General features: G+C 67.6%; 102 protein-coding genes, 2 tRNA genes and 1 pseudogene (2 of these 105 cut by a window edge). 56 read left to right on the top strand and 49 right to left on the bottom strand.

The window, feature by feature from the left end; genetic code table 11:
- On the bottom strand, window positions 1-139 hold the 5' portion of the coding sequence (locus tag ACT535_RS17625) for an NAD(P)/FAD-dependent oxidoreductase (RefSeq protein WP_476365413.1). 965 nt of this gene lie to the left of the window's left edge; the window shows 139 of its 1104 coding nt (coding positions 1-139); its start codon is at window positions 137-139; the stop codon falls past the left edge of the window.
- 130 nt (window positions 140-269) lie between these two features.
- Between ACT535_RS17625 and ACT535_RS17620 the strand changes: the two genes are divergently transcribed.
- The 5 genes from ACT535_RS17620 to ACT535_RS17600 all read left to right on the top strand — a co-directional run bounded on the left by ACT535_RS17620 (window position 270) and on the right by ACT535_RS17600 (window position 5327).
- Window positions 270-611, top strand: a complete 342-nt coding sequence (locus tag ACT535_RS17620) for a DUF971 domain-containing protein (protein ID WP_051679039.1) — start codon at window positions 270-272, stop codon at window positions 609-611.
- Window positions 608-2356, top strand: a complete 1749-nt coding sequence (locus ACT535_RS17615; protein WP_476365412.1) for a fumarate reductase/succinate dehydrogenase flavoprotein subunit — start codon at window positions 608-610, stop codon at window positions 2354-2356. Before ACT535_RS17620 ends, ACT535_RS17615 begins: the two co-directional genes overlap by 4 nt.
- 28 nt (window positions 2357-2384) lie before the next feature.
- On the top strand, window positions 2385-2618 hold the full coding sequence (locus ACT535_RS17610) for a 4Fe-4S dicluster domain-containing protein (RefSeq protein ID WP_024277657.1): 234 nt from the start codon (window positions 2385-2387) through the stop codon (window positions 2616-2618).
- Window positions 2619-2623: 5 nt separating this feature from the next.
- Complete coding sequence (locus ACT535_RS17605; RefSeq protein ID WP_476365411.1) at window positions 2624-3595, top strand: HEAT repeat domain-containing protein; 972 nt, start codon at window positions 2624-2626, stop codon at window positions 3593-3595.
- 106 nt (window positions 3596-3701) lie between these two features.
- Window positions 3702-5327, top strand: a complete 1626-nt coding sequence (locus ACT535_RS17600) for an alpha-amylase family glycosyl hydrolase (protein ID WP_476365410.1) — start codon at window positions 3702-3704, stop codon at window positions 5325-5327.
- Between the two features lie 51 nt (window positions 5328-5378).
- On the opposite strand, the gene ACT535_RS17595 is transcribed toward ACT535_RS17600, so the two are convergent.
- A complete protein-coding gene (locus ACT535_RS17595; protein WP_476365409.1) occupies window positions 5379-6410 on the bottom strand; it encodes a TRAP transporter substrate-binding protein in 1032 nt (343 codons plus the stop codon).
- Between the two features lie 257 nt (window positions 6411-6667).
- Between ACT535_RS17595 and ACT535_RS17590 the strand changes: the two genes are divergently transcribed.
- The 7 genes from ACT535_RS17590 to bluB all read left to right on the top strand — a co-directional run bounded on the left by ACT535_RS17590 (window position 6668) and on the right by bluB (window position 14627).
- Window positions 6668-7528 (top strand): IclR family transcriptional regulator, encoded by an 861-nt coding sequence (locus tag ACT535_RS17590; protein WP_476365458.1) that lies wholly within the window; start codon window positions 6668-6670, stop codon window positions 7526-7528.
- A 26-nt stretch (window positions 7529-7554) separates the two neighbouring features.
- Window positions 7555-9174, top strand: a complete 1620-nt coding sequence (locus tag ACT535_RS17585; RefSeq protein WP_476365408.1) for an acyl-CoA synthetase — start codon at window positions 7555-7557, stop codon at window positions 9172-9174.
- A 39-nt stretch (window positions 9175-9213) separates the two neighbouring features.
- Window positions 9214-9975 (top strand): SDR family NAD(P)-dependent oxidoreductase, encoded by a 762-nt coding sequence (locus ACT535_RS17580; RefSeq protein WP_476365407.1) that lies wholly within the window; start codon window positions 9214-9216, stop codon window positions 9973-9975.
- 11 nt (window positions 9976-9986) lie between these two features.
- Window positions 9987-10742 (top strand): SDR family NAD(P)-dependent oxidoreductase, encoded by a 756-nt coding sequence (locus ACT535_RS17575; RefSeq protein WP_476365406.1) that lies wholly within the window; start codon window positions 9987-9989, stop codon window positions 10740-10742.
- A gap of 109 nt (window positions 10743-10851) precedes the next feature.
- Entirely contained in the window at window positions 10852-12372 is a 1521-nt protein-coding gene (gene glpD, locus ACT535_RS17570) for a glycerol-3-phosphate dehydrogenase (RefSeq protein WP_476365405.1), read from the top strand.
- Between the two features lie 23 nt (window positions 12373-12395).
- Window positions 12396-13883, top strand: coding sequence for a glycerol kinase GlpK (gene glpK, locus ACT535_RS17565; RefSeq protein WP_476365404.1), 1488 nt, complete (start codon window positions 12396-12398; stop codon window positions 13881-13883).
- Between the two features lie 69 nt (window positions 13884-13952).
- Entirely contained in the window at window positions 13953-14627 is a 675-nt protein-coding gene (gene bluB, locus ACT535_RS17560; RefSeq protein WP_476365403.1) for a 5,6-dimethylbenzimidazole synthase, read from the top strand.
- A 39-nt stretch (window positions 14628-14666) separates the two neighbouring features.
- Here bluB and ACT535_RS17555 read toward each other — a convergent pair whose 3' ends face one another.
- Window positions 14667-15227, bottom strand: a complete 561-nt coding sequence (locus ACT535_RS17555; RefSeq protein WP_168459324.1) for an AprI/Inh family metalloprotease inhibitor — start codon at window positions 15225-15227, stop codon at window positions 14667-14669.
- Between the two features lie 303 nt (window positions 15228-15530).
- On the opposite strand from ACT535_RS17555, the gene ACT535_RS17550 reads away from it, so the two are divergent.
- Both ACT535_RS17550 and ACT535_RS17545 read left to right on the top strand, forming a co-directional pair.
- Window positions 15531-16304 (top strand): SDR family NAD(P)-dependent oxidoreductase, encoded by a 774-nt coding sequence (locus tag ACT535_RS17550; RefSeq protein ID WP_476365402.1) that lies wholly within the window; start codon window positions 15531-15533, stop codon window positions 16302-16304.
- Between the two features lie 88 nt (window positions 16305-16392).
- Complete coding sequence (locus ACT535_RS17545) at window positions 16393-17322, top strand: methylated-DNA--[protein]-cysteine S-methyltransferase (protein ID WP_476365401.1); 930 nt, start codon at window positions 16393-16395, stop codon at window positions 17320-17322.
- A gap of 11 nt (window positions 17323-17333) precedes the next feature.
- Here ACT535_RS17545 and hemH read toward each other — a convergent pair whose 3' ends face one another.
- The 3 genes from hemH to cpdR all read right to left on the bottom strand — a co-directional run bounded on the left by hemH (window position 17334) and on the right by cpdR (window position 19094).
- A complete protein-coding gene (hemH, locus tag ACT535_RS17540; RefSeq protein ID WP_476365400.1) occupies window positions 17334-18392 on the bottom strand; it encodes a ferrochelatase in 1059 nt (352 codons plus the stop codon).
- Between the two features lie 178 nt (window positions 18393-18570).
- A tRNA-Val gene (locus ACT535_RS17535) sits at window positions 18571-18645 on the bottom strand.
- An 86-nt stretch (window positions 18646-18731) separates the two neighbouring features.
- A complete protein-coding gene (gene cpdR, locus ACT535_RS17530; protein WP_168459327.1) occupies window positions 18732-19094 on the bottom strand; it encodes a cell cycle two-component system response regulator CpdR in 363 nt (120 codons plus the stop codon).
- 191 nt (window positions 19095-19285) lie between these two features.
- Here cpdR and ACT535_RS17525 point away from each other — a divergent pair, with 191 nt between their 5' ends.
- Entirely contained in the window at window positions 19286-20173 is an 888-nt protein-coding gene (locus ACT535_RS17525) for an N-formylglutamate amidohydrolase (RefSeq protein WP_476324709.1), read from the top strand.
- Window positions 20174-21374: 1201 nt separating this feature from the next.
- Entirely contained in the window at window positions 21375-22160 is a 786-nt protein-coding gene (hisN, locus tag ACT535_RS17520) for a histidinol-phosphatase (protein WP_476365399.1), read from the top strand.
- Between the two features lie 73 nt (window positions 22161-22233).
- On the opposite strand, the gene ACT535_RS17515 is transcribed toward hisN, so the two are convergent.
- Together ACT535_RS17515 and ACT535_RS17510 are read right to left on the bottom strand one after the other, a co-directional pair.
- Window positions 22234-23175, bottom strand: a complete 942-nt coding sequence (locus ACT535_RS17515) for an alpha/beta fold hydrolase (RefSeq protein ID WP_476365398.1) — start codon at window positions 23173-23175, stop codon at window positions 22234-22236.
- Between the two features lie 86 nt (window positions 23176-23261).
- Entirely contained in the window at window positions 23262-23786 is a 525-nt protein-coding gene (locus ACT535_RS17510) for a hypothetical protein (protein WP_476365397.1), read from the bottom strand.
- Window positions 23787-24051: 265 nt separating this feature from the next.
- On the opposite strand from ACT535_RS17510, the gene ACT535_RS17505 reads away from it, so the two are divergent.
- Together ACT535_RS17505 and ACT535_RS17500 are read left to right on the top strand one after the other, a co-directional pair.
- Window positions 24052-24537, top strand: a complete 486-nt coding sequence (locus ACT535_RS17505; protein WP_476365396.1) for an Hsp20 family protein — start codon at window positions 24052-24054, stop codon at window positions 24535-24537.
- A 208-nt stretch (window positions 24538-24745) separates the two neighbouring features.
- A complete protein-coding gene (locus ACT535_RS17500) occupies window positions 24746-25732 on the top strand; it encodes a phosphoglycerate dehydrogenase (RefSeq protein ID WP_476365395.1) in 987 nt (328 codons plus the stop codon).
- 12 nt (window positions 25733-25744) lie between these two features.
- Here the strand turns inward: ACT535_RS17500 and ACT535_RS17495 are convergent, their stop codons facing one another.
- Window positions 25745-26029: a MoaD/ThiS family protein gene (locus ACT535_RS17495; RefSeq protein ID WP_168459333.1), complete on the bottom strand. Its 285-nt coding sequence runs from the start codon at window positions 26027-26029 to the stop codon at window positions 25745-25747.
- Window positions 26029-27114: a WD40/YVTN/BNR-like repeat-containing protein gene (locus ACT535_RS17490; RefSeq protein WP_476365394.1), complete on the bottom strand. Its 1086-nt coding sequence runs from the start codon at window positions 27112-27114 to the stop codon at window positions 26029-26031. Before ACT535_RS17490 ends, ACT535_RS17495 begins: the two co-directional genes overlap by 1 nt.
- A 162-nt stretch (window positions 27115-27276) precedes the next feature.
- Here ACT535_RS17490 and ACT535_RS17485 point away from each other — a divergent pair, with 162 nt between their 5' ends.
- The 3 genes from ACT535_RS17485 (at window position 27277) to ACT535_RS17475 (ending at window position 32351) form a co-directional block, all read left to right on the top strand.
- Complete coding sequence (locus tag ACT535_RS17485) at window positions 27277-27894, top strand: TetR/AcrR family transcriptional regulator (RefSeq protein WP_476324698.1); 618 nt, start codon at window positions 27277-27279, stop codon at window positions 27892-27894.
- A 150-nt stretch (window positions 27895-28044) separates the two neighbouring features.
- Entirely contained in the window at window positions 28045-29235 is a 1191-nt protein-coding gene (locus ACT535_RS17480; RefSeq protein WP_476365393.1) for an efflux RND transporter periplasmic adaptor subunit, read from the top strand.
- Entirely contained in the window at window positions 29232-32351 is a 3120-nt protein-coding gene (locus ACT535_RS17475) for an efflux RND transporter permease subunit (RefSeq protein ID WP_476365392.1), read from the top strand. The genes ACT535_RS17480 and ACT535_RS17475 overlap by 4 nt, the downstream gene beginning before the upstream one ends.
- 123 nt (window positions 32352-32474) lie before the next feature.
- Here ACT535_RS17475 and ACT535_RS17470 read toward each other — a convergent pair whose 3' ends face one another.
- The gene (locus ACT535_RS17470; protein ID WP_168459338.1) at window positions 32475-33056 is read right to left on the bottom strand and encodes an HdeD family acid-resistance protein; all 582 of its coding nucleotides are present in this window, start codon (window positions 33054-33056) and stop codon (window positions 32475-32477) included.
- Between the two features lie 184 nt (window positions 33057-33240).
- Window positions 33241-34449 carry a L,D-transpeptidase gene (locus ACT535_RS17465; protein WP_476365391.1) on the bottom strand — a complete coding sequence of 403 codons (1209 nt, stop codon included), beginning with the start codon at window positions 34447-34449 and terminating at the stop codon, window positions 33241-33243.
- Window positions 34450-34686: 237 nt separating this feature from the next.
- On the opposite strand from ACT535_RS17465, the gene ACT535_RS17460 reads away from it, so the two are divergent.
- The 3 genes from ACT535_RS17460 (at window position 34687) to metH (ending at window position 40476) form a co-directional block, all read left to right on the top strand.
- Window positions 34687-35706 carry an ArsR/SmtB family transcription factor gene (locus tag ACT535_RS17460; protein ID WP_476365390.1) on the top strand — a complete coding sequence of 340 codons (1020 nt, stop codon included), beginning with the start codon at window positions 34687-34689 and terminating at the stop codon, window positions 35704-35706.
- Entirely contained in the window at window positions 35706-36647 is a 942-nt protein-coding gene (gene metF, locus ACT535_RS17455) for a methylenetetrahydrofolate reductase [NAD(P)H] (RefSeq protein ID WP_476365389.1), read from the top strand. The genes ACT535_RS17460 and metF overlap by 1 nt, the downstream gene beginning before the upstream one ends.
- A gap of 88 nt (window positions 36648-36735) precedes the next feature.
- Window positions 36736-40476: a methionine synthase gene (metH, locus tag ACT535_RS17450; protein WP_476365388.1), complete on the top strand. Its 3741-nt coding sequence runs from the start codon at window positions 36736-36738 to the stop codon at window positions 40474-40476.
- 6 nt (window positions 40477-40482) lie between these two features.
- On the opposite strand, the gene rsmA is transcribed toward metH, so the two are convergent.
- The 8 genes from rsmA to msrB all read right to left on the bottom strand — a co-directional run bounded on the left by rsmA (window position 40483) and on the right by msrB (window position 51177).
- Complete coding sequence (gene rsmA, locus ACT535_RS17445) at window positions 40483-41361, bottom strand: 16S rRNA (adenine(1518)-N(6)/adenine(1519)-N(6))-dimethyltransferase RsmA (protein ID WP_476324682.1); 879 nt, start codon at window positions 41359-41361, stop codon at window positions 40483-40485.
- Window positions 41358-42422 carry a 4-hydroxythreonine-4-phosphate dehydrogenase PdxA gene (pdxA, locus tag ACT535_RS17440; RefSeq protein WP_476365387.1) on the bottom strand — a complete coding sequence of 355 codons (1065 nt, stop codon included), beginning with the start codon at window positions 42420-42422 and terminating at the stop codon, window positions 41358-41360. Before pdxA ends, rsmA begins: the two co-directional genes overlap by 4 nt.
- 92 nt (window positions 42423-42514) lie before the next feature.
- A complete protein-coding gene (locus ACT535_RS17435; RefSeq protein WP_168459343.1) occupies window positions 42515-43423 on the bottom strand; it encodes a SurA N-terminal domain-containing protein in 909 nt (302 codons plus the stop codon).
- Window positions 43424-43520: 97 nt separating this feature from the next.
- Window positions 43521-45959 carry an LPS-assembly protein LptD gene (locus ACT535_RS17430; RefSeq protein ID WP_476365386.1) on the bottom strand — a complete coding sequence of 813 codons (2439 nt, stop codon included), beginning with the start codon at window positions 45957-45959 and terminating at the stop codon, window positions 43521-43523.
- Window positions 45960-46069: 110 nt separating this feature from the next.
- Window positions 46070-47167, bottom strand: coding sequence for an LPS export ABC transporter permease LptG (gene lptG, locus ACT535_RS17425; protein WP_168459344.1), 1098 nt, complete (start codon window positions 47165-47167; stop codon window positions 46070-46072).
- Window positions 47168-47169: 2 nt separating this feature from the next.
- Window positions 47170-48510 carry an LptF/LptG family permease gene (locus ACT535_RS17420; RefSeq protein ID WP_476365385.1) on the bottom strand — a complete coding sequence of 447 codons (1341 nt, stop codon included), beginning with the start codon at window positions 48508-48510 and terminating at the stop codon, window positions 47170-47172.
- A 137-nt stretch (window positions 48511-48647) separates the two neighbouring features.
- Window positions 48648-50756 carry a S9 family peptidase gene (locus tag ACT535_RS17415; RefSeq protein WP_476365384.1) on the bottom strand — a complete coding sequence of 703 codons (2109 nt, stop codon included), beginning with the start codon at window positions 50754-50756 and terminating at the stop codon, window positions 48648-48650.
- Entirely contained in the window at window positions 50734-51177 is a 444-nt protein-coding gene (gene msrB, locus ACT535_RS17410; RefSeq protein WP_168459347.1) for a peptide-methionine (R)-S-oxide reductase MsrB, read from the bottom strand. Before msrB ends, ACT535_RS17415 begins: the two co-directional genes overlap by 23 nt.
- Window positions 51178-51672: 495 nt before the next feature.
- Between msrB and ACT535_RS17405 the strand changes: the two genes are divergently transcribed.
- Window positions 51673-52089 carry a Ros/MucR family transcriptional regulator gene (locus tag ACT535_RS17405; RefSeq protein WP_168459348.1) on the top strand — a complete coding sequence of 139 codons (417 nt, stop codon included), beginning with the start codon at window positions 51673-51675 and terminating at the stop codon, window positions 52087-52089.
- 88 nt (window positions 52090-52177) lie between these two features.
- Here ACT535_RS17405 and ACT535_RS17400 read toward each other — a convergent pair whose 3' ends face one another.
- Entirely contained in the window at window positions 52178-53791 is a 1614-nt protein-coding gene (locus ACT535_RS17400) for a phosphoenolpyruvate carboxykinase (RefSeq protein ID WP_476365383.1), read from the bottom strand.
- A gap of 183 nt (window positions 53792-53974) precedes the next feature.
- On the bottom strand, window positions 53975-54691 hold the full coding sequence (locus ACT535_RS17395; protein WP_476365382.1) for a HugZ family pyridoxamine 5'-phosphate oxidase: 717 nt from the start codon (window positions 54689-54691) through the stop codon (window positions 53975-53977).
- Between the two features lie 297 nt (window positions 54692-54988).
- On the opposite strand from ACT535_RS17395, the gene ACT535_RS17390 reads away from it, so the two are divergent.
- The 7 genes from ACT535_RS17390 to ACT535_RS17360 all read left to right on the top strand — a co-directional run bounded on the left by ACT535_RS17390 (window position 54989) and on the right by ACT535_RS17360 (window position 60726).
- Window positions 54989-55687 carry a response regulator transcription factor gene (locus tag ACT535_RS17390; RefSeq protein WP_029557293.1) on the top strand — a complete coding sequence of 233 codons (699 nt, stop codon included), beginning with the start codon at window positions 54989-54991 and terminating at the stop codon, window positions 55685-55687.
- A gap of 31 nt (window positions 55688-55718) precedes the next feature.
- Entirely contained in the window at window positions 55719-57482 is a 1764-nt protein-coding gene (locus tag ACT535_RS17385; RefSeq protein ID WP_476324663.1) for a stimulus-sensing domain-containing protein, read from the top strand.
- 2 nt (window positions 57483-57484) lie between these two features.
- Window positions 57485-57940, top strand: coding sequence for an HPr kinase/phosphorylase (locus ACT535_RS17380; protein ID WP_476365381.1), 456 nt, complete (start codon window positions 57485-57487; stop codon window positions 57938-57940).
- A 109-nt stretch (window positions 57941-58049) separates the two neighbouring features.
- Window positions 58050-58451, top strand: a complete 402-nt coding sequence (locus tag ACT535_RS17375) for a PTS sugar transporter subunit IIA (RefSeq protein WP_024277703.1) — start codon at window positions 58050-58052, stop codon at window positions 58449-58451.
- Window positions 58420-58803, top strand: a complete 384-nt coding sequence (locus tag ACT535_RS17370) for an HPr family phosphocarrier protein (RefSeq protein WP_296583967.1) — start codon at window positions 58420-58422, stop codon at window positions 58801-58803. Before ACT535_RS17375 ends, ACT535_RS17370 begins: the two co-directional genes overlap by 32 nt.
- A 182-nt stretch (window positions 58804-58985) precedes the next feature.
- Entirely contained in the window at window positions 58986-60470 is a 1485-nt protein-coding gene (locus ACT535_RS17365) for an ATP-binding protein (protein ID WP_476365380.1), read from the top strand.
- A gap of 179 nt (window positions 60471-60649) precedes the next feature.
- Window positions 60650-60726 (top strand) — tRNA-Arg (locus tag ACT535_RS17360).
- A 177-nt stretch (window positions 60727-60903) separates the two neighbouring features.
- On the opposite strand, the pseudogene ACT535_RS17355 reads toward ACT535_RS17360, so the two are convergent.
- From ACT535_RS17355 to ACT535_RS17270, 18 genes and pseudogenes are all read right to left on the bottom strand, one after another.
- Window positions 60904-61199 (bottom strand): annotated as a pseudogene (locus ACT535_RS17355) (helix-turn-helix domain-containing protein); the annotation flags it as partial.
- A gap of 145 nt (window positions 61200-61344) precedes the next feature.
- Entirely contained in the window at window positions 61345-62286 is a 942-nt protein-coding gene (locus ACT535_RS17350) for an oxidoreductase (protein ID WP_476365379.1), read from the bottom strand.
- Window positions 62287-62566: 280 nt separating this feature from the next.
- Window positions 62567-62965, bottom strand: a complete 399-nt coding sequence (locus tag ACT535_RS17345) for a VOC family protein (protein ID WP_476365378.1) — start codon at window positions 62963-62965, stop codon at window positions 62567-62569.
- Between the two features lie 303 nt (window positions 62966-63268).
- Window positions 63269-64843: a FadD3 family acyl-CoA ligase gene (locus ACT535_RS17340; protein WP_476365377.1), complete on the bottom strand. Its 1575-nt coding sequence runs from the start codon at window positions 64841-64843 to the stop codon at window positions 63269-63271.
- Entirely contained in the window at window positions 64840-66012 is a 1173-nt protein-coding gene (locus ACT535_RS17335) for an acyl-CoA dehydrogenase family protein (protein ID WP_476365376.1), read from the bottom strand. The genes ACT535_RS17340 and ACT535_RS17335 overlap by 4 nt, the downstream gene beginning before the upstream one ends.
- Before the next feature lie 9 nt (window positions 66013-66021).
- Window positions 66022-67224, bottom strand: coding sequence for a thiolase family protein (locus ACT535_RS17330; protein ID WP_476365375.1), 1203 nt, complete (start codon window positions 67222-67224; stop codon window positions 66022-66024).
- 8 nt (window positions 67225-67232) lie between these two features.
- Window positions 67233-67691, bottom strand: a complete 459-nt coding sequence (locus ACT535_RS17325; protein ID WP_168459360.1) for a MaoC family dehydratase — start codon at window positions 67689-67691, stop codon at window positions 67233-67235.
- Between the two features lie 2 nt (window positions 67692-67693).
- Window positions 67694-68485, bottom strand: a complete 792-nt coding sequence (locus ACT535_RS17320; RefSeq protein ID WP_476365374.1) for an SDR family oxidoreductase — start codon at window positions 68483-68485, stop codon at window positions 67694-67696.
- Window positions 68486-68507: 22 nt separating this feature from the next.
- The gene (locus ACT535_RS17315) at window positions 68508-69641 is read right to left on the bottom strand and encodes an acyl-CoA dehydrogenase family protein (protein ID WP_476365373.1); all 1134 of its coding nucleotides are present in this window, start codon (window positions 69639-69641) and stop codon (window positions 68508-68510) included.
- 8 nt (window positions 69642-69649) lie between these two features.
- Window positions 69650-70561 (bottom strand): SDR family oxidoreductase, encoded by a 912-nt coding sequence (locus tag ACT535_RS17310; protein ID WP_476365372.1) that lies wholly within the window; start codon window positions 70559-70561, stop codon window positions 69650-69652.
- Window positions 70561-71217: a gamma carbonic anhydrase family protein gene (locus tag ACT535_RS17305; protein WP_476365371.1), complete on the bottom strand. Its 657-nt coding sequence runs from the start codon at window positions 71215-71217 to the stop codon at window positions 70561-70563. The genes ACT535_RS17310 and ACT535_RS17305 overlap by 1 nt, the downstream gene beginning before the upstream one ends.
- Before the next feature lie 4 nt (window positions 71218-71221).
- Window positions 71222-72373: an acetyl-CoA C-acetyltransferase gene (locus ACT535_RS17300; protein WP_476365370.1), complete on the bottom strand. Its 1152-nt coding sequence runs from the start codon at window positions 72371-72373 to the stop codon at window positions 71222-71224.
- Between the two features lie 24 nt (window positions 72374-72397).
- Complete coding sequence (locus ACT535_RS17295; protein WP_476365369.1) at window positions 72398-73150, bottom strand: enoyl-CoA hydratase family protein; 753 nt, start codon at window positions 73148-73150, stop codon at window positions 72398-72400.
- Complete coding sequence (locus ACT535_RS17290; RefSeq protein WP_476365368.1) at window positions 73125-74279, bottom strand: NAD(P)H-dependent flavin oxidoreductase; 1155 nt, start codon at window positions 74277-74279, stop codon at window positions 73125-73127. Before ACT535_RS17290 ends, ACT535_RS17295 begins: the two co-directional genes overlap by 26 nt.
- Window positions 74280-74286: 7 nt before the next feature.
- Complete coding sequence (locus ACT535_RS17285) at window positions 74287-75084, bottom strand: CoA-transferase subunit beta (RefSeq protein ID WP_476365367.1); 798 nt, start codon at window positions 75082-75084, stop codon at window positions 74287-74289.
- Window positions 75085-75096: 12 nt separating this feature from the next.
- Complete coding sequence (locus ACT535_RS17280; protein ID WP_476365366.1) at window positions 75097-75972, bottom strand: CoA transferase subunit A; 876 nt, start codon at window positions 75970-75972, stop codon at window positions 75097-75099.
- A 3-nt stretch (window positions 75973-75975) separates the two neighbouring features.
- Window positions 75976-76884, bottom strand: coding sequence for a VOC family protein (locus tag ACT535_RS17275; protein ID WP_476365365.1), 909 nt, complete (start codon window positions 76882-76884; stop codon window positions 75976-75978).
- Between the two features lie 154 nt (window positions 76885-77038).
- Window positions 77039-77833 carry an SDR family oxidoreductase gene (locus ACT535_RS17270; protein WP_476365364.1) on the bottom strand — a complete coding sequence of 265 codons (795 nt, stop codon included), beginning with the start codon at window positions 77831-77833 and terminating at the stop codon, window positions 77039-77041.
- 179 nt (window positions 77834-78012) lie between these two features.
- On the opposite strand from ACT535_RS17270, the gene ACT535_RS17265 reads away from it, so the two are divergent.
- From ACT535_RS17265 to ACT535_RS17185, 17 genes are all read left to right on the top strand, one after another.
- Complete coding sequence (locus ACT535_RS17265; protein WP_476365363.1) at window positions 78013-79248, top strand: acyl-CoA dehydrogenase family protein; 1236 nt, start codon at window positions 78013-78015, stop codon at window positions 79246-79248.
- A 16-nt stretch (window positions 79249-79264) separates the two neighbouring features.
- Window positions 79265-80089: an alpha/beta fold hydrolase gene (locus ACT535_RS17260; RefSeq protein ID WP_476365362.1), complete on the top strand. Its 825-nt coding sequence runs from the start codon at window positions 79265-79267 to the stop codon at window positions 80087-80089.
- Window positions 80086-80856: a fumarylacetoacetate hydrolase family protein gene (locus ACT535_RS17255; protein WP_476365361.1), complete on the top strand. Its 771-nt coding sequence runs from the start codon at window positions 80086-80088 to the stop codon at window positions 80854-80856. Before ACT535_RS17260 ends, ACT535_RS17255 begins: the two co-directional genes overlap by 4 nt.
- On the top strand, window positions 80849-81688 hold the full coding sequence (locus ACT535_RS17250) for a sugar phosphate isomerase/epimerase family protein (protein WP_476365360.1): 840 nt from the start codon (window positions 80849-80851) through the stop codon (window positions 81686-81688). Before ACT535_RS17255 ends, ACT535_RS17250 begins: the two co-directional genes overlap by 8 nt.
- Window positions 81689-81810: 122 nt before the next feature.
- Window positions 81811-82293, top strand: coding sequence for an Lrp/AsnC family transcriptional regulator (locus ACT535_RS17245; RefSeq protein ID WP_168459374.1), 483 nt, complete (start codon window positions 81811-81813; stop codon window positions 82291-82293).
- The gene (locus ACT535_RS17240; protein ID WP_476365359.1) at window positions 82290-82781 is read left to right on the top strand and encodes an Lrp/AsnC family transcriptional regulator; all 492 of its coding nucleotides are present in this window, start codon (window positions 82290-82292) and stop codon (window positions 82779-82781) included. Before ACT535_RS17245 ends, ACT535_RS17240 begins: the two co-directional genes overlap by 4 nt.
- Window positions 82782-83152: 371 nt before the next feature.
- On the top strand, window positions 83153-84238 hold the full coding sequence (locus ACT535_RS17235; RefSeq protein WP_476365358.1) for an alkene reductase: 1086 nt from the start codon (window positions 83153-83155) through the stop codon (window positions 84236-84238).
- Window positions 84239-84270: 32 nt separating this feature from the next.
- Window positions 84271-84711 carry a nuclear transport factor 2 family protein gene (locus tag ACT535_RS17230; RefSeq protein ID WP_476365357.1) on the top strand — a complete coding sequence of 147 codons (441 nt, stop codon included), beginning with the start codon at window positions 84271-84273 and terminating at the stop codon, window positions 84709-84711.
- Between the two features lie 318 nt (window positions 84712-85029).
- Window positions 85030-86121, top strand: coding sequence for a hypothetical protein (locus ACT535_RS17225; RefSeq protein WP_476365356.1), 1092 nt, complete (start codon window positions 85030-85032; stop codon window positions 86119-86121).
- A gap of 479 nt (window positions 86122-86600) precedes the next feature.
- Window positions 86601-86846 (top strand): hypothetical protein, encoded by a 246-nt coding sequence (locus tag ACT535_RS17220; RefSeq protein ID WP_476365355.1) that lies wholly within the window; start codon window positions 86601-86603, stop codon window positions 86844-86846.
- Window positions 86847-87105: 259 nt separating this feature from the next.
- On the top strand, window positions 87106-88785 hold the full coding sequence (locus ACT535_RS17215) for a carbohydrate porin (RefSeq protein ID WP_476365354.1): 1680 nt from the start codon (window positions 87106-87108) through the stop codon (window positions 88783-88785).
- 162 nt (window positions 88786-88947) lie between these two features.
- On the top strand, window positions 88948-90147 hold the full coding sequence (locus tag ACT535_RS17210) for an NAD(P)/FAD-dependent oxidoreductase (RefSeq protein WP_476365353.1): 1200 nt from the start codon (window positions 88948-88950) through the stop codon (window positions 90145-90147).
- A 32-nt stretch (window positions 90148-90179) separates the two neighbouring features.
- Complete coding sequence (locus tag ACT535_RS17205) at window positions 90180-90992, top strand: SDR family NAD(P)-dependent oxidoreductase (protein WP_476365352.1); 813 nt, start codon at window positions 90180-90182, stop codon at window positions 90990-90992.
- A gap of 166 nt (window positions 90993-91158) precedes the next feature.
- Window positions 91159-91842 (top strand): hypothetical protein, encoded by a 684-nt coding sequence (locus tag ACT535_RS17200; protein ID WP_210254558.1) that lies wholly within the window; start codon window positions 91159-91161, stop codon window positions 91840-91842.
- Window positions 91843-91852: 10 nt separating this feature from the next.
- Window positions 91853-92809, top strand: coding sequence for an alpha/beta hydrolase (locus ACT535_RS17195; RefSeq protein ID WP_476365351.1), 957 nt, complete (start codon window positions 91853-91855; stop codon window positions 92807-92809).
- Window positions 92810-92854: 45 nt separating this feature from the next.
- Window positions 92855-93715 carry an SDR family NAD(P)-dependent oxidoreductase gene (locus ACT535_RS17190; RefSeq protein ID WP_476365350.1) on the top strand — a complete coding sequence of 287 codons (861 nt, stop codon included), beginning with the start codon at window positions 92855-92857 and terminating at the stop codon, window positions 93713-93715.
- Between the two features lie 278 nt (window positions 93716-93993).
- Window positions 93994-94713, top strand: coding sequence for a TetR/AcrR family transcriptional regulator (locus ACT535_RS17185; RefSeq protein WP_476365349.1), 720 nt, complete (start codon window positions 93994-93996; stop codon window positions 94711-94713).
- A gap of 120 nt (window positions 94714-94833) precedes the next feature.
- Here the strand turns inward: ACT535_RS17185 and ACT535_RS17180 are convergent, their stop codons facing one another.
- The 7 genes from ACT535_RS17180 to ACT535_RS17150 form a co-directional block, all read right to left on the bottom strand.
- On the bottom strand, window positions 94834-96411 hold the full coding sequence (locus ACT535_RS17180) for an FAD-dependent oxidoreductase (RefSeq protein ID WP_476365457.1): 1578 nt from the start codon (window positions 96409-96411) through the stop codon (window positions 94834-94836).
- Window positions 96412-96678: 267 nt separating this feature from the next.
- A complete protein-coding gene (dmpG, locus tag ACT535_RS17175; RefSeq protein ID WP_476365348.1) occupies window positions 96679-97713 on the bottom strand; it encodes a 4-hydroxy-2-oxovalerate aldolase in 1035 nt (344 codons plus the stop codon).
- 12 nt (window positions 97714-97725) lie between these two features.
- Window positions 97726-98658: an acetaldehyde dehydrogenase (acetylating) gene (locus ACT535_RS17170; RefSeq protein ID WP_476365347.1), complete on the bottom strand. Its 933-nt coding sequence runs from the start codon at window positions 98656-98658 to the stop codon at window positions 97726-97728.
- 292 nt (window positions 98659-98950) lie between these two features.
- Complete coding sequence (locus tag ACT535_RS17165) at window positions 98951-100852, bottom strand: flavin-containing monooxygenase (RefSeq protein ID WP_476365456.1); 1902 nt, start codon at window positions 100850-100852, stop codon at window positions 98951-98953.
- A 153-nt stretch (window positions 100853-101005) separates the two neighbouring features.
- Complete coding sequence (locus ACT535_RS17160; protein WP_476365346.1) at window positions 101006-102229, bottom strand: NADH:flavin oxidoreductase; 1224 nt, start codon at window positions 102227-102229, stop codon at window positions 101006-101008.
- A gap of 162 nt (window positions 102230-102391) precedes the next feature.
- Window positions 102392-103381 (bottom strand): aldo/keto reductase, encoded by a 990-nt coding sequence (locus ACT535_RS17155; RefSeq protein ID WP_476365345.1) that lies wholly within the window; start codon window positions 103379-103381, stop codon window positions 102392-102394.
- Between the two features lie 106 nt (window positions 103382-103487).
- Window positions 103488-104552: a 3-ketosteroid-9-alpha-monooxygenase, oxygenase component gene (locus ACT535_RS17150; RefSeq protein ID WP_476365344.1), complete on the bottom strand. Its 1065-nt coding sequence runs from the start codon at window positions 104550-104552 to the stop codon at window positions 103488-103490.
- A gap of 346 nt (window positions 104553-104898) precedes the next feature.
- On the opposite strand from ACT535_RS17150, the gene ACT535_RS17145 reads away from it, so the two are divergent.
- A complete protein-coding gene (locus ACT535_RS17145) occupies window positions 104899-106641 on the top strand; it encodes an FAD-binding protein (RefSeq protein ID WP_476365343.1) in 1743 nt (580 codons plus the stop codon).
- Window positions 106642-106788: 147 nt separating this feature from the next.
- Here the strand turns inward: ACT535_RS17145 and ACT535_RS17140 are convergent, their stop codons facing one another.
- The gene (locus tag ACT535_RS17140; RefSeq protein WP_476365342.1) at window positions 106789-107586 is read right to left on the bottom strand and encodes an IclR family transcriptional regulator; all 798 of its coding nucleotides are present in this window, start codon (window positions 107584-107586) and stop codon (window positions 106789-106791) included.
- A gap of 111 nt (window positions 107587-107697) precedes the next feature.
- Between ACT535_RS17140 and ACT535_RS17135 the strand changes: the two genes are divergently transcribed.
- The 6 genes from ACT535_RS17135 to ACT535_RS17110 all read left to right on the top strand — a co-directional run bounded on the left by ACT535_RS17135 (window position 107698) and on the right by ACT535_RS17110 (window position 115117).
- On the top strand, window positions 107698-108507 hold the full coding sequence (locus ACT535_RS17135; RefSeq protein ID WP_210254556.1) for an enoyl-CoA hydratase: 810 nt from the start codon (window positions 107698-107700) through the stop codon (window positions 108505-108507).
- Window positions 108504-110684, top strand: coding sequence for an acetate--CoA ligase family protein (locus ACT535_RS17130; RefSeq protein WP_476365341.1), 2181 nt, complete (start codon window positions 108504-108506; stop codon window positions 110682-110684). Before ACT535_RS17135 ends, ACT535_RS17130 begins: the two co-directional genes overlap by 4 nt.
- Complete coding sequence (locus ACT535_RS17125) at window positions 110681-111655, top strand: Bug family tripartite tricarboxylate transporter substrate binding protein (RefSeq protein WP_476365340.1); 975 nt, start codon at window positions 110681-110683, stop codon at window positions 111653-111655. Before ACT535_RS17130 ends, ACT535_RS17125 begins: the two co-directional genes overlap by 4 nt.
- A 3-nt stretch (window positions 111656-111658) precedes the next feature.
- Window positions 111659-112834 (top strand): acyl-CoA dehydrogenase family protein, encoded by a 1176-nt coding sequence (locus tag ACT535_RS17120; RefSeq protein ID WP_476365339.1) that lies wholly within the window; start codon window positions 111659-111661, stop codon window positions 112832-112834.
- 63 nt (window positions 112835-112897) lie between these two features.
- Window positions 112898-113908: an acyl-CoA dehydrogenase family protein gene (locus ACT535_RS17115; protein WP_476365338.1), complete on the top strand. Its 1011-nt coding sequence runs from the start codon at window positions 112898-112900 to the stop codon at window positions 113906-113908.
- Between the two features lie 225 nt (window positions 113909-114133).
- Window positions 114134-115117 (top strand): ABC transporter substrate-binding protein, encoded by a 984-nt coding sequence (locus tag ACT535_RS17110; protein WP_476365337.1) that lies wholly within the window; start codon window positions 114134-114136, stop codon window positions 115115-115117.
- Window positions 115118-115175: 58 nt separating this feature from the next.
- On the opposite strand, the gene ACT535_RS17105 is transcribed toward ACT535_RS17110, so the two are convergent.
- Window positions 115176-115343, bottom strand: the 3' portion of a protein-coding gene (locus ACT535_RS17105; protein ID WP_476365455.1) for an IclR family transcriptional regulator. It continues 810 nt past the right edge of the window; the window shows 168 of its 978 coding nt (coding positions 811-978); the start codon falls outside the window, past its right edge — the gene reads right to left on this strand; it ends in the stop codon at window positions 115176-115178.

The raw sequence follows: 115343 nt of genomic DNA, 5'->3' as shown, positions 1-115343 counted from the left end.
AATTGCGCGAGGAGGTGCCGGTGCCGATGGCATCCGCCGCCTCCACCAGCACCACCTCCCGGCCCGCCAGCGCGAGCGCGCGGGCGATGGCGAGGCCGACCACACCGGCTCCGGCGACAATGCACTCCACCTGATCCATTCGGCTCTTCCTGTGATCCTCGGCTGGTACCATAGCGCGGGCGCGGGCCGCGGAAAGCGTCTCCCTGGAAGTGCTCCAGCCAGCAACTAGTTGCTATCGGCAGGAGGGGCCGCGATGTCCAATCGGGGTCATGATGACGTCTGCCCCCGCACCCCTTCCCCTTGAAGTCGAGGAAATCCGCCTCGACCGGGACCGGCGCCGCCTGACCCTTGCCTATGGCGGGACGCGGGCGGAGTTCTCGGCCGAGCGCCTGCGCTCCGCCTGCCGCTGCGCCGCCTGCACGGCGGACCGCGCCCGCGACCGCTTTCCCTCAGCCTTCCCCGGCGTGGCCCTCACCGGCGTGGAGCCGTTCGGCGCGCACGGCCTGAACCTCACCTTTTCCGACGGCCACAAGCGCGGGGTCTACCCCTTCGCCTATCTCGCGGCGCTGGCCGCCGAGGCCGCCAACGACCTTCCGGAGATGAACCCATGAGCGCGTTCGACAACGAGATGAAGACCGAGATCGTCGAGACCGACATCCTCGTCATCGGCGGCGGCACCGGCGGCCCGATGGCGGCCATCAAGGCCAAGGAGAAGAATCCCGGCCTCAAGGTGGTCCTCATGGAGAAGGCCAATGTGAAGCGCTCCGGCGCGGTCTCCATGGGCATGGACGGGCTGAACAACGCCGTCATCCCCGGCTACGCCACCCCCGAGCAGTATGTGAAGGAGATCACCGTCGCCAATGACGGCATCGTCCACCAGAAGGCGGTGATGGCCTATGCGACGGGCTCCTACCCGATGATCCAGTATCTGGACTCCATCGGCGTGAAGTTCGAGAAGGACGGCTCCGGCGAATATAACGTGCGCAAGGTGCACCACATGGGCACCTATGTGCTGCCCATGCCGGAAGGCCATCACGTCAAGAAGGCGCTCTACCGCCAGCTGCGCAAGCATCAGGTGCTGGTGACCAACCGCTACATGGCCACCCGCCTCCTCACCGGCACGGACGGCCGTATCGCCGGCGCCATCGGCGTCAACACCCGCACCGGCGAGTTCCTGGTGATCCGCGCCAAGGCGGTGGTGCTCGCCTGCGGCGCCGCCGGCCGCATCGGTCTGCCGGCCTCCGGCTATCTCTTCGGCACTTACGAGAACCCTGCGAACTGCGGCGACGGCTATGCCATGGCCTATCACGCCGGTGCGGGCCTCGCGAACCTCGAATGCTACCAGATCAATCCGCTCATCAAGGACTATAACGGCCCGGCCTGCGCCTATGTCACCGGCCCGTTCGGCGGCTACACCGCCAACAACAAGGGCGAGCGCTTCATCGAGTGCGATTACTGGTCGGGCCAGATGATGAAGGAATTCTACGGCGAGCTGCTGAGCGGCAACGGCCCGGTCTTCCTCAACATGACCCACCTCGCCGAGGAGACCATCTCCGAGATCGAGACCATCCTGCACTCCAACGAGCGGCCCTCGCGCGGGCGGTTCCACGAGAACCGGGGCACCAACTATCGCCAGAACATGGTGGAGATGCACATCTCCGAGATCGGCTTCTGCTCCGGCCACTCCGCCTCGGGCGTGTGGGTGGACGAGAACGCCCGCACCACCGTGCCCGGCCTCTATGCCGCCGGCGACATGGCGAGCGTGCCGCACAATTACATGCTCGGCGCCTTCGTGAACGGCGGCATCGCGGGCGAGGACGCGGCGGATTACTGCGCCTCCACCGACCTGCCGGCCTATGACGCCGCCGACATCGCCCGCGAGCAGGCCCGCGTGATGGCGCCCACCCGCCGCGACGACGGCCTCACCCCATTCGAGATGGAGTACAAGGCCCGCCGCCTCGTGAACGACTATCTCCAGCCGCCGAAGGTGACCGCCAAGTACAAGATCGGCCAGGCCCGCCTCGCCGAGGTCCGCGACGATCTTTCGGCCCTGTGCGTTAAGGATCCGCATGAATTGATGCGGGCGCTGGAGCTGCAATCCATCCTCGATTGCGCCGACATGGCCGCCGCCGCCTCGCTCTATCGCACCGAGAGCCGCTGGGGTCTCTATCACTGGCGCGTCGACCACCCCGCCACAGACAACGAGAACTGGTTCTGCCACACGCTCCTCTACAAGGACGAGATGGGCCGCATGGCGCACAAGAAGCGCGCGGTGGACCCCTATGTCGTCGAGATCGATGAGGACGAGATGGGCGCCTACCACCAGCTGCGCACGCCGGCCATCGCCGCCGAGTGAGCCTCACCCCGAATTCCGGAGCTGCCCCATGCCTTTCGCCAATCACACCACCTCCGTGCCCGTGACCGTCGATGACGACAAGTGCATCGCCGAGAAGGGCTGCCGCGTCTGCATCGACGTGTGCCCACTCGACGTGCTCGCCATCAACCCGGCCTCGGGCAAGGCGCACATGAAGTATGACGAGTGCTGGTATTGCATGCCGTGCGAGGTGGATTGCCCCACCGGCGCGGTGAAGGTCGAAATCCCCTATCTGCTGCGGTGAGCGCCATGGCCATCTTCGACGATTTCGACGACGATCTCGACGCCGTGGCGGATCGCGCCCGCGATCCCGACGCCGGCATCCGCCGCGTGGCCATGCTCGGCCTTGCCGAGAGCGTGGACCCGGGTGCGGTGGACCTGCTGCTCGCCGGCCTGAAGGACTCAGATGCCGGCGTGCGGGAAGCCGCCGCCAAGTCGCTAGACGAGCATTCCGGTCTGTCCGCTGCCCTCGGCCTGATCGATGCGCTGGACGACGCGGAGGAGGCGGTGCGCCTCGCCGCCGCCGAGAGCCTCGCCGACAAGAAGGAGCCGGCCTCCGCGTCCCGCCTCATCGAGCGGGCGCAGGAGACGGGTGGGCCCCTGAGCGCGTTCGTCCGCGCTTCGGCGCTGCGGGCGCTGCGCGATATGCAGGATCCCTCCGCCATGCCGGTGGCCCTCGGTGCGCTGAGCGATCCCGACATCGCCGTGCGGCGCGAGGCGCTGGGCGTTCTGGGATACCTGAAGGCGGATGCGGCGCTGCCCGCGCTGCTGCTCGCCGCCACCGATCCGGAAGCGGCGGTGCGTCGTGCGGTGATGGCGGCCCTCGTGTTTGTGCGCAGCGGCACGGCGGGCGTTCCCGCCCTGATCGCCGGGCTCAAGGACGGCCACTGGCAGGTGCGCGAGGAAGCCGCCTATTCCATCGGCAAGGCCAAGATCCAGGAGGCGGTGGACCCGCTGATCGTCGCCGCCAACGACGATGCCTGGCAGGTGAAGGCCAAGGCGGTGAACGCGCTCGGCAAGCTCAAGGCCCGCGCCGCAGTTCCCGTGGTGGCGGAAGCGCTGGGCGACCAGCTCTCCAACGTCCGCAAGGAGGCCGCCGCCGCGCTGGGGGAGATCGCCGATCCCGCCGCCGTGTCCGCGCTGGAAGCCGCCTATGACGATCCCGATCCGGACGTGCGCAAGCTGGTGCGCTGGGCCATCGACCGCTGCCGCGCGGCCTGAAGCGACCCCGGCCTGCGTCCGGTCATGAAACCGAACCGGGCCGGCCGTACTTCTCCAATCTGAGCCGGAGCGCAAGAGTGCTCCGGCAGAGCGGGAGAAGGCGCCGATGGCGGAGCAGGAACGCGAGTGGCTGAAGACCGGGCCATTGTGGTGGCAGTCCGGCGTCGTCTACCAGATCTATCCGCGCTCCTTCCAGGACAGTGACGGCGACGGGGTGGGCGACCTTCCGGGCATCATCTCCCGGCTTCCCTATCTCGCCGACCTCGGCATCGACGCCATCTGGATCTCCCCCATCTATCCCTCGCCCATGGCCGACTTCGGCTATGACGTGGCCGACTACACCGCCATCCATCCCCTGTTCGGCACTCTCGAAGATTTCGACCGGCTGGTGGCGGAGGCTCACAGCCTGGGGCTCCGGATCATCCTCGATTTCGTGCCCAACCACTCCTCGCAGGAGCATCCGTGGTTCAAGGCGTCGCGCTCGTCCAAGGACGATCCCAAGCGTGACTGGTACATCTGGCGGGATCCCGGCCCGGATGGCGGGCCGCCCAACAACTGGCTCTCGGAATTCGGCGGCAGCGGCTGGGAATATGACGAGGCGAGCGGCCAGTATTACTACCACGCCTTCCTGAAGGAGCAGCCGGACCTCAACTGGCGCAATCCGGAGGTGGTGAAGGCCATGCACGATGCCCTGCGCTTCTGGTTCGACCGGGGCGTGGACGGTTTCCGCATCGATGCGCTCTGGCATGTCATCAAGGATGCGGAGTTCCGGGACAACCCGCCGAATCCCGACTTCAGCGAGGGCATGAACCCCCATTCCGCCCTGACGCACCTCTATACCGGCGACCGGCCGGAAGTGATGGACGTGATCGCCGGCTTCCGTGACCTGGCCGATTCCTACGATGGCGACCGGGTGCTGATCGGCGAAGCCTATCTGCCGCTTCACCGAATCGCCGCCTATTACGGCGAGGACGGGCGGGGCGTGCACCTGCCGTTCAATTTCACGCTGCTGGCGGCGCCCTGGAACGCGGCGGAGCTGGCGCCGCTGATCGCCGCCTATGAAGCCGCCATCCCCGAAGGGGGCTGGCCCAACTGGGTGCTCTCCAACCACGATCGGCCGCGTGTCGTTGGCCGGCTCGGTCCCGATCAGGCGCGGGTGGCGGCCATGCTGCTGCTGACGCTGCGGGGCACGCCGACGCTGTATTACGGCGACGAGATCGGCATGTCGCAGGTGTCCATCCCGCCCGAGCGGGTGCAGGACCCGTTCGAGAAGAACGTCCCCGGCCTCGGCCTTGGCCGCGACGGCGCGCGCACGCCCATGCAGTGGGACGATGGCCCGTTCGCCGGCTTTTCCACGGTGGAGCCGTGGCTGCCGCTGGCGGACGATTTCACCGAGGTGAACGTGAAGCGCGAGCAGGGGGAGGGGGCCTCCATGCTCACCCTCACCCGCGCACTGCTCGCCCTGCGGCGGGCGCATCCGGCCTTGTCTGTGGGCCTGTGGTCCCCGGTCGCGGCGGTCGGCGATCTCGTCGCCTATCTGCGGCAGGGGGAGGGGGAGACGCTGCTGGTTGCGCTGAATCTCGGCGGCGATCCGCTGTCGGCGATGCTGCCGGAAGCGGCCGGCGGCGGCCGCCTCCTGCTCTCCACCTTCTGCGATCGGGCGGGGGAACGCGTGGGCGACACCGTCGACCTTCGGCCCAATGAGGGCATCGTGGTGCAACTGGCGCCCTGAACGAAAAGGGGCGGCCGAGGCCGCCCCTTGAACGCGAGGAAGAGCGGCGGCTCAGGAGAGCTGGCCGGTATACTTCTCCAGCGTGGCCCAGGCCTCGTCGCCGTACTTGCCCTTCCACTCGGCGTAGAAGCCGGCCTTGCGCAGCTGGTCGCGGAAGCTGTCCACCTTCGGCTCGTTGAAGGCGAGGCCCTTTTCCGCCAGCTCCTTGCGCAGGGTGTTGTTGAGGGCGAACACGTCGTCGCGCTGCTTGAGGCCCGCCTCGTTGATGTTCTCCGCCACGATGGCGCGCAGATCGTCGGGCAGCTTCTCGAAGGCGCGGCGGTTGGCGAGGAACCAGAAGCCGTCCCACATGTGGTTGGTGAGGGAGCAGTATTTCTGCACCTCGTAGAGCTTCGCCGTGGAGATGATGGCGAGCGGGTTCTCCTGCGCGTCCACGGCGCGGGTCTGCAGCGCGGTGTAGACCTCGGCGAAGTTGAGCGAGGCCGGGGCGCTGTCGAATGCCTTGAACATGGAGGTCCACAGCGGCGACACCGGCACGCGGATCTTCAGGCCCTTGAGGTCGGCCGCGGTCTCGATGGGCTTGGTGGAGGTGGTGATCTGGCGGAAGCCGTTGTCCCAGATCTTGTCCATAGCGATGATGCCGGCCTTGGATATCTGGCCCCGCACATAGGTGCCGAGGTCGCCGTCCATGGCCTTCCACACGCTGGCATAATCCGGGAAGGCGAAGCCGATGCCGCTGATGGAGGCGTTGGGCACCAGCGTGGAGAGGATCAGCGGCGACAGGGTGAAGAACTCGATGGCGCCCGAGCGCAGCTGGCTCAGCATGTCGGTGTCGCCGCCGAGCTGGCTGGAGGGGAAGATGCTGATCTCGACCCTGCCCTTGGTCTCGGCCTTGATCTTCGCCGCCATCTCCTGCGCGCGCACGTTCATGGGGTGCGTGACCGGCAGGTTGTTGGCGTATTTGTAGGCGAATTCGGCGCTCTGGGCCCGCGCGACGGTGGGGGCGAACAGAGCCGGGGCGATGGCCCCGGTCAGCGCGGTGGCGGCGCTCGCCTTGATGAGGGTGCGACGGGTCAGGGTCATCGGTGCTCCTCCTTGCGGCCGTTTCGCGCGGCGCCCCGACTGGCTCCGGCCCGGCCCGACTGGTTTCCTTGGGTCCAATATATGGACCTCTTTTCCCGCCGCCCATGCTGGCCCGCTTGTGGGGATTTCGCAAGCAGATTATGGTCCCAGCGGACGCCGCGCGGCGGTCGTCCCAAGTAGCCAGATAATTCAGGTCCATATTCTGGATCGAGGGAGCGCGCGTGGCAGGGGGACTTAAGGCGCCCGCCGCCGGAGCAATCGGGCCGGAGCATCCGTCGGGCGCGACCCCGGATAGCCTCCCCGAGGTAACCGGCGGCACCCAGAGCATCGAGCGCGCGGTCGCGCTGCTGATGCTGGTGGGCCGCGCGGGGGCGGAGGGCGCCCGCCTTGCCGATCTCGTCGCGCGTTCCGGCCTGTCCAAGCCCACCGTTCGGCGCGTGCTGCTCGCACTGGTGCGCGCCGGGCTGGTGGACCAGGACGAGGCGAGCCGCCGCTATCATGTGGGGCCGGAAGCCTATGTGCTCGGCACGCTCGCCGCGCCGCGCTTCGGCATCCATGCCCTCGCCCTCGACGGCCTCACCCGCATCGCCCGCCAGAGCGGCGACTGCGCCTTCCTCTCGGTGCCGCGCGGTGCCTTCTCCGTATGTCTGCATCGCGAGGAGGGGACCTGGCCCATCCGCACCCATGTGCTGCAGGCCGGCGACCGGCATCCTCTCGGCATCGGCGCGGGCGGCCTCGCCATCCTTGCCGCTCTCCCGGAAGCCGAGGCAGCGCGAATCATCGAAGCCAATGCGGCGGCGCTCGCGGCCTATCCCGGCTATTCGGCCGACCTGCTGCGCCGCGCCATGGGCGAGACCCGCGCGCGCGGCTATGCGCTCAATCCGGGCCTTTACGTCGCCGGCTCGTGGGGGATCGGCGTGGTGGTGCGCGGGGCGGACGGGCGCCCGCTCGGCGCCCTCTCGCTCGCCGCCATCGAGAGCCGGCTCGGTGCGGAGCGGCAAAAGGATCTGGTGCCGCTGCTCCAGCGCGAAGCCGCTGCGCTGGAGGCGAAGCTGGGGGGCAGCGAGCGCAGCCCCGCGCAGCGCCCGGCCCGTTCCGTCGCCCGCCCGGCGCCCTGACCGTTTCCGATCCCGGAGTGAAGTGAATGTCCGCACCTGCCCAGACCGTCGCCGAGGCCCCGCGTGGCGGCGTGGCCCGCACCAGCCGCCGGGTGATGAACCTCTCGCATTTCCTGCGCCAGGCGGCGCGGCGGCTGCCCCAGCATATCGCCTTCGTCGAGGGCGACCGCACCGTGACGTGGGCTCAGATGGACGCGCGCGTGGATGCCATGGCGGCGGAACTGGCCGCCCGCGGCGTCGTCAAGGGCGACCGCATCCTCGTACAGTCGAAGAACTGCCTCGAAATGTTCGAGAGCATGTTCGCCGCCTTCCGGCTGGGCGCGGTGTGGGTGCCCACCAATTTCCGCCAGACGCCGGGGGAGGTCGCCTATCTCGCCTCCGCCTCGGGCGCGAGCGTGATGATCTGCCACCGCGATTTTCCTGAGCATGTGGAGGCCGTGCGCGCCGAGGCCCCGGCGATCCGCGAGATCATCGCCATCGGCACCGCGGATTTCGGCGCGGACTATGGCGCCCTCGTCGCCGCCCGGCTCGGCGAACAGGTGCCGGTGGCGGACGTGGAGCATGACGACCCCTGCTGGTTCTTCTTCACCTCCGGCACCACCGGGCGGCCCAAGGCGGCGGTGCTGACCCACGGCCAGATGGCCTTCGTCATCACCAATCATCTGTGCGACCTGATGCCCGGCACCACGGAGCAGGACGCCTCTCTCGTGGTGGCGCCGCTCTCCCACGGCGCTGGCGTGCACCAGCTGGTGCAGGTGGCGCGGGGGGTGAAGACCATCCTCATGCCCTCCGAGCGGTTTGATGCGGCGGAGGCGTGGCGGCTGGTGCAGGACTGGCGGGTGACCAACATGTTCACCGTGCCGACCATCACCAAGCTGCTCACCGAGCACCCCTCGGTGGACCAGTTCGACCATTCCTCCCTGCGCTATGTGATCTATGCCGGCGCGCCCATGTACCGGGAGGACCAGAAGTTCGCGCTGAGGAAGCTCGGCAAGGTGCTGGTGCAGTATTTCGGCCTCGGGGAGGTGACCGGCAACATCACCGTCCTGCCGCCCTATCTGCACGATCCCGAGGACGGCCCGCACGTGAAGGTCGGCACCTGCGGCTTCGAGCGCACCGGCATGCAGGTCCAGATTCAGGACGATGCCGGCGGCGAGGTCGCACCTTTCGAGACCGGCGAGATCTGTGTCTGCGGCCCGGCGGTGCTGGCGGGCTATTACGACAATCCCGAGGCCAATGCGAAGGCGTTCCGCAACGGCTGGTTCCGCACCGGCGACCTCGGCCACATGGACAACGAGGGCTTCGTCTACATCACGGGGCGCGCCTCCGACATGTACATATCGGGCGGCTCCAACGTCTATCCGCGCGAGGTGGAGGAGAAGGTGCTCACCCATCCCGCCATCGCCGAGGTCGCCATCCTCGGCGTGCCGGACCCCATGTGGGGCGAGGTGGGCGTCGCCGTCTGCGTGCTGCGCGACGGGCAGAGCGTGAGCGAGGAGGACTTGGTCGCGTTCCTCGATGGCAAGGTTGCCCGCTACAAGCTGCCCCGGCGCGTGCATTTCTGGGACGCGCTGCCGAAATCCGCCTACGGCAAGATCACCAAGAAGATGGTGCGCGAGGCCCTGGCCGAGCGCGGGCTCATCTGAGCCGCCGTCCTGCCTAAAACACCCTCAGGGAGAAACGCCGTGTCGAGACCGGGAAGCGTGATCGTGACGGGTGGTGCCTCGGGCATCGGCCTCGCCGTGGTGGAGGAGCTTCTGGCCGAGGGCTGGCGGGTGGTCGCCGCCGACCTCGTGCCGGAAAGCATCGAGAAGGCGCGGGCGGCGCTCGCCGCCCATGGCGACAAGGTGCGGGTCGTCCAGGCCGACATTTCCGACGAGGCGCAGGTGGTGAAGCTCGTCGCCGAGACGGAGAGCGGGTTCGGGCTGCTGTGGGGGGTGGTGAACTCCGCCGGCATCGCCCGCGACATCCCGGCGCTGGAGACCTCCGCCGACATCTTCCGCAAGATCCTCGACGTGAACGTCATCGGCACCTTCCTGGTGGCGCGGGAGGCGGCGAAGGTGATGCAGGCGCGCAGCGCCGGCTCCATCGTCAACATCGCGTCCGTTTCGGGCATCCAGGGCAATCTCGGCCGCGCCGCCTACGGCTCGTCCAAGGGCGCGGTGGTGGTGCTCACCAAGATCCTCGCGGTGGAGTTCGCGGCCCTCGGCATCCGCGTCAACGCCATCGCGCCGGGGCCGGTGGATACCCCGCTGGTTCAGGCGGTCCACACAGACCAGGCCCGCGCCGCATGGCTCGCCCGCGTGCCGCTCAATCGCTATGCGCAGCCGAAGGAGATGGCGGGCACCATCGCCTTTCTGCTGGATCCCGAAAAATCGTCCTACGTCACCGGCCAGACCATCAGCGTGGATGGCGGCTTCACCGCCGGCGGGTTGATCGGGCTGTGACGGGGGAGGGCATGAAGGGCAGCGTCATCGTCACCGGCGGTGCCTCCGGCATCGGTCTTGCCGTGGTGGAAACCCTGCTTGGCGAGGGCTGGCGCGTCGTCGCGCTGGACCTTGCCGCCGACAGCATCGCCAAGGCGCGGGAGCACCTCGCCCCCCACGGGGAGCGGGTGCGGTTCGAGACGGTGGACATCACCGACGAAAGCGCGGTGGCGGCGGCCGTGGCGCGCACGGCGGAGGACTTCGGGCCGCTCAGAGGCGTGGTGAACTCGGCCGGTATCGCGCGTGACATTCCCGCCTTCGACACGACGGTGGAACTGTTCCGCAAGGTGCTCGACATCAACCTCGTCGGCAGCTTCGTCGTCGCGCGGGAGGCCGCGAAGGCCATGCGGGAGACGGGCGGCGGCTCCATCGTCAACATCGCCTCCGTTTCCGGCCTGCGCGGCAATCTCGGCCGTTCCGCCTATGGCGCCTCCAAGGGCGGCGTGGTGACGCTGACGAAAGTCCTCGCGGTGGAGTTTGCGCCGTTGGGCATCCGCGTGAATGCGGTGGCGCCCGGCCCCATCGAGACGCCGCTGGTGCGCGAACTGCTCACCGCCGAAACCCGCGCGGCGTGGCTGAAGACCCTGCCGCTCCGCCGCACCGGCACGCCGCAGGAGGTGTGCGGCGCCGTCTCATTCCTGCTGGATGAACGGGCGTCCTCCTTTGTCACCGGCGAGACCATCGCCGTGGACGGCGGGTTCTCGGCGGGCGGCCTCATCAACGTCTGAGGCGGCGGGGCGCCCGCTCGTCCACACGGAACCGCGACGTAGCCGTTGACCTGCGACGCGGCTCGGGCATCGTCTGGAGGGCGCACCGATTCCGCACCGGGAGGCCGAGATGGAGGAGAGCGGTCAGGTCTTCGACCTCGCCATCGTCGGCGGCGGCATCAATGGCTGCGGCATCGCCCGGGACGCCGTGGGGCGTGGCCTCAGCGTGGTGCTGTTCGAGAAGGGGGATCTTGCCTCCGGCACCTCTTCCGCCTCCACCAAGCTCATCCATGGCGGCCTGCGCTATCTCGAATATTACGAGTTCCGGCTGGTGCGCGAGGCGCTGGCCGAGCGGGAGGTTCTGTGGGGCATCGCGCCTCACATCGTCTGGCCGCTGCGCTTTGTGCTGCCGCACCATCCCGGCCTGCGCCCGGCCTGGATGCTGCGGCTCGGCCTGTGGCTCTACGACCATATCGGCGGCCGCCGTCTGCTCCCGCCCACCCGCACGCTGGACCTGCAGCACGATCCCGCCGGCCAGCCCCTGCGGCCGGGCTATGGCCGGGCCTTCGAATATTCCGACTGCTGGGTGGAGGATGCGCGCCTGGTCGTGCTCAACGCCCGCGACGCCGCCGACCGGGGCGCCTCCATCCGCCCGCGCACCCGCGTGACCGGCGCCCGGCGGGACGGCGCGCTCTGGGTGATCGATAGCGAGCACGAGGGTCGGTCCGAAACGGTGAAGGCGCGGGCGCTGGTGGATGCCGCCGGCCCCTGGGCGGGCGAGGTGCTCGACGTGCTGAAGACCGGCCGGGGCGAACAGCACGCGCCGCTGCGGCTCGTGCAGGGCAGCCACATCGTGGTGCCGCGGCTCTATGCGCACGAGCGCTGCTACATCTTCCAGAATGCGGACGGGCGCATCATCTTCGCCATCCCCTACGAGGGCGACTTCACCCTCATCGGCACCACCGACCGCGACTTCTCCGGCCATCCGGAGGATGTCCACGCAACGCCGGAGGAGGTCGCCTATCTGTGTGCGGCGGCCAGCGAATATTTCGCCGCCACCATCGCCCCCGAGCAGGTGGTGTGGACCTATTCCGGTGTGCGCGCCCTCTATGATGACGGCGCCGGAGCGGCCCAATCGGCGACGCGGGACTATGTGCTCGCCCTCGATGCGCCCGACGAGGGCGCGCCGCTCCTCACCGTGTTCGGCGGCAAGATCACCACCTATCGCCGGCTGGCCGAGGCGGCGCTGACGCGGCTTGCGCCGCATTTTCCCCATCTCGGCGCGCCCTTCACCGCCAAGGCGCGCCTGCCGGGGGGTGATTTCCCGCGGGAGGGCTACGAGACGCTGGTGCGCGCCCTGCGCGGCGCGTTCCCGGCGCTCGATCCCGCTTTGCTCGCCCGGCTCGCGCGGGCCTATGGCACGTCGGCTTTCCAATTGCTGGAGGGCGTCACCGACGAGGACGACCTCGGCGATTGGTTCGGCGCGCATCTGTGCGTCCGCGAGGTGGATTATCTGATGGACCGGGAATGGGCCGAGACCGCGGCCGACGTGCTGTGGCGGCGGTCCAAGCTCGGCCTGCGCACCGCGCCGCACGCGGTGGCGGCGCTCGACGCCTACGTGGCGGCTAGAATGGCGGCGCGCCGCGTCTGAAAACAGAACAAGGGGAGGACGCCGTGGCCGCCTACATTCTCGCCATCGATCAGGGCACCACCTCCTCGCGCGCGCTTCTGGTGCGGCAGGACGGCTCCGTCGCGGCGCTGGCGCAGGAGGAACTGCCGCAGCACTTTCCGGCCTCCGGCCATGTGGAGCAGGAGGCGGAGGACATCTTCGGCACCGTGCTCCGCTGCTGCCGCGCGGTGCTGGCGAAGGCCGGCGCTGCGGCGTCCGATATCGCTGCCATCGGCATCACCAACCAGCGCGAGACGACCCTCGTGTGGGAGCGGGCGAGCGGCCGTGCGATCCACCGCGCCATCGTCTGGCAGGATCGCCGCACGGCCGAGGCCTGCGCGCAGCTGGAGGCGGAAGGCCATGGGGCGCTGGTGAGCGCGCGCACGGGCCTTCTGCTCGATCCCTATTTCTCCGCCACCAAGATCGCCCACATCCTCGATGCCGTGCCCGGCGCGCGGGAGCGGGCGGAGACAGGGGAGCTGGCTTTCGGCACGGTGGACAGCTTCCTGCTCCACCGCCTCACAGGAGGTCGCGTCCATGCCACGGACGCCACCAATGCCGCGCGCACCCTGCTCTTCGACATCCATCGCGGCGCGTGGGACGACGACCTCCTCGCGGTGTTCGGCGTGCCGCGCGCGCTCCTGCCGGAGGTGAAGGACTGCGCCGCGGACTTCGGCACCACCGACCCCGCGCTGTTCGGTGGTCCCATCCCCATCCGCGGCGTGGCGGGAGACCAGCAGGCGGCCATGGTGGGGCAGGCGTGCTTCGCGCCGGGCATGGTGAAATCCACCTACGGCACCGGCTGCTTCGCTTTGCTGAACACGGGGACGACGCCCGTCGCCTCCTCCAGCCGGCTGCTGACCACCATCGCCTACCAGATCGGCGGACGGCGGACCTATGCGCTGGAAGGCTCCATCTTCGTCGCCGGCGCGGCGGTGCAATGGCTGCGCGATGGGCTGAAGATCATCTCCGCCGCCAGCGAGAGCGACCGCCTCGCGGTGCAGGCCGACGCGGAACAGGACGTGATCCTCGTCCCCGCCTTCGTCGGCCTCGGCGCGCCCTATTGGCGGCCGGAGGTGCGCGGCGCCCTGTTCGGCCTTACCCGCGCCACCGGACCGGCGGAGCTGGCGCGGGCGGCGCTGGAAAGCGTCTGCTTCCAGACCGTGGACTTGATCGACGCCATGCGCGCCGACTGGCCGGACGGCGACACCGTGCTGCGCGTGGATGGCGGGATGACCGCCTCGGACTTCACCATGCAGCGCCTCGCCGACCTCCTCGGCGCGCCGGTGGACCGGCCGGTGGAGAAGGAGACGACCGTGCTCGGCGCCGCCTATCTGGCTGGTCTGGAATGCGGCTTCTTCCCGCCGCCGGATGTGTTCGCCGGCCAGTGGCGGCTGGAGCGGCGGTTCACGCCGCAGATGCTGCCCGAGGTGCGCGCTGGCCGCATCGCCCAGTGGCGGGATGCGGTGGGGCGGCTGATCGGTGGTGTGTGAGCGCGGGCGGGTTGACCTCTCCGCCGCGCTGCCGCCGAATGGCACCAACACACAAAGGGGGGCGCGGCCATGGTCCGGGACGACAGTTTCTCGGCGGACGAGCGCGCCGCCATCTACCGCTGCATTGCCGCGCGGCGGGACGTGCGCCGGAACTTCCTGCCCGATCCAGTGCCCGACGCGGTGCTCGCCCGCGTGCTGGCCGCCGGCCATGCGGCGCCGTCCGTCGGCTTCCTCCAGCCGTGGAACTTCATCGTGGTGCGCTCGGCCGAGACGAAGGCAGCGCTGCACGACGCCTTTTCCCGTGCCAATGCCGAAGCCGCCGCGATGTTCGAGAGCGAGCGGGCGCAGCTCTATCGCACGCTGAAGCTGGAGGGCCTGCGCGAGGCGCCGCTCCTCCTGTGCATCACCTGCGAACGGGACCGGGCGGGGCCGGTGGTGCTGGGGCGCACGCACCAGAGCGAAATGGACATCTACTCCACGGTCTGCGCGGTGCAGAACATCTGGCTGGCGGCACGGGCGGAAAATCTGGGTGTCGGCTGGGTGTCCATCCTGGACCTCGCTGACCTGCACCGCATACTCGCCATTCCGGACCACATCGTACCCGTGGCGCTGCTGTGCGTGGGCTATGTGGATGGGTTCGCGGCGACGCCCGACCTCGAGCGCGCCGGCTGGCGCCAGCGCCTGCCGCTGGAGGAGCTGGTGTTCGCGGAGCGATTCGGCGCGCGGGAGAAGGCGGGGACTTAAGTTTCGCGCGCCTCAGCGGGGGACCTGACGTTGCCCGCCTCAGCGGGCGAGGGCGACCTGCTGGCCGGTCTCGGCGATGGTGCCGACATAATGGTTGGGTCCATCCGGCTGGAGCCGGGCGGTGACCTTGCCCTGATGGTTCTGCAGCACGATGTCCGAGCCCATCATGTCCCAGCCCTTGGTCATGAAGATCTCGCTGGGGCAGGAGACATCGGCCTGGGCGGAAAGGCCGCTGAGGCCGCGGTCGGTGCCGAGGCGGACTGGGCACGACGCCTTGCCGCCATCCCAGGAGAAGCTCCAGGCGCCGGAAACCTGTTCCTTGGCCGCGCTCGGGGCGAAGGCGGTGGCGCCGGGGTTGGCCGGAGGCGGGGTGAGCGGCACGTTGGAGGCGGTGGTGCGCGGCGTGATGGCGCCGGTGGCGGTGTCGGCCGCGGCGGTGGACACATTGCCGGGCACGGGTGAGGATTCGACCGCACCCGTCGGCGCCGTGAGCACGCGATTGGCCGCCGTGGCGGACGGCTTCGCCCCGAAGCCGTCAAGCTCCGTGCTGCACCCGCCAAGGGTCAGCGCCAGCGCCGCCGTAACCAGAACCACCTTCATCCATTGTTCTCCGGACGTGTCCGCAACCTAGCGCCTCCGCACCAAAACTGCCACCCGCCCCAGAGTGGCTCGCACGGGACGCCATCGACGTTCGGACCGCAACTGACGGGCGCAAACCCTAGCCGGCTGCGGGTAAACGCACCCTTTCGGGAGATCATGGCAGTAGCAAGGCTGATGATGTATCCTAATACCGATCCAGGGCGACGGATGGACGCGATGGTTAAGGCGGTTTAATCACGTGCTCACCTTGGCGGCACGATATTCCGCATCTTTCTGCTGTCCTTTCCTTGCTCGGAGCTTTCCATGGCCATGCTCGATCCCCGCACGCTGACCCTCATCGTGACCGGCGCCACCTCGGGCATCGGCGCCGCCACCGTCCGCCGCTTCGCGAGCGCCGGATCGAAGGTGGTGGCGGTGGGCCGCCGGGCCGACCGCCTGGAAGGCCTCAAGGCCGAATTCGGCGACCTGATCCTCCCGCTGGAACTCGATGTGCGGGACGAGAAGGCGACCTTCGAGGCCTTCGCCAGCCTGCCGGCGCCGTTCGCCGACTACAACATCGTCTTCGCCAATGCCGGCCTCGCGCTCGGGCTCGAGCCCGCGCAGAATGCGGACCTGGACGAGTGGAAGACCATGGTGGAGACCAACATCACAGGCATGCTCACCACCGTGCGCGCGAGCCTGCCGGCCATGGTGGCGCGCAAGGAGGGTCATGTGGTGTTCACCGGCTCGGTCGCCGGCGACTACCCCTATTTCGGCGGCAACGTCTACGGCGCCACCAAGGCCTTCGTGAAGCAGTTCTCCCTGAACCTGTGGGCGGATGTGGCCGGAACCGGCGTGCGCGTCACCAACATCGAGCCGGGCCTGGTCGAGACCGAATTCTCCGTGGTTCGCTTCTCCGGCGACAAGGGCAAGGCGGATCAGGTCTATGCCGGCTACACACCCATGACCGGCGAGGACATCGCCGAGCAGGTGTATTTCGCCTGCACCGTGCCCCGCCACGTCAACATCAACCGCATCCAGTGCATGGCCGGCCAGCAGACCTTCAACGGCCTGACCGTGCGGCGCGATCCTGCCTGAAGGACGTGACCGGGGCGGGGGAAATCGGGTGGCCGGGCCTTGCGGCGCCTGCTGAGATGGGCAACGCTCGATCAGAAGGAGACGTGCCGTGCTGGCGCTCGATGCCCCCGATCTCATCCTGCCCGCGGCGGCGCCGGCGCTGACGGCGACGCCTGCCGCCCCGCTCGACATCGCCGCCCGCGACTACGACGTGGTGCGGCGTGCAGTGGAATACATCTCCTGCAACGTGCGCCGGCAGCCGGAGGTGGAGGAGATTGCCGCCGCCACCGGCGTCTCCGCCCGTGCGCTCACCGACCTGTTCCGCCGCTGGTGCGGCCTTACGCCAAAGGCGTTCCTCCAGGCGGTGACGCTGGACCGCGCCCGGCGCATCGTCGCCGAATGCCCCAACGTGCTCGATGCCGCGCTGGAGCTGGGCCTGTCCGGTCCCGGGCGGCTGCATGACCTCTTCGTGGTGCATGAGGCCATGTCGCCGGGGGAGTGGAAGACCGGCGGCGCCGGCCTCGTCATCCGCTTCGGCTTCCACCCGTCCCCCTTCGGGCAGGCGCTCGCCATGTCCACGCCGCGCGGCCTGTGCGGCCTCGCGTTTGCCGATCTCGGGGAGGAGGCGGCCGCGCTCGCCGACATGCGCTCGCGCTGGCCCAACGCAACCTATGTGGAAGACCCGACAGCGACCGCCCCGCTGGTGGCGCAGATCTTCGATCCCGCATCCTGCCGGGGCGACCAGCCGCTGCGCATCGTCTTCATCGGCACGGATTTCGAGATAAGGGTGTGGGAGACGCTGCTGCGCATCCCCATGGGCCGGGCCACCACCTATTCCACCATCGCCGAGCATGTGGGACGGCCCAAGGCTGCCCGGGCGGTGGGCGCGGCCATCGGCAAGAACCCCATCTCCTTCGTGGTGCCGTGCCACCGTGTCATCGGCAAGAGCGGCGACCTCACCGGCTATCACTGGGGCCTGACGCGCAAGCGCGCCATACTCGGCTGGGAAGCCGCGAAGGTGGAGCCCAAGGGGGAGTGAGGGGCGGGGCGTTAGCCCACCCAGCCCCGCAATTCCCGCTCCACCACGGTCTTCAGCACCCGCATGCCCTCGTCGCCCGCATTGAGGCAGGGGATGGCGGCGAACTTCTCGCCGCCCGCATGCTCGAAGATCTCGCGGTTCTCGACGCCGATCTCCTCCAGCGTCTCCAGACAGTCGGCGACGAAGCCGGGGTTGAATACGGCGAGCCGCTTCACGCCGCTCTCGGCGAGGGCCTTCACCGTCTCATCCGTATAGGGCTTCAGCCATTCCTCACGGCCGAAGCGGGACTGGAAGGTGAGGCGGAAGCGCTTTTCGTCCATGCCGAGGCGCGCGCGCAGCAGGCGGGCGGTCTTGGCGCACTGGCAGTGATAGGGGTCGCCCTTCATGAGGTAGGACTTCGGCACGCCGTGGAAGGAGGCGAGGATCACCTCCGGCTCGAAGTCCAGCGCCGCGAGATGCCGCTCAAGGTCGCGGGCCACCGCATCGATATAGACCGGATCGTCGTGCCAGGGCGGGGCGACGCGTAGCGTCGGCTGCCAGCGCATCTCTTTCAGCGCGTCGAAGGCCTTGTCGCAGACCGTGGCCGAGGTGGCGGCGGCATATTGCGGATAGAGCGGCACGAGCAGGATGCGCTCGCAGCCCTGCGCCTGCAGCGCGGCGAGGCGCTCGGCGATGGGTGGCTTGCCGTAGCGCATGGCGAAATCCACCACGATGCGGTCATCGATGCTGGCGAAATGGGCGGCAAGCTTTTCGGCCTGGTCGCGGGTGATGGTCTTCAGCGGGCCTTCGTTGCGCGCGTTGTTCCAGATGCTCGCATAGTCGCGGCCCTTGGGGCCGGGGCGCTTGGTGAGGATGATGGCGTTGAGCACGAACCACCACAGCGCCCGGTTCACCTCGATCACCCGGCGGTCCCAGAGGAATTCCTTCAAATAGGCGCGCATGGACCAGTAGTCCGTCGCCTCCGGCGTGCCGAGATTGACGATAAGCACGCCGATGCGCCCGAACGCCACCTTCGGGTGGTCCTTGGGAAGATGGGTGGCATCGGGAGAAAAGGCGGGAGCGTCGATCATCGGGTCCTCGGCTGCTGCCGGTGAGATGGCGCCTCGGCCGGGGCGCGTCAATGCGCCCGCAGGCGCCCCCATCATACGCAGCGGGTGCCACGCTGGATGGCCGCCGCGGCGGAATCGATGATGGCCCGGACGGCAGGTGCCGCCGGACGGATCAATCGCCGGATGATGAGGTGAGGGATGGTGGGCGCGACAGGGATCGAACCTGTGACCCCTACGATGTCAACGTAGTGCTCTCCCGCTGAGCTACGCGCCCCCTCGCAGGAGCCGCCTCTATATCGGCTCGGATCGCCGGAGGCAAGGCGGGTGTATGTGAGAGTGTTCCGGCCTGTGGATGACGGGTCAGGCCGCCGCCAGCATCTTGCCCACCTCGCTCACGAGGTCGCGCAGATGGAAGGGCTTGGAGAGCACCTTGGCCTCGCTCGGCGCCTCGCCGTCGGCATTGAGGGCGACCGCGGCGAATCCGGTGATGAACATGACCTTGAGGTCCGGGTCGAGTTCGGTCGCCCGGCGCGCCAGCTCGATGCCGTCCATCTCGGGCATCACGATGTCGGTGAGCAGCAGCTCGAACGGCTCCTCCCGCATGCGCTCGTAGGCGGAGCGGCCGTTGTCGCAGGACGCGACGGCGTAGCCCGCATTCTGCAGCGCCTTCACGAGGAAGCGGCGCATGTCGTTGTCGTCTTCAGCGAGCAGGATCTTGGCCACGCCGCTTCCCCTGATGTCGTGTTCTGTCCACCCCCCGGCCGAAGCTGGGGGTTCATATGACTTGTCTGCCGCATTCGGGTAAATTCGAAGTGAAAGCCGCGCCACCCCTTCCCAAAAGGTGCTCAGCCGGGCCATCATTCCGCCGCTCTCCGGTGTGAATTCCGGAACTATTCCAAGGTGCTGGGTTCTTGATGACTGCCTGCCTCGCCGACACCATTGAACCCGCTTTCGAGGTGCTCGCTCCGGACGAGGCGCACGCGCCCTTCCTCTTCAACTCCCCGCATTCCGGCCGCATCTATCCGCGCAGCTTCGTCGAGCAGACCCGTCTCGATTTTGCAACCCTGCGCCGCTCGGAAGATACGTTCGTCGACGAATTGTTCAGCGATTGCATCGCGCTCGGCGCGCCGATGATGCGGGCGCTGTTTCCCCGGTCCTTCCTCGATCTCAATCGCGAGCCCTACGAACTCGACCCGCGCATGTTCGATGGCCGCCTGCCGCCCTTCGCCAACACGCGGTCGATTCGCGTCTCGGGCGGGCTTGGCACCATCGCCCGGGTGGTGGGTGACGCGCAGGAGATCTACCCGCGCCGGCTCGCCGTGAACGAAGCGCTGGAGCGTATCGAAACCTACTACAAGCCCTACCACCAGACCTTGCGCCGCCTCGTGGGGCGCATCCAGCGGGAATGGGGGCTGGCGGTGCTGGTGGATTGCCATTCCATGCCCTCCACCTCCGCGCGCGACGAGGTGGCGCGGGCGGATTTCGTGATTGGCGACCGCTACGGCACGAGTTGCAGCGAGGTGGTCACCGACGCCATCGAGCGCTCCCTCATCGCCCGCGGCTACCGGGTGGTGCGCAACAAGCCCTATGCAGGCGGCTACATCACCGAGCATTACGGAAATCCCTCAGCCGGGCTGCATGCGGTGCAGATCGAGCTGAACCGCAGCCTCTACATGGATGAGGCCGTCTATGAGCGGAATAGCGGGTTTGCGAGCGCTCAGGCTGATATCCGCGCGTTGATGGGGGATCTGTTCACGGCCGTTGCCGAGGGCCTTGCTTCGCCCCGTGCGGCAGCTGAATGACAAAGCCCTGCATTTTTGCATAAGGTGCCTTGCGTTTTTCGTATGGCAAGGCTACCTATTGCGCACGGTTTGCGGGGGATTACCCCGCCACCATCGAATTCCGGCCCGGACACGCTTCGCCATGCGAAGAGGCCCGCTGAGACACGGGATCGAACATCGCGGCGCAAGACCGCATCCAGGGATGGAACGAGAGGGGCCTAGACAGGGCGGCGGGTGACGGCGAATGCCGGATCGGCCAGCCCAAAAAGAAAGGGGCCGTCCGCGTGAGCAGACGGCCCAAGTCTAGGGAGGAAACGCCCAAGGAGGGCAGCGACACAGCGACGCCAATCGCCGTGTCGCAATGCACAAATAGCCGAGTGCAGTGCCATAAATCAAGTGCGTGTTTGTCGCAGTCTGGTATACCACGGCAAGTAATTGATTTTTATACGGATTTATTTTCTCCGGCCAAGCCCGGGCTGGGTCCTGCGCGATGGGGCCGCTCAAAAAATCGATAGACGAAATACGCTTGGTCCGACTCGGCCGTGCCGGGATGGCCGGCCTTTCCATGTGCGGATGTTGCGCGATACCGAAGCTCACAGAGGCTGCCGGTCGATCGGGCCCAGGCGCAGGTAGACGCGGCGGGCTGGCACTCGCGCGCGAGCAGATGCGCGGGATCGGGCTCAGCCGCAGCTTCTCGTCACGCGGGCGTGCGGAGGATGGCTCGGGCGGGGCTGGGGAGAAGGAGGCGGGCGCGGGCTTAGGCTTAGCCGCATTTCCTGCCTCGGCGTGAGGGGCCGAAAAAGAAAGGGGCCGCTGACGAACAGCGGCCCAAGTCTAGGGAGGAAACGCCCAAGGAGGGCAGCGGCACCGCAACAAGCAATGCCGCGCTGCATCAATATGACGAACGGACCCCTCTGCATCAAGTCCGTGACAGGCAGATAGTTTGTGCATCTGTCCAACATTTAAAACCATTTATTTTCATCTTGTTGGGGCTGGCCTGCCCAATCTTTGCGCGCCCTGCCCGCCGGATCTGCCGCCGGCGCGATCATCCCGCACCGCCGTCATGGCGCGGGATCACCACCACCCGGATTCGGCCGCTGCCGTACGGGGCCTCCGCGGAGGGAGCGGCCTTTCCCCGTAGATTTCCCTTGGCAGCCGCCACCGCCCGCGCTTTCTTGCCGGCGCGGGCGCCCTCGGCCCGCCCGACTGTTCCGGAGCGCCCATGACCGCGGTCGATTTCGACGCCTTCGTCCATCAGCTTGCGACCGTCTCGGGCGAGGCCATCCTTCCGTTTTTCCGCACGGCGCTGGGCATCGAGGACAAGAGCGCCGGCCGCGCCTTCGATCCGGTCACCGAGGCGGACCGGGCGGCCGAGCAGGCCATGCGCGCGCTCATCCGCTCCACCTTTCCGGCCCACGGCATCATCGGCGAGGAATTCGAGAATGTGACGGCGAGCGCGCCCTATACCTGGGCGCTCGACCCCATCGACGGCACCAAGTCCTTCATCGCCGGCCTGCCGGCCTGGGGCACGCTGATTGGCCTCCTGAAGGAGGGCGATCCGGTCTATGGCATGATGCACCAGCCGTTCATCGGCGAACGCTTCTTCGGCGACGGCGGCGCGGCGCGCTATCGGGGACCGGCCGGCGAGCGCCTGCTCGCCACCCGCGACTGCGCCCGGCTGGAGGATGCGGTGCTCTACACCACCAGCCCCCGCCTGATGAACGACGAGGACCGCGCCGCCTTCGGTACGGTGGAGGAGCGGGTGCGCATGTCGCGCTACGGCGGCGATTGCTACGCCTACTGCATGGTCGCGGCGGGGCTCATCGATCTCGTCATCGAGACCGGCCTGCAGGATCACGACGTGATCGCCCTCGTGCCGATCATCGAAGGGGCGGGCGGCGTTGTGACCAGCTGGGAAGGCGATTCGCCGGTTGCGGGCGGCCGCGTTGTCGCCGCCGGCAGCCGCAAGGTCCATGAGGCGGCGCTGCGCCAGCTCACCGGTTGCTAAGCCCGCGCGGCGCCCGAGCGTGGCAAGGCAACACCAGCCCGCGCGGCGCCTGAGCGTGGCAACGTAAAACTTCTCAGATCGGCGTGCCCGGAATGAAGGCGTCGAACGCGGCCCAGAACTGGGCGCGGAAGATGTCGCGTTCCATGAGCAGTTCGTGCCGGCTGGCCGGCACCACCACATGGGCGCCGGCGATGAGCCGGGCCGAGAAGTGCTCGATGGCCTTGTTTGAGACCAACCTCTCGCCGCCCGCCGCAATGATGAGCAGCGGCTGGCGGATGCGCGGAATCACGTCGGGATGGGTCAGCTCCGCCATGGTGGCATAGGCACCGGCCAGCCAGCCGATGGTGGGCGCCCCGAGATCGAGCTGCGGATAGGCCGTCACCAGGGCCTGGGTGCGATCGAACCGGCTCCGGTCCGAGGTCAGCGGATTGCCCTCGAACTTCAGCCGGGCGAGCGTGCGCCCGCGTCCGCCCGGCACGAAGGCGCGGGCGAAGCCGATGTGGGAGAGCACGGTGGCGGTTGGCCGCATGATGCCCTCGAACGGCACCGAATCAAGCCCCAGCATGGGGGCGCTCAGCACCATGCGGTCGAACCAGCGCTGCCCCTCCAGCACGGAGGACAGGAGGATGGAGCCGCCCATTGAGTGGGCGAGCGCGAAGTGGGGCGGCGGACAATCCGGCAGCAGCACCTCGCGGGCGAAGGCCTCCAGGTCGAGCAGGTAATCGGAAAAGCGGGTGACGTGCCCCTTCAGGCGGTTGCGCAGGAGGCGCTGGGAGCCGCCCTGGCCCCGCCAGTCGAGCAGCGCCACGGCGAAGCCGCGCGACCTCAGCTCGCGCACCACCTCGAAATATTTCTCGATGAACTCGCAGCGGCCGCTGAACAGGGCGACGGTGCCCTTCGCCTTGCCCTCGGGCAGGAAGCGGGCGAAGCGCAGGCGCACGCCGTCGCGGGCGGTGATCTCGCCTTCGATCGCGCCTTCGGGCACCGGATTGTTCGGCAGGGAATAGAGCGTCATGAGGCTCGCAGCGATGGAAGGCGGGCGGTCTGAGGGTTACACGCCGGGCGCCCGCTTCACAATCGCCCTCTCGCCTGGAGCCGCGCTCAGCGCGGCCCTCCGGAACCGATGACCTGCATGCCGCTGATGTCGCCGCTGGCGGCATCCAGCACCAGGCGCACCCGCTCGCCACGCGGGCCGGTGGCTTCGGCAAGAAAGCTCTGGCCGCGCTGGCGCACGGCGCTGATCTGGCGGAAGCCGCGGGCTTCCAGGCTCGGCGCGACGGTCTCGGTGGTGAGCGGAAGGGGGCCGGCGGGGGCGGTCTGGTAGGGCCGGTAGGCGCGCGGCGCGATGGCGCCGGGCAGCAGCGTGGCCTCGTCCGGCATCTGGGTCGCGGTGACGGAGGCGGCGCGTGCGATCGGTGCTGCGGGAAGGCCGATGGCCCCGGCCGCACTCGGCGGATGATGCATGTGCATGGGCGGGGGCTGCAGGGGTGGAGACTTGGCCGGCACGGCCGTCTGAGCGCCGGCCGAAACCGCGGGCTCGGCGCCGCACTGGGCGAGGGCCCGCGACGTTGGCGGCGCGAGCGCCATCAGGAAGAAGGCCGCACAGGCGGCCGCACAGGCCCGCATCGCCCGACCTCCCCTTGCTCCCCGCCTCCTCACGGGATGACGCCGCGGACGGAGCAGATGTCGTTGGGGAAAAGTCTATTCGCGGTGGGTGAACGCGGGCCGGCAGGGGCGTTCATCGCATGTTCAGATTGCAGCCGGGGCACCCCCTTGACGCCCGAAACGGGCCTACCCACATCCGAAAAGGCGCCGGGCAGAGACCTGACGGCGCCCTGACCGGACCCGGCTTTATGCGGGTCCCGCATGTCGCTTCAAAGGAGGATATGCCATGCGTACGTTTGATCTTGCTCCGCTGTACCGCAACACCGTCGGCTTCGACCGGCTGTTCTCGCTACTCGATTCCGTGGGCGGCGTGGATGCGGCGCCCACCTACCCGCCCTACAACATCGAGCGCACGGGCGAGAACGCCTATCGCATCACGGTGGCCGTGGCGGGCTTCACCGAGGCCGAACTCGGCATCGAGGTGAAGGAGAACACCCTCACCCTCAAGGGCGAGAAGGCAGCGTCCGAGGCGTCCGAGGGCGCCCAGGTGCTCTACCGCGGCATCGCCGCGCGCGCCTTCGAGCGTCGCTTCCAGCTCGCCGACCATGTGGAGGTGAAGGGCGCGGTGCTTGAGAATGGCCTGCTGCACGTGGACCTCGTGCGCAACATTCCCGAGGCCAAGAAGCCCCGCATCATCCCCATCGCGGGTGGGGCGTCCGCTCCCAAGACGATCGAGGGATCGCCGGTAGACAGCGCCGCACAGGCGGCCTGACCGGCGGCACTGAAAGGCGGGCAGCGGCCCGCCGAAGCAGACTGGAGGGCGGTGCGCATGCGCCGCCCTTTTTCGCGTGGAGCGTTCGTCTGGAGCGTTCGCGAGGCGCGGCTGCATGGCGCGGTTGCGGCGGGCAGGGCTTGATCTTGCCGCGCCGCCGGGAGAGGAGGGGGCACCGTTCTGCTTCTCTCCTGCAAAGGTCGATGCCGTGTCCGCCCCCCGCAAGGTTCTCATCACCACCCGCCTGTTCGATGCCGCCGCCGCCGAATATCTGGCGGAGCACGGCTGCGTCGCGGTGCCCTCCGGCCTGCCGGGCGATGCGCTCGATGCCGACATTCCCGATGCCGAGCTGAGCGCGCTGCTGGAAGGCGTCGAGGGCTGGATCGTCGGCATGCGCGCGGTGACTCGGGAGATCCTTGCCGCCCATCCCGATCTCAAGGTCATCGCCCGCCGGGGCGTCGGCTATGACCGGGTGGATGTGCCCTCAGCCAAGGCGCTGGGCCGCGTTGTGACCATCGCCGCGGGCGCCAATGACGATGCGGTGGCCGACCACACCCTGGCGATGATCCTTGCCCTGCTGCGCCGACTGAAGGAGAGCGACCGCGCCATCGCCGCCGGCAATTGGCGGGTGCTGAGCGGCTTCGACCTCACCGGCAAGACGGTGGGCCTCGTCGGCCTCGGCCGCATCGGCAAGGCCGTGGCGCGGCGCCTGCACGGCTTCGGCACCATGGTTCTGGTGGCGACCCGCACCCCCGATCCGGACTTCCCTTTCGTGGACTATGTGCCGCTCGACGATCTGATCGCGCAGAGCGACATCATCAGCGTCCATGCGCCGCTCACCCCCGAGACCCGCCACCTGATCGGCGCCGACGCGCTGGCCGCCATGAAGTCCCATGCGCTGGTCATCAACACCTCGCGCGGCGGCCTTGTGGACGACCGCGCGCTGCTGGCGGCGCTGGAGGCGGGGCGCATCGGCGGCGCTGGGCTCGACGTGTTCGAGGCCGAGGCGGACCCCGCAATGCTGCCGGTCGCTGCCGCGCTGGCGGCGCGGGGCGACGTGGTGGCCACCGCCCACGCCTCCGGCTCCAGCGCCGAGGCGCTGGCCCGGGGCAACCTCATCTCGGCGCAATGCGTGGTGGCAGCGTTGGATGGAACGGATTTCCCGCCCGGCTGCCTGATCGCCGACGGGCGCTGATATCCCGCCCCTCTAGCCGCCGCTGATGGCGGTGAGCACGAACACGTCCGCGCCGGGCCGCAACGGCGTATCCAGCCGCGCCCGGCGGCCGTCGACGAACACGTTGATGTGCCGGCGGATGGCGGGGCGTTCGTCGCACAGCCGGTCGCGCATGCCGGGCCACAGCGCCTCCAACTGGCCCATCAGTTCCTCGACGGTCCGCGCGTCCAGCTCCACATAGGTTTCCCCGTCCGGGAACAGCCGGACGAGATGCGCCGGCAGGCGCACCTTCACCGGCGCGGGGGCCTCCGCCACCATCAGGCCTCCACCACCAGCGTCTCCACGGAGGAGATGGTGGGCAGGTGCTCCGCAAGCCGCGTCCAGCTCTCCCCCTCGTCGGCGCTGGCGTAGATCTCGCCCGAGCCGGTCCCGAAATAGACACCAGCGGGCTCCAGCGTGTCGGTGGCCATGGCCTGACGTAGCACGTTGAAATAGGCATCCTGCTGCGGGAGGCCCGTTCTCAGCGCCTGCCATGAGGTACCGCCGTCGCGGGTGCGCCACACGGCGGCCTTCGCCTCCGGCATGAAGCGGCCGGCGGTGTCGCCGTTGAGCGGCACGAGGAACAGCGTCTCGGCGTCACGCGGATGGGCGGCGGCGGGAAAGCCGAAGCTGGAGGGCAGTCCCTTTTCGATGCTCTGCCACGAGACGCCGCCGTCGTCGGACCGGTACATGCCGCAATGGTTCTGCTGGTAGAGGCGGTGGCGCAGGCCGGGCGCCTTGACCACGCAATGCACGCACTGGCCGTGTTCGGGATAGCGCTGGCCCTCGGGCATGTAGTCGGCGCGGGTGCCGCGGTTGCGCGCGCTCCAGGTGCGCCCGCCGTCGGCGCTGTGGAATACGCCGGCGGCGGAGATGCCGACCCACAGCGCCTCCGGATCGTCCGGATCGAGCACCAGGGAATGCAGGATCAGTCCCGCCCCGCCGGGGTTCCACTCGGCGCGGGAGGGATGCTTCTGCAATCCGTCGAGCGCCGTGAAGGTTTCGCCGCCATCGTCGGAGCGGAACAGCCCGGCCGGCTCGACCCCGGCATAGAGCACGCCATCCGCGCCGGGCGCGAGGCTCCATACGGATTTCACCGGCGCCTCGCCCTCGGCCGCAGCCAGGCCGCGGGAGGAATGCGTCCAGCTGGCGCCGAGATCGTCCGACTGCCACACCGCCGGCCCGAACCACTCATTGCCGCCGCCCGCATAGATGCGGCCGGAGGCGCGATCGCCCACCACGTGGTTGGTCGGCCAGGTGTCGCAGAAGGGACCGCGCAGCGCCCAGCTTTTCCGCGTGGGGTCGCTCTCCAGGATGAACGCGCCTTTTTTCGTTCCGATCAGGATGAGCACCTTCTGCGTCATCTCTTGTTCCTCCCTCGGCCCGGGCTGGGGGCCGCTCCGAGGACGGGGGCGCAGGCGACGCGCCGACACGGCGGGGATAAGATTTTACGAGACGCCCGAGTCGCGGGCTTGGAAATTCAGAACTGACGATTTATGATAATCGTCAGTTCGTAGGAGTATGGCGTGAACATCAGGGTGAAGGAGACGGCAGACGAGACCCGCGAGCGCATCGCGCGCACGGCGGAGGAATTGTTCCGCCGCATGGGTTTCGCCAAGACGGCGGTGGCCGACATCGCCGCCGAACTGGGCATGTCCCCGGCCAACGTCTACCGTTTCTTCCCGTCCAAGACCGCCATCGTCGCCACCATCTGCTCGCGCTGCCTCAACGAGAGTGAGGCCGAGGTGGCCGCGGCCGTTGCCGACGGGGGCTCCCCGCAGGAGCGCATCCTCGCCGCCTATCTCGCCATCATGCGCTACCATAAGGAGAATTTCCTTGAGGAGCGGCGCGTTCATGACATGGTCCTGGTGGCCATCGAGAACAATTGGGACGCCATCGAGGCGCACAAGGCGCGCCTGTGCGACCTCACCGCCCGCGTTCTCGCCGAGGGCATCGCCCAAGGCGTGTTCGTGGCCCATGACCCGGGCAAGATCAGCCGGCACATTCAGAGCGCGCTGCTCCGCTTCTGCCATCCGGTGCTGGTCGCCCAGCATATTGGCGACGAGGATCAAGAGGGTGCGCTGCGCGAGAGCCTCCGGTTCATCCTGAGAAGTATCGAGGTCGAGCGTTCGCCGCTCCCGTGACGGGAGTGAGCGAAACGCCGTTCTGCGTCGTAAAAGTGATGATCGACGAAAATCGTCAGTGTTGAATTCATATTCGATAGGCCCTAGCCACAGGATCGCCTTATGCCCCGCCTCGCTGTTCCGATCCGATCCGACCGCCACCGGAGGGGCGTGGCCGCGCTGATTCTCGCCGGGTCCGCCCTTTTGCTCGCCGGCTGCGGCCAGGAAAGCCCCGCCAATGCAGGGGAGGCGCCGCCGGCCGGAGGGGCGCCGGCCACGCTCGCCCGCCCGGTGCAGGTGATGACGGTCAGCTTCCGCCCGCGCGAGACGCAGAAGAGCTTCGTCGGCGTGGTCCGCGCCCGGCGCGAGATCGATCTTGCCTTCCGGGTCGGCGGCAAGGTGGTGCAGCGGCTGGTGGAGGTGGGGGACCGCATCGAGCCCGGTACCGTGGTGGCGCGCCTCGACCGGGAAGATCTGAAGCTGGAGCTGGAGAGCGCCAAGGCAGAGATGCAGGCCGCCACCGCCAACCTCGCCCAGACCACCACCGAGGACACCCGCTATCGCGCCCTCACCGCCAAGGGCGCAGCCTCCAACGCCGATCTCGACCGCAAGTCGCTCGCCAAGGATGAAGCGATCGGCCGCCTCGAACGGGCGAAACGCTCGCTGGAACTGGCGGAGAATCGCCTCTCCTATGCCGATCTCGTGGCCGATGCCGCCGGCGTCGTGGTCGCGACCTCGGCCGAGCCGGGGCAGGTGGTCGCCTCCGGCCAGACCATCGTGCGCGTCGCCCGGCTCGACGAGAAGGAGGCGCTGGTCTCGCTGCCCGAAACCGCGCTGGCCGACGCCCGCGCCGCCGACGCCATCGTCACCCTCTGGGCCGATCCCGGCCGGCGCATCCCCGCCCGCCTGCGGGAGCTGTCGCCGCAGGCCGACGCGACATCCCGCACCTATCCCGCCCGCTTCACGCTGGAAGGGGCGGACGAGACCGTGGCGCTGGGCATGACCGCCACCGTGACGCTCCGCCCGAAGGACCAGCAGCAGGTGGCGCGCCTGCCGCTGTCCGCGCTGATCGATCGGGGCCATGGCCCGCAAGTGTTCGTGGTGGATGGCGCGAGCCATGCCATCGTCGCCCGCCCGGTGGAGATCGCCGCCTATACGGGTGACGAGGTGCTGCTCTCCGGCGGTGTCGCACCGGGGGATGCGGTGGTGATCCTCGGCGTCCAGACGCTGCTGCCCGGCCAGAAGGTACGCACGGTGCAGGCCCCATCCGTGACCGAGGTGGCCGAGCGCCTGCCGTCGGTCGAAACCCGCCGGGCTCAGACGCCGGCCTCCGGTGCCAGCGTCGCGGAGCAGCGGCCGTGAGCGCCGCCGGTCCTTCCCCGGACGGCGCCTCGCGCTTCAATCTTTCGCGCTGGGCCATCACCCACCGCGCGCTGACCCTGTTCGCCATCATCCTCCTGGGCGCAGCGGGGGCCTATTCCTATTTCAACCTCGGCCGCGCCGAGGATCCCTCCTTCACCATCAAGGTCATGGTGGTGCAGGCGGCGTGGCCCGGCGCCACCGCCTCCGAGATGCAGGCGCAGGTGGCCGATCCCATCGAGAAGAAGCTGCAATCCCTGCCGCACCTCGACCGTGTGGAGAGCTATTCGCGCCCCGGCGTGTCCTTCGTGCAGGTCTTCCTGCGCGACAACACGCCGGCGAAGGAGGTGAAGGACCTCTGGTACCAGGTGCGCAAGAAGGTTTCCGACGTGCGCGGCGACCTTCCCGCCGGCGTTATCGGGCCGGGCTTCGATGACGAATATGGCGACGTCTATTCAGCCCTCTACATCCTGAGCGGGCAGGGGGCGGCGCCGGCCGAGCTGAAGCGGCAGGCGGAGGTCATCCGCCAGCGTCTGCTGCGCGTGCCGGACGTGGAGAAGGTCGACCTCATCGGCGAGCGGCCGGAGAAGATCTACATCGAGTTCTCCCACGCCCGCCTCGCCAATCTCGGCATCACGCCGCAGCAGGTGTTCGACAGCGTGGCCCGGCAGAACGCCGTGGTGGCGGGAGGGGCGGTGGATACCCGCTCCGACCGCATCAATCTGCGCGTCACCGGGGCCTTCACCGGCGTCGAGGCCATTGCCGAGGTGCCGGTGGCGGTGAACGGCGCGCTGCTGCGCCTCGGCGACATCGCCACTGTCCGGCGTGGCTACGAGGACCCGCCCTCCTTCCTCATGCGCCAGCACGGGCTGCCCGCCATCGGCATCGGCGTGTCCATGGCGCAGGGCGCCAACATCCTCACCCTGGGCGAAAACCTGAAGATCGCCATGGCCGAGGCCACCGCCGAGCTGCCGCACGGTATCGACGTGACGCAGGTGGCCGATCAGCCGCACATCGTCAGCGAATCGGTGGGCGAGTTCCTGAAAACCTTCCTCGAAGCCCTCGTCATCGTGCTGGTGGTGAGCTTCCTCTCGCTCGGGTTCCGGACCGGCATCGTGGTGGCGCTGTCGGTGCCCCTCGTGCTCGCCATTGTCTTCCTCATCATGTTCTCGGCGGGCATGGATCTCCACCGCATCACCCTGGGCGCACTCATCATCGCCCTCGGCCTCTTGGTGGACGACGCCATCATCGCCATCGAGATGATGGTGGTGAAGATGGAGGAGGGCTGGGACCGCATGTCCGCCGCCACCTTCGCCTGGACCTCCACCGCCTTTCCCATGCTCACCGGCACGCTGGTGACGGCGGCCGGCTTCCTGCCGGTGGGCTTTGCCAAGTCGTCGTCGGGCGAATATGCCGGCGGCATCTTCTGGGTGGTGGGCATCGCGCTCATCGCATCGTGGTTCGTGGCGGTGATCTTCACGCCCTATCTCGGCACGGTGCTGCTGCCGGACATGAAGAAGGCGGGCGGGCATCACGAGATGCACGACGGCCGCCTCTACCGGATGCTGCACGGGACGCTGGAATTCTGCCTGCGCCACCGCTTCATGGTCATCGGCACCACGGTTCTGATGTTCGCGGGCTCGGTGGTGGCGTTCGGCTTCGTGCAGCAGCAGTTCTTCCCCACCTCCACCCGACCCGAGCTGTTCCTCGAAATCCGCCTGCCGGAAGGCACCTCCATCACCGTCACCGAAGCGACGGCGAAGAAGGCGGAGGCTCTCGTCGGTGACGATCCGGATGTCGCCACCCGCACCACTTATGTGGGCCGCGGCGCGCCGCGCTTCTGGCTCGGCCTCAATCCGGTGCTGCCCAATCCAAACTTCGCGCAGATCGTGATCGTGGCGAAGGATGTGGCCGCCCGCGAGCGGCTGAAGGCCCGGCTCGACGCGGAGCTGGCCGAAGGCGCCCTGTCCGAGGCGCGCGTGCGTGTGGACCGCTTCGTGTTTGGCCCGCCGGTGGGCTTCCCGGTGCAGTTCCGCGTGGTGGGGCCGGACCCCATCGCGGTGCGCGACATTGCCGAGAAGGTGCGGCTGGTGATGGCGTCCGACACCGACGTGATCGACCCCCATCTCAATTGGGGCGAGCAGGTCAAGTCCATCACCCTGACCGTCGATCAGGACCGCGCCCGCGCGCTCGGCACCTCGCCGCGCGACATCGCCGAGACGCTGCAGACCCTGCTTCAGGGCTATGCCATCACCCAGCTGCGTGAGGGCAATTTGCTCATCGACGTGATGGCGCGGGCCGTGCCGGAAGAGCGGGTGGACCTCGAACACCTCGCCGCCCTCACCGTCACCACCCGCAACGGTCTCGCCGTCCCGCTCGGACAGGTGGCGCGCATCGGCTACGCCCATGAGGAGCCCATCCTGTGGCGGCGCGACCGCGACCTCGTGCTCACCGTGCGCGGCGATGTGCGGGACGGCGTGCAGCCGCCTGATGTGACCACTCGCCTCCTGCCGAAGCTGGCGCAGCTCAAGGCCGAGCTGCCGCCCGCCTATCGCATCGAGACCGGCGGCTCCATCGAGGAAAGCGCCAAGGCCAATGCCTCGCTGGCGGCGGTGTTCCCGGTGATGATCCTGGTGATGCTGACGCTGCTGATGATCCAGCTGCAGAGCTTCTCGCGCCTTGCCCTGGTGCTGGCGACCGCCCCCCTCGGCCTCATCGGCGCGGCGGCGGCTCTGCTCATCGCGCACCGGCCGTTCGGCTTCGTGGCTCTGCTGGGCCTTATCGCGCTCGCCGGCATGATCATGCGCAATACCGTGATCCTGGTGGACCAGATCGACCACGACATTCGCGAGGGGGCGACGCCCCACCGCGCCATCGTGGAGGCGACGCTGCGCCGGGCTCGGCCCGTGGTGCTCACCGCGCTTGCCGCCGTGCTCGGCATGATCCCGCTGGCGGAAAGCGTGTTCTGGGGTCCGATGGCGGTGACCATCATGGGCGGCCTTCTGGTCGCGACCGTGCTGACCCTTCTGGTGGTGCCGGCGCTCTATGCCACCTGGTTCCGCGTGAAGGTCACCGAGGGGGAGACCGCGCCGGCCGCGCTGCCGCAGCCGGCGGAATGATCTTCACCATCTGAACAGGACGCGCCCCGACGCCCCCCGGGGCCGTCCGCTCCGCCCGTTCCCGGCAACGCCCCCGCCGCGGACGGGCGGGGCGGTTTTTCCAACGTCGAGGGAGGGTGCGACTCAGTCCTTCTTCTCGCGCAGGGCGAGGCCGAACATCAGCGTGCCCACGCCGTTGACGATGAGGTCCACGCCGAGGAAGAGGCCGAGGATGTAGACGGAGTTCACCGGCCAGCGGGCGATGATGATGAGGCCGAGCAGCAGGGTGACGATGCCGGACACCACGATCCAGCCCCAGCCCTTGCCGTGCTGGGAGCCGAAGCCGGCGAAGATGCGGAAGATGCCCTCGACCGCGAGCGCCACGCCGATCATCAGCGTGAGGACACCGGCGCCGAGCAGCGGATTGTACATGATGAGGGCGCCGGCCACGACGTAGAGCACGCCCGCCAGCAGCCAGTAGAAGAACCGGCCCCAGCCCTGCACGCGGAAGGCATGGATGACCTGCACCACCCCGCCCACGAGAATCAGCGCGCCCACATAGAGGGCGGTGACGACCGTGGAGGCCAGCACGTGCGCGAGGGCGACGAAGCCGAGCACGATGAAGGCGATGCCGAGCACAGCGAACCAGCCCCAGCTGGCGCGTACCGCGTGCAGCTGGTCGGCGATGGTGGAAGCGGGGGTGGGCGCAGATGCAGGCGTGGACATGGGCCTCTCCTGTCAGCTTGATCGCTGCTGGGGCCATCATATCGAACAGGAACGCCGCGCACAGTGGTCTTCCGCTCCGGCAGATTGCGGAGCCTGAGACCGGCCAAGGGCGCCTTAAACAGCAAACGGCCCGGCGTGGGCCGGGCCGTTTTGGTCCTGTTTTTCCCGGCGGACCGGGATGCGTTCAGCGCTGCGCGGCGGGCTTGCCGGCCGAAGCGGTCGAGACGGGCGCCGGAGCGGCATTGGCCTGGGGGGCGGAGCTGCCCTTGGGCAGAATCACCACCTTGGTGCCGACCTTGGCGCGGTCATAGAGATCTTCCACATCGGCGTTCAGCATGCGGAAGCAGCCGGAGGACACGAACTTGCCGATGGTCTGCGGCTCGTTGGTGCCGTGGATGCGATAGACCGTGCCGCCGAGATACATGGTGCGTGCGCCCAGCGGATTGCCGGGGCCGCCGGCCATGAAGCGCGGCAGGTAAGGCTGGCGCTCGATCATCTCGGACGGCGGGCGCCAGTCGGCCCATTCCTTCTTCGCGGTGATCTTCTCGGTGCCGGCCCAGGTGAAGCCTTCGCGGCCGACGCCGATGCCGTAACGCACGGCCTTGCCGCCCCCGAGGACGAAATAGAGGTAGGTGTTCGGCGTATCGATGACGATGGTGCCGGCCGGCTGGGTGGTCACGTAATCCACCGTCTGGCGGCGGAAGCGTTCCGGCACCGGCTCGGTGGGATCGATGTTCTCGATGCGCGGACCGGACGGCGCCTCGGTGGTGCCGGGCACCACGGCGGAGTTGGGACCATAGGAGCCGGCGGGCGCCGGGGCGTTGTTCAGGCTGGCGTAAAGCGCATCCTGATCCACCGCGCCGCGGCCGGAGCCGCCATAGCCGGGCTGCTGCTGGCCATAGGCCTGCTGCTGGGGCTCATAGGCGGTCGGGGTCGCCTGGCGTCCGTAGAGGTCGGGCGCCGCATTGTAGACCGGCTGGCCGCCATAGGCCTGCTGACCCTGCGCCGGCACCGCGGCGGGGTAGGGACCGGAATCGGGCGCCACGGGCATCGGACGGCTGGCGTAGCCACCGGGCGCGGGCTGCGGATAGCCCTGCTGCGCCGGCTGGGGATACGCCTGCTGAGGATAGGCCTGACCCGGCGCCGGGAGATCCGTCCGCTCCACCTGGTCGCGGCGCACCGGCGCCTGCTGACGCGCATACGGGTCCGAATAGCCGGGAGGCGCCTCGCCATAGCCGCCGACAGGTGCGGGCGGGAGCGTGCCGGTGGCATCGTCCTGCTGGCCGCCGGGCAGGCTGTAGTTCGGTCCGCCGTAAGGCCCCTGTGCAGAGGCCGGAGCGGCAAGAACGGACGCCCCGAAGGCGGCGAGGAGAAGGGTATTGCGAAGGGTCATGCTTGAGGTGTTAACCGTGAAACGTGACGAAATTGGAAACGGGTCGCGGAAAAATTTGGCCCGTCTGGCGGTAGCTTCTTCCGGCTCTGCAGCTGGTGTCTTGCAACGGCTTTAGGCGCGCTCCTGTTCCCCGGCAATGCGAGATTGCGACAGGCGCGCGATCGTGATCGGCCTGTGGCGCGCGTGCATCGCAGCCCGCACTTGAATGCGGCTCGGTAAGGATATAAAGATATCTTTATGTCAGATCGGCCCGTGCCCGCAGTTTCCTCTTTCGCCGCCGTCCTCGAAGGCCTCAAGGCTGCAGGGGAGGATACGCGCCTGCGTCTCGTCGCCGTGCTGGGCGAGGCGGAACTGACCGTCTCCGATCTCACCGAAATCCTCGGCCAATCGCAGCCGCGCATCTCGCGGCATCTCAAGCTCCTCGCCGATGCCGGGCTGGTGGATCGCCACCGCGAGGCGAGCTGGGTCTTCTATCGCCGTGCCGCCGAAGGCGCGGGCGGGCGAATCGCCAAAAGCCTCCTCGACCTGCTCGACCGCGACGATCCGGTGCTGGCCGGCGACCGCGCGCGGCTGGAGGCCGTGCGAGCCTCGCGCGCTGCGGCGGCACAGGGCTATTTTGCCGCCCATGCCCGCCAGTGGGACGAGATTCGCCGGCTCCATGTGCCTGAGGCGGCGGTGGAGGCGGCGGTGCGCCGTGCGTTCGCCGGCAAGCCCATTCGCGCGCTGCTGGACCTGGGCACCGGCACGGGGCGGATGCTGGAACTGTTCGCGCCGGACATCGAGCGCGGGATGGGCGTCGATCTCTCCCCCGACATGCTGGGCGTCGCTCGTGCCAATCTGGAGCGCGCGGGCGTGCGCAACTGCCTGCTGCGGCAGAGCGACATCTATGCCGTCCCGGTACCGCGCGACGCGTTCGACGCGGTGATCGTCCATCAGGTGCTGCACTACCTCGACGACGGCAGCCGCGCGCTGAAGGAAGCGGCACGGGTGCTGGCGCCCGGCGGACGGCTGCTGGTGGTGGACTTCGCCCCCCACGGCCTCGAATTCCTGCGCGAGGCCCACGCCCACCGTCACCTCGGTTTCGACCGCGCGACGGTGGAGGGCTGGCTCGCCGCCGCGGGCCTCGATCTCGTCTCCTTCGACACCCTCACCCCCGATGGCGGCGCCGGCGACGGCCTGACCGTCTCGCTCTGGCTCGCCCGCGATCCGCGTTCCGTGGTGGCCGCCGCCGACCTCGTCCACAGGGAGATTGCCTGATGACCACCCCCGCTTCCATTCCCGCCGCCGCGCCCGTGCGGGCCAGCCGGGAGATGGACCGGCCGCCGGTCAACGTCTCCTTCGAGTTCTTCCCGCCCAAGACCGAGGAGATGGAGAAGACCCTGTGGTCCTCCATCCACCGGCTGGCGCCGCTCTCCCCGAGCTTTGTCTCCGTGACCTACGGCGCGGGCGGCTCCACCCGCGAGCGGACCCATGCGACGGTGGCGCGCATCGTGAAGGAGACGGCGCTCCATCCCGCCGCGCATCTCACCTGCGTGGGCGCCAGCCGCGCCGAGATCGATGATGTGGTGCGCGCCTACAAGGACGCTGGCGTGAAGCACATCGTTGCCTTGCGCGGGGATCCGGCGACCGGCGTCGGCACGACGTACGAGCCGCATCCGGACGGCTATCCTTATGCCTGCGACCTCGTGGAGGGCATCCGCCGCATCGGCGATTTCGAGGTGTCGGTCTCGGCCTATCCCGAGAAGCACCCGGAGAGCGCCAGCCTTGATGCGGACATCGACTATCTGAAGGCCAAGGTGGATGCCGGCGCCACCCGCGCCATCACCCAGTTCTTCTTCGAGAACGACGTCTATTTCCGCTACCTCGACAAGGTCCGCGCCCGGGGCATCGACATTCCCATCCTGCCCGGCCTGCTGCCGGTGACGAACTTCAAGCAGGCGTCCAACTTCGCCACCCGTACCGGAGCGTCGGTTCCCGCGTGGCTGCTGAAGCGGTTCGAGGGGCTGGACGACGATGCGGAGACCCGCAAGCTCATCGCCGCGGCCGTGGCGGCCGAGCAGGTGACGGACCTCGTTGATCGTGGCGTCACCGATATCCATTTCTATACGCTGAACCGCGCCGACCTCGTCTACGCCATCTGCCACCTGCTCGGGCTGCGCCCGGATGCGGCGCCGGTGGTGCAGGCGATGGCGGTCTGAGCGCGACTCCATTCCCGCCGGCGCGGTGCGTCGGCTTGTCCTTCACGGAGGCGCGCTCCCGCGTCGCCCCGAGCCCGAGACCGCCCCGATGACCGCCTCTTCAACCCACGCCGACACCATCTTCGCCGATCTCGCCAAGGCCGCCTCCGAGCGCATCCTGGTGTTGGACGGCGCCATGGGCACCATGATCCAGCAGTTGAAGCTGGACGAGGCGGGCTATCGCGGCGAACGGTTCAAGGACTGGCCGCGGGACGTGAAGGGCAACAACGACCTTCTCAGCCTCACCCAGCCCGATGCGGTGCGGGCCATCCACCTCGAATATTTCCGCGCCGGCGCGGACATGGTGGAAACCAACACCTTCTCCGGCACCTCCATCGCCCAGGCCGACTACGGCATGGAGGAGATCGTCTACGAGCTGAATTTCGAGAGCGCGAAGCTCGCCCGCGAGGCGGCCGACATTGCGCAGAAGGAGGACGGCCGCCGCCGCTTCGTGGCCGGCGCCTTCGGCCCCACGAACCGCACCGCCTCCATCTCGCCGGACGTGAATGATCCCGGCTTCCGCGCCGTGACCTTCGACGAGCTGGCCGACGCCTATTACGAGCAGGCGCGCGGCCTCGTGGACGGCGGCGCGGACATCCTCCTCGTCGAGACCATCTTCGACACGCTGAACGCCAAGGCGGCCATCTTCGCCATCGAAAAGCTCTATGCGGAGCGGGGCTTCCGCCTGCCGGTGATGATCTCCGGCACGATCACCGACCTTTCCGGCCGCACCCTCTCTGGCCAGACGCCGAGCGCCTTCTGGTATTCCCTGCGCCACGCCAAGCCCTTCTCCATTGGCCTCAACTGCGCCCTCGGTGCCCGCGAGATGCGCGCCCACATCGCCGAGATCGGCCGGGTGGCCGACACCCTCGTCTGCGCCTATCCCAATGCGGGCCTGCCCAACGAGTTCGGCATGTATGACGAGAGCCCTGAGGCCATGGCAGCCCTGGTGGGCGAGTTCGCCGCCTCGGGCCTCGTGAACGTGGTGGGCGGCTGCTGCGGCACGACCCCGGCGCACATCCGCGCCATCGCCGAGGTGGTGAAGGGCAAGGCGCCGCGCGAAGTGCCGGAGCTGGAGCCGCGCCTGCGCCTCTCCGGCCTCGAGCCGTTCGAGCTGACGCCGCAGATCCCCTTCGTGAATGTGGGCGAGCGCACCAACGTCACCGGCTCCGCCCGCTTCCGCAAGCTCATCACCACCGGCGACTTCCCCGCCGCCCTCGCGGTGGCGCGCGACCAGGTGGAGAGCGGCGCGCAGGTGATCGACATCAACATGGACGAAGGCCTCCTCGACAGCGAGGCCGCCATGATCACCTTCCTGAACCTCGTCGCCGCCGAGCCGGACATCGCCAAGGTGCCGGTGATGGTAGATTCGTCCAAGTGGGAGATCATCGAGCAGGGCCTCAAGCGCCTGCAGGGCAAGGGCATCGTCAATTCCATCTCCCTCAAGGAGGGCGAGGAGGCCTTCATCGAGAAGGCCCGGCTGGTGCGCGCCTATGGCGCCGCCGTGGTGGTGATGGCCTTCGACGAGGAGGGGCAGGCCGACAGCTACGCCCGCAAGACCTCCATCTGCGAGCGCGCCTACCGCATCCTGACCGAACAGGTGGGCTTCCCGCCGGAAGACATCATCTTCGATCCCAATATCTTCGCGGTGGCCACCGGCATCGAGGAGCATTCGGGCTACGGCGTCGCCTTTATCGACGCCACCCGCTTCATCCGCCAGAGCCTGCCTTACGCCCATGTGTCGGGCGGCGTCTCGAACCTCTCCTTCTCGTTCCGCGGCAACGAGCCGGTGCGCGAGGCGATGCACGCCGTGTTCCTCTATCACGCCATCAAGGCGGGCATGGACATGGGCATCGTCAACGCCGGCCAGCTCGCCGTTTATGACGAGATCGAGCCCAAGCTGCGCGAGGCTTGCGAGGACGTGGTGCTGAACCGCCGTCCCGACGCCACCGAGCGCCTTCTGGAGATCGCCGAGGGCTTCAAGGGCGCGGCCGGCAAGGAGAAGAAGGAGGCCGATCTCGCCTGGCGCACCTGGCCGGTGGAGAAGCGGCTGGAGCACGCCCTCGTCAACGGCATCACCGACTTCGTCGAGGCCGACACCGAGGAGGCCCGCCAGAACGTGGCGCGCCCGCTCCACGTCATCGAGGGCCCGCTGATGGCCGGCATGAACGTGGTGGGCGACTTGTTCGGCGCCGGCAAGATGTTCCTGCCCCAGGTGGTGAAGTCCGCCCGCGTGATGAAGCAGGCGGTGGCCTACCTCATGCCCTTCATGGAGAAGGAAAAGCAGGAGCAGGGCATCACCTCGGCCTCGGCCGCGGGCAAGGTGCTGATGGCCACCGTGAAGGGCGATGTCCATGACATCGGCAAGAACATCGTGGGCGTGGTGCTTCAGTGCAACAATTACGAGGTCATCGACCTCGGCGTCATGGTGCCCACGCAGAAGATCCTGCAGGTGGCCAAGGACGAAAAGGTGGACGTGATCGGCCTCTCCGGCCTCATCACCCCGTCCCTGGACGAGATGGTGAACGTCGCCGCCGAGATGGAGCGCGAGGGCTTCTCGGTGCCTCTCCTCATCGGCGGCGCCACCACCTCGCGCGTCCACACGGCGGTGAAGATCGCGCCCCGCTATGACCGCGGGCAGGCGGTCTATGTCACCGACGCGAGCCGGGCGGTGGGCGTGGTCTCCAACCTCCTCAATGCCGAGACGCGGGGCACCTATGTAGCCGACGTCCGCGCGGAGTATGCCAAGCTCGCCGAGGCCCACGCCCGTGCGGACGCCAACAAGCAGCGGCTCACGCTCGCCAAGGCGCGCGAGAACGCCCTGAAGCTGGATTTCTCGGCCCACACGCCGGAAAAGCCCTCCTTCCTCGGCACTCACGTGTTCGAGGACCACGACCTCGCCGACCTCGTGCCCTTCATCGACTGGACGCCCTTCTTCCAGTCCTGGGAACTGACCGGGCGCTATCCGGCGATCCTGGAGGACGCGGTGGTGGGCGAGCCGGCGCGCGCCCTGTTCGCGGATGCGCAGGAGATGCTCGCGAAGATCGTCGCCGAGAAGTGGGTGACGGCCCGTGCCGTGGTGGGCTTTTGGCCCGCAAATGCGGTGGGCGACGACATCCTCTTGTTCCGTGACGACACGCGGAAGACCCCGCTAGCCACGCTCCACACCCTGCGCCAGCAGCTTTCACGGCGGGAAGGGCGGCATAATCTGGCGCTGGCGGATTTCATCGCCCCGCTGGAGAGCGGCGTCGCCGACTATGTGGGCGGCTTCGCGGTCACGGCGGGCATCGGCGAGGAGGACCGGGTGGCCGCCTTCAAGGCGGCCAATGACGATTATTCCGCCATCCTGCTGAAGGCCCTGTGCGATCGCCTCGCGGAGGCCTTCGCGGAGCGCATGCACCATCTGGTGCGCACGAAGCTCTGGGGCTATGCGGCCGACGAGGCCCTCCCCAACGACGACCTCATCGCCGAGCGCTATCGCGGCATCCGTCCGGCGCCGGGCTATCCGGCCCAGCCCGACCATACGGAGAAGGCGACGCTCTTCGAGCTGTTGGACGCCACCCACAAGGCCGGCATCCACCTCACCGAGAGCTTCGCCATGTGGCCCGGTGCGGCGGTGTCGGGCCTCTATTTCGCCCACCCGGAGAGCGCCTATTTCGGCGTCGGCCGCATCGAGCGCGATCAGGTGGAGGATTACGCCCGCCGCAAGGGCTGGACCCTGGCAGAGGCCGAGCGCTGGCTCGCCCCCATCCTCAACTACGATCCGGCGCGGGTGGAGGCGGCGGAGTAGCGCCGTCTATTTGAGCGCGGACAGCGCGCCGAACTGGCGGCCGACACCTTCGGAGAAGGCGTTGGCCAGCCGGACGAAGCCGGCCACGTCGATCTCCTCGGCGCGGGCGGTCTCCTCCACGCCGGCGGCGGCGAGCAGGGCCATGGCATCGACGCCGAGGGTCTTCAGGCTCTGCCGCAGCATCTTGCGGCGCTGGCCGAAGGCGGCTTCCGTCACCTTCTCAAGGGCGGACAGTGCGCAGGGCAGGGGCTCCGGCCGCGGCACCAGGTGGATCACCGAGGAGGTGACCTTGGGCGGCGGCACGAAGGCAGAGGGGGCGACATCGAAGGCGATCTTCCCCTTCGTCCGCCAGCCCGCGAGCACCGCGAGACGCCCATAGGCCTTCGAGCCCGGCTCGGCGACGATGCGCTCCGCCACTTCCTTCTGGAACATGAGGGTGAGGGAGGAGAACCACGGCGGCCACGGGTCCGTGGAGAGCCAGCCCACCAGCAGCACGGTGGCGATGTTGTAGGGCAGGTTCGCCACCACCCGCGCCTCGCCATCGCCGATGAGGGGGCGCACGTCCACCTTCAGCGCGTCGCCCTCGATCACCTCCAGGCGGCCCGGATAGTGCGCCGCCACCTCGGCAAGCGCATCCATGCAGCGCCGGTCGCGCTCGATGGCGATGACGCGCTTCGCCCCAAGCGCCAGCAGCGCACGGGTGAGCCCACCGGGGCCCGGGCCCACCTCCACGATCGTCACATCTTCCAGCGGCCCGGAGGCGCGGGCGATGCGGCCGGTGAGGTTCAGGTCCAGAAGGAAGTTCTGCCCCAGCGACTTCTGCGCCGAGAGGCCATGCTTGCGGATCACGTCGCGCAGCGGCGGCAGGTCGTCGAGCGCGCTCATGCGCGGGCCAGCGCGGGTGCGGGGGCCAGGGATGCCGCCACCTCGGCGTCGGCGAGGCAGCGGGCGAGCCTCAAGGCGGCGATCAGGCTGGAGGGATCGGCGCGGCCCGTGCCGGCGATGTCGAAGGCCGTGCCATGGTCCGGCGAGGTGCGGATGAAGGGCAGGCCGAGGGTCACGTTCACCCCATCGTGGAAGGCGAGGGTCTTGGCCGGGATCAGCACCTGATCGTGATACATGCCCACTGCCACGTCGTAGCGCGCCCGCGCCTCGGGGTGGAACATCGTGTCGGCGGGGAGGGGGCCGGTGGCGAGGATGCCCTCGCGCTTCAGCGCCTCGACAGCCGGCCGCACGATGGCCTCGTCTTCGGTGCCAAGGGTGCCGTCCTCGCCCGCGTGGGGATTGAGGCCGCAGAAGGCGAGGCGGGGGCGAGCGATGCCGAAGCGCCGCGCCATGTCGCGGGCGACGATGCGGCCGGTCTCCACCAGCAGGTCAATGGAGAGCAGGGCCGGCACATCCGCATAGGGCACGTGGATGGTGGCCGGCACCACGGCCAGTTGCTCCGACCAGATCATCATCACCGGATGGGGGGCTGGACGACCCGGCGCGGCGGCGCGGGCGGCGAGCCATTCGGTATGGCCGGGGAAGGGAAAACCGGCCTCGTACATGACCGACTTCGCCAGCGGATTGGTGACGAGGGCCGATGCGCGCCCATCCTTCACCAGACCAAGGGCGGCCTCAAGGCTCGCTTCCACGCAGGCGGCCGACGAGGCGTCCGGCCGGCCGGCGCGGCCGGTGAAGGCCGGGCCGGCCGGCAGTACCGGCAGGGCATTGGCAAAGTGCGCCGCCACACCTTCGGGGGACGTCTCCACGAGCGGGACGTCCAGGCCGAGCAGGCGGGCGCGGGCGGCGAGCGCGGCGGGATCGCCCGCGACGATGAAGGGCGGGACAGCCGCAGCGCCACCCGAAGCGCGGCGGCGCAGAAAGGCGGCGAGCGCGATATCGGGGCCGATGCCGGCGGGATCGCCAAGCGCGAGAACGAGGGGAGACAGGGCGGCCATCAAATGTTCGTCAACAGCTCAGGGAGCAGCGCCCGGTGCGGGCGCGGGCCGACCATAGCACGTCGCCGGCGGACGGCACGTCCCGCCGGTGCGGGTCAGCGTCGGTATTCGATCAAGGCCTGCTTGCGCAGCTCGGCGAGGAACTTCTTGGATTCCGCCGTGAACTGGCTGCTGGTCAGCTCATCCTTGATCTCGCGCTTCTGCGAACTCTCGCCGCGCACCTCGCGCTTGCCGCACATGGCGAAGGTCTCGACCCCGGCCTGCGCAACCTCGGGCGGGGTGAGCCGGCCCACCTCGGTCTTGTCGAGAATCTGCTTGAGCTGTGCGGGCACTTCGGAGGACAGGCGCGTCACCTTGGGGCGGACCACGACCTCCTTCATGGACTTCACCATCTGGGCGCCGCTGTCGCAATCGGTGAAGCGGGCGCGCAGGGCGTTGGCTTCGGCGAGGCGGGCGCTATGGGTGCTGGCATTACGCGGCACCACGAAGACGATGGGCATCAGGGTGTATTCGGTGGCGACCAACTGTGTTTCGCCACGCTTCTGCAAGGCGGCGATCACGTCGGCGTCGCGGATGTTCACGGTGCCGGAGCGGGCGCGCACATATTGGCCCCAGACATAATCGGCGAGCAGCTTCTGCTTGAACGTGCGGTCGTCCATGCCCTGCTGCTTGAAACCGGACGACAGCTGCTCGGGTGTGCGGCCGGACCGCTCGGCCACCGACGCGAACAGGCGGTCGACATCCTTCTGGTCCACGTCGAGCTTCAGGCGGAAGGCCTGCTGGATCTTGAGGCGCTCGTCGATCAGCTCCTCCAGCGCCTCCTTGGCGCCGATGGGCTTGCGCTCGATGAGGCTGTGCAGGAGCTGGCGCTGGGAGACGTCGTAGCTGGTGATCGGATCGCCGTTGACGACGACCACGACCTGCTGCGCACGAGCCGGCGTGCCCGCGGCGAGCACGGGAAGGAGGAGGGCGACGGCGAGGAGAAGAAGGCGTACGAGCGGCATGGTCCTGTCCGGGGGCTGCCTGCGACTTGTGTCTTCATCCTGTGGCGGCAATGCGGCTTCGCGAGCATGGCCATGACGCCCGCCGCCGCAGCCGGCATCAATTCGAGGATTCGGAGCCGAAGCTGGTGGAGAAGCCGCCTTCGCCGAGGGTCCGCAGGCCGATGCGGAACATCACCTTGGTCACCGGCGGCGCGTTGGGGCCGTTGAGGGTGTAGTCGGAGATGTAGTTCAGGGCGAGGGTGAAGCAGTCGTCGATATAGCTGAGGCCGAGCAGGGTGTAGTCCACCTCGCCGGCGGCGAAGTCGTAGCGGATGGCGCCACGGATGGCCCAGTTGTCGGTCAGCTTGTAGGAGGCGTTGGTGTAGATGCCCTCGCGGGGATCGTAATAGCCGAGCAGCGGCTGGGCCTCGTAGCGGCCGTAGGTGACGGCGATGTTGAACCTGTCGATTTCGGCCCGCGCCTGCAGCTCGAACCGCTGCATGGAGAAATTCTGCTCGTCGAAGCGGAAGCGGGTCACGAACTCGAGATATTTGGTGGGCGAGTACCCGAACTTGGCGATGTAGTCCGACGCCGCGGTCTCCAGGCCCGATTCGAGGCCGGTATTGGCCATGTCGCCGTAGGCGTAGGAATTCTTGCCGAACAGGTTGTAGGACTGACCGACCACGGCGGTGAACAGGCCGGCGCCGTTGATGGCGGCCGTATAGGTCACGCCGAGGTTCAGGCGGCTGCCGCCCTCGACCCGGTCGTAGCCGGAATACTTGTTCACCTCGAACAGGTTGGTGTCGTCGAACACCAGGCTCTGGGCGTCCTCGTTCGGGAACTTGCCGATGTTGCTCTCGTTCGGGCGGATGATGACCTGCGCCCGGGGTTCGATGGTCTGGGTGCCCCAGCTCTCCGCCGAGATGAAGGGATATTTGTAGTCGACGCCGACCGCCGGCATGGCGCGGATGAGGTCGTCGCTGCCGGACTGGAGCGGGTTCTGGCCGGGGAAGGTGGGGCCGAACTGATAGCTCGCGGGCAGGTAGGAGGTGTTGACCGAGGCCACGTCCACGCGCGCCGTGACGAACGGCGTCCACTGCTGGCCGAGGGGATCGGTGATGGTCTTCTTCCAGTAGACGTCGCCGGACAGGCGCGTGTAGTCGCCCGGCGCGCCGCGCAGCAGGCATTCCTTGGCGTTCGGCGACCACAGGGTGCAGGCGCCGGTCGGCACGCCGACGCTGCCGACGGCGGACGTCAGCTCGGAGGTGCCGATGAAGTCGGCCTGGTCGCGGGTCAGGCTGGTGAGGTTCACCTTGAACCCGGCCTCGCCGCCCCACAGGGCCTTGTCCAGCACCTTGCTGTAGTTGAGCGTGCCGACGATGGGCTGGCGCTGCTGGTCGTCGGTCACGGCGAGGCCGAGGAAGTACAGGCCGCGCAGGTCGAAATAGGAGCGGTCGCCCTGGCCGGTCAGGTAGACGGTGGAGGTCTTGGTGGTGGTCGTGTCCGGGATCAGGTTGTAGTCGCGCAGGAACGTGCGGTCCGACGCCACGGTGGCATCCCAGCCGAAGGTCCAGAACTTGTTCAGGGCGAAGGCGCCGGAGCTTTCGACCGCGCCGCGATCCTCACGGTATCCGGGAAGGATCTCCGTGATGCCATTGGAGGTGGTGATGAAGTCCTGCGGGTTCTGCTGCACGATGCCGGCGGCGCGGATGGTGTAGCTGCCGTTGATGAGGCGCTGGCGCCACTCGCCCTGCATCAGCACGCCCTGCTGGGTCAGGAGGGCGGGCGTGAGGGTCAGGTCGCGATCAGGCGCGATGTTCCAGAAGAACGGAACCGCGACGCCGTAGCCGATCTGGCTCGAGGAGAAGAACTCCGGCATCAGAAAGCCGGTCTTGCGCTTCACCGTCGGGTCCGGCGACGACATGTACGGGAAATAGGCCACCGGCAGGCCGAAAAACTCGACCCAGGCGTCCTCGTAATAGACCATCTTCTCGTCGTCGTTGTGGATGATCTTCTTGGCTTTGATCTGCCACAGCGGCGGCTTGGAGGGGTCGTCCTTGCACGGCTCGCAGGCCGTGTAGATGCCGTTCTGGAACACGGTGATGTTGCCGTCGGTCCGGTCGGCCCGGATGGCGGCGAAGTGGGTGTTGTCCGGCGTGTCGAGGCGCAGGGAATCGATGAAGCCCTGCTTGAAGTCCTGCGTCAGCTGCAGGGTGTCGGCGGTGACGATCTTGCCGTCCTTGTCCTTGAGGCGGGCGTTGCCTTCCGCGCGCAGGGTGTTGGCCTTGCGGTCCAGAACCACGCGGTGCGCCTCGAGGGTGGAGCCGTCGTAATAGATCTGGACGTTGCCGACCGCCGCGACCGTGTCCTTCTGGTAGTCGTATTCGAGCTGGTCGGCCGTCACCAGCATCTTCTGGTTCGGGTCGAGCTGGCGCGCGCTGAGGAGATTGCTGCCTGGCGACTGGTTCTGCCCCGCCTGCGCCGCGACCGGCTGGGCGGTCTGCGCACGGGCGCTGCCCATCGGCGCGAGGAGGGCGACGAGGCCGGCAAAGATCAAGCTGAAGGCGGCAGCCGAAGGGGCGCGTCGAGACGCGCGACCGCCCATTCCCCGCGCAGCTGCGCGAAGGCCCTTGGCAGTCATCCCTACGGCGGGGGGATGCCCGACCGTCATCCGTCCTCCCGGTGCAACAGAATGAGCGCCCCCAGCAAAATCCCGGTCACCGCAGGAAACCACGCAGCAGCAACGGGATGAACGATTCCAGCCTCACCAAGATCCTCGGCGAGCTTGGTCCCAACATAAAGCAGAAAGCCCGCAAGCACGCCACCGAGAATCGTCTGCCCCACCCCGCCGAAGCGGAACACACGCAGGCCCACGACCGCGGCAATGAGGACCATTGCCACCAGCAGAAACGGCTTCGCCAGAAGGCTCTGGAGCTGCAGGCGGTATTTTTCCGCGCCGAAGCCGGATTGTTCTGCACTGCGAATAGCCGACGGGAGTTGCCAGAACGACACGGTTTCCGGGGCGATCAGCGAATCCTGGATCTGCCTCGGGTCCAGCTTGGTGGCGATCAGGTAGGTATCATAGGAAGCGAGGTCGAGGCCCGGAACGAGCACCTTGGCGCCGGTAAGAATCCATGCACCATCTCCCAAAGTTGCAGATTTGGCCTCCACACGCTCCATGAAGTTCCCGGCCGGATCGAACTCGAAGATCACCACCCCGGACAGTACCCGGCCACCTTGTCGGGAGGACTGCGCCTGGATGATCGACTGGCCGTCCACGCTCTGCTGGCGAATCCAGAAATCCTTCTTCCCCTGCGTGAGGCCAGGGGTGCCGCCGCCGCTGGCGAAGATGTCGCCCTCGATCTGGTTCGCCCGCTCCTTGAAGTCGGCGGAGATCGGGTTGAACACGCAGGTGGCGAAGACGCCCACCAGGAAGGCCACCAGCACCGGCGGGGTGATGAACTGCCAGACCGAGAGCCCCACCGCCCGCGCCACCACCAGTTCCAGCCGGCGGGACAGGATGACGAAGGTCACCATGCCGCCGAACAGGACCGCAAACGGCAGCAGTTGCTCCGTGAAGGCGGGGGCGCGGTAGAGGGTGAGCAGGGCCAGGAGGCTCACTGTCACCTGGTCGCGGTCGGCGGTGCGCCGCGCCATCTCCAAGAAGTCCACGAGCACGATCAGCGTGACGCAGGACAGGAAGATGACCGCCACGGCATGGCCGAAACGGCGCGCGAAATAGAAGCCGAGGATGCGTCCGATCATCGTCAGGCGGCCGCCCGCCGCGAGAATCGGGCCCGGATCGCCTCGCCGAGCGCGGTCAGCGCTGCCGGCGGGGAGAGGCGGATCCAGCCTTGCAGCACCATGGCGCAGATGATGACGGTAACGATGGGCAGCGCATAGATCAGCGGCACCGCAGCCGCATTGGCCTTCAGCTGGCCGGCGATGGCGAAATTGCCAATCTGCACCAGCCCCATGGCCGGGATGATGGCCGTGAGCGCCGCGCCCCGGCTCTGGCGGGTGGTGCGTGGCTGGGCGAGCGCGGCGGCGGCGATGGCGAAGAAGGCCATGGGATAAAGCCCGGCCGACAGGCGCTTGTGCAGTTCCTCCCGGTAGCGCCCGGGGAAGAACCGCACGTACATGTCCTCGGCCGGCGGGTTCATCACATAGAGCAACGGGCGCTCCATGGGCTTGATGTCCACGCCCTTGGTGTCGGGCGCCAGCGAGGACAGGTCGAAGGCGTAGCGCTGGAATTCCACGACGGAGGAATTGGCCGCCTGGCTGTCGGAGCGTCCCTGCTTCTGGTCCCCGGCGGCGGCCGGAGCGACCGCTGCTGCGGCGGGCGTGGTCGAATCGGCACCCTTGGCGGCCGGCTTGCCGCCATTCTGCGCCGCGAGCTTGGCGCGGGCGGCGGCGCGGGCCTCTTCGGGGGGCGGCTGGGGCGTCGCCTCGGTCTTCCAGAGGTCGCCGCCGCGCCGGTGGATGGAGCCATTCTCCAGCACCAGGAAGATGCCGGCCTTGCTCTCGACGATCTGGCCGCGATCCGCGAGGTAGGTGGAAACCTCCTTCTCGCGGGCGTCATTGATGAAGATGCCGCGCATCACCCCATTGGCGGAGCGTTCGCGCACATGGAAGACCAGGCCCTGCGTCAGGTTCACGAAGCGACCGGGCTGGGCGACGAACGACACCACGTCCGCGCGCACCTTCGTCACCTGCTCGCGGAAGCTGGTGAGGCTGGCCGGCACCACATGGACCGCGAGCGAGGAGCAAAACAGGGAAACCAGAATCGCCAGCAGGATAAGCGGGCGCAACAGACGCCACGGCCCCATGCCGGCGGCCGCCATCACCACGATCTCGCTGTCGCCGTTGAGCTTCAGCAGCGTGTAGGCGGTGGCGATGAACAGCGCTGCTGGCGCAATCACCAGCACCAGCGTCGGCATGGTGAGACTGGTGATGGCGATGAAGGCCAGTATGGTCTGGCCCTGGCTTGTCACCAGGTCGAGCTGGCGCAGGGCCTGCGTCGCCCAGATCATCCCGGCGAGCACGACCACGACCCCCAGGAAGGCGACAGCCGCCGTGGAGAAAATGTAGCGATCCAGACGGCCCATCACAGCATGCCTTTAAATGCGCGGAGCCGCCCCCTCACTCGCATGTCGATCGACAGCGCGCTCTGGATAGCCGGAAGCCGTCCGCCGCGCAAATGTCCATGGGGAAAGGCCGGCTTCCCCCTGTGAATGGCCACGCCTCAGCCGGCGCGACCGACCGTTCTCAAGGCGAAGAGATAAACGAGGGCAACCTCGTCCAGCCGGTCGAACCGGCCGGCAGCCCCGCCATGGCCCGCATCCATGTTGGTGCGCAGCAGCAGGGGCCGGTCCCCGGTGTCCGCCGCACGCAGCCGCGCCATCCATTTCGCCGGCTCCCAATAGGTCACGCGCGGGTCGGTGAGCCCGGCCAGGGCGAAGATGGAAGGGTAGGGCTGCGCCTTCACATTATCTACCGGCGAGTAGCCCCGAATTCGGTGGAAGGCGGCTTCGTCGGCGATGGGGTTGCCCCACTCCGGCCATTCGGGAGGGGTGAGGGGGAGGGTGTCGTCCAGCATGGTCGTGAGCACGTCCACGAACGGCACTTCGGCGACGATGCCGGCGAACAGGTCTGGCCGAAGGTTCGCGACCGCGCCCATCAGCATCCCGCCCGCCGAGCCGCCCTGGGCGACGATGCGTTCCGGCCGGGTGAAGCCTTCCGCCACCAGATGCTCGGCTGCGGCGATGAAATCCGTGAAGGTGTTCGTCTTCTTCGCCAGCTTGCCGTCGGCATACCAGCGCCAGCCCTTGTCCGTGCCGCCGCGGATATGGGCGATGGCATAGACGAAGCCGCGATCCACCAGCGACAGCCGGTTGGTGGCGAAGCCGGCCGGAATGGTGATTCCGTAGGCGCCATAGCCATAGAGCAGCAGCGGGGAGGAGCCGTCGAGCGGCGTGTCCTTGTGATAGAGCAGGGAGACCGGAACGGTCTCCCCGTCGGGCGCCGGAGCCATCAGGCGGCGCGTCACATAATGCGCCGGGTCATGGCCGGAGGGGACCTCCTGCCGCTTCAGCATCTCGCGCCGGCGGCTCGCCATGTCGTAGTCCCACACCTCGGACGGGGTGGTCATGGACGCATAGGTGAAGCGCAACTGGGTGGTGTCGAAGGCATATCCCGCCGACATACCCAGCGCATACGCCTCCTCGTCGAAGGCGATGGCATGTTCCGCGCCGTCGGTGAGCGCCCGGATGACGATGCGCGGCAGGCCGCCCTCGCGTTCCAGGCGCGCCATGTGGCCGCTGAACACCGTATGGCTCAGGATCATGCAGCCGGGGCGATGGGGAACGAGATCGCGCCAGTGCTCCCGCCCCGGCGTGGCGACGGGGGCCACGGTGATCTTGAAATCCTCGGCATGGTCCGCGTTGGTCAGGAAGATCAGGCTGTCGACGCCGTCGAGGTCGGGATGGTGCTCCACCTCGTAGCGCACGCCCTCGGTGCGCGGCGCGATGCAGCGCGGGGCGGCGGCCGGGTCTTGAAGGTCCAGAAGGTGGACCTCGGAGGTCTCGTGGTCGCCGCAGGCGATCAGGCCGTAGCGGCGGGACTGCGTTTCTCCCAACGAGACGAAGAAGCCCTTGTCCGGCTCCTCATAGATCAGCGTGTCGGTCTCCGGCGCGGTGCCGAGGACATGGCGGAAAACGAGGGAAGGGCGGTGCTCGGCATCCCGGCGGATGTAATAGAGCACGCTGCCGTCGGCGCTCCACAGGAGATCGCCGGTGGTTTCCTCGATGGCGTCGGGAAGGTCCGTGCCGGTCGCAAGGTCGCGGATACGGATGGAATAAAGCTCGGCGCCGGATGTGTCGGCGGAGAAGGCGAGGCGGCGGTGGTCGGAGCTGTGCCGCCAGTGGCCGAAGTGAAAGTAGGCCTTGCCTTCGGCTTCCCTGTCGCCGTCGAGCAGGATGACCTCCTCCCCGTCCGGCACCGCCTTGCGGCAGGCGAGGGGATGCTGTCCCCCTTCCCGGTGGCGCGAATAATAGGCGAAGGGGCCGTCCGGCGCGGGCACGGAGGAATCATCCTCCTTGATCCGCCCGCGCATCTCGGCGACCAGCCCCGCCTTCAGGTCGCCGAGCGGCGCGAACCAGGCGTCCGCATAGGCGTTCTCCGCCTCCAGATAGGCCCGGATATCGCCGTCGAGCACGGAGGGGTCGCGCATGACGGCGCGCCAGTTGTCGGCGCGCAGCCACGCGTAGTCGTCGGTGAGGGAAAGTCCGTGGACGGTGCGGGTCGACGGGCGGCGAGGGGCGCGCGGCGGCTCAGGCGCCACGGTCTGCCTCACCGTCCGGCTTCAGGGAGAGGGCGGTACCGTTCATGCAGAAGCGCAGGCCGGTGGGTGCTGGGCCATCCGGAAAGACGTGGCCGAGATGGCTGTCGCAAGATGCGCAGCGCACCTCGATGCGGCGCATGCCGTGGGAGACGTCTTCATGGGTCACCACCGCGTCGGGCGAGACCGGCTGGAAGAAGCTCGGCCAGCCCGTTCCGGAATTGTACTTGGTCTCGGAGCGGAACAGCGGCGTGCCGCAGGCGACGCAGGAATACAGGCCGGCGCGCTTCTCATCCCAGTAGGGGCCGGTGAAGGCGCGCTCGGTGCCGGCCTGACGGGTGATTCGGAACTGCTCGGGCGTGAGGCAGGAGCGCCATTCGCTTTCGCTCTTCACGATCTTGGTGTGGTCCGCGTCGGAAGGGGCAGAGGTGGACATGGAAGAACCCCGGTCTGATTTGTCGCAGAGGTAGGCATTCCATATGGCGACGGCAAGGCTCTCCCGATCACATGCCCGCGGGCTGCTCGGGGGCGCCGCGGCGGCTCGCACCCAGTGCAGATTTGCGATTTTGCGACAACTGAAGAAGATGAGCCGTATTGCCGAAATATCGGTTGCAAAGTCGAAAGTGCGAAACTAACACGGACACATAGCCGTCTTCGCAGCATCCGTGCGCGGGCGACTGTTCAGGGTACGTACACTGTCCGAGGTTCGTACACTGTGTGTCTGCGGACGAGTGCCGCGGGGTGCGACGAAAGCGTCCCGGCGATGTCTTGCGTCTTGGTGGCGCCTTTGCAGCACTGGGCTCCACCTTAGTCGCATGCGCCGAGTTCTCCCGCTCCGCCCGCCGATTGCATGTCCTGATTGTTCGGAAGCGCGAAACCTGACCGGCCGCGCATTCGTCATCACAAGCCATCTCAACGCGAAGCAGGTCCCATGAGCGACACCACCGAACAGACGGCATACATCGAGCTCGCGACGGACATCATCTCCGCCTATGTCGGCAACAACACGGTTGCCGCGACCGAGCTGCCGGCCCTCATCAACGATGTCTTCCTCGCCCTCACGCGCCTCGGCACCGGCGAGGCCCCTGCTGGGGCGGAGCCGTTGAAGCCGGCGGTGGCGGTCAAGCGTTCCGTGCATCCGGACTTCATCATCTGCCTGGAGGACGGGCTGAAGTTCAAATCCCTGAAGCGCCACCTGCGCACGCGCTACGACATGACGCCCGAGCAGTATCGCGAGAAGTGGAGCCTGCCCGCCGACTATCCCATGGTGGCGCCCAACTATGCCGCCGCCCGCTCCGAGCTGGCCAAGCAGATGGGCCTCGGCCAGCAGCGGCGCCGCGGCCGCTGAAATCCGCGATCCCCATTTTCGCGAATCCTATGCAGAAAGGCCCGGCGCGGTGCGCCGGGCCTTTCTCGTTTCAAGCCTCTGGGGTCGATCACTCGGCGGCGAGGCGCACCTGCGGCTGGGCATCGCGCACGGCGGCGTCGACGTGCGTCTCGAAGCGGGCGAAGTTCTCGCGGAACATGTTCACCAGCCGGCGGGCGGTGGCGTCGAAGTCCGCCTTGTCCGCCCAGGTCTTGGACGGATAGAGGATGTGCGGCTCGATGCCCGGCACGGAGGTGGGCACCTCGAAGCCGAAATAGGGATCGGTGCGGAACGAGGCGTCCTTGAGCGACCCGTCCAGCACCGCCGTGAGCAGCGTGCGGGTGACCTTGATGGGCATGCGCCGGCCGGTGCCGAACTTGCCGCCGGTCCAGCCGGTGTTCACCAGCCAGCAGTCGACGCCATGCTCAGCGATGAGGTCGCGCAGCAAGTTTCCGTAGACCGAGGGGTGGCGCGGCATGAAGGGCGCGCCGAAGCAGGTGGAGAAGGTGGCCTCCGGGTCCTTCACGCCCTTCTCGGTGCCCGCGACCTTCGCGGTGTAGCCGGAGAGGAAGTGATACATGGCCTGCGCCGGGCTGAGCCGCGCGATGGGCGGCAGCACGCCGAAGGCGTCGCAGGTTAGCATCACCACATTCTTCGGCTGGCCCGCGCGGCCGGTGGGGCTGGCATTGGGGATGAAGGCGAGGGGATAGCAGGAGCGGGTGTTCTCGGTGAGGCTGCCGTCGTCGAAGTCCGGCACCCCCGTTACCTTGTCGAGCACCACATTCTCCAGCACCGTGCCGAAGCGGTTGGAGGCGGCGAAGATCTCGGGCTCGGCCTCGGCCGAGAGGCGGATGGTCTTGGCGTAGCAGCCGCCCTCGAAGTTGAACACGCCGTCCTTGCTCCAGCCGTGCTCGTCATCGCCGATGAGGGTGCGGTTGGGATCGGCCGACAGCGTGGTCTTGCCGGTGCCCGACAGGCCGAAGAACAGGCAGACGTCGCCCGCCTCGCCTACGTTCGCCGAGCAGTGCATCGGCATGATGCCCTTCTTCGGCAGGATGTAGTTGAGGGCGGTGAACACCGACTTCTTCATCTCGCCCGCATAGGACGAATTGCCGATCAGCACGATGCCGCGGGTGAAGTCCACCGCGATCACCGTCTCCGAGCGCACCCCGTGGCGTGCCGGGTCGGCCTTGAACGACGGCAGGTCGATGATGGTCATCTCCGGCACGAAGCCGTCGAGCTCGGCCCGCTCGGGGCGGCGCAGCATGGTGCGGATGAACAGGGAGTGCCAGGCGAACTCGGTGTAAACGCGCACCTTGATGCGCGAGGCCGGATCGGCGCCGCCATAAAGGTCCTGCGCGAACAGGGTCTTGTCCTCGGCCTCCTTCAGGAAGTCCTTATAGAGGGTCTCGAACTGCTCCGGCGTGATGGCGCCGTTATTGTCCCACCAGACCTCGCCCTCGGTGGCGGCATCGCGCACCACGAACTTGTCCTTGGGGCTGCGGCCGGTGTGGGCGCCGGTGACGGCCATCAGCGCGCCGCCGGAGGACAGGTGCCCCTCCTTGTGCGCCAGCGCGTGCTCGTAGAGCGCGGGCTCCAGAAGATTCCAATGGACCGCCGTCAGATTCTTGAGGCCGAAAGTGTCCGCGCCGCAGGCGCTGTTCCGGTGACCGGTTTCGAGCACGGATAATCCTCCACAGTTCCCGCCGGCGTGACGCCGGCATTCCATCCGCCGCCGCTCTCGTAGAGTTATGCGGAAGGCGTCGGCCTGGGGGCATCTTTGCGCGCCCCTTCAAACCGCGTCGCGCACGCTAGAGGGAGTTGGCTGACAAGGAAACTCCGACAAACGGACGCTAAACGTTTAAATTCAGGCGGCAGTTCCACGCCGCGCATCGGCGACGAGCTTCACCAGTTCTTGCCGCACTGCAGCAAGGTCTTCGACCCGTCTTGTAAAGTCGAGGCGGCGGACGAGATCGCCGCAGATCAACTCGCACCCCTCTGGATCGAGCGAAAGCATCCGCCAGTCACCCTCCGGCGCGCCGAGGAGCACGGTGGCGTATAGCTTCACCGCGTCGGCATGGTCCGCATTCATGTGCTCTATGACGCCCGCGGTCCCCTCGGAGAGCGCGTCCGCCCCCTGCCAGGAGGTCAGCAGCTTCTCTCCCGGCACGTCCACGATGCGGCCGAAGCCCTCGACCAGGTGCGCCTCGGTGATGTCGATGGCGTAAAAGGCAAAATCGGTGAAATCCGCGTATCCCGCCGCGGCCGCATGCCGGGCGAGGTAGCGCGCGCGGACCTCCGGGGCAGGGGCGGGGATGATGCGGCCGATGAGGCTGGCGCGGGGCGCATTCAACGGGTCCTCGGCGCCAGCGGCGGAGACGAGGAGGGAGACGCGGGCATCACCGGCAATATTGCGGGTATGGCGGGCGAGGCGGGAGATGAGCAGCGTCGGGCGGCCCTCGGGATCGGTGGCGATCGCCACCAGCGAGGCGTAGGGCGCGCCGTCACCCTCCAGCGTTGCAAGAGCGCCGAAACGGGCCTCGCGCACGAGGTGGCGGACGGCGGTCGCGGACGGCTTGGTCATGGTGCTCCTCCCACGGGGCGGTGCCACGATGCTCCGGCGCGGCGGGACGGCGCAAGGGGCCCGGCGCAAGGGGGCGCCGCACGGGAAGCCGCCGGGTCCGGCAGAACTTGATTAAGGGTATTCGGCACCCGTCATTTGGTGTCGGTGGAGAATCCCGCTATTTTGCATCGATCGAGTCTTGTGTGTCACATTTCGGCCACGCGAACGCGGTTCACCGCAAGGCGCGGCCGCAACAGATGGCCGGCTTGAAGGCCCGCGTTCGGCGGACCGCTTTCCGGACGGCTCAAAAGAGGTGTCATGCCCACGATCGCCCTCGTCGACGACGACCGCAACATCCTGACCTCGGTCTCCATCGCTCTGGAGGCGGAGGGCTACCGCATCGACACCTATACGGACGGCGCATCGGCCCTCGACGGGTTCAAGACCAACCCGCCGGACCTCGCCATCCTCGACATCAAGATGCCCCGCATGGACGGCATGGAGCTGCTCCGCCGCCTGCGCCAGAAGACCGACATGCCGGTGATCTTCCTCACCTCCAAGGACGAGGAGATCGACGAACTGTTCGGCCTCAAGATGGGCGCCGACGACTTCATCAAGAAGCCGTTCTCCCAGCGCCTGCTGGTGGAGCGGGTGAAGGCGGTGCTGCGCCGCGCCGGCGCCAAGGACGGTGCCGCCCCGCGCGAGGTGGACAGCGCCAAGGTTCTCGAGCGCGGCAACCTGCGCATGGACCCCGAGCGCCACACCTGCACCTGGAAGGCCGAGCCGGTGACGCTCACCGTCACCGAATTCCTGATCCTCCAGGCGCTCGCCCAGCGTCCGGGCGTGGTCAAGAGCCGCAACGCGCTGATGGACGCGGCTTATGACGATCAGGTCTATGTGGACGACCGCACCATCGACAGTCACATCAAGCGGCTGCGCAAGAAGTTCAAGTCGGTGGACGATTCGTTCGAGATGATCGAGACCCTGTACGGCGTCGGCTACCGGTTCAAGGAGTGATCCGGGCCGCGCGCGGCAGGTTCGGCACCAGATGACGGTCGAAACCAACGAAGCGCCGCTGGAGCGCCCGAGCGAACCGGCGGGCGGCATTCTCGCCACCGTTCGGCGCGTGCGCCGCTTCGTGGCGTTCAAGGGCTTCTCGTCGCTCACGCGGCGCATCGTGCTCCTGAACCTCGCCGGCCTGTGCGCGCTGGTCTCCGGCATCCTCTATCTCTCGGAATTCCGCTCCGGCCTCATCGACGCGCGCATCCAGAGCCTTCTGGTTCAGGGCGAGATCATCGCCGCCGCGATCGCCTCTTCCGCGCAGGTGGAGACCAATGCCATCACGCTTGACCCCGATCGCCTGCTGGAATTGCAGGCGGGCGAGAGCTATGGCCCCGAGGACGGCTTCGCCCCGCTGGAATTCCCCATCAATCCGGAGCGGGTCGCCCCCGTGCTGCGCCGCCTCGTCGGCCCGACCCGGACCCGCGCCCGCATCTATGACCGGGAAGGCCAGCTGCTGCTGGATTCCCGCTCGCTGTATTCGCGCGGCGAGATCCTGCGCTTCGACCTGCCCTCGCCCAACGAGCCCAAGCCCGGCTTCTTCGAGCGTGCCTGGCTCGGCATCCAGCTCTGGCTCGGCCGGGGCGACCTGCCGCTCTACCGCGAGATGGGTCCGCAGGCGGGCAAGAATTATCCGGAAGTTGCCTCCGCCGCGCTCGGCACCAAGGCCAGCGAAGTGCGGGTGGATGAGCGCGGGCAGGTGGTGGTCTCGGTCGCCGTGCCCATCCAGCGCTTCCGCGCCATTCTCGGCGTGCTGCTGCTCTCCACCCAGAGCGGCGAGATCGATGCGGCGGTGAAGGCCGAACGCTTCGTCATCGTCCGCGTGTTCCTGGTGGCGGCGGCGGTGATGGTGCTGCTTTCCGTGCTGCTCGCCGGCACCATTGCCGATCCGGTGCGCAAGCTCGCCGCGGCGGCCGAGCGGGTGCGCCGGCGCATCAAGACCCGCGTGGAGATCCCCGATTTCACCGCCCGCGCCGACGAGATCGGCCATCTCTCCGGCGCCCTGCGCGACATGACGAGCGCGCTCTACAATCGCATCGAGGCCATCGAGAGCTTTGCGGCGGACGTGGCGCACGAGTTGAAGAACCCGCTCACCTCCCTGCGCAGCGCGGTGGAAACGCTGCCGCTGGCCAAGACCGATTCCTCCCGCTCGCGGCTGCTGGAGGTGATCCAGCATGACGTGAAGCGGCTCGACCGCCTGATCTCCGACATCTCCGACGCCAGCCGCCTCGACGCCGAGCTGCAGCGGCAGGAAGCCGTGACGGTGGACCTGAAGCAGCTGCTGGAGATGGTGGTGGGCCTTGCCCAGGACGTGCGCAAGGACGATGGCGTCAGCGTCTCCCTCGCCTTCGAGCGCGCGGCCGGGGCGCCGCAGGACTTCAACATCGCCGGCCACGCCTCCCGCCTCGGCCAGGTGGTGGACAATCTCGTCTCCAACGCCCGCTCCTTCTCGCCGCAGGGCGGGTCGGTGCGCGTCACCTGCCGCCGCCTCAAGGACGGGGCCGAGATCGTGGTGGACGACGACGGGCCGGGCATCCGCCCCGACGCCCTTTCGCGCATCTTCGAGCGCTTCTACACGGATCGCCCGCACCAGGGCTTCGGCCAGAATTCCGGCCTCGGACTCTCCATCTCGCGGCAGATCGTGGAAGCCCACGGCGGGCGCATCTGGGCCGAGAACCGCACCGCCACCGACCCGGACGGCACCCCCCACGTGACCGGCGCCCGCTTCCTCGTGCGCCTGCCGGCCGGCTGACCGTGACCGGGGCTGCCCCGCCCACCGTTCACGCAAGCTGCGTCGCCGTGGGGGACGTGGGGCTCCTCATTCGCGGCCCGTCGGGCGCCGGCAAGTCCATGCTGGCCCTGAGTCTCATCCTCGACGGCCCGCGTGCCCTGCCGCCGGCGGAGCTGGTTGCGGACGACCGGGTGGTCCTCACCGCCGAGAATGGTATCTTGATCGCACGCCCGCCTCCGCTGCTTGCAGGGTTGATCGAGTTGCGCGGTATTGGTGTGCGGAAAATGGCCCATCGCGCTCACGTCGCAGTGCGGCATGTGGTCGATCTCTCGGCAGCGGAAACGGCGCGCATGCCAGATGCGGCCGAGCTTCGGGAGCAAATTCAAGGCATTGAAATCTTGAGAACTCCAATCTCTGCCTTAGCCTTGGCTCCTGTCATAATCGCTTGCATTCTCAAAACGCGGGCTTACGAAAACTAAATGTGCTTTTGTGCGTTGCACCCCTTGCGTAATTTTTAAGCCCCTCTGAATATGGCCATCCCGCAGCGCGGGAGGCCTTCATCCTGGGGAAGATGAGGGCGGAGGAAGCATGATCGGTCTCGTCCTCGTCACACATGGTCGTCTGGCAGACGAATTCTGCTCCGCTCTGGAGCACGTCATGGGCCCGCAGGCCCAGATCGCCGCTGTCACCATCGGTCCCGAAGACGACATGGAGCGGCGGCGCCAGGACATCATCGAGGCGGTGGATCGGGTGCGCACCGGCGATGGGGTGGTGATCCTCACCGACATGTTCGGCGGAACCCCTTCGAACCTCGCGATTTCGGTGATGAACACGCCGGACGTCGAGGTGGTCGCGGGCATCAACCTGCCCATGCTGGTCAAGCTCGCCAAGGTGCGTGGGGAGATGCCGCTGGCCCAGGCCGTGGACGTCGCCCAGGAAGCCGGTAGGAAATACATCAATGTCGCAAGCCGCGTCCTCTCCGGTAACTGAGCTTTTCGCCGACGCCGGGTGCGAGGCGGGCGGCTGTTCCGACGATCCGGCCATCGCCTGCGGCCGGCCAATCGCGCCCGAGGCGCTGGTGCGCGTCCTTCCCATCATCAACAAGCGCGGCCTCCACGCCCGTGCGTCCGCAAAGTTCGTACAGACCGTGGAGCGCTTCGATGCCATGGTCACCGTTTGCCGCAGCGGCGAGGCGGTGGGCGGCAATTCCATCATGGGCCTGATGATGCTCGCCGCCGGGCCCGGCACCTGCGTCACCGTCACCGCCACCGGACGGGAGGCGTCAGATGTGCTCGACGCCCTCGGCACCCTCGTGGGCGATCGTTTCGGCGAGGAAGAATAGGGCCCACGCCGCACGCCCGTGCGCTGACGGGCAGGCAAGCGAAAGCGCTGCCGTTTCGGCCGTTTACCTCAAATTGAGGTTGCTCTGGCCCGTTCCCCGATGGTTGCCTATGTCTTAACGCTGATCCCTTCGTGCAATGGGCCCGAGGGATCCGGGACGGGCCTTCCCCCCGTATCAGATGCATGTTCGAGCCGAGGAGCCATAAGCCCGAGGAGGCACCGGCGCCCAAGCGCCGCCGGTGGAGCCTTGGCTTGTCGGCAAAGCTGCTCGCTTTGACGGTGGCGGTGGTGGCCACGGCGGAGATCGCCGTGCTGGTGCCGACCATCGCCAACTACCGCATCGCCTGGCTCTCCGATCGCCTCGCCGCCGCCCGTACAGCCGCCCTCGTGCTCGACGCCGCGCCGCAGGACGGCGTGACGGTGGACATGACCCGCGAGCTTCTGGACAGCGTGGGCGCCAAGGTGATCGTGGTGAAGCGGGAAGGCACCCGGCGCCTGCTCGCCGCCTCAGACATGCCGCCCGAGGCCAACGTGCATATCGACATGCGCGAGACCACCCTGTGGGGCGCGGTGCACGACGCCTTCGACACGCTCATCGCCGACAACGGGCGCATCCTCCGCATCGTCGGCGAACCGCCGCGGGGGGCGGACTTCATCGAGATCGTGCTCAGCGAGACCCCGCTGCGGGTCGCGCTGCTGCGTTTTGCGGCCACTGTGCTGCTGATCTCGCTGGCGGTGGCGGTGGTGGCGGGTGTGCTGGTCTACGTCAGCCTCAACTGGCTGTTCGTGCGCCCCATGCGCCGTCTCACCGAGCGCATCTCCGCATTCCGGGAGGATCCGGAGGATGCCTCCCGCATCATCGTGCCCTCCGGCCGCTCCGACGAGATCGGCACCGCCGAGGAGGCGCTCGAGGAGATGCAGCGCGAGCTGTCCCACACCCTGCACCAGAAGAGCCACCTCGCGGCGCTGGGCCTCGCCGTGTCCAAGATCAACCACGATCTGCGCAATCTTCTGTCGTCGGCCCAGTTGCTGTCGGATCGCCTCGCCTCGGTGCCGGACCCGACCGTGCAGCGCTTCGCGCCGAAGCTGCTCGCGGCGCTCGACCGCGCCATCCATTATTGCGAGCAGACCCTGTCCTACGGCCGCGCCAAGGAGCCGCTGCCGGAGCGCCGCGACGTGGAACTCGCCCACCTGTTCGAGGAAGTGCGCGAGACCCTCGGCCTCTCGGCGGGCGGCAGCGCGGGGGTGGGCTGGGTGGTGGACGTGGAGCGGGGCCTCACCGCCGATGCCGATCCCGACCAGTTGTTCCGGGTCATCCTCAACATCACCCGCAATGCCCTCCAGGCGCTGGAGGCGCGCGCGCCGCTCGATCCCGAGCGCGACCAGATCCGCGTGCGCGCCCGCCGCAAGGGGCCGGTGGTGGAGATCGAGCTCAGCGACACCGGGCCGGGCATTCCGCCAGCGCGGCGGGAGCATCTGTTCGAGGCCTTCGTCTCCTCAGCCCGCCGCGGCGGCACAGGGCTCGGCCTGCCAATCGCCGACGAACTGGTGCGGGCCCACGGCGGGCATATCCGCCTGCTCGATACCAAGATCGGCACCGCCTTCCGCATCACCATTCCCGACCAGCCGGAAAGCCGGCATCACCGGCGCGAACGCATCCGGGCATGATCGAGCCCAAGTTTTCCACAAGGCGCGCAGTTTCCGGCCCTCCTCGCGCATGATGCCGGACAGGGGCCTTGCACCCTCCGATAAAAAGGGGTAGCAGACGGGCCTCGCGGATTTCCAAGCCGCGAACGTCCCGGAAAGCTCCCTGCTTTCTCGACCGGCCCAGCCGGTCCCGGGCATAGGCGCCGGTAGCTCAGCTGGATAGAGCACCAGACTACGAATCTGGGGGTCGGGAGTTCGAATCTTCCCCGGCGCGCCATTAAATCAACGATTTGGCCTACGTTCACCGTTTCAGTTTCCGGATCTGAAACGGTTTTTGAAACGGTTTTGGCTGAAGTTCGCGATTGGGCCGCAAGCGCCGTGAACCGCCCCGAGCTTTCTAGACGCCTCCGGGGTCGCTTTGTGCTGCCGTTCGAACTCGATGGGCGACAGCATCGCCGGGGCGGCGTCTGTAGCCGATCTGCGCCCGGATGCCGGCAAGCCGCTTCAGCCGCGCAACCCGGTTGGGGCAGCAGCTCTCTCCCATGTCCGCTAACTAGCTCCGCCAGATCGTCGTGGAGCTTGCGATGCCATAGACCTTGCTGCTCTCGCGCCATGCGGCGCGGATCACAGCTCGGTCTGTCGTTGGTCTTCCTGCGCGCGCTTGCTCAGCGGGTCCTTCAGCCAGCCCCGTTCGGTGATCTGAACAACCGCGTCGCGCTTGAAGTCCTCGGTGAAGTTCGCTTTGCCCATCGGGGCCTCCCCTCAAAATTAGGGAGGAAGGCGTCCAGGAATCTAGGCGCGGTTCAGATCTTACGCTGGCTCATAGCGTCCGGAAGACGTCGGGCCGTGCACGTCGAAGTCAGGTCGCTGACGGCCACGGTCCTTGTCCGCCCGATCAGTCAAAAAAACGCGTGCTCGTAAGCTGCTCCGTCGCCGCCCATAGCCTGCTGGCGACCTGCGGGTCTCGGGCGGCGGGCTTGACCTTGGCCGGTGCCGGAGACCCTTTCATTTCCCCCGGTCCGTCAGGGCCGTAGAAGCCACCGCCGGTGACGGCCTCGGATGTAGCAGCATAAAGCGTCGGTAACGCGCCCTGTGGCGCGGGTTGTCCGAGAAAGGGCATGACCAGCGATAGGGCGAGACTCACAAGGTGATCGCCCAGCTGGAAAGCGCCGAGCGATTTGCGGTTTGCGCCGATGCTGGTCTGCGCCACGCCGGGGTGGGCGGCGACGCTCTTCACCTTGTCGCCACGCTGGTCGATGCGCGCCTGCAGCTCACGCGCGAACAGAAGATTGGCCAGCTTGGTCTGATTATAGGCCCGTTGGGAATTGTAGTTTTTCTCCATCTGCAAGTCGTTCCAGTCGAACTTGCCGCTGCCGTGAACGAGGCTGGAGACGGTGACGATCCGGCCTGCCGGCGCGGCCGCGACCAAGGGATAGAGCTGGGCGGTGAGCGCGAAATGGCCGAGGTGGCCGATGGCGAAGGTGAGCTCGAAGCCATCAACGCTGGTGAGGCGGGAGCTGATCGGCTGGATGCCGGCATTGTTGATCTGAAGGTCGAGCGGCGCGCCCTCGGCGACCATTTTTGAGCCAAAGGCCTTCACCTGGGCCAGATCGGCGAGGTCGAGGGCGCGGAACTCCACCTGAGCGTCGGGGCGCAGCGCCTTGATGCGCTCGACGGCGGCGCAGCCCGCCTGCGCATTGCGATCGACCACAATGACGTGGGCGCCGTGCAGCGCGAGGGCGCGTGCGGTTTCGAAGCCGATGCCGCTGGCCGCCCCGGTAACCAGGGCCCGCCGGCCCGAGAGGTTGGGAATGTCACTCTCGTCCCACTTGCCCATCGTGCCTCTCCCTTCCGGCGCAAACGCGTATATGCGGTGCCGGCCGCCCAACCTGGACGGGTCGTGCGGGTTTAATTGCAGGCCCCCGCAACACGCCAAACCCGGCAGCAGCCAGGCTGCCGCCGGAAGGCACGCGCCGCGGGGCGCGGCGAGGGGCAGCTCTGCCCTGAAGATGGGAATCGGTGATCCGACCTGTGGGCGATGGTGGATTGGACCGCCCTCAAAGCTCAGAAAGACCGCGGTATCCGATCAGCTGACAATGCAGGCTGACCGAAACGCGCTAGCCGAGCATTTGCACCACTTCGAGGAGATGGCCTTCGTGGTCCTTCACGAAGCCGACGCGCACGCCGTGGTGCGGCATGTCGCGGGCCGGGTCCACCAGGGCTCCGCCGGCGGCCACGGCACGCTCAAGGAATGCGTCCACATTGTCGGTGACGAAGCCAAGAACCACCTCGCTCGCGCCGGGCTGGGCCTGGCCGTGGAACTTGAACAGGGCGAAAGTGGCCGCGCCCTCGTAATTGGGCTTGAACAGGATCTCGGAGATCTTCTGCCCGGCGACTTCTTCATCGATGCGGGCGAGCTCGGTGAGGCCGGCGACCGATTTGTAAAAGGTGGCGGCCGCCTCGAGGTCGGTGACGACCAGCTTGGTGAAGCCGAAATGAGCGGGGGCGTTGGACAAGTCTTCCTCCTTGGGTCCCGTCGCCGCGCCGCAGGATGCGGAGCGCGACATTCTTGAGCGGGGCATCTGGCGGCGGGGCTGTCGTCGCCTTGGGAACACCGGGCGCATCCATGGAATGCGGGGGCGCCGGGTTCTTCTCTTGGTCCGCCGGAACAGGTTTCCTCCGGGATATTTCATAAGTAAGAACTTACTTGATGACAAGAGAGCGCGTCCCGCAGTGGCGGAATTGCTGCGTGGATTATTGCGCGAAAGTCCGGCTCGGAAGTCCGGCTCGAAAGAGCTGCGCGAAAGTCCTGCTGCGCCTCAGACGGAAGGGGCCGTGCCCGGGCTTCTGAGGGCGTGGCGCACCACCTTGCCCGCCGCGTTCCTGGGGAGGGCCTCGCGGAATTCCACCGACCGTGGAACCTTGTAATTGGCCATGTTCTGGCGCGACCAGGCGATGATCTCCTCGGCGCTCACCGCCTGGCCGGGGCGGGGCACGATGAACGCCTTGCCCACCTCGCCCAGCCGGTCGTCGGGCACTCCCACCACCGCCGCCATCGCCACCTTGGGATGGTCGCTGAGCAGCTTCTCGATCTCCGCCGGATAGCAGTTGAATCCGCCGGTGATGTACATGTCCTTCTTGCGGTCGGTGATGCGGATGTATCCGTCCGCATCCATGGAGCCCACGTCTCCAGTATGCAGCCAGCCGCGCGCATCGATGGCTTCGGCGGTCGCCTGAGGGTCGTCCAGATAGCCGTGCATGACGCCGAAGCCTCGCACCAGCAGTTCGCCGGTCTCGCCGGGCGCGAGCCGTTTGCCCTGTTCGTCCACGCAACAGATCTCGAGGCCCGGGACCGCGACGCCGCAGGTGGTGGCGATCTGCTCAATGCTATCGCCGGCGCGGCACATGGAGATGACGCCGCATTCGGTCATGCCGTAGCCGGTGATCACGGTGCTGAACCCGAGTTCCTGCTGCATCCTCTGCACCAGAATGGGTGGAACCGTGGCTGCGCCCGTCACCGCCACCCGCAGCGTTCCGGCGGCGGCGCAGGCCTCCTGCTGCTCCGCCAGCAGCATTTGGAAGATGGTGGGCGGCCCCGGCAGAATGCTGACGCCCTGCATGCGGATGACGTGCGCCACCTCGGCCGTATCGAAGGTGCGCAGGGGGAGCGCCGTGGCGCCCCGGATCAGGCAGGCCAGCCAGCCGGCCTTGTAGCCGAAGGTGTGAAAGAAGGGATTGATGATGAGCAGGCGGTCGCCCGGCTGCACCCCCACGCGGTCGCCCCACACGTCGAAGAGGCGCACCGTCTGGCCGTGGGTGCTCACCACCCCCTTGGGGGATCCTGTGGTGCCGGAGGTGAAGAGGATGTCGCTGGGATCATCGGGGCGCAGCTGCGCCAGTGCCTCATCCACGCGGGGATCGGCGGCGCCGGCCCCTGCGGCGAGGAAGGCAGCGAAGCCGTCGGGGCCGTCATCGTCGAAAGCGATGATGCGGGCGAGCTCCGGCAGGTCTTCATCTGCGATCAGGGCCGGATAATCGGTGCCGAGGAAATCCCGCACCGTGAACAGCAGCAGCGCCCGCGACCTGCGCAGGATGTCGCCCGCCTCGCGGCCCTTCAGGCGAGTGTTGAGGGGAGTCAGCACCGCCCCGGCGGCCTGCGCCCCCAGCGCGGCGATGATCCATTCCACCTGGTTCGGCGCCCAGATCGCGATCACGTCGCCCTTGCGTACCCCGGCGGCGATGAAGGCCGAGGCGGCGGCGCGCATGCGCGCATGGATCTCTGCGAAGGACGCGGTGCGCCCCTCGGCGATGACGGCCGCCTGCTCGGGCCAGCGCCGGGCCGCGGCGGCGGCCACCGCCGGCAGGTGGGGCGGAAGGGGCTCGGCGTCGTTCATCGCCCGCGCGCCTCCCGCGGCAGGCCGAGGCCGCGCTCGGAGATGATGTTGCGCTGGATCTGGTTGGTGCCGGCATAGATGGTGTCGGCGCGGGACATGAGGAACATGTTGGTGAGCGGTGCGAAGCGCCCGGCGTCTTCGCCGATTTCGCCCGCCGCGCCCTGCAGCTCCATGGCCAACTCGCCCAGGTCGCGGTGCCAGCTCGACCAATAGAGCTTGTAGGTGTAGGCCTCCGGGCTGAGCTGGCCGGTCTCGGCATTGGCCAGCATGCGCAAGGCGTTGGCGCGCATGATCTTGAGGCCGATATGGGCCTGCGCCAGGCGCTGGCGGACCAGCGGGTCGCCGGCCTGCCCGGTGTCGCGGGCGATGGCCACCAGCGCGTCGAGCTCGTTGCGGAAGTGCATCTGCTGGGCGAGGGTGGAAACCCCGCGCTCGAAGCCCAGCAGGCCCATGGCCACCTTCCAGCCCTCGCCCTCCGCCCCCACAAGGTCATCGACTGCGGCGCGGGCGCCGTCGAAAAACACTTCGCTGAATTCGGCGTCGCCGGTCATCTGCCGGATCGGGCGCACGGTCACGCCCGGCTGGTCCATGGGCACCAGCAGGAAGGACAGGCCCTTCGAGCCGGTCGAGCCGGGATCGGTGCGGCATAGCACGAAGCACCAGTCGGCGATGCTGCCCATGGATGTCCAGATCTTCTGGCCGTCGATGATGTAATGCTCACCGTCCCGGCGTGCGCTGGTGCGTACATTGGCGAGGTCGGAGCCGGCATTGGGCTCCGAATAGCCCTGGCACCAGATCGCCCGGCCGGCGGCAATATCCGGCAAAAAGCGGTGCTTCTGATCGTCGGTGCCGAAGGCGAGCAGGGTAGGGCCGGCCAGCTCCACACCGATATGGCCGATGCGGGCGGGCGCGCGGGCGCGGGCATATTCCTCGGCGAACACCACCTGCTCGGCGATGGAGGCATCGCGTCCGCCGAAGGCCGTTGGCCAGCCGATGGCGCTCCAGCCGGCGGCACCGAGGGCCTGTTCCCACGCCCGGCGGCGCGCGATCAGGTCCACATGGTTGTTGAGGCCGCGCAGGTCGGCGAACGGGCCGGAAAGCTGGGCGTCCAGCCATGCCGCCGCATCGACGCGGAAGCTCTTCAGCTCGGGGGCGAAGGCGAGGTCCATGGCGCGCCGTCAGAAGATTTCGATGAGGCCGGCGGCGCCCATGCCGCCACCGATGCACATGGTGACGACGCCGTACTTCACGCCCTGCCGCTTGCCCTCGAACAGGAGGTGCCCGGCCATGCGCGCCCCGCTCATGCCGAAGGGATGGCCCACCGCGATGGCGCCGCCGTCTACATTGAGCTTTTCCGGATCGATGCCGAGCTTTTCGGCGCAATACAGTGCCTGGGAGGCGAAGGCCTCGTTCAGTTCCCAAAGGCCGATGTCGTCCACCGTCAGCCCGTGGCGCTGGAGCAGCTTCGGCACGGCGAACACGGGGCCGATGCCCATCTCCTCCGGCGCGCACCCGGCCACGGCGATGCCGCGGCAGGCGCCGAGCGGCGCGCGTCCGAGCCGCTCGGCCTCGCGCGCCTCCATCAGCACCAGAGCTGCGGCGCCGTCGGAAAGCTGGGAGGCGTTGCCGGCGGTCACGAACCGGCCCTGCTTCACCAGGGCGCCATCCTTGTAGACGGGCTCAAGCTTGGCGAGCCCCTCCGCCGTGGTGTCGCCGCGCGCTCCCTCGTCCTTGGTGAGGGTCACCTCCTCGAAGGTGGTTTCCTGGGTTTCCTTGTTCACCAGCGCCTTGCGGGTGGGGAGCGGCGCCAGCTCCTGGGTGAACCGGCCGGCCGCCTGCGCGGCGGCGGTGAGCTGGTGGCTGCGGGCGGAGAAGGCGTCCTGCGCCTCGCGGGAGATGCCATAGCGCTCGGCCACGATCTCGGCGGTCTCGATCATGGGGATCCACATGTGCGGCATATGATCGAGCACGCACTGCGAGCGGGCGCGATAGGTGCTCTTGTGCTTGGTCTGGGTGAGGGAGATGCTCTCCACGCCCCCCGCCACCACCGCTTCCATGCCGTCGAGCACGATCTGCTTGGCCGCCGTGGCGATGGCCATGAGGCCCGAACCGCACTGCCGGTCCAGGCTCATGCCAGCCACGGACTGGGGCAGGCCGGAAGAGGCGACCGTCAGGCGGGCGATATTGTAGCTCTGGTTGCCCTGCTGGGAGGCGCAGCCGAGGATGAGGTCTTCCACCCGGTCGGGCTCGATGCCGGCGCGGCGCACCGCCTCGGCCACCACATGGCCGGAGAGGGCAGCGGCATCGGTGTCGTTGTAGGCGCCGCGATAGGCCTTGCCGATGGGCGTGCGGGCGACGGAGACGATGACGGCTTCACGCATGAAGGGCCTCACGGGAAATAGCGGGAAATGGTGTCGGCGACGCAGGCGGGCTTGTCCGACCCCTCGATCTCGACGGTGACGCGCACCACCGACTGGATGGCGCCGCCCTTCACCTCCTCCACGGAAAAGATCTCGCCCCGCCCGCGCAAACGGGCGCCCACCGGCACCGGGCTGACGAACCGCACCCGGTCGAGCCCCACGTTGACGCCGGCGGAAAAGGTCCGCACCTCCAGCATCTGCGGCAGGAACAGGTTGACGAGGGACAGCGTGAGATAGCCATGGGCGATGGTGGTGCCGAACGGGCCGTCCTTGGCCCGCACCGGGTCCACATGGATCCATTGATGGTCGCCGGTCACCTCGGCGAATCCGTCGATGCGGCCCTGGTCAATGGCGAGCCACTCGCTGACTCCGAGGTCGGTGCCCTCGCGGCCGAGGAGATCACGCGGGGTTTCGAACACCACCGTCATGGTCAGGCCCTCTGGCTCGACACGGAGAGGGTCTCGCCAGTCATGTAGGAGGAAAGGTCGGAGGCGAGGAACAGCATCACATTGGCCACCTCCCACACTTCCGCCGGGCGGCCGAACGCCTCCTGGGCGGCGAGCTTCTCCAGCGCTTCCGGCGTGGTCACCTTGGCGAGGAAGGGATGCATGGCGATGGAGGGGGCCACCGCATTGATGCGCACATTGTGCCGGGCGGCCTCAATGGCGGCGCAGCGGGTGAAGGCCATCACGCCGGCCTTGGCGGCGGCGTAGTGAGCCTGGCCCGCCTGGGCGCGCCAGCCCAGCACCGAGGCGTTGTTGACCATGATGCCGGCGTTGCGGGCATACATGTCCGGCAGGAAGGCGCGGGTCATGCGGAACACCGAAGTCAGCGTCACGTCCAGCACCCGCGACCACTGCTCGTCGGTCATGTCCACGACCGCGGCCTCGCCGCCGAGGCCGGCGTTGTTGATGAGCACATCGACGGCGCCGAATGTGGCGTGCGCCGCATCGCGCAGCCCCTGCACGTCGGCTTCCCGCGTCACGTCGCACACGAAGGTCGCGGGGCGATGGCCGGTTTCGGCCTCGAGCCGCGCGGCGGCTTCGCCGAGGCGGCGCTCGTGGAAGTCGCTGATGAGCAGGCGCGCGCCCTCCTCCGCCGCGCGCTTCGCCACGGCAAAGCCGATGCCGGTTCCCGCGGCGGCGGTGATCACCACCGATTTGTCACGCAGCAGGCCGCACGCGGTTGGGTAGGGGGGAAGGGGCGGGGCAATGGCGGTCACGGGATGGTCCTTCCGGTCTGGTTCACAGCGGGCCGAGGCCCATGCGGCGGGCGATGTGTTCGCGGTGCTCGGCGGCCGTGCCAAGCCAGCGGGCGCTCGACCAGGCGCGCTTGAAATAGAGATGGGCGTGATGTTCCCAGGTGAAGCCGATGCCGCCGTGAAGCTGGATGGCTTCCCCCGCGCAGCGGCGGTAGGCGTCCGAGCACCAGCTTTTGGCGACGCTGGCCGCCTCGAACAATTCGTCCGTGCCGGCGTCGATGGCGGCGGCGGCATAGAGCGCGGCGGAGCGGGCCGCCTCCACCTCCACCATCATGTCGGCGAGGCTGTGCTTCACCGCCTGGAACGAGCCGATGGCCCGGCCGAACTGCACCCGCTGCTGGGCATAGTCCACGGTGCTCGACAGGCAAAAGGCGGCGCCCCCGGTTTGTTCGGCGGCGATCAATCCGGCGCCGATGGCAAGGGTGCGGTCCAGGGCTGGACCGGCGCTGCCCGGCGTGCCGAGAATGTCCGCCTCATCCACAGCCACCTGCTCGAACCTGAGGTGGGAGAAGGGGCGCGTCAGGTCCAGCGGCGGCTGCCGCGTGACGGTGAGGCCCGGCGCCGCGGCGGGCAATGCGATCAGGCTGACGCCGCCGGCATCATCCGCGGCGGCGACGATCAGGAGGTTCGCCACATGGGCGAAGGGCACGAAGCCGGCCTTCCCGTCCAGCCGCCAGCGGTCGCCGTCGCGGGTGAGCCGTGCGCCGAAGCCGGCGGGCGGCGTTTGCCCGCTTCCATTCAGCGCGAGTGTGGCTCGGGTGCTGCCATCAGCGAGCACCGGCAGCAGCCGCGCCTGCTGCGCGTTCGTGCCGGCATTGAGGATGGCCTGCACCGCCAGCACCGCGGTTTCAAAGAAGGGGATGGCGGCGAGGCGGGCTCCGGTCTCTTCCAGCACGAGGGCCATGTCCACCCCGCCGGCACCGATGCCGCCATAGGCTTCCGGCACCATGAGGCCGCAATAGCCCATCTCGCCCGCCATGGCGGCCCACAGGGGGGCATCCCAGCCAGCCGGATCGGCGATGACGGCGCGCAGGCGCTCCAGCCCGGCCTGTTCCGCCAGGAAGGTGGCGACGGCATCCCGTATGGCGCGCTGGTCGTCGGTGAGGGCAAACTGCATGGCGCGCCTCAGGCCGCGCCGTAGACGGGCTTGGCAGGCTCGCGCTCACCGAGGAGGCGGCGGACCACCGGGCCCAGCTCGTCGGCGGTCCAGCGGGCCTTCTTGTCCACCTTCGGGCTGTCGGTCCAGCCCTGGGAGAGCGTGAGCGTGCCGCCCTTCAGCTCGAACACCTGGCCGCTGACACCGGCGGACTGTGCGCTCACCAGCCACGCCACCAGCGGGGCTGTGTTCTCCGGGGCGTAAATGTCGAAGCCGTCCTCGTGCCGGTTCATCTCCTCGGCGAAGGCGGTCTGCGTCATGCGGGTGCGGGCGTTGGGGGCGAGCGCATTGGCGGTGATGCCGTAGCGGGCAAGCTCGGCCGCCTGCACCAGGGTCAAGGTGGCGATGCCCCCCTTTGCCGTCGAATAGGCGCTCTGGCCGACGCTGCCCTGCAGGCCGGCGCCCGACGTGGTGTTGATGATGCGCGCGTCCACCGGCCGGCCGGCCTTCTGCTGGCCGCGCCAATAGTCCACCGCATGGCGGGACGTGCAGAAATGCCCGCGCAGGTGGACCCGCAGCACCGCATCCCACTCCTCGGCGGTGCAGGACACGAACATGCGGTCGCGCACGAAGCCGGCGTTGTTCACCACAGCATGGAGCGCGCCGAAGCTGTCGATGGCGCAGTCCACCATGCGCTTGCCGGCGTCCCAGTCGGTCACGTCGTCGGTATTGGCCACCGCCTCGCCACCGGCTGCGCGGATCTCGTCCACCACCTGCTGAGCCGCGCCCTTGGTGGCGCCGCTCTCGCCATGGGTGCCCACGCCGAGGTCGTTCACCACCACTTTCGCACCCTCGGCGGCAAGGCCCAGGGCATAGGCCCGGCCCAGACCGTTGCCGGCGCCGGTGACGATCGCCACCCGTCCTTCGCAGATCCGCGGCATCAATGGTCCCTTTCAGTTGGTTGCGGCGCGAACGCCGATCGGCGCTCGCGCTCGCGGGCGGTGGCCCCGGATAGCCGCACGGCGATGGCGTTGGCGCGGATGCGCGGGCGTTCGGGCTCCACGGCGTCCTGTGGCGCGCAGGTCTTGAGGTCGGTGACGCATTCGCGGGCGAGGCGCTGGTATTCGCCGGACCCGGTGTTGCGCCAGGTCACCTGTTCCGGAGTGAAGGCGCGCACCACCCGCGCCGGATTGCCCGCCACAAGGCTCAGGTCAGGAATGCGCGCGTCCGGCCGCACCAGGGACAAGGCGGCGATCAGGCAGTCGGCGCCGATCTCCGCATTGTCCAGCACCACCGCATTGATGCCAACGAGAGTATTCTCGCCGATGCGGCAGCCGTGCAGCACCGCCCCGTGGCCGATGGTGGCACCCCGCGCCAATACGCAGTCGTTGCCTGAGGAGGTGTGGAGCGTGCAATTGTCCTGCACGCTGGTGTCGCCGGTGAGGGTGATGCGCCCGAAGTCCCCCCGGAGCGAGGCGCCGGGGCCGATGTAGCAGCCCGGCCCCACGATCACGTCGCCGATGAGCGAGGCGGTGGGGTGCAGGAAGCTGGTCGGGTCGAGCACCGGCACGATGCCCTGGAAGCTGAAGACGGGCATGACCTCACAGGCGCTCGATGATGGTGACGTTGGCCTGCCCGCCGCCCTCGCACATGGTCTGCAGGCCGTAGCGGCCGCCACGCTTTTCCAGCTCGTGGAGCATGGTGGTCATGAGCCGGGCGCCGGTGGCCCCCAGCGGATGGCCGAGCGCGATGGCGCCGCCGTTCACGTTCACCTTTGCCGGGGGGACCCCGAGGTCCTTGATCCAGGCCAGCACCACGCTGGCGAAGGCCTCGTTGCATTCGAACAGGTCGATGTCGTCGAGGGTGAGGCCGGTTTTCTCGAGCGCATGGCGGGTAGCCGGGATCGGGGCGGTGAGCATCCACACCGGGTCGGCACCGCGCACGCTCATGTGGTGGATGCGGGCGCGGGGCTTCAGGCCGTGGATCTTCACCGCCCGCTCCGAGGCGATGAGCAATGCGGCGGACGCGTCGGCATTCTGGCTGGAGACGCCGGCGGTGATGGTGCCGCCCTCTAGCAGCGGCTTCAGCGTCGCCATTTTCTCGATGGAGGTGTCGCGGCGCGGCGTCTCGTCCACGGCGAAGTCGCCGATGGGGGCGATCTCCGCGGCAAAGCGGCCGCCGTCGATGGCGACCGTCGCGCGCCGGTGGCTTTCAAGCGCGAAGGCCTCCATGTCGTCGCGGGTGACCTGCCACTTGTCGGCGATCATCTGGGCCGAGCGGAACTGCCCCACGTCCTGGTCGCCATAGCGCGCCCGCCAGCCGGGGGAGGTGGAGAAGGGATCGGGGATGCCATACTGCTGGCCTACCAGCATGGCGGCGGAAATCGGGATCATGTTGAGGTTCTGCACCCCGCCGGCGACCACTAGGTCCTGGGTGCCGCTCATCACTCCCTGGGCAGCGAAATGCACCGCCTGCTGGGACGAGCCGCACTGCCGGTCGATGGTGACGCCGGGCACGTGCTCCGGAAGGCCGGCCACCAGCCAGCAGGTGCGGGCGATGTCGCCGGCCTGGCTGCCGATGGTCTCGGTGCAGCCGAAAACCACGTCTTCCACCGCCGCAGGATCGACGCCGGTTCGGTCCATCAGGGCCTTGATGGCATGGGCACCGAGGTCGGCCGAGTGCAGGCCGGCCAGCGCCCCCTTCTTGCGGCCGATGGGGCTGCGCACCGCGTCGATGATATAGGCTTCGGGCATGGTCGCTTCCGTTATGGGGACGGCTTAGAAGGTGGCCGCCTGCCCCTTGTTGTGGACGAAGGCATCGCGCGCTTTCTGGCTGTCTTCGTGCATGTACATTTCCAGGGTGAAGCCCTGCTCGAAGCGGTAGCCCAGCGTCGGATCGGTGGCCTCCAGCCCGTTCAGCGCCTGCTTGGCGAGGGTGAGGGCGGTGCGGCTCTTGCCGGCGATGACGGCGCAGAAGGCGCGGGCCTCCTCCAGGAGGTGCTCCTTCGGCACCACCTTTTCCACCGCGCCGAGGCGATACGCCTCTTCCACGCTCACGCGGCCGCCAGTGAAGAATGCGGCGCGCACCTTGTGCAGCGGCAGCATGCGCGACATGAAGGCGGCCCCGCCCATGGCGCCGCGATCGATCTCCGGCAGCGAGAAATAGGCGCCCTCGGCCGCGATCAGCACGTCGGAGGCCCCGGCGATGTTGACGCCGCCGCCGATGACGAAGCCGTGGAGGGCCGACACCACCGGCACTGGGCAATCGCGGATCGCCTTGAAGGTCAGGTAGTTGTCCCGGTTGAGCTTGACGATCCGCTCCGGGTGGGCCTGCATCTCCTTGATGTCCACGCCGCCGCAGAAGCCGCGGCCCTCGGCGCGGATCAGCACGCAGCGCACGTCCGCATTGGCGCCGGCCTCCTCCACCAGACGGGGGATCAGCTCCCAGCCCGAGGTATCGAAGGCGTTGACCGGCGGCCAGTCGAACACGATCTCGGCAATGCGGTCATGAAGCGCGAGCGTGATCGGCATAAGTGGTCCCCGGATTGGCTGGGTCGCCCGCGTCGGGGCAGAGTGCGGCGATGCGGGCGCGCGCCTCGTTGGCGATGCGCTCCACCAACTCGCGGCAGGTGGGAATTTCGGTGATGCGGCCGCCGACCACCCCCGTGGCCATCACCCCCTCGTCCGGTTTGCCTTCCACCACCGCCTTCTGGATCAGCATGGGAGCGCTGGCGGCCATCAGCGCCTGTTGGAGGGAGAGCCCGCCATGGCCGGTCATGCCTTTCAAGGAAGCCAGCATCTCGCCCCAGCTCGCGCCCGTCTGCCGCTTCAGCGCGAGGCCGCTCTCGATGGCGCGCAGCCACATGCCGAGGCGGCCGGAGCGCTCGATCTTGTCCATGAGCGGGGTGCGGACCATGCGCTGGGGAATGCCGTCCAGCCGGGTGGTGAGGACGATGGCGTCGGTGGTGGCCGCGAGGTAGCGCGCCTTGCTGGCCATGGGCACTGGGCTTTCTGCCGTGAGCAGGAAGCGCGTGCCCATGGCGATGCCCACGGCACCGAAGGCCAGCGCCGCCGCCAGGCCCCGCCCATCGGCGAAGCCGCCGGACGCGATGACCGGGATCTTCACCGCATCGAGCACCTGAGGCAGAAGCACCGTCGTGGGCACGGAACCCGTATGGCCGCCCCCCTCGCCGCCCTGGACATTGACCATGTCCACGCCCAGCTCCGCCATCTTCTGCGCGTGCTTGACGGCTCCCACCGTGGGCACGCACAGGATGCCGGCATCGCGGAAGCGGGCGATCATCCGGGCATCGGGGCCGCGGCCGAAGCTCACCGCCCGCACCTGCGCCTTGTTGGCGATGATGAGGTCCACGATCTGCGCCGCGCCGGGCTGGAACATGTGGAAGTTCACCCCGAACGGTCGATCCGTCAGGCGCCGCACAGCGGCGATCTTCTCGCCCGCCTCAGCGGGGGTCATCACCGCCGCGCCGAGGAAGCCGAAGGCGCCCGCCTCGCAGGAGGCGGCCACCAGCGGCGGCTCGGCCACCCAGCCCATGGCGGTCTGGATGATGGGGGTGCGGCAGCCGAGCCGCTCCACCATCACCGTTGCGAGAGGGTCGCGGCGGATTTCGGCGGGGCGTTGGCCGGGGGGAGTGGGCATGCCTGCCTCACGCAGCCGCGCGCACGCCGGCGGGATCGCCCTTGAACACCGTCTTGCGGACGTCGTTCGGGTCCAGGGCGGCAATGAGGGCGAGGTCGGCCTCGGTCGGCGACGGCGTCACCGTGATGTGCTCGGGGCGATGGAGCGGAAAGCCGGTGTTGTCCTGCACCTCGTCGAAGGTGACACCGGGATGCAGACTCACCACACGGATGGCATGGTGCGGGCCGCCGAAGTCCAGCACCGCGAGATTGGTGACGATGAGGCGCAGGTCCAGCCCGCGCGGCGGCTTGCCGTCGAGATAGCGGGCCGGGTTGTAGCCGGCGCTGCAGACAAAATCGACCTCGTCCGAGACGAACACGCGCAGGGTGTGCGCGGCAAAGAAGAAGCTGTTGGGGTGGTGCACCGAATTGCCGGGAAAGCCGCGTGCACCGAGCATGGCGGACTTGGGTTTGCGGTGCTCACCGATGACGGAGATGTTGGTCTGGCCGTAGCGGTCGATCTGCACCGGGGCGACCATGGCGTGGCGCTTTCCGGCCCACAGGGTGGAGAACACGCGCTCGTAGGGCGACCAGCCCTCGATCTCCGGCGGCGGCCCCTGCCGGGGGCCGGGGGGCACGGGCTTGGAGGTGTAGAAGCATTCGCCGTCGGTGGTCTGGAGCGCCGGGTTGAAGCGGCTCTTGGCCAGCGCGACCGCAAGGCGGGGCAGGGGGCCGATGCCGGTGGCCATGACCTCGCCATCGTGGCGCCAGGCTTCGGCGGCGGCGGCGATGATGAGCTCGGCGAGGGAGAAGGGGGGCGTGCTCACGGGGCGTCTCACTCAGTAGACGGGCTTGGGAAGGACGGACACCGCGCTGCGCCCACCCACGGCGGCCAGATAGTCTTCGGTGGGAAGATCCACGAAGCGCTCCCGGTACATGGACCAGGCCTCCGGGGAGGCGGCGCTGTCCACGTAGGTCTTCAAGTGCTTGAGATCGATATGATAATCGGGATCGGCGCTGGTCGGATGCGCGCCGAACGGCACCTCGGCGACGCCGCTGATGAGGCTGCGTTCGCACAGGTTGAAGCGAGCGTTGCGCGCCATGTCGAGCTCGGCGGTCGACACCACCTTCTCGGCGGTCACGAACACCTTGTCCGCCGCCCGGGCCATCAGTTCGTCGAACAGCGGGTCCGGGCTGAGGGTGAGGACGTTGCCGCGGGCGTCGGAGCGATGGACGTGCAGCAGTGCCGCGTCCAGCTTCAGCGCCGGTACGGCCACCAATAGGTCGCCGTCGTCATAGGGGCTGCGCACCATGCGGATCGCTGCATCGCGCACGATGTCCGTGCCGATGCCGATGCGCGTCGGCAGGAAGGGCACCCGCATGGCGGCGGCCCTGAGGCCGAGGTGGAACATGCCCTCGTCCAGCTCCAGCACCTCCAGCCCCGCCTGGCGCGCGGCGCGGAAGTGGGGGTCGAGGGGGTAGTGGTCGAGGGAGACGAAGGCGAAGACCAGCTTGCGGATGCGGCCCTCGCTGGCGAGCATGCCCACGTCCGGCCCGCCATAGCTCACGATGGTGAGGTCCTTCAGCCCCGAACGCAGGATGGCGCGCACCAGGGCCATGGGCTTGCGGCGGGTGGCCCACCCGCCGATGCCGAGGGTCATGCCGTCGGAAAGCTGCGCGACGATATCGTCAGCGCTCATACGCTTGTCGAGCATTCTTCAGGCCTCCGGCGGCGCCCAGTGGTGGCCCCAGTCGCTCACCGGCAGGCTGGTGGTGGGCACCCAGGTGGCGGGATCGATGAGCAGGCCATGGCAGCCGTATTCGATGTCGAAGCCGCTGGGGGAGCGGATGTAGAAGGACAGCATCTTGTCGTTCACATGCCGTCCGAGGGTGGCCGAGATGCGCACGCCCGCCTTCTGGGCGCGCTCATAGGCGCGGCCCACGTCGTCTACGGTCGCCACCTCCACCATCATGTGGACGAGGCGGGATTCGCTCGGCGGTAGCTCGCCGAGGGCGAGGCTGTGGTGGCGGGCGTTGTCGGCATGCAGGAAGGCGAAGCCCACGCCCGGGTCATCCTCGCCACCGGCGAGGTAGAAGCGGCCGAGGTCTGTGTCGCCGAAGCCGAGGACGTCCTTGTAGAACGCATGGGTCTCGGCGAAGTTCGGCGCCGCCAGCACCACATGGCCGAGGCCCATCTCGCCCGACTGGCCGGTGATGAAACGGCTGACCCCGGCCGGCGAGTTGAACGGCAAGTAATCGAGCACGCGCCCGTAATAAAGCTCGAAGGCATAGCCCGCGGGGTCGGAAGAATGGGCGAGGGCGGTGACATGGCGGGCGCGGGCCTCGGCCGGCGCGCCTTCGGTGACTGTGCGGCCGGCGGCGCGCAGGCGCGCGATGGCGGCATGGAAATCGGCCTCGCTCACAAATTCCCAGCCCGGCTTGACGAAGGCATCGCGCTCGCCGCGCTGCACCCAGAGGCGGAAGGGGCGGTCGTCGAGCCGGAACAGCAGCACGTCCTCCCGGGGGGACGGCGCCGGCATGAGGCCGACGATGTCGGTGGCGAAAGCTGACCAATTGTCCAGGTCACGCGTCTCGATCACCACGTAGCCGAGGGACTTCACTGTCATGGGGGAGCGTCTCCGTCCGCAGGCGGCCCGCTTTTCGGGCCGGAAGGCCGAAGTACGGGTTTCTTTCGCTCGTGATTAGCGAATGCGTTTTTAGTAGCAGCGTATAAAACGCATTTCAATAATTATATATGCCTCAAATTTAATATTTGCGGAATCAAGCGCGGGGCTGATGCGCGGCGACCAACTCCAGAAACAGCGGCCGCTCCCCGCCGCCATCCACTGCAATCTGCGCGCCGCTGACATAGGCAGCCAAAGGCGAGGCGAGGAAGATCACGGCGCCTGCCACATCCTGTCCTGTCCCCATCCGGCGCAGGGGCAGCGAAGCGGCGATCGCCTCTTGGGCGGCACGCGAGCCGTAAGTCGCTTCCGCTGTCACGGTTTCGATGAGGCCGACCACGATGGCGTTGACCCGCACGCGAGGGCCCCATTCCTGCGCGAGGCTGCGGGTGAGGTTGAGCAGGCCTGCCTTGGCGGCGCCGTAGATTGCCGTGCCCGGCGAAGGGCGCGCGCCCGATATGCTGGCGATGTTGATGATGGAGCCGCCATCCGCCTGTTGCGCCATGATGGCGTTGGCGGCCTGGGCCACATGCAGCGGCGCCAGGAGGTTGAGGGCTACGATCGCCTCCGAGAAGCGCGGCGAAGCGGTGGCGGCATCGGCCTGCGGGGAGCCGCCGGCATTGTTCACGACGATATGCAGGCCCCCGTTGCGCTCCGCGACGGCCGCGACGAAGGCCTTTGCCTGCGTCGCATCGCGAATGTCGCAGGGGGTGAAGCGGGCCGCGCGGCCGCCGGCCTCGGGCAGCGTCTCGGGTGCCGACCGGCCGCAGACCTCCACTTCACATCCCGTGGCCAGCAGGGCTTCGGCGATGGCGCGGCCGATGCCGCGCGTGCCGCCGGTGACGATGGCGACGCGTCCCGGCAGGGGCAGGAGTGGTGAGGAGATGGGCAAGGCGGGGTCCCCGAAAAGAGCGCTGGCGCGCATCCACCTGTCTGAACGGCGCTGCAATTTCGTGCTTGATTGGGTCTTCTGTCAATAATATGCGTATAAATATGTGTACTAAATTACGAATATGATAATCTCCAACGAGGCGCACGCTGCACGATGCGCGCAAAGTGAGGAATCCCGCCGTGTCCAGTGATATCGCCGCCCTTGCCCCCCGTTCGTCGTCGCTTTCGGCTCTGCCGGAGGCAGAGGTGACGGCGGAGCAGCTCAAGGAACGGGCGCTCGCCATGCTTCCCGCGCTCCGCGCCCGCGCGATGCGGACGGTGGCGGAACGGTGCGTGCCCGCGCAGACCATCGCCGAGTTCCACGCAGCCGGCTTCTTCCGCATTCTCCAGCCGAAGCGCTGGGGCGGCTATGAGATGCATCCCAACGTCTTCTATGAAGTGCAGAAGATCATTGCCCGGGGTTGCATGTCCTCGGGCTGGGTTCTGGGTGTCGTGGGCGGCCATCCTTATCAGCTCGCGCTGTTTCCGGCCCGCGCGCAGGAGGATGTGTGGGAGAGCGATACGACCGTTCTTGTATCCTCATCCTACCAGCCGGTGGGAAAGGTCGAGCGGGTGGAGGGCGGATACAGGCTCAGTGGGCACTGGGGCTTCTCCAGCGGCTGCGACCATTGTGGCTGGGTTCTGCTGGGCGCCGTGATCCCGCCGGAGACGGCAGGCAGCGCGCCGGACATGCGCACATTCCTCGTACCGCGTGCCGATTACGAGATCGTGGACGGCTGGACCGTGTTCGGCCTGCAGGGCACGGGCAGCCAGGACATTGTGGTGAAGGACGCCTTCGTGCCCGAGCACCGCACCCACAAGTCGGACGACGGCTTTCATTGTCAGAGCCCCGGCCAGCAGGAGAATGCGGCAGCCCTGTATCGCCTGCCTTGGGCGCAGGTGTTCCTGCGCCTCGTCTCGACCTCCGCGTTGGGTGGGGCGCTCGGGGCCCTCGACGCGGCAACGCAGATCATGCGCGAGCGTGTGTCCACCAATACGGGCAAGCAGTCGCGCACTGATCCGTTCCTGCTGAATGCTCTTGCCCGCGGCTATGCCCAGGTGGAGGAAATGGAGGCCGTGCTCCGGCGCAACATGGACGATCTGATGGGTTATGCCCGGAACGGCTTCGAGATACCCATGCAGAAGCGCGCCCTGTTCCGCTACCAGTCGGCCACCGTGGCGAGCCGCTGCGCGGACCTGGTGGACGCCCTTCTTCCCATGCTCGGCGGCCGGGCCATCTACATGTCGAGCCCGGTGGTGCAATACTGGCTGGACCTGAAGGCGGCGCGGGCGCATGTGGCCAACGACGCCACCAATTTCGGCCCCGACCTCATCGCCTGTCTCGCCGGCGAGGCGCCGGCCTTCAAGTTCCTCTGACCTGAGCCGAGGCGCCATGGCATCGCCGCATCTCACGTTCGCGCGCCACCGGGTGCGCGACGGCTACGACATCGCCATCGCCGAGGCCGGGATCGGGCCGGCGGTGGTGTTCATCCACGGTAGCGGACCGGGGGCGAGCGGAGCCTCGAACTTCCGGCGGAACATCGCGGCCTTCACGGCCGCCGGTTTCCGCGTGATCCTGCCCGACCTCATCGGCTATGGCGCGTCCTCGAAGCCGGAGGACGTGGACTACACGCTGGACCTTTTCACCGACACGCTCCAGGAGGCACTCGCGGCCCACGGAATCGAACGGGCCACGCTGGTGGGCAATTCCCTCGGCGGCGGCATCGCAATCCAGATGGCGCTGAACCAGCCGGCGCTGGCCGACCGGCTCATCCTCATGTCGCCGGGCTGCATCGAGGAGCGCGAGGTGTATTTCGCCATGCCGGGCATCGCCAGCATGGTCACCGATTTCGGCAGTCCGACCTTCAGCCTGGAAAGCCAGCGGCGGCTCGTGACAGGTCTGGTCCATGATCCGGTGCACGTCACCGAGGGGCTGGTGGCCGAACGGTTTGAGGTGGCACGCACGCAGCCGAAGGCGGTGCTGGCCCGCATGCGGACGCCCAACCTTGCGCCGCGCCTCGGCGAGCTGAAGATGCCGATCCTCGGCTTCTGGGGTCTGCAGGACCGGTTCCTGCCGGAAAGCGGGGCGCGGCGCTTCCTCGAAGCCTGCCCCAATGCCCGGTTCATGACCTTCAACGGGGTGGGACACTGGGTGCAGGTGGAGCGCGCGGACGAGTTCAACAATTATTCCATCGCATTCCTGAAGGCGCACCCATGACTTCCTTCGCGGACGAGCTCTATGGCGCCCTGCGCGAGCGCCGCACCGTGCCGCCCCTCTCGGCGCGCGGGGCCGGGCTGACCATCGACGACGCTTACGCCATCTCCCTCGACGTAATGGCGCGCCGGCAGGCGGATGGGGAGCGGGTGATCGGCAAGAAGATCGGCGTCACCTCGCCTGCCGTGCAGGACATGCTCGGCGTCCACCAGCCGGACTTCGGCTTCCTCACCGATCGCATGTGGGTGCGCTCCGGCGTGGTGGACATGGATGCGCTTGGCCTCATACAGCCCCGGGCGGAAGCGGAGATCGCCTTCATCCTCAAGGCGCCCCTGACCGGGCCGGGCGTCACCGCAGCCCAGGTGCTGGCGGCGACCGAGGCCATCGCGCCGTGCTTCGAAATCGTGGACAGCCGGATCGATGACTGGAAGATCGGCATTGTGGATACGGTGGCGGACAATGCCTCCTGCGGGGTGTTCGCCCTCGGGGACGCGCGGGTGGACCCTGCGTCGCACGATCTGCCGGGGCTGAAGGTGGTGGTGCGCAAGAATGGCGCGCCCCTGTCCGAAGGCTATGGTGCGGCAGTGCAGGGCTCGCCGCTGGAGGCGGTTGCTTGGCTGGCCAACACGCTCGGAGCCTATGGCGTTACCCTCGATGCCGGCGACCTCATCCTCTCCGGCTCCCTCGTGCCCCTTGCGCCCGCGGCCCGCGGCGACCTGTTCGAGATGGACCTCGAGGGTGTGGGATGCCTGAGCCTGCGCTTTGCCTGATCCCGGCGCCGTGCGGCTCTCCCTCGACCATCTGACGGCAGTGGACGCGCCCCCGGAAGAGCTCGCGCGCCTCGCGGCACAGACCGGTTGCGCGGGTGTCTGCCTGTTTCTCCACGCCATGCCGGTGCTGCCGCGGATGCCCGCCTTCGATCTGGTGGTCGATGCGCGCCGGCGGCGCGAGGTCCGCGCGCGATGCCGCGACCTCGGCCTTGCGGTGGACCTTACCTATCCCTTCACGCTCACCAGCCGGACCACGCCGGGCGACTTGTGCGCCGACCTCGATGCGGCGGCCGAACTGGAAGCGGAAGGGGTCAATGTGCTGATTTACGATCGCGATCCGGTGCGCCGGCTGGATGTCTTCGCGGCCTTCTGCGCCTTGGCGCAGCAGCGCGGCCTGAGGGTTGCGCTGGAATTCTATCCCCCCTCCCAGGTCACCAGCCTCGGTGCCGCCGCAGCCCTGGTGGAGCAGGCGGGACCTGCCGGGCAGGTGGGGCTGACGGTGGACGTGCTGCATCTCGTCCGATCCGGGGGGAGCGCCGCCGACCTCGCCCGGGTTCCGCCGGAACGCATCTTCGTCGCCCAATTGTGCGATGGGTCGCCCGAAGCCGATGCCGCGGCGCGGGAGGTCGAGGCCGCCCATGAACGGCTCCTGCCCGGTCAGGGCGGGTTCGACCTTGCCGGCTTCGTGGGCGCTGTGCCCGCTTCCGCCCGGCTGACTGTCGAGGTGCCAAGGGACGGCGCGATCGCGAACGGGATACCAGCGCTGCAGCGCGTGGAGGCGGCGGTGGCGGCCGCCCGCGCGGTTGTCGACCGTGCCCGCTGCAGGTCCTGAGTGTTCCGGCGGGACGGCGTGCCATGGTCCCTTCAGCCGCGGAAATCCGTCGCCTCCATAGAGCGATGCTGATAGATTGCGTCGAAATACGGCCTGTCGGCTAACGATATGCAAGGGGCTACATGCTGATCAGGAAGGGGCGGAAGTCGACGGCGCGCGGTCTCGACAGCATCGACGAGGCCATTCTCGACATCCTCAGGTCCAACGGTCGGGCGACCAACCAGGAAATCGCCGACCGGCTGTCGGTCACCGCGAGCACGGTCTCGGCGCGCCTCCATCGGCTGGAGGAAAGCAAGGCCATGAAGGTGGTGGCCGTCGCCGATTTCGCCGCCCATGGCTACGACATGCTGATCGCGACGGGAGTGAAGGTGGTCGGCCGGCCGGTGATCGACGTGGCGCGCGAGCTTGCTGATCTGCCGGAAGTGTTCAGCCTGAACATCATGAACGGCGATTGCGATATCGAGCTTCTGATCATTCTTCACGAGTTCAGCGAGATCAACGCCTTCCTCCTCGACCATGTGGCCAAGATCGCCGGTATCAGCGAGATTCGCCCCGGGATTGCCGCCGATATCGTGAAGTTCGAGTTCAACGTGGCGCCCCTATGAAGCACAGCAGGCTCGACGATCTGGACAGCGCCATCGTCCAGGCTCTGGGGCGCGATGGGCGCTCCTCCAACCGCCAGATCGCGGCGGATCTGGGCGTGACGGAAGGCACCATCCGCACGCGCATCAAGCGATTGCAGAACGAGGGGCTGATCCAGTTCACGGTGGTGACAAGCTTCCGCCTCGCGGGATCTCCCAACCTGGTGATGATGGGCATTCACGCGGAGCCCGACCGGGTGGGCGAGCTCTCACGCCAGCTTTCGGATATCCCGGCCATCGGCTGCGTGATGATCCTGCTCGGGCGCTACAGCCTCATGGCCATGGGTCTGTTCACCAGCCTGGAGCAGGTCCATGACCTCGTCGCCAACCAGATCAAGGTGATGCCAGGAGTGCGTGAGGTCGACGTTTCTGTTGCGATCCACAGCCTGAAATACGATGCGCGCATGGCTCGCATCGTGCCGCGCGTTGCCTCCGGCGGCGCAGACGAATAGGCCCCGCCCGCAGGTTTGCCACTCTCCCTGTGTGTCCAGCATCCGGCCGGCCGTAGCGTCGGCCGGATGGCCTGCGCCCGCTCGGTGGTCGGAGAATGCGGATAGATTTGGCGTGAGGCTACGCAAAAACGCATTCAATGCGTAGATGCATTGCAATATGCGATTTATAATGACATGAATTATACGCGATTGCGCGTAAGGCCGCTGCTGTCGGCCGTCAGGTGCGTATCTGAGATGCACGACGGCGCGGCAGCCCGGCCGACGGGGGCATCATGCCAATGATGTACTTCACCCGCTCCGGGCCCATCGCTGAACCACGCCGCGCCGCGGCCCCGCAGGGCCGGCGCCAAAGCGCCTGGGAGTGCCTGCGGATGACCGACCTGTTTTCCCCCCTGCGTCTTGGCGATCTCAGCCTGTCCAACCGCATCGTGATGGCGCCCATGACGCGTTGCCGGGCGGGCGATCGGGATGAGCCGACCGCGGAGGTGGCGCAATATTACCGTCAGCGCTCCAGCGCCGGCCTCATCGTCAGCGAGGGCGTGCAGCCCAGCGTGCACGGCAAGGGCTATTTCCGCACCCCCGGCATCCACGAGCCGGAGCAGATCGCCGCCTGGCAGGTAGTCACCCGCGGGGTGCGGGCACTGGGCGGCAGCATGGTCATGCAGCTCATGCATTGCGGGCGAGTGGGGGCGCCGGCCAACAAGCATGCTGCGGCACAAACCGTAGCGCCTTCGGCCATCCGCTCGCGCGCCGATGTGTATACGGTGAACGGAATGGCCCCGTGCCCGGTGCCGCGGGCGCTGGAGACGGGCGAGATCGCCGGGATTGTCGAGGAGCATGCGGGCGCGGCGCGCAACGCTGTTGCCGCCGGCTTCGACGGGGTGGAACTGCATTGCACGTCCGGCTACCTGCCGATGCAGTTTCTCGCTACGGGCACGAATCAGCGCACGGATCGCTATGGCGGCTCCCCGGCCAACCGCGCACGATTCGTGGTGGAGGTGCTGGAGGCGCTGGCGGCGGCCATCGGGCCGGGACGCGTCGGCTTTCGCATTTCGCCCGGCAATACCTTCAATGACATGACGGACGACACGCCCGCGGAGACCTATGGGGCGCTTCTGGCGGCGGTGGACAGGCTGGGCCTTGCTTATGTGCATGTGATCAACGCGCCCATCGCGGGCCTTGATCCGCTGCCCTTCGTGCGCCGGCGCTGGCGCGGCGCGGTGATCGGCAACAACGACCTCACCCTGGAGCGCGCGCGGGAAATGCTGGCGCACGGCCTCGCCGATGCGGCCTCCTTCGGGCGCCTCTACATCAGTAATCCCGACCTCGTGGAGCGCTTCCGCAGCGGCGCGCCCCTCGCGGAGCCCGACCGCCGCACCTTCTATGCCGGCGATGCCACGGGCTTCATCGATTATCCGGCGCTCGCCGCCGACGAAACCGTGGCTGTCCCCGCCTGACAGCTGCCGGGGCCGGACGGAAGGGGGACGCGATGACCGTTAATGCGGAGGAGATGGCGCACGCCTTGCTGGCGGCTGCTCCGGGGCCAGATCCCGCGCGCATGCGCGCCGTGTGCGATGCCTACCTCGCCAGCTGGCGCGATGGGGATGCGGACGCCCGTGCGGCCCTCTTCGCCGAGGACGTGGTGGTGGAAGATCCGGTGGGCAGCCCGGCGCTGCAGGGGCTGGAGGCGGTGCGCGCTTTCTGGCGTCTGGCCGAGGGCAATGGCTATGCCTTCGATCCGCGAATGGATCTGTTCATCGCCTGCGGTCCCGAAGTGCTCATGCGATTCGAGATGGAGATGAAGCGCCCCGGGGAAACGCCTCTGGTGCTGACCATCCACGAGGTGATTGTGTTCGATGCGGGATGCCGCATCAGGGCGTTGCGGGCGTTCTTTTCTGCCGCCCAGATGCGGCTGCCTTTCGCAGGATAAACCGCACTTTCCGGTTGCGCGAGCTATTGGCGCCGGTCAGAAATCGCAGTAAATAGTCACTTAGTTATGATCGAGCGCACTCCGCCCCACAGCCTCCCGGGCTGAATGCATCCGCTTCCTCCGGGCAAGGACGGATGTGCGAATTCGCAGTGCACGCCATTTCGTGCGATGGATCCATCAAATGCGTAGCATTGAAATATAAAAATTACGCGAAAGGCGATTTGGATGTTGCGTACCGGTTCCAGCTTCATATAATTCAAGACAACAAAAATTAAGACGTGCCGCCTCTCGCGGCCGCCAACATGCAGGGAGTGAAAGATGCAGGCACAACTCCGCAGGGAAACTCTGTCGGACATCCTCCGCCCGGTCGCGCCGCCGCGCGAGCTGGAGAACGTCTATACCGACGACCAGCGCGAGCGCCTTCTCGACGTGGTGCATCGCAACGGTCCGTGGAAGCTCATCATCGCCCAGCATTTCAGTTCGGCGGACGCGCTCATCGCGACGCTGTCGGGCGCGATGCCGGAGGGGGTGACCCCGACGCTCGACATGTTCCTGACGCCGACCTTCCGTGGTTTCTACGCCAATTATTCGACGGCTCTCTATCCCGAGATCGCCGATTGCTTCTACAATCCGGCCTTCATCGAGTATGCGAAGAGCTATTGGGGTGCGAAATATGCAAAGCCCCAGATGATGCTCTTCAACATCAACGGCCCCTGCGCGAACCGCGACCCCGGCCATCTCGACACCCCGAGCTTCCGCGGCATCCGCTACGAGAGCGCGCCCACCTGGCTGTGCTCGGTGATGGGCAAGTCGGGCCTGTTCAAGGATTATCTGATCAAGATGGCCCAGGTCATCACCTGGTTCTCCCATGACACGGGCAGCGGCTTCACCTACTGGCCGGACGGCCCCATCAACGCACCTCGCCGCCTGCTGCCGCCCATCTACAATCGCGGCGTGCTGGTGCAGAACGAGATGATGATCCACCGCGGCGAGGCCAATGGCCCGGCGGAGCAGCAGTCTCCCGAAGGGCTCGCATTCGAAACCGTCTTCGAGGGCGATCCGTCCGATCGTAACCAGTGGCTGCTCAAGACCGGCGACAAGGTGATCGCCCGTCATTCCACCAATGATCTGCGCTTCCTCGTGCACTGGTCCGCCGAGGTCTTCGAGGATTACGCCGAGTTGAAGAAGAACATGGATCGTTCGGCCGATCTCACCTTCGACCAGGTGTTCGAAACACTGATCAAGGATGTGCGGTCCAAGGGCATTGACATCACGCCGCCGTCCGACCCCTTGTCTGATCCGGTCTTCATCCGCACCCTGAATCAGGCCTACGACTTCGGCCCCCCGGTCCAGTATCCGGCCGAGGCCCCCATCTCCCCGTTCATCATGGGCGGCGCGCGCGCCGCGTGACGGCATCGCCCGGGCGGGGGGGGGGGGGGGGGGGGGGGGGGGGGGGGGTGCGGGGGGGGGGGGGGGGGGGGGGGGGGCCGCCCCCCCCCCCCCCCCGCCCCCCCGGCCGCCCCCCCCCCCCCCCCCCCCCCCCCCCGCCCGGGGCTTGGTAACGGGAGGGTGCAATGGCGACAGTCGTGAATCCATCCGGGGGTGGTTCGGCGGGAGCGCGAGGGCGCAAGGGCACATTCCCTGAGGCGTGTCGGTCCTCCTGTCCGCTGCTGCGCACGCTTCTCGGGCGAGAAGCGGACCGCACGGTCGTGGCAGACGCAGATGTAAGGCGCGCTCCGGGGCGCTGACCGACGAGAATTGCAGCGCCGCGCCTGGCGTGACGATGCACGGATCATCACTCGCACTGGCTGTGTCGCCAGCGCCAAGACGGGAAGCGCCGCCGCCAATGATGCGGCGCCTTGAGGAATACGCCAACGGGAGGAGTGGCCATGTATCAGGCGACTTCACAATGCTCGGCCCGTGACAACCGTCGGATCCACGTTCGGAGAGCCCTTGGCGGCGCCGTCGTGCGGGTCCTCACGGCCGGCAGGGCTGTCGCGAGCGGACTCGCGGTCGGCGCCATCATCTTGGGTGCCGGGCTGATCAATTGGGCCGAAGCCTCGCCACGGGTCGGCATGCAGGCCGAAGCTTCCATCTCGGTTGATCAAGTATTCGGTGGCGGCAGGAAGATGTAGCGCGCGATCCTGTCGTTAAATGCTCCAGAGGGCTTCGGCAAGGAACCGCCAGGCCGCCGAAATAGATTTGCGAGATTTCGCTGAGCGGCTCGCGGGAAGTGATGTTGTTCCGGGATCGCCAGATAACGAGCGGGCCGGAGGGGGCGGGCAGTCGCGACACTAATTTCATCGGGTGGGTTGGGCCGTCGCGGTCACGACCGGAGCCCGGTCGTCTTTGGGTTCAGCGATTGCTTAAAGAAAAACTTGAACGGAGGGCGTCGTGGTGAAGGACTTCACGGGTAGTCGGCCGATTTTGGAAGCGGCAATCCCTCATTCGCCTTGTGGGGTGAGCGGCGCGGCACAGGTTCGGCCAGTGCCGGCGTGCTCAGTGGCTCTTGCGGTCGCCTTCTGTATTGCCGGGGCTCTGCCCGCGGGCGCGCAACAGGCCGCCTCCACGAACGCATCCGGCCAGCAGGCCGCCTCGGCGCCGGCAGACGCGGGCGCGGCCACGCCCCCGAAGACACAGAAGAAGAAGTCCGCAAAGGCTTCTTCGGGCAATCAGGCGGCGGCCCCTTCACAGAACGGGAAGGCCGCCGCCGCGCGCGCCGCCCTCGGTCTCCCGCCGGACTTCAAGCTTTCGGATGCCGATGTCGATCGCATTCTAGCTATGAATGAGGGGGTTTCACGCCTCAACAAATACAGCATCAAGGGTCTGAACATCCCGTACCCGGGGTTCGAGGACTCAGTTCTGCAAGACTACGGTGGCTGGCGGTCCGCGTTGGCGGAGCAGGGTTTCGGCGTGGTCGCGAACATCACGTCGATCGGGGCCTTCAACACGCTCGCTGTGCCACGTAACGGCCCCGGTCCAATCCTCGACACCGGCCTGCCAAGCAACCAGCAATATTGGGGGCAGCAGCCGTCGGGCCTCGCCATCGGAACCGCCTACCTCACCTACGACACCAGTCGATGGGGCGTTCCGGATGGCCAGATACTGGTCGCAGGTGTGGGCAGTATTAGCAGCTGGGAACCTTATACAGCGAACTATCTCGGCCTCGGTGGCCTGTCCTGGTACCAGACGCTGTTCGACAAGAAGCTTGAGATCAAGATCGGCTACGTCTCCAATGCGGTGGAGTGGATCGGCGCCTTCATCGGCGGTAATCTTGCGAGCCCGCTCGGTGTGTCGGCCAGCATCCCTTATGAGATGGGCCTTTCGGCAGCTCCGATGAGTCAGCCGACGGCGCGCGTCACCTGGCACATCAACGAGGTGATCTACAACCAGGCCGGCATCATGCGTAGCCTTCCCATTGGCGGACCGACCTCCAGCCCGCTCTATGATAATGCCATCTATAATCCGACCGGGTTTGACTTTAATGTGCCAAATGGCGGCATGCTGTTGATGGATGAGGTCGGGCTTAAAATTCCGGCGCTCCCCGGCGTCTACGGAACTTGGATCCGTGGCGGTGTGATGTATAACGACTCGACCTTCTTCAATTTCCAGAATGGCGGGACGAATACTGGCATCGGCGCGGGTTATATTCTTGGAGATATACAGGTTCTACAATTTGATCCAAGCTCCCTGTTTACCTCATATCGCGGAATGTACATCGGCGCGTCGGGCATGTGGGGTTCGGAAAGCAATCTGCCGTTCAGCGAGTATTATGAGGCGCGTGTATATTTCCTCGGACCTTTCGAGTCTCGTCCAAAGGATCAGCTGAGTTTCGTTTACAATTACAACGGGATCAGCAAATATGCCCGTGACTATGTAAACAAGTATTCAGCATATACGAATATATTTGCTAACACGACCAGTCAGAGCTATGTGATGACCTATACGGCTCATATGGCGCCGGGTGTGTATGCGACGTTGGGGCTGTCCTATACGGAAAATCCGAGCTTTACCTACACCAAGAACGAGGGAAGCTCGCTCAATCTGCTTGGCAGTCTTTTCCTCAACCTGTGATGCGAGGGGCAGGGCGGACAGGTGCCTTGCCTTTTTCATCCTTGTCCAGGGGGCGCGTGCCTTTCCAATGCCGCCAGCATGAAGCGAACGTTGCGTATGATTTCGTCCTCTGGCCCTTATGGCGGTGTTCAGGATGCGGCCCCTGGCCGCTCCCTCGTTATTGTGGGCGCCGGCCATGCCGGCGGCACGCTCGCTTCGCTGCTCCGGCAGCAGGGCTGGCGCGGTTCTTTGACCCTTGTGGGAGCCGAGCCGTATCATCCCTACCAGCGCCCGCCGCTGTCCAAGGCGTGGCTGAAAGGGGAGCTTGAGCCGGACGCGCTGATGCTGCGTACGCCGTCTTATTATGCGGAACAGGGTATCGCGCTGTGCCTTGGCCAGAGAGTGGAGGCGATCGACCGAACGGCGCGAGGTATTCGTCTCGCTGATGGCACGAGCCTGGCCTATGACATCCTGGTGCTGGCCACGGGCGTCAGGCCGCGCCGGCTAGCGGTGCCGGGGAGTGATCTCGCCGGCATCTTCATCCTGCGCACTCTGGCTGATGCCGATGCGCTGCGCGCGGCACTGGTGCCGGGGCGCCGCCTGGTCATCGTCGGCGGCGGCTACATCGGGCTTGAAGTGGCGGCCGCAGCACGCGCGTTGGGGCTCGAGGTGAGCGTGGTGGAACGCGAAGGGCGAGTGCTGGCGCGGGTGGCGAGCCCCGAGATCAGCGATTTCTATGCGGCGCTGCATGCGCGCCACGGTGTTTCGGTCCTATCCGGTGCGGGTGTGACGTGTATCGAGGGCAACGAAGGCCGCCTGACGGCGGTGCTGTGCGACGACGGGCGCCGGCTGGATGCGGACCTTGTGCTGCTGGGCGTCGGCGCGGAGCCAGAGAGCGACTTGGCGCAGTCCGCCGGGCTGGCCTGCCTTGGCGGGGTCGTGGTGGATTCCGATGGCGCTACCAGCGATCCACAGGTGTTCGCCATCGGCGACGTGACGTGCCGGCCCCTGCCGCGCGGCGGAGGCGCCGGGCGGCTTGAAAGCGTGCAGAGCGCCCTGGAGCAGGCCCGCCGCCTCGCCCTTCGCCTGTGCGGCAAGCCGCAGCCGGCGGAAGAAGTGCCCTGGTTCTGGTCCGACCAATATGACGTGAAGCTGCAGATTGCGGGCCTCATCTCCGGTGCCGCGCGCCGTGTGATGCGCGGTGCGCCGGAGGCCGGTCGGTTTGCCGTGTTCCACTTGGCGGACGATGGCGTCCTTCTGGCGGTGGAGGCGGTGAACATGCCGGCGGAATTCATGGCGGGGCGGCAATGGATCGGGCAGGGCCGGGCGCCCAGCGCGACGTGTCTCGCGGATGCCGGGTGTCCCATTCGCGATGCGGCCTGACCCCTCTGAGTACGCATTGCTGGAGAAGCGGGATGGAACGGCTCAAAGACAAGGTTGTGATCGTCACCGGGGGCGCCCGGGGCATGGGGGCCGAGACCTGCCGGCTCTTCGTGGCTGAAGGCGCGCGGGTGGTTGTGGCCGATGTGGCTGCGGCGGAAGGTGAGGCGTTGGCGGAGGCCCTCGGGCCCAATGCTGCCTTCCAGTCCCTGTCGGTCGCCGACGAGCGCGCCTGGGAGGCGGCGGTGGCCGAAACGGTGGCACGGTGGGGGCGCCTTGACGGGCTGGTCAACAATGCCGGCGTGGTCCATTTCGCCGATATCGAGCACCTGGAGACCGCCGATTTCGATCGCGTGATGGCCATCAACGTGAAGGGCGCTCTTCTCGGCATCAAGCACGCTGGGCGGGTGATGAAAGCGGCGCGTCGGGGCGCGATCGTCAACATCTCGTCCGTGGATGGCTTGCGGGGCAGTAACGGAGCCGCCGCTTATGTCGCGAGCAAATGGGCGCTGCGCGGGCTGACGCGGTCGGCGGCGCTGGAATATGGCCATCTCGGGGTGCGGGTGAATTCGCTCCACCCCGGCGGCATCGACACCTCCATGGGCAACCCCATGCGGTTCGAGGGTACGGCGCGCAATCGTGGATATGAGGGAGTTCCGCTGCAGCGGATCGGCGAGCCGCAGGAGGTCGCACAGGCAAGCCTTTTTCTCTGCTCGGACGAGGCATCCTACATCACCGGCGCGGAGCTTGCCGTGGACGGGGGCTGGTCTGCCGGCCACTACCACGCCGCGCTTCCCGGCGCGCCAGAGGCGCTGGCGGCCGCGTCAGGCTTTCGGCTGGCGGTGTGAGGCGAAGGTGTCGAGGCGCGTGACGAAAGCTATAATAAGTAAGTACAAACTAGTATAAGATGCGCCTCAGGGTGCGGAGACGAGCCACGAGCCCGGCATCTGATCTGCCGGCGACATTATCGGCCGGACCATCGAACCGGACCCAAGGCCCATGAGGAGGATGCCCATGAACATGGTCGCCGCGCCAACTGCCGCGCACGTTAGGCGCACGGTCAGCCACATCGCTCTGAACTATCGCAACCCCGACGAAGGCCCCCTGGCCGCGCGCCTGCTGGAGGTGCTGGGCTTCAGCGTGGTGCAGGACATCCCGTTGCCGGACGGCAGCCGCTTCTACCAGCTTCTCATTGATGCAACCGTCCCGACCCGTGCCGAGGGCATCGTCTACATGTCCGCCCTTCCGGCTGCCGATCGTGCGCTCTATGCCGCCATCCGCGAGGGGCTCGGCGTGGGGCGCGGTCATGAGCATCCTGCCGTCGCCTCATATCGTTCGGCTCAGGCGAGTGATCCGGAATACGGGTTCCATGTCGGTATCCTTGTGGAGTCGCTCGAGTGGATCGAGGACACCATGGCGAAGCTGAAGGCACTCGCCGAGAGCGACCGCCAGTTCAAGGGCCGCATCAACCTCCTGTGCAACCGCTCCCGCCGCGGCAGTCCGGAGGTGGATGCACGCCTCGACGCCTCGCCGTTGTTTGGCGCGACCCCGCGGGAGACCTATGGCCGCAATGCGGTGCAGGCCTTTGTGGAGACCGACATTTTCGCGGCTGGAGCGCTGGGCGAGAAGCTGGTGTTTGAGTTGGACTACGTGTTCCCGGGGTATCCCGACAACATGTTCACCAAGACCGAGCTGTGAGGTGTCGGGAATGACCCTCAATATTCATCCCCAACTGGCGCCGTTCATTGCCGGCGCCGCCCAGTTTCCAAAGGTGGAGAGCGTTCCTGTATCCACATTGCGGGATTTAGTGCGGCAGGCCACGGCTTTCTTTCCGCAGGTCCAGCTGCCCATCGGTGCGGTGTCCGAACGCACCATCGCCGGGCCGGTGGGCGCGCTGCGCTTGCGCATTTACACGCCGGCCACCGGCACCCCCGCGCCGATGCTCGTGTATTTCCATGGCGGCGGCTGGGTGGTGGGCGACCTCGACACCCAGGACATGATCTGTCGGGGCCTGTGCCACGCTGCGGAAAGTGTGGTGGTCTCCGTCGATTACCGCCTCGCCCCCGAGCATCCTTTTCCGGCCGCGCCGGATGATTGCTGGGCCGCCACCCTCTGGGCGGCGGCCCATGCGCAGGAGATCGGCGGGACGCCCGGCCTGCTCGCCGTGGCCGGCGACAGCGCTGGCGCGGTGCTGGCGGCAGGCGTCGCCCTGCGTGCACGGGATGCGGGCGGCCCGGCGCTGTGCGCCCAGCTGCTGCTCTACGGCTCCTGCAACTACCCCTCGCAGGAAACCGCCTCCATGCGGGAATTGAAGGATGCGCCGATCCTGAGCGCGTCCGACATCCATTTCTTCTGGCGGCACTATCTGGCGAACCCCGAAGTCTCCCAGCACGACCCCCTGGCGTCGCCTGCCCGCGCGGCCTCCCATGCCGGGCTACCGCCGGCCTTCGTCCAGACCGCGGAGATCGATCCCTCGCGCGACGATGCCGAGCGATATGGGCAGCTTCTGGTGGCGGCAGGTGTGCCTGTGCTGACGCGCCGGTACACGGGAATGGTGCACGGCTTCGTGTCGTGGCTCGGCCTCATCGATGGGGCGCAGGCCGCCATCGACGACGCAGGCGATTGGCTGAAGGTCCGCTTCGCAGCGGCGGCCGCCGGACGGTGACACGCAAGCCCCCGACCGGGGGCGCCAGCCATGCAGGAAGAGCACATGAGCATCGAGAGCGGGGATTTTGCCGGCGGCGTGGCCGTCATCACCGGCGCTGCGGCGGGCATTGGCGAGGGTCTCGCCCGGCGCGCCGGCGCCCTCGGGATGAAGGTCGTGGTCGCCGATATTTCGGGCGAGGGTGCGGAGGCCGTGGCGCAGGACCTCCGGGACCAGGGCGGCGAGGCCCTCGCAGTGCGTGTGGATGTCTCCCGCCCGGAGGAGCTTGACCGTCTCGCCGCCGAGGTGCACGCGCGCTTCGGCGACGTCCGGTTGCTGGTGAACAATGCCGGCATCGAAACCCTGGGCCTGACGTGGGAAATTCCGGCTGAACGCTGGGAGCGGACCCTCGACGTGAATATCCATGGGGTGGTCCACGGTGTACGCGCCTTCGCTCCGCGGATGCTGGCGAGCGGCCGGCCAGCCTGCATCGCCAACCTTGCCTCAGTGGGTTCGTTTGGGGTGATGCCGACCCAGACCGCCTACATCATGAGCAAGCACGCCATTCAGTCCTTCTCGGAGTGCCTTTATCTAGAGATGGAGATGACGGGCAAGCCGATCCAGGTCTCCACCATCGTCCCCGGCATGGTTAAGACTCGGATCTTCGAGGCAAGCGCGGGCGCGGGTGAGCCCGAGGGCGCAGCCCGGCATCGTGCCGTGATGCGGGATCTGATGGCGAGCTACGGCATGGACCTCGATGCGGCTTGCCGCATCATCTTCGACAAGCTCATGGCCGGTGCCTTCTGGATCGACACCCAGCCAGACATGACACGGGAGATGATCGACGGGCGTATCGCCTTCCTCACCCAGCGCGAGGCCCCGCAACTCGCGCCCGTCGCCCGGTCGATCCTTGGGCTGGACACCTGAAGGCGGACGGGTGCGGCTGCTCCGCTGGCGCCGGGGGTGAGGCGGCATGTTGTCCAAGGGTTTCCCTGGTCGTTCCGAGAGGGGCGGGCGCCTGTGGAGGGCGTCCGGCGAGGGGGCTTGCTCTGAGCCCGACAAACCGGTTGGTGATGGCTCACTCCATGATTGACACCGACTGGTCCAAGCCATGAGAAATAGGATGTACGATGTCATCGGCTCGCCTCGTTCGGCGCGTCGGTGCGATGACACCCTTTGCCTCTTGGATGGATCAGATCGTTTTGATGACACGCAAGCGCCTGCTTAAGGCCGATCGGCGCGCATCCATCTTGGACGCCGCCTCCAAGGTTTTCGCCGAACACGGGCGCGAGGGCGCCAAGACACAGCGGATCGCCGCCGAGGCGGGGGTGTCGGAAGCCCTCATCTTCCGCCACTTTCCCTCCAAGGACGCTCTCTATTGCGCGGTCCTGCGCAAGCTGATCCGCGACCAGGATGCCTCGTTCCGATCCATCGGGGTCATGACACCGGATGCACGCGGCCTAGTGTGGATGATGCGGGCTTATATGACCAATTGCGTGCGCGGGCTGGCACAGCCCAGCTCGGATAGCATCCGGGTCCTGTACGCTAGCCTTGCCGGCGACGGCCATTATGCGCGCCTCACCTACCGCCGGGCCATACGCCTCAGCCTCGCCCCGCTGAAGGCCGCGCTGGAAGGCGCGCGGACGGCCGGCGAGCTGGAAGGCGCGCCCATCGACGTCGCTAACGTGGTTGCTCTCATCGAGCATGTGGGATCGAACGTCTGCGTGGCGCGGGTCGGTGAGCGTCCGACCGTTCAGTATTCCGGCGACGATACCGAGCTTGTGCAGCAATTGGTGATGTTCTGCGGCCGCGGCATCGGCCTCAGGGAAGAGGCCATCCGGAAGTATCTGGCTGAACCGCCCGCCCCATTGGCAGTATCCGCCAAGGTGAAGCGCTCGGCGCGGAGCCGGCGGGTCTCTGCCTAGATTTCAACGCGGGTCAGGTCAATCCCTTGCGCGCGTCGGGGGGCACCCTGCTGTAGAGCGGGGTTGACCACGTTGCACTGCGGTCAGATGCGCCCCAGCCCGCAGGCCTGGCGGGGGCGGTTATGCATTAGCCTCCTGCCGCGCGCGAGCCGCCGCGGATCGGCCTGCTTCGCGCCCGAAGAAGGTGCAATCCGCGAGCGACAAGCCGGACGAATAGCCCCGGCCCCAACGCGGCAAGCCGCAGGTCGCGCGGCCGGCAGCGTAAAGTCCGGGAACGGGCGCCCCGGTGGGGTCCAGCACCTCGCCCGTCGGCCGTGTGTTGAGACCTCCCAGGGTAAAATATGAGAAGAACGAGTAGCCGATCTTCAGCTCCAGTGCGGCGAAGGGTCCCTCGGTCAAGGGCTTGAGCCATTTGGCGCCCTTATTCCACAGGGGATCGCGTCCCTGCGCGGCGTGGTGGTTGTAGACGTCCATGGTCGCGGTGAGGGTTCCGCGAACCATGCCGAGCTCGCCTTCGACTTCCATCCAAGTCTCGCCGGTGGCAGCGATGTCGATCTTCGCCAGTTCCATCGGTCGATTGAATAGCGCGTTGTCCACGAGGAGATAGACGCTGTCCCCGGGCTGATCGGCAATGAGGCGGCTGACCCGCCCATGGTAGCAGTCCTCATTGATGAACCGCTGGCCCTTGCTGTTCACAAATACACCCTTGACCAGGCTTTCCGGAGGATACCAAGGGCATGTCGTAAAGAACTCGTCCATATGGATTGCGTCGCCGCCGACGCTGAGACCCATGAGAATTCCCGATCCGTCGTCGGTTGCGCCGATTGGATTGCCCAGGCGAACAGCCTGTGGCGCGTAGCGTCGCACCATCTGCTCGTTCATGACGAAACCGCCGGTGCAGAGCACAACGCCACTCCGCGCACGCACGAACAGCTCATTTCCGTCGAGCCGCACCACCAGTCCGTGAACTGCCCTGTCCTCGTCGGCGATGAGGCACAGCACCCGGGCCGTGCAGTGAATCCCGATGCCGAGGCTCCGGCAGCGCGCCTCCAGCACATCCATCAGGAGGCGGCCCCCGCCCCACCCCTGCCACTGGACGACATGACCGCGCGGCGCGGGCTTGGCTGCTTCGGCGAACGGCCAAGCCTCCTCGCTGCCGCTCCAGATCAGGGTGTCGTCGGTCTCGGGTTCGATCAGCCTGCCCGGCAGATATGTACCCTTGTAAGGCACGCCCTGAGCAACCATCCACTCGTAGTGAGCCAAGCTGTTCTCAGAATAGATGCGGACCTTATCCACATCGGCCTGCGGGCCGCCGGCCATCACAAGATAGGCCTCCAGCGCCTCGGTGGTGTCGTCAAAACCGGCAGCGCGCTGGACAGGCGTGCCGCCGCTGCCTCCGAAATAGATCTCCCCGCCGGAGAGCGCCGAAGCGCCTCCGCTCCCGGCGCTGACCTCGAACAGCATCACCTGGGCCCCTACGGAGGCCGCCTCAATGGCGGCGCTCGCGCCGGCGGCCCCAAACCCCACGATGGCGACGTCGGTTTCGAGGCTCCATCGTCCCACCCTGCTCACGGGGAATGCACGGTTCGGCGCATATCGGTGTGCACTCACAGCATTCTCCTTGCCATTTGAGCCTCGCCCAGCTCGGATCACCTTCGGCGCGCAGGCACCCGCGGCACTCAGGCCCGGCGGCAGCATCCCGGCGAGAATGCGCAGATCTGAGACTGCAGTCGCCTGAGGCGGCGTTGACTCCCGTCTGGCACGCACCGCTTCAGACACCGGGGGACGGCGTGATCCAATTAGGCGGTACGGCGACGATCGGCTTCGCTGTGGAACGAGCTGACCGTCGGGCTCAGCAACCGGGGTAAAAGAAGAAAAATGGGCCGAGCGCCGATGATACGCCCGGCCCAGGAGGTCCGCATCGCACGGGAGGAGGGATGTGCGGCGGAACGGACAAGCTTGCCCTCAGGCCGCCGGGGACAAGCCGCGGGATGAGAGGTCGAGCGCCACGTCAACGATCATGTCTTCCTGCCCGCCCACCATCTTGCGCCGGCCGAGCTCGATGAGGATCTCGCGCGCATCGATGCCATAGGTGCCGGCCGCCTTCTCGGCGTGGCGCAGGAAGCTGGAATAGACCCCGGCATAGCCCAGGGAGAGGCTTTCCCGGTCAACCCGCACCGGGCGATCCTGCAGCGGACGCACCAAATTGTCGGCCGCGTCCATCAGCTTGAACAGGTTGCAGCCATGCGCGTAGCCCATGCGGTCGAGCACGGCGATGAGTGCCTCAATGGGAGCATTCCCCGCGCCCGCTCCCATGCCCGCCAGGGAGGCGTCGACCCGCGCGGCGCCGTGCTGGACGGCAACGACGGCATTGGCCACGCCGAGCGTGAGGTTGTGATGGGTGTGGATGCCCACCTGCGTCTCGGGCTTCAGCTCGCCGCGGAAGGCCTTGATGCGCTCGGACACTCCTTCCATCAGCAGCGCGCCGGCGGAATCCACCACATAGACGCACTGGGCGCCGTAGCTCTCCATCAGCTTTGCCTGTTCCACCAGCTGGCCGGCCGGCAGCATGTGGGCCATCATCAAAAAGCCCACCGTGTCGAAGCCCAGCTCGCGGGCATAGGCGATGTGCTGGCGCGCCACGTCCGCCTCGGTGCAATGGGTGGCGATGCGCACGCTGCGCGCTCCCGCCTCATAGGCGGCCTTCAGGTCGTCCTTGGTGCCGACGCCGGGCAGCAGCAGAACCGCCACCTTGGCGTGGTTGAGTGCGCCCGCCACGGCGGCGATCCAATCAAGATCGGTGTGGCGGCCGAAGCCATAGTTGAAGGTGCCTCCCGACAGGCCGTCGCCGTGGGAGATTTCCACGGAATCCACCCGGGCCTCGTCCAGCGCACGGGCGATCTGTGCCACCGTGTCGAGGCTGTATTGGTGGCGCAGCGCGTGCATGCCGTCGCGCAGGGTAACGTCCTGGATGTAGAGCTTGCCGGTCGTGGCAGTCATGGTGACGCTCCTTCACGCCTTGTGGCGACGCTCGACCCAGCGGTCGGCGGTGGCCATGGCGGCCGAGGTCATGATGTCGAGGTTGCCCGCATAGGCGGGCAGGTAATGCGCGGCGCCTTCCACCTCCAGGAAGATGGAGGATTTGAGCCCCTCGAAGGTGCCGTAGCCGGGGATCACGAGCGGTGCGTTGCCGCCGATATGCTCGAACTGCACCTTCTGCTTCAGCCGGTAGCCGGGCACATAGGTCTGCACGTCCTTCACCATGGCCTCCACCGAAGCGGCGATGGCCTCGGGCTCGGCCCCCTGGGAGAAGGTGAAGACAGTATCGCGCATGATGAGCGGCGGCTCTGCGGGATTGAGCACGATCACCGCCTTGCCGCGGGCGGCACCGCCCACGGTCTCGATGGCGCGGGCCGTGGTCTGGGTGAATTCGTCGATATTGGCGCGGGTACCGGGCCCGGCCGATTTCGAGGAGATGGAAGCAACGATCTCCGCATAGGGCAGGGCGCGCGAGACGCGGCGCACCGCATGGACCATGGGAATGGTGGCCTGACCGCCGCAGGTCACCATGTTGACGTTGGGCTGGTCCAGGTGGTCGTCGAGATTGACCGGGGGAACCGTATAGGGGCCGATGGCGGCCGGAGTGAGGTCGATGACCTGCTTGCCCGCCGCCACCGCCACGGCGGAGTGGGCCTTGTGAGCATAGGCCGACGTGGCGTCGAACACGATGGCGATGTCGTTCCACTCGGGCAGGCGCACCAGCCCGTCCACACCCTCCGCGGTGGTCGCGATGCCGAGGCGCCGGGCGCGAGCTAGGCCATCCGAGGCGGGGTCGATGCCCACCATGGCGCCCATCTCGAGATGCCGGGCGCTGCGCATGATCTTGATCATCAGGTCGGTGCCAATGTTACCCGAACCGATGATTGCCACTTTCACCTTTCCCAAGGCGTCCCCCACTGCTTTGGCTGGTCCCGCGGGCGCGGCCCGGCTCCCCGGCAGGGGTGAAGGCGCGGGCATCGCTGAATCGAGATGGAGGGCGCCTAGGCCGGTTCGTGGCCCCATCTTTCAACTCCAGAGTCTTGCATAAATACGCAAATGTCAATTATAAATAACATGTATGCCTAATATTCGTATTAAAATGATTTCAATAATACGTATATCTGCACCGGTTGCGGTCATCCACCGGCGCCGCCCCGCGCGGGGCACGGCGGCGCCCTCGTGATTGGAGCCCGGAAATTCAGCGCAGCGTAAAGTCTTCCAGCCGGGGGGTGCGGGTCATGGTCCAGTAGTCCACGAGCCGATAGGGGCTGGCGAGGATGACGCGGCCTTTGCTGTTCTTGTGGTAGCTGTGCACCTTTGGATGGGCCCACACCATGCCCTTCATCACGCGCTCCACATCGGCGTGGAATGCGTCAGCCGCTGCCTGGGTCGGTTCGATGGTGGAGGCATGACGGGCCAGCATGGCGTCGAGGCAGGCGATGATGTAGTGGACCTGCGCTTCGACGATGAGGTTCACGCCCGCGGCATGGGCCGGGCCTGTACTGGGGCCGACGGTCAGGAAGTAGTTCGGATAGCCCGGCACCGCGACGCCGAGATAGCCACGCGGGTCGTCCTCGCCCCATTCGGCGCCGAGGCTGCGACCGTCACGGCCGATGATGTTCATCTTGCCGACCATCCGCGCGATTTCAAAACCGGTGGCGCAGATGATCACGTCCACCGGAATTTCGCGGCCGTCCTTCATGACGATGGCATCGGCGGAGATGTGGTCGATGGGCGTATCCTCAAGGCTCACATTGTCCCGTTTGAGGGTGGTGAACCAATCCACGTCCATGACGATGCGCTTGCCGAAGACCGGATAGTCCGGCTTCAGCTTCTCAATCAGGTCCGGCCGGTCGCCCAGCTTGGTGGTGAGGTTCCAGAGGCAGTATTGCCGCACCCGCTCGTTGCGCTCGGAGACGGAGACATCCTGGTGGGGCCATTCCGGGTCGACCTGGCTGTCGGGATACAGTCCATCGGCGGTGAACCAATAGGTGCGGAAGCGGAACCATTCCGCATAATGGGGAATGTGGCGCAACGCCCAGCGTACCCCGTCCGGGACCGGCAGCCGCTGGTAGGGCAGGGCCCAATGGCGCGCGCGCTGGAAAACGGTCAGATGGGCGGCCTCCGGCGCCACGGTCGGGCCGACCTGGGCGGCGCTGGCTCCGGTGCCGATGAGGGCGATGCGCTTGCCCTTGAGCTCAAGCGTCGGGTCCCAGCCGGCGGTATGCACCACGCGGCCCTTGAAGTCTTCGAGGCCCGGGATCTTCGGCAGGGACCAGCGGTTCAACACGCCGTGGCAGTTGATGACGGCATTGGCGCGGATCTCGCGCCGGCCTTCGGGGCCCTCCACGGTCACGCGCCAGAGGCTCTCCGTCGCATCAAAGATGCATTCGGTCACCCGCGTCTGGAAGCGGATGTGGGAGCGCAATTCATACTTTTCAGCCACGCGTCGCAGGTAAGCCTGAACTTCATGGCCAAGGGGAATGTAGTGGGTCCAGTCGGGGTTGAGCTCGAAGGAATAGGAATAGAAGTGGCTGGGCGTGTCCACGGCGACGCCGGGGTAGATGTTCTCCAGCCATGTGCCGCCCACATCGGCGTTCTTTTCAATAATCTCGTAGTCATAGCCCGCTTCCGCGAGCTTCAACCCCGCGAGCATGCCGGTGAGCCCGGCGCCGATGACGAGGACCTTGAACGTGTCCGGCGGCGCCGCGCGGCCGGGCTTGTTGCGCAGCGGCTCCGGCTTCTCGAAGCCCATCTGTTCCAGAAGAAGCGGGATGAATTCGTCGGCGACAGGCTCGCCAACGTTCGCTTCCATCAACCGCCTCAGCGCCTGCGGCGCGAAGGACCGCTCCGCCGGGGGCGGCGACTGGGTGAGCAGCGCGAAGAGGGCCTGCTCGACATCGGCCCGCGCCTCGGGCGATGCGGGCAGCACCTCGGGATTGTAAGGCGACCCCAGGTGCTGGGCATGGCGATCGAGGACCGATTCATCGCCGCTATACTGGACCAGAACCATGACGAGGGTCGCAAAGTCCGCGACGGCGAGCGCTTCACGCAGCGCCGCCGGATCGGCGATCGGAAGGGCGGGAAGCTGGGTGTGCATGGTCACGGCGTCGGTCCTCCATATTTTATTTAGTAAATAATTACTAACTTATCCGGCTGGGCGTCAATCCGCCTCCGCGGGGAAGCGCTTTTCCCGGCGAAGGGCCGCCGCTGTCGCCGCCCCCCAAATGTCACACGGCTGCGGCGGGCGGGTTCAGGCCACCGCCGGCTGCGCGTTCAGCGCCGGGTCGTTGGGCTCGTGCAGCGCGCAGGAGGTTCCGCCGGGGGAATACATGCTCACGGTGCACAGGTTGCAGGCATTGCAGCCCGACTGCAGGGCGCTGCCATCCTGGAGGCGGGCGACGAAGGCGTTGTCGAACAGAAGCGCCCGCCCCACCGCCACCGTGTCGAATCCCGCCGCCATCGCGTCCAGGACATTGCGCAGGGACTGGATGCCGCCGAGATAGGCGAGGGGTACCTGCACCGCCTTGCGCACCTTGCGGGCGTGGCCGAGGGAATAGAGTTCGCGGAACGGCGCCGCCTTCGGTTCGGTCAGCGCCTGCAGCTTCATTCCGATGGCGACGATGCGGTTGTCCGGCCTCGGCATCTTGTCGCGCGGAATGGGGGAGCCAAACATGGTGGTGATGGCTTCGATGTTGAGGCCTGCACTCAGCACCAGCATGTGCGCGCCCGCCGCCTCCAGAGCCCGGGCGATGGCGATGCCATCCTCCACCGTGTTGCCGCCCTTCGCCCCGTCGATGACACTGTATTTGCAGACGACGCCCATCTCGTGGCCCACCGCGTCCAGCACGCGCTGCAGCACCTCCACGGGAAAGCGGGTGCGGTTCTCCACGCTGCCGCCATAGGCGTCGCGCCGCTTGTTGTAGAGGGGAGTGAGGAACTGGCTGAGCAGGTAGCCGTGGCCCATGTGGATCTCTACGGCGTCGAATCCCGCTTCCCGAGCAAGACGGGCGGCACGCACGAATTCCCCCGCGACCTGGGCCATGTCGCGCGGGTCCATGGCCCGGCGGAACAGTTTGCCGCTCAGCACGCCGACCTTGTTGAAGCCACCGCTGGAGGACAGCGGGCTGCCGCTATCCAGCTCGCGCAGGAAGGTGAAGCAGCCGCCGTGGGTGATCTGCGCGCTGGCGGCAGCGCCGTGGCGGTGCACCGCATCGGTCAGTGCGCGATAGTGGGGCACGGTCTGCGGGGTGAGCACCGCCTGATCGACGAAGGTCCGCCCGTCCGGGCTCACCGCGCAATAGGCGACGGTGGTCATGGCGGTGCCGCCGGCTGCGATGGATTCATGCAACCGCACCAAAGATCTGGATGGAACGCCCTGGGGCGACATGCCCTCGTTGGTGGCGGCTTTGACGAACCGGTTGCGCAGGGTGAGCGGCCCGATCCGCACCGGGCTGAAGGGGGAAGGGGCAGTCATGGGATGGCTCCGGACACGGGACGGGACGTGTGGGACTAGGGCGGCAAGCGGTCGCCCGGCGGCTTGGATGTGGAACCTGTCGGTGCGGCACCGCTCCGCAGTGCGGCTGATGGGGGACCAGGCCGAGGCCGGCCCCCCATCGCGCAGCGCCGGCTCGCCCCCTCAGGCGCCGGCGCGCAGCAGGTCGAGTTCTCCGGCGGTGAGCGAGATGGCGGTGGCGGCGGCGCTTTCGGCGATCTGCTCCGGCCGGCTTGCGCCGATGATCGGAATGGTGAGGTGCGGCTGGGAGGTCATGTAGGTGAGCGCGACGTCGTTGAGGCTCGCGCCGCGCGCATTGGCCACCTGCTCCAGCGCGGCAAGGCGGTGCCGGTTGGTGTCGTTGACGTAGAGCGCCTTGAGATCGTCCGCCAGTCCGTCCTCGCCCAGCGCCTTCAGCTTGGTGAAGAAGCCCCGGCTCTGCGCGGAATAGGGGATCATGGTGAGGCCAGCAGCGTGCAGGGGGGCAAAGCCGTCCTCATAAAAGGGGCCGTAGCCCGCAGCCGGGGCCACGTCGCGATTGGGCGCCGCAAGGCCCCAGAAGGGTTGGCAGGCGACGAAGCCTTCGTGGCCGATCCCCTTCGCATAGGCCTGTGCTTCCGCGAGGCGCCCGGGTTGCCAGTTGGAGGCGCCGAAATGGCGGATCCGCCTGGCCTGCTGGTGCGCGATGAGGGCGTCGACCAGGGCACCCACGGGCTGGGTCTCGTCGTCGGCGTGCAGCCAGTAGAGGTCGATGGTGTCCACGCCCAGATGCTCGAGGCTTTCTGCGAGATCCTGTGCGATGTAGGCGGGCGTGACGCGCTTCTGGTAGTCCATCTTCTTCAGGTCGAAAAAGCCGCCCTTGGTCGCGATCACCATCTCGCCCCGCGGACGGCTCTTCAGCCAGGCACCGATGGCGCGCTCGCTGGCGCCATTGGGAGCGTCGGGAATCCAGTCGCCATAAGCCCTGGCCGTGTCGATGAAATTTCCACCCAGTGCGGTGAACTGGTCCAGCAACTCGTCGGCGCGGCCCTGGTCCACGGCGGTGCCGAACATGTTGGTGCCGAAGCACAGGCGGCTCACCGAAAGGGACGTGCCCGGCAAGGTCACCCGGGGCAGCGTGATTTTGGACAGCATGATCACCTCGAAAGCCAAAGGAGTGCGACGCCGCAGCGCGCGGGGCGAAGGCGGAAGGGGGCGGAGGACGGTCGAGACGTTCGGGAGTCGGCGCGGCGCCGCCCGGTCAGCTGGCGATCTGCCGTTCGGCCGGCATGCCGCGCACGCCATAGGTGCCGTTGGCCTGGGCCTGGATCTTCGCCGCCTCGGAACGGGGATTGTAGAACTGCCGGTACCAGAGACGTACGCGGGAGAAGGCGCCGTCGCCGGGCACCGCCAGCGGCTGGATGCAGGCGCGCTTGTTGGCCCACACCTCGAAATCCTGCGCCAGCGCTGCGAGGCTGCCGGCCTGCTGCGCACGTGCCATGGGGATGTCATCGTCGCCGGCCACCGGCTTGCCGGAATTCACCAGGAGGCCGTGCCAAGCCTTCAGTGAGCCGTCGTCCACCGGCGTGTGGGCGATGTACATGATCGCGCCGCCGCCGTTGAAATAGGACAGTAGGACGCCGGGTCCGGTGTAGAAGGTGTCGGTTTCCAGCATGAAGCCGGGCGCGAGGGCGCGGTGATAGGCGCCCTGGTATTGCCGGGCCTCGATTCCGTTGATGATGTTGTTGAAATATTCGGGGGGCCCGCCGTGTGTGGGGCCGAGATGGCTCACGTCGGCGATGTTGTCCACGATCTCCTGCGGGTGGCAGGGCAGTGTGCCGAGCTGGTCGATCTTCCAGTGCACATAGGCGGGGTTGTCCCACTCGGGAATGGCGGGCAGGTCGAAGTCGGGCACGCCGCCCTCGCTGTCGTGCCAGGCGAAGATGCAGCCGTAGCGCTCCTGCAGGGTCCAGGTGCGCAGGCGGGCAGCGGCGGGGATCGGGGCGGGCGAATAGGGGATCTGGTTGCACTTGCCGTCGGCACCGAAGCGCCAGGCGTGATAGGGGCAGCGGATCGACTCGCCCTCCACCTGGATCTTGTCCTGGATGACGTAAGAGGTGGTGTTCTTGGCAAGGTGGGCGCCCATGTGTGGGCAATAGGCATCCACCATATAGGCGCGCCCGCTGGCGCCCCGGTAGAGCACCAGGTCCTGCCCGAAATAGCGCACCGCGGAGGGGACCGAGGTGATCTCCTCCGCCTCCGCCACCATGAACCATCCGCGCGGATAGGTGAACGGACCAAGCCCGTAGTCTGCAGTGCCGGCCATGGCAGCCTCCCTTGTTGCTGCATTCCTGTTATAATTAAGTGAACACTTACCACGACGCGCAGCTGCGCGAAACACGAATTTTATGTTCCATGTCCCCTTATCTGCGTATTACAATGCGAAGGATATAAGATAAATTGCGGTTCATAGCGCGCTTTCATGCGGGGAATGCGTAGCTGTGGCGGGGCGGAGATGCGAGGGCTGGCGTCCGGTTGGTGTGGCGGGCAGGAGCGCGCAACGGCAGTCCCGCGCTCCCCGCGTCACACTGCCCGTTCCCTGTGACGCGCGCCGCCGCGGGTTCCGCGATGAGAAACAATCCCCGTGCAACCAATGAGCGAGAGGCGCGCGCGTGAGCAGGCCGGAGAAAGACCAGGAATTCGATGTCGTGGTGGTGGGTTCGGGCGCAGGCGGCTTGCTCGGGGCGATTAAGGCCGCCGATGCGGGCCTGAAGGCGATCGTCGTGGAGAAGGCCGCCCTGCTCGGCGGCACCACGGCCATTTCCGGCGGCGCCATCTGGGTGCCGTGCAATGACGACCAGGCGCGGGCCGGAACAAAGGACGACCTCGCCGATGCCTTCACCTATGTGAAGACATGCGCGCGCGGCCTTGCCAGCGACGAGCGCATCCTCGCTTACGTGGAAACGGCACGCCACTTGGCGCGCTATCTCGGCTCCATCGGTGTCGCCTACCGCTGCATGCCGCTCTACAGCGATTATTATCCCGGCCTGCCGGGCGCGCGGCCGGGCGGGCGCACCATGGATGCGGTGGATTATGACGCCGCGCTTCTGGGGCCGGAGCAGCTCGCCACCATGCGGCGGGCCAATCCCGGGCAGCTCATCCTCGGGCGGGTGGCCATGAGCGCGTTCGATGCGCATACCATCCTCTCGGGCGGACGGGGCTCGGTCAGCGTCGTGCTGAAGCACCTGCTCCGCTATTTCATGGACTACCCATGGCGCATGGTGAGCCGTATCGACCGCCGCATGACCGGCGGCCAGGCGCTGATCGCGGCGCTGCTGGATGTCGCCCGGCGCCGTAACGTAACCATCTGGACCGAGAGCCCGCTGACCGAGCTGATTACCGCCGAGGGGCGCGTCACCGGCATCGTGGTGGAGCGCTCGGGCCAGGCCTGCCGCATCGGCGCGCGCCGCGGCGTGCTCATTGCCGCTGGCGGTTTCGAGTGGAACCAGGAGATGCGCGACGCCTACCTGCCGAAGCCGACGCAGGCGCAATGGAGCGCGACCCCCGCAGGCGGCAACACCGGAGACGGCATCCGCGCCGGAGCGAAAGCCGGCGGTGCGCTGCGCATGATGGAGCAGTCCTGGGGCTGTCCCACCATCATCGTGCCGGGCGAGGACAAGGCGCGCGGCGTGTTCGTGGAGCGCGCCATGCCGGGGGCCATCGTGGTGAACCGTCGCGGCGAGCGCTTCGTCAACGAATCTGGGCCCTATCCGGAATTCCAGCAGGCCATGTATGCCAACCATGCCGCGACCGGGGGCGCGGTGCCGGCCTTCGTCATCTTCGATGCCGCCTTCCGGGCCCGCTACCCCATGGGACCGGTGATGCCCAAAAGCCTGATGCCGGATTCGAAGGTGCCGGCCGCTTGGTGGGACAAGGTGGTATGGAAGGCCGACACGCTGGAGGCCTTGGCCGGCAAGATCGGTGTGGACGCCGCCGGCCTCGCCCGCACCGCCGCGCGCTTCGCCGGCTTCGCCCGGACTGGCAAGGATGAGGACTTCGACCGCGGCGGCAACAGTTTCGATCGCTACTACAGCGACGTGAATATCCGTCCCAATCCCTCGCTGGCGCCGCTCGCGAAGGCGCCGTTCTATGCCATGCTGCTCTGGCCGGGGGAGATCGGCACCAAGGGCGGGCTGCTGACGGACCTCGATGCCCGCGTCCTCGACGCGCAGGGGCAGGCGATCCCGGGTCTCTATTGCGCGGGCAATGCCAGCGCTTCGGTGATGGGGCCGTCCTACCCCGGAGCGGGATCGACTCTGGGGCCGGCCATGACCTTCGCCTACCGCGCGGTGGCGGACATGAGCGGTGCGCCGATCGCACTGGAGCACCGGGACCTGCTTGGCGCGCAGTCCTGAGTCTTCGGGGCAGGGCGGTGGTCGCGTCTAAACTTCCGGTTCAAAGGTCCGGCATACGAGCTGCAGAGCGGGCTTGGGGAGAGCCTAACCTCGCGCTGCAGCCGCACGAGAACGTTTTAATGCGTCCGATCTGCTCCGCCAGAACCATCAAGTGGTGCGCGAGGGGAAGGTCTGTGCGAGGTGGATGGCGAGGCTCGCGGCCTCGCGCTCCAGCAGCGCTTCGAGGAATGCCTGGCGCTCGCCCACGATGCGTGCAGTGATGGAGGCGACGCTGATCCCGACATAGGGTGTTCCGTTGGGGTTTGGGATGGCGATGCCGATGCCGCTGACCCCAGGGGTGATGCGCTCGACGCTGTAGCCGAACCCGGTCTGGCGCGCCTCCTCCAGATTCTCGCGCACATTCTGCTCGGTGAGGCGGCCGTAACGCTTGAAGTCCGCCGCATTGCGCATGAGCGCCGCCTCGGCCTCGCCGGGGGGGAGCGCAGCCAGCAGCGCGATTCCGGTGGCGCCCACGCCCAGCGGGCGCCGGCCCCCGATGTCGATGGTCAACGCGCGGATGGCGTGGCTTGCCTCGATGCGGTCGATGCACACGCCGTCAATGCCGCTGCGCATGGTGAGGTAGATGGTGTCCTCCGTCTCGGCGGCAATCGTCTTGAGCGTGCCGCGGCACGCGGAGATGAGCGGAGTCGGGGAGGGGGCGAGGAGGCCGAGCTCGAACGCCAGCGGGCCCATGCGATAGCGCCGCGTCTGCGGCTCCTGCTCCAGCATGCCCTCGGCCACCAGCATCTTCAGCATACGGTGCGCAGTCGGGCGTGGCAGATCAGCGGAGGCCGCCAGCTCCGCCATGCTGACCCCCGCCGCCCCGCTGCGCGCGATGAGGCGCAGCAGAAGCATGGCTCGGCCCAGAGATTGAGCGCCTGAAAAGGGTGATTGCCGAGAGTCCATATTATGGAATCGCTTTCTGCGGTTTCAGCTCTGCTAGAAGTTGACTTGGTAGATTTACAGATAAAAAACTAAAGCCAATAGACAACGAAATTCCACTAAATGGAACGCCAAGTGAGCAGCTACAGCGATATCCTCTATGATGTGACCGGCCCCGTGGCGCGCATCGCCCACAACCGGCCCCAGCGGCGCAATGCCGAAAGCCGGAACCTTCTGGACGAACTCTCCGACGCTCTGGACCGGGCGGTGGCGGACCCCGCGGTGCGCGTGGTGGTCATCGCCGGCGAGGGCGATCATTTCTCGGCCGGCCACGATCTGAAGGAGGCGCAGGAGAGCCGCGCCCACTTTACCGTGGAGGAGCGCTGGGCCTACGAAGAACAGCGCTATTACGGCTATGCCCTGAAGATCTGGGACCTGCCGAAGCCCACCATCGCCGCGGTGCAGGGCGCCTGCGTCGCCGGCGCCTTCATGGTGGCCAACATGTGCGACCTGGTGGTTGCTTCCGACGACGCCTTCTTCGGCGATCCCGTGGCCCAGACGCTCGCCTGCGCTGCCGTGGAAGTGCTGATCCACCCTTGGGTCATGGGCACGCGCCGGGCCAAGGAGATGCTGTTCACCGGCGAGCGCATGTCCGCCGCGGAGGCGTATCGCATTGGCATGGTGAACCGGGTGGTGCCCCGCGCCGATCTGGAAGCCGAGGTGCAGGCGCTGGGCGAGAAGATCGCCACCGCCCAGCCATTTGCGCTGAAGATTCTCAAGCGCTCGTTGAACCGCACGCTCGACATGCAGGGGCTGCGCACCTCGCTGGAAGCCCATTTCGACACCCATCAGCTGAGCCACATGACGGAGGAGTTCAAGGCGATCCGCGACAAGGGCCTGTCGGCCGCCATCCAAAAGGGCGGTCGCGAGGGAGGACACAGGTGAGCCGCCTGTCGCCGCTCATCGCGCCGCGCTCCATCGCCATTCTCGGCGCCTCCGCGGATCCCGCCCGAGTGGGGGGCATGCCCCTCCAGTTGCTTATCCAGCATGGCTATAAAGGCGAGATCTACCCGATTAATCCAAAGTATTCGGAAATTTCGGGCCTCATCTGCTATCCGGATATTGAATCGCTGCCGGGCCCGGTGGATCTGCTGGCCATGGCTGTGGCGGCAAAGGACGTCGTGTCCCAGCTCCGGCGCGCTGCCGCCAAGGGCATTCGCTCCGCCGTGGTGTTCGCGTCCGGCTTCGCCGAGACGGGACTGGAGGACGGTCGGCGTCTTCAAGACGAGCTGGCGGCTTGCGCGCACGAGATCGGCATTCCTGTCGCGGGGCCCAATTGCATGGGTTTCGCCAATCTGGAAAGCCACGCCTATACCGCCTTCGCCTCGGTCTTTCGGGTCGTGGAGCCACCAAAGGAAAATCAGTCGGTGGCGCTCGTCACCCAGAGCGGCAATGTTTGCGCTTCCGTTTATGCGGCGGGACGCAAGCTCGGCGTCGGCTTCAATTGCGTCATCAATACCGGCAATGAGGCGGACGTCGAGTTCGCAGAATATCTCGAATACTTCGCCGCCGATCCGGGCACCCAGGCCATCGCCGGCTATGTGGAAGGCTTGCGCGATGGCCCGCGCTTCCGAAAGGTTGCGGCTGAGCTGCGTGACGCCGGACGTCCGCTGATGCTCATGAAGGTGGGCGATACCGCCAAGGGGGCGGAGGCGGCCGCGTCGCATACCGCATCCCTCGCCGGCAGCCAGGCGGTCTATCGTGCTGCCTTCGAAGAGCTGAACGTGATGTGGGCGGAGGACCTCTCTCACCTCGCCGACCTCGCCTATCTGTCCCGCTTCAAGGATCGGACAGCCGGGCGGCGGGTTGCCATCATCACCATGTCCGGCGCGCTCGGCGCGCTGCTGGCCGATAAGCTCACCCAGCGCGGAATTGAGGTTCCGAGCCTGTCCCCGGACGTCCAGAGGGTGCTGCGCGGCGGCATTCCGGACTACGGCATGGTGGCCAATCCGGTGGACGTGACCGGCAACGTGGTCAACCAGATGGGCTTCTTCCGCAATGCCCTGACGGCGCTCGCCGAAAGCGGCGACGTCGATTTCGTGCTCGTCTATGCGCCGGGGTATCTGCTCGACCGCATGGCGCCGGACATGATCGAGGTGGCGAAGGTCTCGCCCATGCTGATCGCTGCCGTGGATACGCTGGAGGCCACCTGCCGGGCCGCGCTCCAGGATGGCGGCATTCCCGTTTTCACCGATACTGCGCGCGCCGTTGCCGCACTCGCCGTCTTCGGCCAATGGAGCGAGCGGCGACGTGCCACGGGCGGGACGCGGGCACCGGTTCCGGCACCTGTGGTGCAGCCGGCTCCTGTGGTCCAGGCCCTGGCAGCTGGTCGGGCGACACTGACTGAAGTGGAAGGCAAGGCGCTTGTCGCGTCCTTCGGTGTGCCCGTGGTGGAGGAGCGCGTCGCCGCCACGGCTGCGGAGGCTTCCGCCGCCGCGGTGGCGCTCGGTTTTCCGGTGGTGCTGAAAGTGCTGAGCGCGGACATCGCCCACAAGTCCGAGGCCGGCGGCGTGCGTCTCGGCATCGCCAGCGGGACGGAGGCGGCCGCGGCCTTCGAGGACGTGATCGCCGCGGCCCGCCGCTTCGCACCCGGCGCGCGCATTGAAGGTGTCGTGCTGCAGCGGCAGGAGGCTTCCGGCGTGGAGGTGCTGGCAGGCATCACCCGCGATCCGGTATTCGGCCCAACACTGACACTGGGCCTCGGCGGCATCCTCACCGAGTTGCTGGGCGACGTCTCGCACGCGCTCCTGCCGGTGGATGCCGACCGGGCGCGGCAGATGCTGGAACGCCTGAAGGGCTTTCGCCTGCTCACCGGTTTTCGCGGCCGGCCGGCCTGCGACGTGGACGCCCTGTGCGCGGCCGTGGCCGCCCTGTCCGACGCCGCCGTCGCCTGTGGCGATTGCCTGATTGAATTGGAGGTCAATCCCTTCATCGTCCGGCCTGCGGGCCACGGTGTGGTCGCGGTGGACTGTCTCGTCGGTCTGACGCCGCCAAGCGATCCGCTGCGAGATCAAGAGGCCCCCCACGCGAAGGCGGGCATGTCCGGGAGGAATGTTGCATGAGGAAGACGATCGGCGCGCTCGCCGCGGCGGCGAGCCTGTGGTTCGCCGTGCCGTCCGCGGCGCAGGCGGAGGAATGGCCGAGCCGGCCCATCACGCTGGTGGTGGGATTTGCGGCCGGCGGCGCCAGTGACGGGCTCGCCCGGATTTTGGCGGAGCGCCTCCAGGAGGAGCTCAAGGTTCCCGTTCTGGTGGACAACAAGCCTGGCGCGGGGACCATGATCGCCACCAACTTCGTGGCCCGATCCGCGCCCGACGGATACACCTTCATGGTCGGCTCGTCTGGCCACACCATCAATCCGGCGGTGCAGAAGAGCATCCGCTATGACGCGCTGAAGGATTTCACCCCTGTCACGCTGGTGGCGTCCCTGCTGCACGTCCTCGTGGTGAAGAACGAGCTGCCGGTGAAGAACGTCGCCGAGCTGATCGCCCTCGCCAAGTCGAAGCCGGGCGAGATCACCTATGCCTCCGTGGGCGCCGGCACCTCGACCCACCTGGAAGCCGAGCTGTTCGCCGCCATGGCCGGGATTCAGCTCACCCACATCCCCTACAAGGGCAGCGCGCCGGCGCTTATCGATCTCACCGCCGGCCGGATCGACATGATGTTCGACGCCGTGGCCTCCTCGCTGCCGCTGGTGCAGGGCGGGAAGATCCGTGCGCTGGGCGTCGTGTCCGCCGAGCGTTCCGCGCTGATGCCGGACGTGCCCACCATCGCCGAAAGCGGCCTGCCGGGCTACGAGGCGATGCCCTGGCTCGGCATCCTCGGCCCAGCGAAGCTCGATCCGAATATCGTCGGGAAGCTTGACGCTGCGATCCAGAAGGCGATCTCCGAGCCCGCCGTGAGGGAGCGCTTCGCCAAGCTCGGAGCGGACGTAATCGGCTACGGGCCGCAGAAATTCTCCGCGTTCGTTGCCGCGGATCTGAAGAAGTGGGCGGACATCGCCCAACGCGCGCACATCCAGATCGGCGAATAGGCCATGCAGCTTTTCGAGGAAGCAGATGACGAGGCGTTCCGGCGCCTCGTTCGGGAGTGGCTGGCAGACAATCTCGCCATGGTGGCGGGGGGCTTTCCCGCGCCCGTCTCGCCTCACGACATGGCTTTCCGCAGAGCGTGGGAAGACCATCTGTGCGCATGCGGCTTCAGCGGCCTCACCTGGCCGAAGGCGGACGGCGGCCACGAGCTGCCGATGGGACGCATGGTCATCTGGCTGGAGGAATATGCCGGCTCAGGTGCTCCGCAGGGTGTGAACGTCATCGGCCACGGCATCCTCGGGCCGACTCTCCTGCACTTCGGCAGCGCCGAGCAGAAGGCGCGCTATCTTCCCGGCTTGCTCGCCAACCGGGAGATCTGGTGCCAGGGCTATTCCGAGCCCGGCGCCGGGTCTGACCTTGCCGCGCTGCGCACCCAGGCAGTGCGCGAGGGCGACCATTACGTGGTCAGCGGGCAGAAGATCTGGACCAGCTACGCCCATATCGCGGACTGGTGCTTCCTGCTCGCCCGTACCGACCCGTCGGTGCCCAAGCACAAGGGCATCAGCTTCTTGCTGGTGGACATGAAAAGCCCCGGCATCACGGTTCGCCCCATCCGCCAGATGAACGGCGAGCAGGAATTCAACGAGGTCTTCTTCGACGAAGTGAAAGTGCCGGTGGCGAACCGGGTGGGCGAAGAGAATGCCGGCTGGGCCATTGCCATGGCCGCCGCCAGCTTCGAGCGCGCCACCTATTTCATTCCGCGCCTCGTCCGCATGGAGGAGGAATTCCGGGATCTGCTCCAATTTGCCCGCGCGCCGCGTCCGGGCGCTGGCGTCCCCTTGGAGGATCCCGAAGTGCGCGGGCGGCTCGCAGGGGCCTATCTCGATGTGCACGTGCTGAAGCTGTTCGCGCGGCGGATGCTGGAAACCGCAGGCGGCACGCCGGGACCGGAAGGCTCCTATCTCAAGTTGTTCTGGAGCGAGAGCCATCAGCGGCTTCTCGACATCGCCATGGACGTTCTGGGGCCTTCTGCCCGCCTCGGCCCGCAGGAGCCTGCGGCAGCGGAGCGGCGTCACTGGCAACGGGACTATCTATGGTCACGCGCCGAGACAATCCTCGCCGGAACCTCGGAAATCCAGCGCAACATCATCGCCGAGCGGGTGCTCGGACTGCCTCGCTGATGGGCCAAGCCTGCCCCTGGCCGGTGGGCGCCAGCCCGGCCTCGTATTCCGGAGACGTGAAGCATGGACAATGAACTGAGGGACATACGCGATGCGGCCCGTCGCGCGCTTGCGGGTGCATTCACGCTCGAAGACCTGAAGGCCGTCGACACCGTGCCCGCGGACTTGGTGCTGAGGCTCTGGCAGGTGGCCATCGACGCAGGCTGGACCGGCCTGCTGGTGCCCGAGCATGCCGGTGGCGTGGGCCTGGGGATGGTCGCGGCCGTCGTGGTGGCCGAGGAACTGGGCGAGGCGCTCGCCCCCGGCGCATGGGCGGAGACGCTGGCGCTTGCGCCGTGCCTCGATCTCGGGTCTGACGCCCTCGCCGCCCTTGCCGAGGGTACAATGCGCGTGTCCGTCTCCTCCGCCCGAGGGATGTCGGCAGGCGCCGGCTCCGAGGGCCTCGTCGACCACGCCCGCACAGCAACCCACATCCTGGCCCTGGGTGGGGCGCGCGCGGATGACGGCGCGTTCGCACTCCTGTCTGCCGAGGAGGCCGAGGTGCTCGCGGATCATCAGCCCCTCGATCCCGGGACGCCCGTCTCGACCATGCGTTTCGCGCTTCCCGCCACGGAGGCGGCACCCGAATGGCGCGGCCGGGCCTGCGAAGCGTTCCGCCTCTTCACCGCCGCCGAACTGCTCGGCATCGCCCGCGGCGCGTTGTCCCGCTCTCTCGACCATGCTAGGACGCGGACCCAGTTTGGGGCCCCAATCGGCTCGTTCCAAGCCATCAAGCACCGTCTGGCCGACGTCGCCGTCGCGGTGGATTCGGCGGCGCTGGCGGTGAGCTTTGCCGCGCGCTCGTGGGATGAGGAGGTCGGAAGCGCAACCATCGACATCCTCGCAGCGTGGGAGCTTGCCACTGCTGCGGCGCGTGCCGCGACGGGCGCCGGCATTCAGATCCACGGAGCCATCGGCGTTTCCTGGGAACATGATCTGCATTTGTACCTGAAGCGAAGCCACGCGCTTGAGGCCCCATGGCGCATACGCTCCGCGCGGGGCGAGATCATCGAACGGCTGCTCGCGACGTGCTGATGGCCTGGATTGTGCGGCGCAACGTTTCAGCATGTTCGTGATATTCGCAGCCGATGGCCTGCCTCCCATTGCACTCCTCTCTCGCATAGTTGTTTGATGTTTTTGTTCGTGGATCTTCTGGATTTCATGAAATTCTGTACGAGGCGCCGAGATGCGGGCTCAGCCCGCCCAATGTTAGAGCGCCGTTCTCAGGGAGGAATATCTATGCGAGGGATGCGCTCTTGGGTGAGCTGTGCTCTGGCGGCAACCGTTCTGCTGGTCGCGTCGGCTGGAGCGCGTGCCGAGACGGCGTCGGTCAAGATCGGCCTTCAGTATGGCCTCGTCTACCTTCCCATCGTCGTTGCGGCCGAGGAGAAGTTCTTCGACAAGAATGCCAAGGCGCTGGGATTGCCGGGCCTCGATGTGTCCCTGAGCCGCATTTCCGGCTCCACGGGCATGAACGACGCGCTCTTGTCCGGCAGCATCGAGGCCGGCGCGCTCGGCTCGGCCGGCGCGTTGATCGCCTGGGACAAGACCCGCGGCAAGCAGCACATCAAGAGCCTCGCCGGTCTTTCGGTGGTGACCTACACCCTGTTCACCAATCGCCCCAACATCACATCCTTCAAGGATTTTACGCCCAACGACAAGATCGCGGTTCCGGCCTTCAACTCGCCCCAGGCGATCCTGTTGCGGGTGGCAGCGGAGCGCGATCTTGGCTCCCAGGACAAGGCCAACGCGCTGATGGCGCCGCTGCCCCATCCCGACGCGACCGCCGCGCTTCTAGCCGGTGATGCGCTCGGCGGCTATTTCGCGACGCCGCCCTTCTCCCAGATCGTTGCGCGTGACCCGAAGATCCGGAAGGTCCTGGTGTCCGCCAGCCTGTTCGGCGGCGAGGAGGCCACGGCGGCGACCCTGGCCGCGACGCAGTCTTTCGTGGATGCCAATCCCAAGGTGGCAGAGGCGTTGCTCCAGGGGCTTGCGGAAGCCTGCGCGCTCATCCGCAACGATCCGAAAAAGGCTGCAGAGATCTACCTCAAGTCGGAGCAGGTGCAGCTGTCCGCAGCCGAGGTCGTGAGCATCGCGACCGATGGCTCCATCGTCTACCAGGTTGAGCCGCAGGGCATGATGACTTACGCCAAGTATATGTTTGATCAGGGCCTTCTGAAGAAGATGCCCGAGAAGTGGCAGGATGTCTTCTTTCCCATGATCGGCAGCCGCAAGGGCAGCTGAGCCCCGCGGATCCCGTTAATCAGGCAGGACGACGGCGCCATCGGCGCCGTCGTTTGCGTCAATCGGCCTGCAGATAACGCTGGACGGCATCCGCCATGAGACCGACCAGTTCGGCCTCCCGCCGGGACTGATCCTCCAGCACGCCGGAAATGACGATCGCCATCGGGCGCCGCCGCCGGTCGATCCCCGCCGGCAAAGGCATGGCAATGGCACCGGCGCCGGGGGT

Source organism: Xanthobacter sp. DMC12 (assembly GCF_056314105.1).
Note: the sequence above shows the minus strand (reverse complement) of the source record. Positions and strands in the feature narration are given on the sequence as shown.

Bases quoted from the DNA above. Each gene is read 5' to 3' on its own strand.
- ACT535_RS17460 (WP_476365390.1), top strand. From the start codon at position 34,687: ATGTCAGATCGGCCCGTGCCCGCAGTTTCCTCTTTCGCCGCCGTCCTC.
- ACT535_RS17495 (WP_168459333.1), bottom strand. From the start codon at position 26,029: ATGGTGGCGGAGGCCCCCGCGCCGGTGAAGGTGCGCCTGCCGGCGCAT.
- ACT535_RS17350 (WP_476365379.1), bottom strand. From the start codon at position 62,286: ATGGGCAAGTGGGACGAGAGTGACATTCCCAACCTCTCGGGCCGGCGG.
- metH (WP_476365388.1), top strand. From the start codon at position 36,736: ATGACCGCCTCTTCAACCCACGCCGACACCATCTTCGCCGATCTCGCC.
- ACT535_RS17255 (WP_476365361.1), top strand. From the start codon at position 80,086: ATGACTTCCTTCGCGGACGAGCTCTATGGCGCCCTGCGCGAGCGCCGC.
- ACT535_RS17245 (WP_168459374.1), top strand. From the start codon at position 81,811: ATGCTGATCAGGAAGGGGCGGAAGTCGACGGCGCGCGGTCTCGACAGC.
- ACT535_RS17575 (WP_476365406.1), top strand. From the start codon at position 9,987: ATGAAGGGCAGCGTCATCGTCACCGGCGGTGCCTCCGGCATCGGTCTT.
- ACT535_RS17385 (WP_476324663.1), top strand. From the start codon at position 55,719: ATGACGGTCGAAACCAACGAAGCGCCGCTGGAGCGCCCGAGCGAACCG.
- ACT535_RS17295 (WP_476365369.1), bottom strand. From the start codon at position 73,150: ATGCCGATCACGCTCGCGCTTCATGACCGCATTGCCGAGATCGTGTTC.
- ACT535_RS17610 (WP_024277657.1), top strand. From the start codon at position 2,385: ATGCCTTTCGCCAATCACACCACCTCCGTGCCCGTGACCGTCGATGAC.
- ACT535_RS17150 (WP_476365344.1), bottom strand. From the start codon at position 104,552: ATGGCCGGCACTGCAGACTACGGGCTTGGTCCGTTCACCTATCCGCGC.
- ACT535_RS17620 (WP_051679039.1), top strand. From the start codon at position 270: ATGATGACGTCTGCCCCCGCACCCCTTCCCCTTGAAGTCGAGGAAATC.
- ACT535_RS17260 (WP_476365362.1), top strand. From the start codon at position 79,265: ATGGCATCGCCGCATCTCACGTTCGCGCGCCACCGGGTGCGCGACGGC.
- bluB (WP_476365403.1), top strand. From the start codon at position 13,953: ATGGTCCGGGACGACAGTTTCTCGGCGGACGAGCGCGCCGCCATCTAC.
- ACT535_RS17325 (WP_168459360.1), bottom strand. From the start codon at position 67,691: ATGACGGTGGTGTTCGAAACCCCGCGTGATCTCCTCGGCCGCGAGGGC.
- ACT535_RS17405 (WP_168459348.1), top strand. From the start codon at position 51,673: ATGAGCGACACCACCGAACAGACGGCATACATCGAGCTCGCGACGGAC.
- ACT535_RS17205 (WP_476365352.1), top strand. From the start codon at position 90,180: ATGGAACGGCTCAAAGACAAGGTTGTGATCGTCACCGGGGGCGCCCGG.
- ACT535_RS17465 (WP_476365391.1), bottom strand. From the start codon at position 34,449: ATGACCCTTCGCAATACCCTTCTCCTCGCCGCCTTCGGGGCGTCCGTT.
- ACT535_RS17195 (WP_476365351.1), top strand. From the start codon at position 91,853: ATGACCCTCAATATTCATCCCCAACTGGCGCCGTTCATTGCCGGCGCC.
- ACT535_RS17155 (WP_476365345.1), bottom strand. From the start codon at position 103,381: ATGCTGTCCAAAATCACGCTGCCCCGGGTGACCTTGCCGGGCACGTCC.
- ACT535_RS17240 (WP_476365359.1), top strand. From the start codon at position 82,290: ATGAAGCACAGCAGGCTCGACGATCTGGACAGCGCCATCGTCCAGGCT.
- ACT535_RS17235 (WP_476365358.1), top strand. From the start codon at position 83,153: ATGACCGACCTGTTTTCCCCCCTGCGTCTTGGCGATCTCAGCCTGTCC.
- ACT535_RS17300 (WP_476365370.1), bottom strand. From the start codon at position 72,373: ATGCCCGAAGCCTATATCATCGACGCGGTGCGCAGCCCCATCGGCCGC.
- ACT535_RS17595 (WP_476365409.1), bottom strand. From the start codon at position 6,410: ATGACCCTGACCCGTCGCACCCTCATCAAGGCGAGCGCCGCCACCGCG.
- ACT535_RS17550 (WP_476365402.1), top strand. From the start codon at position 15,531: ATGGCCATGCTCGATCCCCGCACGCTGACCCTCATCGTGACCGGCGCC.
- ACT535_RS17615 (WP_476365412.1), top strand. From the start codon at position 608: ATGAGCGCGTTCGACAACGAGATGAAGACCGAGATCGTCGAGACCGAC.
- ACT535_RS17340 (WP_476365377.1), bottom strand. From the start codon at position 64,843: ATGAACGACGCCGAGCCCCTTCCGCCCCACCTGCCGGCGGTGGCCGCC.
- ACT535_RS17370 (WP_296583967.1), top strand. From the start codon at position 58,420: ATGTCGCAAGCCGCGTCCTCTCCGGTAACTGAGCTTTTCGCCGACGCC.
- ACT535_RS17120 (WP_476365339.1), top strand. From the start codon at position 111,659: ATGCAGCTTTTCGAGGAAGCAGATGACGAGGCGTTCCGGCGCCTCGTT.
- ACT535_RS17230 (WP_476365357.1), top strand. From the start codon at position 84,271: ATGACCGTTAATGCGGAGGAGATGGCGCACGCCTTGCTGGCGGCTGCT.
- hemH (WP_476365400.1), bottom strand. From the start codon at position 18,392: ATGATCGACGCTCCCGCCTTTTCTCCCGATGCCACCCATCTTCCCAAG.
- ACT535_RS17390 (WP_029557293.1), top strand. From the start codon at position 54,989: ATGCCCACGATCGCCCTCGTCGACGACGACCGCAACATCCTGACCTCG.
- ACT535_RS17555 (WP_168459324.1), bottom strand. From the start codon at position 15,227: ATGAAGGTGGTTCTGGTTACGGCGGCGCTGGCGCTGACCCTTGGCGGG.
- ACT535_RS17140 (WP_476365342.1), bottom strand. From the start codon at position 107,586: ATGGACTCTCGGCAATCACCCTTTTCAGGCGCTCAATCTCTGGGCCGA.
- ACT535_RS17395 (WP_476365382.1), bottom strand. From the start codon at position 54,691: ATGACCAAGCCGTCCGCGACCGCCGTCCGCCACCTCGTGCGCGAGGCC.
- ACT535_RS17280 (WP_476365366.1), bottom strand. From the start codon at position 75,972: ATGCTCGACAAGCGTATGAGCGCTGACGATATCGTCGCGCAGCTTTCC.
- hisN (WP_476365399.1), top strand. From the start codon at position 21,375: ATGACCGCGGTCGATTTCGACGCCTTCGTCCATCAGCTTGCGACCGTC.
- ACT535_RS17305 (WP_476365371.1), bottom strand. From the start codon at position 71,217: ATGCCCGTCTTCAGCTTCCAGGGCATCGTGCCGGTGCTCGACCCGACC.
- ACT535_RS17330 (WP_476365375.1), bottom strand. From the start codon at position 67,224: ATGCGTGAAGCCGTCATCGTCTCCGTCGCCCGCACGCCCATCGGCAAG.
- ACT535_RS17310 (WP_476365372.1), bottom strand. From the start codon at position 70,561: ATGCCGCGGATCTGCGAAGGACGGGTGGCGATCGTCACCGGCGCCGGC.
- ACT535_RS17365 (WP_476365380.1), top strand. From the start codon at position 58,986: ATGTTCGAGCCGAGGAGCCATAAGCCCGAGGAGGCACCGGCGCCCAAG.
- ACT535_RS17275 (WP_476365365.1), bottom strand. From the start codon at position 76,884: ATGACAGTGAAGTCCCTCGGCTACGTGGTGATCGAGACGCGTGACCTG.
- ACT535_RS17605 (WP_476365411.1), top strand. From the start codon at position 2,624: ATGGCCATCTTCGACGATTTCGACGACGATCTCGACGCCGTGGCGGAT.
- glpD (WP_476365405.1), top strand. From the start codon at position 10,852: ATGGAGGAGAGCGGTCAGGTCTTCGACCTCGCCATCGTCGGCGGCGGC.
- ACT535_RS17600 (WP_476365410.1), top strand. From the start codon at position 3,702: ATGGCGGAGCAGGAACGCGAGTGGCTGAAGACCGGGCCATTGTGGTGG.
- ACT535_RS17290 (WP_476365368.1), bottom strand. From the start codon at position 74,279: ATGCCCACTCCCCCCGGCCAACGCCCCGCCGAAATCCGCCGCGACCCT.
- ACT535_RS17510 (WP_476365397.1), bottom strand. From the start codon at position 23,786: ATGCGGGCCTGTGCGGCCGCCTGTGCGGCCTTCTTCCTGATGGCGCTC.
- ACT535_RS17470 (WP_168459338.1), bottom strand. From the start codon at position 33,056: ATGTCCACGCCTGCATCTGCGCCCACCCCCGCTTCCACCATCGCCGAC.
- ACT535_RS17190 (WP_476365350.1), top strand. From the start codon at position 92,855: ATGAGCATCGAGAGCGGGGATTTTGCCGGCGGCGTGGCCGTCATCACC.
- ACT535_RS17375 (WP_024277703.1), top strand. From the start codon at position 58,050: ATGATCGGTCTCGTCCTCGTCACACATGGTCGTCTGGCAGACGAATTC.
- ACT535_RS17525 (WP_476324709.1), top strand. From the start codon at position 19,286: ATGACTGCCTGCCTCGCCGACACCATTGAACCCGCTTTCGAGGTGCTC.
- ACT535_RS17115 (WP_476365338.1), top strand. From the start codon at position 112,898: ATGGACAATGAACTGAGGGACATACGCGATGCGGCCCGTCGCGCGCTT.
- lptG (WP_168459344.1), bottom strand. From the start codon at position 47,167: ATGATCGGACGCATCCTCGGCTTCTATTTCGCGCGCCGTTTCGGCCAT.
- ACT535_RS17420 (WP_476365385.1), bottom strand. From the start codon at position 48,510: ATGGGCCGTCTGGATCGCTACATTTTCTCCACGGCGGCTGTCGCCTTC.
- ACT535_RS17200 (WP_210254558.1), top strand. From the start codon at position 91,159: ATGAACATGGTCGCCGCGCCAACTGCCGCGCACGTTAGGCGCACGGTC.
- ACT535_RS17335 (WP_476365376.1), bottom strand. From the start codon at position 66,012: ATGGACCTCGCCTTCGCCCCCGAGCTGAAGAGCTTCCGCGTCGATGCG.
- ACT535_RS17125 (WP_476365340.1), top strand. From the start codon at position 110,681: ATGAGGAAGACGATCGGCGCGCTCGCCGCGGCGGCGAGCCTGTGGTTC.
- ACT535_RS17225 (WP_476365356.1), top strand. From the start codon at position 85,030: ATGCAGGCACAACTCCGCAGGGAAACTCTGTCGGACATCCTCCGCCCG.
- ACT535_RS17165 (WP_476365456.1), bottom strand. From the start codon at position 100,852: ATGCACACCCAGCTTCCCGCCCTTCCGATCGCCGATCCGGCGGCGCTG.
- rsmA (WP_476324682.1), bottom strand. From the start codon at position 41,361: ATGAGCGCGCTCGACGACCTGCCGCCGCTGCGCGACGTGATCCGCAAG.
- dmpG (WP_476365348.1), bottom strand. From the start codon at position 97,713: ATGACTGCCACGACCGGCAAGCTCTACATCCAGGACGTTACCCTGCGC.
- ACT535_RS17505 (WP_476365396.1), top strand. From the start codon at position 24,052: ATGCGTACGTTTGATCTTGCTCCGCTGTACCGCAACACCGTCGGCTTC.
- ACT535_RS17515 (WP_476365398.1), bottom strand. From the start codon at position 23,175: ATGACGCTCTATTCCCTGCCGAACAATCCGGTGCCCGAAGGCGCGATC.
- ACT535_RS17180 (WP_476365457.1), bottom strand. From the start codon at position 96,411: ATGCTGCCGCCGGGCCTGAGTGCCGCGGGTGCCTGCGCGCCGAAGGTG.
- metF (WP_476365389.1), top strand. From the start codon at position 35,706: ATGACCACCCCCGCTTCCATTCCCGCCGCCGCGCCCGTGCGGGCCAGC.
- ACT535_RS17315 (WP_476365373.1), bottom strand. From the start codon at position 69,641: ATGCAGTTTGCCCTCACCGACGACCAGCGCGCCATACGGGATGCCGTC.
- ACT535_RS17185 (WP_476365349.1), top strand. From the start codon at position 93,994: ATGACACGCAAGCGCCTGCTTAAGGCCGATCGGCGCGCATCCATCTTG.
- ACT535_RS17220 (WP_476365355.1), top strand. From the start codon at position 86,601: ATGTATCAGGCGACTTCACAATGCTCGGCCCGTGACAACCGTCGGATC.
- ACT535_RS17490 (WP_476365394.1), bottom strand. From the start codon at position 27,114: ATGACGCAGAAGGTGCTCATCCTGATCGGAACGAAAAAAGGCGCGTTC.
- msrB (WP_168459347.1), bottom strand. From the start codon at position 51,177: ATGTCCACCTCTGCCCCTTCCGACGCGGACCACACCAAGATCGTGAAG.
- ACT535_RS17435 (WP_168459343.1), bottom strand. From the start codon at position 43,423: ATGCCGCTCGTACGCCTTCTTCTCCTCGCCGTCGCCCTCCTCCTTCCC.
- ACT535_RS17160 (WP_476365346.1), bottom strand. From the start codon at position 102,229: ATGACTGCCCCTTCCCCCTTCAGCCCGGTGCGGATCGGGCCGCTCACC.
- ACT535_RS17585 (WP_476365408.1), top strand. From the start codon at position 7,555: ATGTCCGCACCTGCCCAGACCGTCGCCGAGGCCCCGCGTGGCGGCGTG.